The following is a 115,343-nucleotide window of genomic DNA, read 5'->3' as shown; positions in this document are numbered from 1 at the left end:
TGTTAAAGCAGCCGCTGGCAAATATTATTTTAGGTAAAAAAATATTATTTGAAGATGGAGCTAAGGATTATTTTATAGAATCAAGTTTTGAGGTAGTAGAAACGCTACTATCTATGTTTTCTAATACCCTGTCATTTATAAGGGTAGGTGCCTTTGCCTTAAATCACGTTGGTTTATTTGTTGCATTTTCTGCTATGGCTTCTATGACTAAAAGCGGATTTGCTTCTGTGCTAATACTGATACTTGGGAATATAGTAATTATATGCCTTGAAGGGCTCATAGTATTTATACAAGGATTAAGACTTGAGTACTATGAATTATTCAGTAAGTATTATGAAGGTGCCGGGGTTAGTTTTGAACCTGTGAAAATTAAACTTAAGTAACGCATATAAAAAGTATGTGTTCATTATTTAAAGTTAACAAGTGTGCAAGTTAATACACTTGATATTAGAGGGAGGAATAATGATTATGACTATATTATTAATGTTAACATTTTGTGTTGTTATAGCTACTATTACTTATGGAGTTGTTGAGCAAAGTAAGATAAATGTTTTAGGTAGACAAAAAATTAAAAAAGCTCTTAAAATAAACTTAGGTGTATTTATACCAGTTATGATGGGGGCCTTAATAGTAAATATTCCAAGCGTAGCTCACGGTGCGGTGGCGGTAGCTGCAAACCCTGCTGCAGGACTTGGATATTTAGCAGCTGGACTTTCTACAGGACTTGCAACTATTGGTGCTGGCTATGCTGTAGGTGCCGTTGGATCTTCAGCCTTAGGTGCGGTATCAGAGGATCCTAAGATACTTGGAAAAACTCTTATCTTTGTTGGTCTTGGAGAAGGTATTGCTATATATGGACTTATTATATCTATAATGATACTTTCAAAATTATAATTTTTAGGAGAGAGGCTTATGAGAAGCTATTTAATAAGTGATAATATAGATACATTTGTAGGCATGCAAATGGCGGGTCTGGAAGGCGTTGTTCTTCACGAAAAAGAAGAAATAGTTAAAAAAATTGAAGAATTAAAAAAAGACAAGTCAATAGGAATAATAATAATAACAGAGAAAATTGCAGCGAAAATACCAGATGAGATAAGTCGCATAAAGCTGTCCAAGGAAAGGCTTCTTTTGGTAGAAATTCCAGATAGGCATGGATGGAGCAAAGGTAGTGACGCTATTTTAAGATACGTTAAAGAAGCTATAGGGATTAAATTATAAAAAGCATAACAATTGGCAGGAGGTTTGGTTATGACCACCATTGAAGATAAGATAAGTTTGTTTTCTAAGATAATATATGACAAGGTAAATGAAGAAAAAGAAGGAAGGCTAAAAGACTTTAGAGCCGAGGCGCAAAAAAGAATAAATGTGGAAAAAGAAAAGATAGAAGAGCTTAGGCGTTGCCTTCAAAGAGATGTGGCAAAAAAATCTGACATTAAAGCAAATGGGATAGTGGCAAAAGAAAGGCTTAAAAAGCAAAGAGAAATGTTATTTCTTAAGGAAAAACTGATTAAAGAGGCTTTAGAAAATGTAGGGCAAAAGCTTGTAGAATTTGCCTTATTACCGGAATATAAACCTTATTTTTTAAGTATATTAGAGAAGACTTTAAAGGAAATAGATAGTGGAGATTACTATATTATAATACTCAAAAGGGATTATGAGAAATTTAAAAGGGAAATTGGGGTCGTACTGAGTAATTACAGTGATAGAAATGTGGAAATAAAGATTTCAGAGGAAGACTTTATAGGAGGCATAATACTAAAAGATATTGAAGGAAAATTTAAAATAGATAATAGTTTATATTCAAAACTAGAAGAAAGTAAAGAAATAATTGGTGTTAGAGTTATGGAAATGCTAGCCTGAGAATAAGCTGAGAGTTGAGAGATGATTTAATTATTTTGCTACACTGCAGCTCTCAACTGTCAACTGATTTATGAATGGGAGGAAAGACATGGAAGGAAATATAATGGGAGTAAATGGTCCAGTTATAAAAGCTGAGCACATGAAGGGCTTTAAAATGAGAGAAATGGTTATGGTAGGATTTAAAAAGCTCATCGGTGAAATCATAATATTGGAAGAAGATTATGCAACTATTCAGGTTTATGAAGAAACTAGTGGTCTTAAAATAGGTGAACCTGTAATTTCTACTGGAAGTCCTCTTTCTCTTAAACTGGGACCGGGAATACTAGGGAATATATTTGATGGAATTGAAAGGCCACTAGAAAAAATAAATGAAATGTCTTATGGCTTTTTACCTGAGGGTATAGGCCTAATTTCTCTTGATGAAGAAAAACTTTGGCCCGTAGATATTAACGCAAAGCTTGGAGATGAATTAAAAGAAGGATATATATATGCAAGCGTTCAAGAAACGGAATCTATTATGCATAAGATAATGGTTCCACCAGGGGTATTTGGAACTGTAATCGAGGTAATTAAAAATGGAAACTACAATATAGAAACCACAGTGGTTAAATTAAAACAAGATGAAAAAATTCATGAACTTAAACTTTATCAATATTGGCCTGTAAGAAATCCAAGACCAGTAAAAGATAAAAAAACTATTTTTAAACCTCTTATTACGGGACAAAGAATAATAGACATGTTCTTTCCCATAGCAAAAGGTGGTACTTGCGCCATTCCTGGAGGATTTGGTACTGGAAAGACTATAACCCAGCACCAACTTGCCAAGTGGTCTGATGCGGATATTATAGTGTACATTGGTTGCGGAGAAAGAGGAAACGAAATGACAGAAGTTCTAGAAGATTTCCCGAAACTTATAGATCCTAGAACAAACTTGCCACTTATGAATAGGACTGTACTTATAGCTAATACATCAAATATGCCGGTAGCTGCAAGAGAAGCAAGCGTTTATACTGGTATTACAATAGCCGAATATTTTAGGGATATGGGATATCACGTTGCTATAATGGCAGACTCAACTTCAAGGTGGGCAGAGGCGTTGCGGGAAATTTCAGGAAGACTTGAAGAGATGCCTGCTGAAGAAGGTTATCCAGCCTATCTTCCATCAAGAATTGCAGAGTTTTATGAGAGAGCAGGTTACGTAGAAAACTTAAACGGTAGCGAAGGTTCTGTTACTGTAATTGGTGCAGTTTCACCTGCTGGTGGAGACTTCTCAGAACCTGTTACTCAAAATACTAAAAGATTCGTTTCTGCCTTTTTAGGCCTTGATAAAAAATTAGCTTATGCAAGACATTATCCTGCAATAAACTGGCTATCTAGTTATAGTGGCTACACTTCACTTTTAAAGGATTGGTATGAGGAAAACGTGGCGGAAGACGTAATGGATTTAAGAGCAAAGATGCTTAAGCTTTTATATGAAGAAAATAAGCTTCTAGAGATAGTTAAACTGGTAGGTGAAGATGTGCTTCCGGACGAGCAAAGGCTCATCATAGAGGTAGCTAAATGCCTTAAAATTGCGTTCCTTCAGCAAAATGCCTATAATGCTGTAGATACTTTTGTACCCTTAGGAAAACAATATAAGATGCTTAAAGCTATAGAGTCATTTTATGATAATGGATGTAGGGCAGTAAAAGCGGGGATACCAATTTCTGTTATAATGAATAAAGAATTAATGGAAAAGCTTTATAAAATGAAATACAATGTACCCAACGATAACCCAGAACTAATAGATGATTTAGAAAGTGAACTCGGCAAATATTTTGAGGAACTTATAGAAAAATATAGATAGGTAGATAATAATATATACCTACAGAGACTAGTAAGGAGGTATAAGCACTATGAAGAAAGAATATTTAATGTTAAACAAAGTCCAAGGACCTTTAATTATACTTTCTAATGTGGAAGATGTAGCTTACGATGAAATCGTTGATATATTGGTGGATGGAAAATATAAAAAAAAGGGAAAGGTTGTTCAAATTTACAAAGATAAGGCTATAGTACAAGTTTTTGAAACAACAACTGGGATGTCTGTTAGCAATACTTCAGTGCATTTTAAAGGAGAGTCCTTTAAGATAGCTATTACAAAGGATATACTAGGACGAGAATTTAATGGAATAGGCGACGCTCGAGATAATGGTGGAGAGGTTTATTCTTCAAAAAAATATGACGTAAATGGAAGACCTATGAATCCTGTTGCTAGAAGATACCCTAGAGACTATATACAAACAGGAATATCATCAATAGACTGCCTAGCAACCTTAATAAGAGGACAAAAACTTCCTATATTTTCTGGAAATGGTATGGCTCATAATGAATTAGCTGCGCAAATTGTAAGGCAAGCGAAAGTTTCTAGTGAGGAAGATGAGAAATTTTGTATAGTATTTGGAGCTATGGGGATAAAGTATGATGATGCTAATTATTTCAAGAAAAGCTTTGAAGAAGCGGGAGTGCTCGAAAAGGTAGTTATGTTTACAAATTTAGCAGATGATCCTATAGTTGAGAGGATAATAGCTCCTAGATGTGCACTTACTGCTGCAGAATATTTAGCTTTTGAAGAAGATATGCACGTACTTGTAATACTTACAGATATGACTAATTATTGTGAAGCACTTAGAGAACTATCTTCTTTAAAAGAAGAAGTTCCAAGTAGAAAGGGTTATCCAGGATATTTATATTCTGATTTAGCCTCGCTATATGAAAGAGCTGGCATGATGAAAGGAAAAAAAGGTAGTATAACTCAAATACCAATACTCACCATGCCTAACGATGATATAACGCATCCAGTACCAGATCTTACAGGCTTCATAACGGAAGGTCAAATTGTTTTAAGTAGAGGGATTCAGCAAAGAGACATATACCCACCAGTAAATATTTTATCCTCCCTTTCTAGACTTATGAAAGATGGAATTGGTGAAGGTTTTACTCGCGAAGATCACGGAGATGCATCAAATCAAATATTTGCAGCTTATTCTAGAGTACAAGACGTAATAGCCCTAGCACAAGTTATAGGAGAAGATGAACTTTCGGAAATAGATAAGGTATATATGGACTTTGGTAGAGCTTTTGAAGAAAGGTTTTTAAAACAGGACTATGATGAAAATAGGGATATGGCAGAAACTTTAGATTTAGCTTGGGAAATTCTTGGTATATTGCCGAAAAATGAATTAGATAGGGTTTCACCTAAAATTTTAGAAAAATATTATAAAGCAGTGGTGAAGTAATATGGAAACCTTTGCGCCAACTAAGTCTACCTTAATGGCTGCTAAAAGTTCTTTGGAATTTTCTGAAAAGGGATTTGAACTATTAGATAAAAAAAGAAATGTATTAATAAGAGAAATGATGTCTTATGTAGATAAAGCACGTGTTCTTCAAAGTCAGGTAAATATGACTTTTTCAAAGGCATATAAAGCTTTAGAATCCGCAAATATAAATTCAGGAATAATAAAGATGGAAGATATAGCTATATCCGTCGAAGAAGCTAAAGATTATGAGATTTTATTTAAAAGTGTTATGGGTGTAGAAGTGCCAAAAATTATTTTTGATAGAAAAGAAATGGAACCAAAATATGGATTTTACAGAAGTAGCGCATCTATTGATGATGCAATGAAAGAATTTAATAATGTAAAATACTTAACCTATGAGCTAGCAGAAGTAGAAAATGCTGTATACAGATTAGCCATGGAAGTAAAGAAAACCCAAAAGAGAGCAAATGCACTTCAAAATATACAAATTCCTAAATTTGAGGAAATAGTAAAGTTTGTAACAGAAGTTTTAGAAGAAAAAGAAAGAGAAGATTTTTTTAGGCTAAAAGTAGTAAAAAAGAAGCATAGAAAAGAGGATTAAAAATTTAATAAAAGAATATTCAAATTATTCAAAATGTGGTATAATGATTTTAGAAAGGGAGGGTAAAATAGGAAAATAATAATAAGGTTTACGGAGAGTAAATGAAGTGCCAGAGTGCAAAAAAAATTTTAGGTTAAATTATTAGTTAGTTTTAAATAATATATGAGAAGTATATAATTAAGAACAACATTTTAAATAAATAATAAGAGGTGGAATATGGAAGAATACAGAGGCTATGGAATAGAAGTTATGGAAAATGATGAGAAAGAATATCCATTCAAAGCAATAGCAAAAAAAGAAAAAGAAGAAATAAAACATAAGGGACATAGCAAACTACAAGCCATTGACCTTGTTAAAGAAACCATTAATTTAGCAATAGCTCGAAATAGTAAACAATAAATATTTAGTGTTTTTATAAGTATTTTAAAGAAAACCATTGCAAATTAATAATATATGTGTTATTCTAAGTGAGTTGAGATTGCAAAATCATTAACATCAAGATTTAATATGATTTAAACATTACCTTTTTAGGCATATAAAGTAAATCAGCTCTTAAATCTTAATATAATTAAAAAGGAGAAATGTTTAAATGGCAGATAAAACTATAATATGCAAAGATTGTTCACAAGAATTCGTATTCACTGAGGGTGAACAAGAATTTTACAAGGAAAAAGGATTCGAAAATGAACCACAAAGATGTCCTGATTGTAGAAGAGCTAAAAAACAACAAAACAATAGAGGATTTCAAAGATAATATTATCTAATAAAAATTACCTGTAGGGATTAATTCCTACAGGTTTTTATTTTGCAAAAAAATATTGTATAGTTTTAGGCAAAGCATGATATAGTATATTGTAGATGAGGTAAATAAAATAATAAGTTAAGTATGCAAAGAGAAAGGAGCTGGGATAATATGAAAAATATAAAATTAAGTAAAGCTAATATGGGTAAAATTACCATGAATAATGTTAAGTTAGATAAGGAAACAATTGCCCAAAAGGAACATATCCACGGGGGAACCTATGAGGGAGAAAGATTAGATGGTGTAAAGAATGGCCAAGGGACTTTTATTTATACGGATGGAAGTAAATATGTAGGTCTTTGGAAAAATAATAAAATGCACGGCGTAGGAACTCTTACTTGGGCCTGCGGAGAAAAATATGTAGGTGAGTGGAGTGAGGATGAAAAACATGGCAGTGGAATATATACATGGGATGATGGTGAAAGATATATAGGAGATTGGGAAAAAGGTGAAAAAACTGGTCAAGGCATTTGTAATTGGCCAGATGGAGATATCTATGTAGGCGGTTGGAAAGATGGACTTAGGCATGGCGAAGGCATCCATACTTGGGCTACTGGAGATAAATATATAGGGCAGTGGATAGATGATCAAAGAGAAGGCCTTGGAATGTACATATACGCTGATGGAGAAATAGAAATGGGACAATCTAAAAATAACCAATTGATAAGATAACCCTATTGGTATATTGTGCTTTAAAATTGTGAGACTTTAGCTATTTATGCTAAAGTCTCCAATTTATTCAACGAATATTATATAGTGTATAAAAAATGCTAAAGGATAGGTTGACTAATATGAAACAATGGTATGGAAACACAATGACAAAGGTAGTGAGAATTTTAGATTCAGACAGTAGGTTAGGGCTAGATGAAAACAAAATTAAACATATGAGGGAAAAACATGGCGAAAATCTTATATTAAAGCCAAAAACTCAAAGCCTTTTAACTTTAATTTTTGGAGAAATAAGACAATTGTGGATGATTATATCCTTCGCTTTTATAGCTATGTTATTCTACAACGGGTTAACTGCTATAGCATGTCTTGCAACTTTAATAATGATAATAAGTGTTGCAATGTTAATTAATGGAGACTACAGTGAAGAAAAAAGTTTAATGGCAATTGATAATTTAAACACAGCTTTTTCTTATGTACTGCGAGATGGAAAGAGATGTAAAATAGCTTGTGAAGAAATAGTGGTTGGCGATATGTTTTATTTAGAAAAAGGTAGTTATGTGGCAGCGGATATTAGAATAATAGAATGCGAAGATCTTAAGGTGAGTGAAGTTGCTGTAACAGGTGAAAAACATGAAGTGGAAAAGTACTCTATGAAAATAGAGGGAGGGGTAATAAATCTTTCTCAAATAAAGAATATGGTTTTTAAATCATCTATTGTTACTGAAGGATTTGGACTAGGTATAGTTATTGCTACGGGTATGAATACGCAAATTGGTAAAATAGCAAGTGCGTTACTGGAATATAAAAATGATAATAGGGTTTTTACTAAAAAACTAAATAAAATTGCAAATAGTGTATCACAAGTTACTATAATAGTAGCTGCCATAACTTTACTTTTTACCCTATACAATAAATTTTCAATTCATGAAATTATAAACACTCTTATATATGTTTTTATGACATCTTATTCGCCAATTTATATTATAATATTATTTTTATTTTTTAATATTATATTCCGTGGATTTAAGAAGAAAAATATGTACATAAAGAGTATTTCTGCTATATATTTTATCAAGGACATTACTACAATATTTACAAAGAAGATTGGTTGTATTTCTGAGAATGTACTTGTTTTTAGACAAGTGTATTGTGACGATATGCTTGTTGATGTGGAAAAACAAGGTGTTATTATGGAAGACACTATGGAAAGAATAATCAGTATAGCATTACTTTGCAATGATGCTAAACTAGAAAGTGGTGGAGCACCTTATAGTGGAAATGATAATTCTATTGAGAACTTAGCAGAATATGCAATTCTTAAATTTTGTAATGAAGAATTGGCAGAAAAAAGTAGATTAGAAATGAAACAAGAAAGAGTTTTTAAAATACCTTATGATTCTGATAGGTTGATAAAAACTGTTGTGAATAAGATTGAGGATAGGTATAGAGCTAATGTATCAGGGGGTCTTGATAGTTTATTAAATAAGTGTACGCATATTTTAATTAATGGTGTAGAAAAGGAAATTAAAGAAATTGATATTAAAGCAATTATAAATGTTCATATAGGTATGTCTAATAGTGCTTATAATGTTATAGGATTTGGATATAGAAATTTCAATTATGAACCTAGCATTGATGAAAACATTGAAAGCAATTTAGTTTTTGTAGGTCTAATGGGCTTTGAAAATCCTATAAAAGATAGTTCATATGCAGCAGTGAAAAACTGTGCGGACTTAAATGTTAAGCTTATTATAGATGAAGAGGATAATAAACTAGCTTGCTTAGCTTTTGGAAAACTAATAGGTCTTACACAGAAAAAAGAGGAAGTTTTATCCGGGGTAGAAATAGATTATATGGACAAAGAAGAATTTGAAAAAAATATTGAGGGCGTTAGCATTTTCTCCAAAATTTTATCTAAACATAAAAGTGAGATTGTGAACTGTCTAAATTCTAAAGGCCATTCTATAGCTTCGGTAGGGGATAGGTTAACGGATTTGGAATACCTTAATAAGTCCCGTATATCCATTTCAACAGGAAATGAATGTAGCACGGTAGTAAGAAAATTATCAAGCTTATTTTTACAAGAAAATGATTTAAGCGAAATAATTAATTTAGTTCAATATAGTAAAAAGATTATTAACTATATAAACGAATTGGGTTTATTTGTAAGTGTAGCAGGGTTTAGTGAAATCCTTATGATATTAGTTTGTTTAATTACTAGAAGCGAAATGCCATTTACACTTATTGAAATTTTATATTTAAATTTTATAATTATACCTTGCTCAGGAATGTCAATTCTATTTCAAAACAGGAATACAAATCAAGACATGAAAAATATTAACTATAAATATATAAAAAGAGTTGCTGTAATAAATTCATTTATTACTAGTGGTACATATTTTTTAATTTTGGGCTTAATGGGGGAATTTACAACTATTAGCACAGTGCACATAGGCTTTATTATTTTTGTTTTATACCAAAACATATTTTCCATAAGCTTAATATATGAAAAACATTTTTTGAAAAATAAAGTTTCTTATGTTTTGTCACTTATTAATATATTATTACAGGTTATATTTATTTTTATGTACATTTTTAATATTCTTACTTAAACACAGCTGGAAAAATGAAAAATAAACAAAAATACCCTGATTAATTTTAATATTTGTTGGATAAAATAAAATTGTGGAGGTGTGAAAATGCTTGAAAATATATTTGAAACAAAGATAATAGGAAGTAATACAATTTTTTTAGATATACCAGAAGAAGAGTATTTTATAAGTTATAATAATTTATCGGAAAAAGCGGCGGAGGAAATTACTTATAATTATTTTAAAATAAGAAATAAAACGGGCATACCTCATGTAAAACAGATTCATGCCATTCCTAATATCCACAATGTTGAGATTATAATAGAAATAGAAAAGGATGGAACAAATTAATATGTTCTTTTTAACAAATAAATTTTCAAGTAAGACAGTATATTATGGCTAGACCTTTAGTGTATTATGCAGTATCAATTTTTATGGGATGCTTTACGTTTTTAATTTTAATTAATAGTCCTATTTTAGGTGCAGTTATAGCTGCATCTTTTTTAGCTGTTATGTATTTAACTATAGATAAAAAATTTTATTATTTAATACTTTGTTTTTTTATTACTTCTGCAATAAATTATTATTCTTATTTTAATATCAACCTGCCAAATGCGCAAAAGGTGAAAGTTCGGATTTCAGACAAAAGTAACTATTTTTGCTATGCAAAATCTAATAACAAGAAAATTATTTTAGAGGGTAATATCTTTGAATTAACGGAGGGAAGAAATGTTTGGATAACTGGTAATTTTAAGAAAATGCCAGTTTATGAAAGAGGTATAGTTGGAACATATATAGTAAATGATTATAAAATATGTGATGAGGATTTAATATCAAAGGTTGAAAGTTTCAGAAAAGACTTATATCAAAAATTTTCTAAAGTACTTGGAAAAGAAAAAACGGCACTAGTCATGGCTGTATGTTTTGGAGACAGTGGTTTTATTGAAAAGACGCAAAAGGAAGATTTTAAAAAATTAGGCATCAGTCATGTTATAAGCGTTTCAGGACTACATATGTCAATAGTGTATAAAGCATTGGAAATTATTATTGGTTATAAAATTGCCCTTTTATTTTCTTTTTTATATATGATATTTACAGGAGGGCAATCATCTACTATAAGGGCTTTTATAATGATTTTTATATTAAAAATATCAAGTAAAGTTTATAAAAAATATGATAGCTTGTCATCTGTTAGCTTAGCTGCAATTATACTATTGTTGTTTAGACCTTTCTATATTCTTGATATTGGGTTTATGCTTTCTTTTCTTTGTGTTCTTGGAATTATATTGTTTAATAAGAAAATAAAAAAGGTGCTATATAAGCTTCCCAAAGCTTTAAATGAATCTTTTAGTTTAAGTATAAGTTCTCAAATATTTTCGCTGCCCTATGCAATTTTCACATTAAAAACTTTTAGTTTCGGATTTCTCTTTAGCAATTTATTGTTATTACCTTTTTATACCGTAGTTGTGGTTTTAGGAAATATAGGGCTTATCCTTAGCGGTGTTCAAGAATTGTTCAATTTAATAAATTATGGTCTGTATACCATTTTAACAATTATAGAATTTATTCAAAAAATTTTAGGTGTAATATTACCAGAAATAATTTACTTTTCTTATATAGAGAGTTTAGTTGTATTTGGGTTATATCTGTGTTATCTTGGAATTAAAAGTGGATATGAGCAATTTAAGTACCTTCCCCTTTGTGTTATTTTTGTTTTTGCATATCAAAATTATAAAGTTTTCCCAGAGATTAGCTATATAAGTGTAAATAATAATGATATAGTTTTAATACAATATAGAAGTGATACAATTGCAGTGACCACAGGTAACATCAATGTGAAGGATCTAAAAGTGCCTGTAAAAGTAGATAGTGTTTTTCGGGGGTACAAAGGAGATTCAACTATGAACCTTTCTAGTAAAGCTATTATTAGGTTAATCAGTCATGGTAATAAATTAGAAGCACAAGTATGCTTTTTAGAAAAATCAAATATAAAATCTAATCTAGAAGCTTTTAATAATAGGGGTAGTGAATTTACAGCATATAAAAGCATTATAAAATTAAAAAAGGATGAAACTTATACACCTAAAGGTACAATAATAAATAAACATATAATTCTAGGAAACAAAGTTTTAAAATTTTAACAGGGGTTGGTGGAAATATTTTGATTAATTTTACGGATTTAGAGAGAAAGTTAAAGAAACATGAATTAGATAATTGTTATGTATTTTGCGGATCGGACGAAAAATTAATAAAGCAGCATGTTAAATTTGTAACTGATAATGTGCTGAAAAGTGATTTTATGGATTTGAATTATTCGAAATTTGATGGTAACAAAGCTGATTTTGAGGCAATTATTGAATCTTGTGAAACCATGCCTTTTATGAGTGATAAAAAAGTAGTGGTGGTATATAGAGCGTCATTTTTAAGTGATAGTGGCGGGAGTAAAACTTCCGGGGATTTGAAAAGTGAGAATTTCCAATTGCTAAATGAATATTTAAGCAATCCCGCACCTCATTGCATTTTAATTATATATTATGTGTTTTCAAATGATAGAGAGAAACCAAGTGCTAAAATTAAAAAATTAGATAAAAAAGCCTGCGTTATAAAAGTTGATAAATTAAGGGGTGAAGTTCTCCAAAAAAAATGTATGGATTTGTTCCAAGCTGCAGGTAGTAAAATAGGGAAAGCTGAGCTTACACTATTTTGTAGTCAGGTAGATAATAATATGGATATCGTAGTTAATGAAATAGAAAAATTAGTTTCTTATGCAGAGGGAAGAGACATTACAAAAGAGGATATTTTGGCTATGATGCCTCAAAAAAGTGAAAATGATATTTTTAATTTAGTTGATTATCTGTCTCAGAAAAATATTAAAAGAGCCTTAGACATTTTAAATGAACTTATATATAAGGGAGAGAAGATTCCGCTTATACTATTTATGATAGCCAGGCAATTCAATCTTTTATTTAATATTAAATTAGGCATTGAAAGCGGGAAAACAAAAGAAATTTTGGCGGGGGAGTTAAGGCTTCATCCTTATATATGTGAAAAAATGATATCACAGAGTATGAAATTTACTTTAAAAGGGCTAAAGAGAAATATTGAGCTATGCCTTGATACGGAAAAAACATTGAAAAGCACTTCTACTGATAATAAGATAAATATGGAAGTCTTTATGATAAAGACTGTTATGTAGCAAAAAAAATAAAAACCGGTGGACATCACCGGTTGTTTATTATGCAGTTAAACTTAAGTTGTTTAACTTCGCTGCGAGTCTTGATTTTCTTCTTGCTGCTTTATTAATGTGAAGAATTCCTTTTGTTACAGCCATATCTAAAGCTTTAACCACGTTTGCATATGTAGTTTTAGCTTCTTCAACGTTGCCAGTAACGACAGCTGTTTCGAATTTCTTTACCTTAGTTTTTAAAGCTGATTTAATCATTGTATTTCTCAATGTCTTAACCTCAGTAACTTTAATTCTCTTTTTTGCAGATTTAATATTTGCCATTCATTTTCACCCCCCTTTGTATTTAATCCGTATCAGCAGTTTTGGGGAAAACTGCATACGAGTCTATTTAATAGACAATAGACAATTGATATTATAGCATTAAAATTAAAGCACTTCAAGTTAAACTTATCCTACATATAGAAATTTTAACGACATTTCAGAAGGAAGCCTCCTATTTTTATAAGTGGGGGTAATGTACTATAACAAAAAGAAAACTTCAGTGGTAGTCTAAATCTCCTTCTGAAGTCGTTAATTGCAGCATCGCAGATGATGATTTAATATAATTTTAAATTTTATAGAAATGTAAAATTTAAATAAATACTTTTTAAGAATAGGAAAAGGCTATTAGGAAAAGCTAATATTAAAATTTAGTTGAGGTGAAATTATGATAAGTATAAGAACAGACTTAGCGGTGGAAGCTAAAGAGATATACAGTGCGCAGAGTAATGGTAAGACTAGCGGTGTTGATGTAGAAGAGTATAGCGAGGGTGATATTAAAATTACTAATGTAAAAATAGTCAGCGATGTTGGAGAAAAAATGATGGGAAAACCAAAAGGTACATATATAACTATTGATATCCCAGAATTTGTTCACTATGATGGTGAGGCTATGGATAGGGTAAGCGTTGTAATAGGAAAGGTATTAAAGCCCTTAATAAAACTCGAAGATAGTATGACGGCGCTTGTGGTTGGGCTTGGTAATTGGAATGTTACTCCTGATGCTATAGGTCCAAAAGTTGTTTCAAAAATAATGGTCACTAGGCATTTAAAACAATTAGTGCCAGATTCCATAGATGAAGGCATAAGGCCGGTGTGCGCTATATCGCCGGGGGTGCTAGGGATAACTGGTATGGAAACAGGCGAAATTATCAGAGGTGTGGTTGAGAAAATTAAACCTAATTTAGTAATTTGCATTGATGCATTGGCTTCGAGGAAGATGGATAGGGTAAATAGAACAATACAAATAGGGACTTCTGGAATTTCTCCTGGAGCTGGAATAGGAAATCGGAGGATGCAAATAAATGAGCAAACACTTGGAGTACCAGTTATAGCTATTGGGGTTCCAACAGTAGTGGATGCAGCAACGCTAGCTAATGATACCATTGACTTAGTACTTGATGAGATGATTAGAACCGCAAATTCAGGGGGAGAATTTTATAATATGCTTAAATCCATTGATAAGGAAGAAAAGCAAAAGATGATAACTGAGATATTAAATCCATATGTTGGTAATCTTGTAGTTACACCAAAGGAAATTGATATGGTTATAAATTCTCTTTCTAAAATCATTGCAAGCGGACTTAATATAGCCTTGCAGCCAGCACTAAACCTGGAGGATATAAATAAGTTCTTAAACTAGTAATAAATTTCTATATTCCCTCATATATATTGTAAAAACAGGGGGGATGAAAATGAACTTTTCAAAACACACTATTCAAAACAATAGTAATGTGAGAATTGTTTTTAGTATTTTCACATTACTGATTATTTTTTTATTTGGAATCATTTTACCTAAAAATGCTCTGGCCTACAGTGAAGGAAATTATTTGAATTACTTTTATGTTAAGGTTATTGATAATACATTATCTGTAATTAAGTCCCTAGGCAATCAGGAGCAGTCTCCTAAAAGTGAAAGTAGTTTAAAATTACAAACACTATCATTTCTAGGGATAGACATTTCGGATCCTATATCAATAATAACAAGAGAAATTTCATATTTAAACGAAAATGAAACTAGTGGGGATGCAAAAAAAAATAGCAATAAAGTAAATAATTTAAAAACATTTATTCTTAATCCCTTTAATTTAGGAGAAAAACAAATAAGTAAGGCTGAAGCTACAAATCAAAAATCTAATGTCATTGCAAACCTTTATAATCCTAAATTGAAAAAAACTCTAAATAATGCAAAGCCAGAAGTGCTTATATATCATTCTCATACCTCGGAAGCTTATTTAGCCTCAGAGAAGGATACAAACAAAGTTAGTGATAGTTTAGATGGAACAAAAAATGTAACGGCTGTAGGAGATGTAATAGAAGAGGAACTAGAAAAGAATTATGGAATTGCGGTTATACATGATAAAACTGTGAATGATAAAGGTGATTATTATGGGGCCTATAAAAAATCAGGAGTTACTTTAGATAAGTATTTAAAGGAATATGGAGATTTTAAATTAATTATAGATTTACATAGAGATAGTAAAAAGGCAGTAACTACTAAATTAAATGGGGAAGAAGTTGCTAAATTTATGTTTGTGGTGACACAGAAAAACCCTAGATATGCAAAGCAAAAGAAATTAATAGATTCCATGATAGGAACATCAAATAAACTATTTCCAGGTCTTTTAGAGCCCAAAGAAATCTGTACTTATGATTACGGCATGAGTTTCTATAACCAGAATAGAAGTGATAATGCTCTGCTAATTGAAGTAGGCTCAGATAGTAATACTATTGGAGAGGTAAAAAATACTGGTAAGTATTTAGCAAGAATAATTGCAGAGCAAATAAATGGGAAAAGTGAATAATATGTTTTAAAAAGTGCATCCTTATTAAGGTGAAGATAATAATTAGTAATTGTTATCTATCTGTTAGAACCCTAGGAGGCACTTTTTATGCGTAAAAAAGGCAGAATTAAATATATTCTTGTGATTTTTATTTGTTTTTCTATATTTACATATGGATTTATTAAAGTTAATATAACTAAGACAAAAGGTGAAAGACAAAAATCAAAGTTCACAATAGATTTAAAATATAAACCTTTTGATTTGAGAATAGAGACAAAGGACTATGCTTTTTATGTAAATAATAAAGTTTTGGATGATATGAAAGCAAAGTGTAGGGATGTATATGATGAAGTTATATCAAAATAATACAAATATTAACACGAGCAGTGAAATAAGTCCCCTATAAAAGTTCTTTGTGTTGACAAAGCTCTAGACATTTATGATATAATTTAAGTTGTTTTGTAAAAACTAATATACTTTGTGGCAGATCAGCATAATAAAAGGTGGAATATAAAGTATAGTTAGGTTATGCTAAAGAGAATAATTAAATTCATATACAATAACGGGGGTAAAAATTAATGCAGAGTGATAGACAAAAATACATAAGAAATTTTTCCATAGTTGCACATATAGATCACGGCAAGTCTACTCTTGCGGATAGGCTACTCGAAAAGACGGGTACTTTAACTAAAAGAGAAATGGAAGAACAAGTACTTGATACTATGGACCTAGAAAGAGAAAGAGGTATTACTATAAAATCTCAACCAGCTAGGCTTGTTTATAAAAGGGATAATGGCGAAGAATATATATTAAATCTTATAGACACTCCAGGACATGTAGATTTTAATTATGAGGTTTCAAGAAGTTTAGCCGCTTGTGAAGGAGCAGTGCTTGTAGTGGATGCATCTCAAGGAATTCAAGCTCAGACCTTGGCAAACTGTTATCTTGCCTTAGATAATAATCTTGATATTGCACCAGTTATTAATAAAATAGACCTTCCTAGTGCAAGACCAGAAGAGGTTATTAAGGAAATTGAGGATGTTATCGGAATTGAAGCTCAGGATGCTCCGCTAATTTCAGCTAAGACTGGACTTAATATAGAGGATGTTTTAGAAACCGTAGTAAATAAGATTTCACCACCTAGTGGTGACGCCCAGGCTCCACTTAAGGCATTAATTTTTGATTCTTCTTATGATAGCTATAAGGGTGTTGTATGCTATGTAAGAGTTAGAGATGGTAAAATTAGACAAGGGACAAAGATTAAGCTAATGAATACTAGCAAGGTCTATGATGTAGTAGAAGTTGGAGTTTTCGTTCCAAATTATCTGCCTGTAACTGAGCTAAGCGCTGGGGATGTTGGATATATAACTGCATCTATAAAAAATGTTAGGGATGCTAGGGTTGGGGACACGGTAACAGAAGCTGCAAGACCAGCTCTAGAACCACTTAAGGGATATAGGCCAGCGGTGCCCATGGTATTTAGTGGTATCTATCCTGTAGATGGTTCTAGATATGGAGAATTAAAAGAAGCATTAGAAAAACTTCAGTTAAATGATGCAGCCTTAGGTTTTGAACCAGAGACCTCTATTGCTTTAGGTTTTGGATTTAGATGTGGATTCTTAGGTCTTTTGCATATGGAAATAGTGCAAGAAAGAGTTGAAAGAGAATTTAATTTAGATATTATTACTACAGCTCCTTCAGTTATATATAAAGTAATGAAAACTAATGGGGATCTAATTGAAATAACAAATCCTACAAATCTTCCAGAGCCTACAGAAATTAATTATATGGAAGAACCAATAGTTAAAGCTTCCATCATAACACCATCGGAGCATTTAGGAACAGTTATGGAGCTATGCCAACAAAAAAGAGGCGTATACATTGATATGAACTATATAGAAACCACTAGAGTAGTTGTAAATTATGAATTGCCTCTTAATGAAATAGTATATGACTTTTTCGATGCCTTAAAATCAAGAACAAAAGGCTATGCATCTTTTGACTATGAATTAAAAGGATACACCAAGGCAACCCTTGTAAAATTGGATATTTTGCTTAAAGGAGAAAAGGTTGATGCTCTTTCTATGATTGTTCCTGAAGAAACAGCTTCTCATAGAGGGCGAGTTATGTGTGAAAAATTAAAAGAACATATACCAAGACAAATGTTCGAAATTCCAATACAAGCAGCTATAAACGCAAAGGTAATTGCAAGAGAAACTGTAAAAGCAATGAGAAAAGATGTTTTAGCTAAATGCTATGGTGGAGATATTTCAAGAAAGAGAAAATTATTAGAAAAACAAAAAGAAGGTAAAAAGAGAATGAGACAAGTTGGAAGTGTAGAAGTTCCACAAGAAGCATTTATGGCTATACTTAAGGTAGATTAATTAAAATAATGGAGAGTTGAGAGGTAGAGAAAACTCTCAACTCTCAATTTTAAAAGTGGAAAGAGGGCTTAAACTATGAAAAATGTGGCGTTATATATACATATTCCATTTTGCAAGCAAAAGTGTTTATATTGTGATTTTCCGTCTTTTGCAGGTAAAGAGGAAAATATGCTCCATTACTGCGCAGCTCTCGCAAAAGAAATAAGTAGTATAAAAAATAAAAAAATAAAAACTATATTTATAGGTGGGGGTACTCCCACCTATTTATCTTTAGAGGGCTGGGAAATCATAAAAGAAAGCATTGATAGATTGGATACTTCGGGTGGGTTGGAATTTACGGTGGAAGGAAATCCAGGAACATTTACAATGGAAAAATTAGAATTTTTTAAAAAAATGGGGGTAAATAGGCTCAGTATTGGGCTTCAAGCATTTCAAGACTCACTTTTAAAAAGCCTTGGGAGAATTCATACTGTAGAAGATTTTAAACAAAGTTTTGAAATGGCTAGGAAACTAGGGTTTAATAACATTAATGTAGATTTAATGTTTGGTTTGCCGAGCCAAACCTTTTCGCAGTGGCAAGAGACTTTGAAAAATATTACGAAGCTTAAGCCAGAACATCTATCTTGTTATAGTTTAATAGTAGAAGAGGGAACTGCTTTTTATAAAAAATTTAATCAGGGTACATTAAATCTCCCTGATGAGGAAATAGATCGAGCTATGTACCATGAAACAATAGAATATTTAAGTGAAAAAGGGTATGTTCAATATGAAATTTCAAATTTTGCAAAAGACAAAATGGCCTGTAGGCATAATTTAGTATATTGGGAAATGGAGGAGTATATTGGTTGTGGGTCTGCTTCTCATTCATATATTGATGGTTTTAGGTATAGAAATGAAGAAAATGTAGAAGCTTATATTGAGAAAATAAATGCTTTCGGCAGTGCAATAGTAGAAAAAAAGAAAAATTCAACTAAAGACGACATGGAAGAGTTTATGTTTATGGGGCTTAGAAAGATTATGGGCATAAGCAAAAGTCAATTCCAAAAAAGATTTAATATTGATATACACAGTGTTTATGAGGTGGTAATAAATAAATATATAAGCAATGGGTTTATGGTGGAAAATGATGATAATATTTTTTTAACATATGAAGGTATTGAAGTGTCTAATGTAATTATGTCAGAATTTCTTCTATCATAGCCTTGCATATATTTAATATTAATTATATTAACAGAGCTATAATAAAAAAATAAGTTCAAATCAAATAGGAAACTTTATGAAGTTGCTTAGAAATCAAAGAAAAATGGAGCATATTAAATATAAACCCTTGCAATGAGTATAAAATGGCTATATTTAAAATTGAACGTTATTGACAAATACAGTGGTAAATGATATTTTTAATACATACTCGTTAGCACTCAATGGTAGTGAGTGCTAATAAAAGAGGTGATATTATGGAAATGGATGAAAGAAAAATTAAAATACTTCAGGCTATAATTACAGATTATATAAGTAATGGTGAGCCTGTAGGGTCCAGAACCATAGCTAAAAAGTATGATTTAGGTATTAGTTCAGCTACTATAAGAAATGAAATGTCAGATTTGGAAGAAATGGGATATATAGAGCAGCTCCATACCTCCTCTGGTAGGAAACCATCGGATAAGGGGTATAGGTTATATGTTGATAGGCTTATGCAAATTACAGAATTATCAACTGAGGAGCAATATATGATTAAGCATCACCTTATTAATGTTGCACTATATGAGGTTGATAAAATTGTTAAACAAGCAACACTAATGCTTTCGCATCTTACAAATCTTACATCTATAGTTAAGGCACCTTCTGTTCAAAAGAGTTGTATAAAGTATATTCAGTTAATGAATCTAGATGCGGGAAGTGTCTTGTTTGTAATTATTACTGACAGCGGTATAATCAAAAATAATGTTATTAAGGTTAGTAAACCTATTAATGGTGCTACTATAGAAAAACTCACCCAAATACTTAATTTTAGATTAGGTAAGCTTACAATTGAACAAATAAATTTAGAAGTCATTAACAATTTAAAAAGCAATTTAGCTTCCTATGAAGAAATTTTTGATGGTATTATTCCAGCTTTATATGATAGTTTGTCTGGAGTCGAAACTTCAGAAATATATATTCAGGGTGCTGCAAATATATTTAATTACTCAGAATACAACGATATTGTTAAAGCACGTGAATTTTTAATTTTAGTAGACAATAAAGAGAGTATAAATAGTTTACTAAATGCTAAGGACATTACTGGTAATATTACAATTAAAATTGGTGGTGAAAATTTCGTTGAGTGTGCTAGGGAATGCAGTATTATAACCGCAGTTTATAGCGCCTCGGGAACACCGCTTGGATCTATTGGTGTTATAGGACCAACAAGAATACCCTATGGAAAAGTTATATCCGTTTTAACTGAAATAGTTAAAGAATTAAATGACAATATAGCTCAAATTTATGACGATCATAGATAAAAATTTGAATTAAAAGATTTACTTTGAGCCTGGAATGGAGGAGTAGTTGAGTGCATACAAATAATAGTAAAAACGAAAAGATTTTAAAAGAAGAAAAAATGCCTTTTGAGGATTCAAGTTTAGCTGATGAAATTGAACTTGAAGAAACTCAAAGCAATACAGAAGAATTAGAGGAAGCTGAAATAGTAGAAGAAGTAGAACCTATAGAACTTCTAGAAAGTGAAAAAGAAAAAGATATGAATAAAAAGATGAAAAAACTACAAGAAGAAAACACAAAACTCGAGAATGAGATTATTGATTTTAAAGATAAGTTTTTGAGAACAATGGCTGAATATGAGAATTTTAGAAAAAGAACAGTTAAAGAGAAAGAAGGCATATACACTGATGCCTGCACAGATGTTTTAAAAGAAGTTCTACCAGTACTTGATAACTTAGAAAGAGCACTTTCTGTTGAAGGATGTGGCGAGGATCTGAGAACAGGTGTAGAAATGACAGTAAGACAATTCAATGATGCTTTTAGTAAATTAGGAGTTGAAGAATTACCCCCAGAAGGAGAGTTTGACCCGAATTTTCACAATGCAGTGATGCATATTGAAGATGAACAGTATGGGACTAACCAAATAGTTGAAGTATTTCAAAAGGGGTATAAAAGAGCAAACAAGGTATTAAGGCATAGTATGGTTAAAGTTGCAAATTAAAGCTTTATATTATAAAAGATATAAAAAATTAGCAGTTATAATGCTATAAACTAAAAGGAATACAAGGAGGAAATAATAATGGGAAAAATTATAGGAATAGATTTAGGTACAACAAATTCATGTGTAGCAGTAATGGAGGGTGGAGAACCAGTTGTAATTTCTAATTCAGAAGGTGCAAGAACTACACCATCTGTAGTTTCATTTCAAGCTAATGGAGAAAGACTAGTAGGTCAAGTAGCTAAAAGACAAGCAATTACAAATCCAGATAGAACAATAATGTCAATTAAAAGAGAAATGGGTACTGATCATAAAATAGATGTTGATGGAAAATCACATACACCACAAGAGATTTCAGCTTATGTTCTTCAAAAAATCAAAGCTGATGCGGAAGCTTATTTAGGAGAAGCAGTTACTGAAGCTGTAATAACTGTACCAGCATATTTCAATGATAGTCAAAGACAAGCAACAAAAGACGCAGGAAAAATAGCTGGACTTGAAGTTAAGAGAATAATAAATGAGCCAACTGCAGCAGCTCTTGCTTATGGTTTAGATAAAATGGATGTTAATCAGAAAATATTAGTATATGATTTAGGTGGCGGTACATTTGATGTATCTATATTAGAACTTGGTGATGGTTTATTTGAAGTTAAATCAACTAATGGTAATACTAAACTTGGTGGAGATGATTTTGACCAAAAGGTAGTAAATTATATAGCTGAAACTTTTAAAGCTGATAATGCAATAGATTTAAGAAATGATAAAATGGCACTTCAAAGATTAAAAGAAGCTGCTGAAAAAGCAAAAATCGAATTGTCATCATCAACACAAACAACAATTAACTTACCCTTTATTACTGCAGATGCAACAGGTCCAAAGCATATAGAGATGAATTTAACAAGAGCTAAATTTAATGAATTAACTCAAGATTTAGTTGATGGTACAATAGAGCCAATGAAAAAAGCTCTTGCAGATGCAGGTTTATCACTTAGCGAAATAGATAAAGTTGTGCTTGTAGGTGGTTCAACAAGAACACCAGCAGTTGTAGATGCAGTTAAAAACTTTACAGGAAAAGAACCTTCAAAGGGAGTAAATCCTGATGAATGTGTTGCCCTAGGTGCAGCAATCCAAGCGGGAGTATTAAGTGGAGAAGTTAAAGATGTGTTACTTCTTGACGTAACTCCATTAACACTAGGAATTGAAACATTAGGTGGAATAGCTACTCCTTTAATTGAAAGAAATACTACAATTCCTGCTAAAAAGAGTCAAGTATTCTCAACAGCAGCAGATGGTCAAACATCAGTTGAAATTAACATTGTTCAAGGTGAAAGACAAATGGCTGCAGGAAATAAATCTTTAGGAAGAGTTACTCTTTCTGGAATAGCAGCAGCACCAAGAGGAATTCCACAAATAGAAGTTACTTTTGATATAGATGCTAATGGTATAGTTAATGTATCAGCTAAAGATAAAGGAACAGGAAAAGAAGCTAAAATAACAATTACAGCATCAACTAATTTAAGTGATTCTGAAATTGATGCAGCAGTAAAAGAAGCAGAAAAATTTGCTGAAGAAGATAAATCAAGAAAAGAAGCAATTGAGATTAAAAATAATGCAGAGCAGTTAGTATATCAAACTGAAAAAAGTTTAACTGATCTAGGAGAAAAAGTTTCAGAAGAAGATAAAAAAGTTATTGGAGAGAAATTAGAAGCACTTAAAAAAGTTAAAGATGGAGAAGACACAGAAGCTATAAAGAAATCTACTGAAGAGCTAACTGAGGCTTTCTATGCAGTAACTACAAAAATATATCAAGCAGAAGCAGAGCAAGCTCAGGGTCAAGGAGCACAAGATCAAGAACCAGGCAACATGGGCGGAAATGCTGCTCATGATGACAATGTAGTGGATGCTGATTTTAAAGTAGAAGAAGATAAATAAACAGCAAAACCATTAAATTAAGGGTGGGGTAATTACCCTTCCCTTAATTTATTTTAAGTAAATTATATCAATAAGTGTAGAAAAACTATATAATAGAAATGTTGGCATAAAAAGATGTGCCATTGAATTATTTTAATTAATAGTTTATATAAAAAAAGCATATATATTTTAGGTGGTGTAAAAACAGCATGGCAAAAAAAGATTATTATGAGACCCTTGGCATTGAAAGAGGTGCTAGTGAAGAAGAAGTTAAGAAAGCCTTTAAAAAGGCTGCATTAAAATATCATCCAGATAGAAATCCAGACAATAAAGCAGCAGAAGATAAATTTAAAGAAGCGAATGAGGCATACCAAGTCTTATCTGATTCAGATAAAAGATCAAGATATGATCAATATGGTTCAGCTGATGCTGGAGCAGGCTTTGACGGTGGCTCTGATTTCTCAGGTTTTGGCGGTTTTGGAGATATATTTGGAGACATATTTGGAGGAGGATTCTCTTCAAGAAATCAAAATGGTCCTAAGAAAGGTGCAGATTTAGAATACAATTTAAATCTAAGCTTTGAGGAGGCTGTTTTTGGCGTTGAAAAAGAGGTATCCATTACAAAAAACGAAAAGTGTAATGATTGTGGTGGTAGTGGTGCTAAAGCTGGTACAACGCCTAAAACCTGTGATAAGTGTGGTGGAAATGGGCAGATAAAAGTTCAAAGAAACACTGCTTTTGGAAGCTTTGCTAGCATGAGTACTTGTGATAAGTGCGGAGGTCGTGGTCAAATAATTTCTGAACCATGTAAAACTTGTCATGGCGCTGGAAAAGAGAGAAAAAATAGAAAAATTAAGATTAATATTCCAGGTGGAGTTGATACCGGAAATGTTATGCCTTTAAGAGGGCAAGGAGAACCAGGTGAAAAAGGTGGTCCATCAGGAGACTTGTATATAAATATCAGAGTAGCTCCTCATAAAACTTTTAAAAGGAACGGAATTGATATTCATATAGAATCTCATATAAGCTTTGGATATGCAGCTATTGGAACTGAAATTAAAGTTCCAACTGTGGATGGGGACGTTAAATATAAAGTTCCAGCAGGCACACAATCTGGTACCGTGTTTAGACTTAAGGGTAAGGGTATACCTAGAGTTAATGGACATGGAAGAGGCGATGAATACGTAAAAGTCATTGTTGATATTCCTAAAACCTTAAATGATAAGCAAAAGGCAACCTTAAAACTCTTTATGGAAGCAAGTGGTGAGATTGTAGAGGGTTCTGAAGAAAATAAAAAGTCTTTTGTGGATAAAATGTTTGGCAAATAATAATAAGAAAAAAACTTCGTTTTATAAAACGGAGTTTTTTTATTATGATATTGTGTTAAAATATCAAAAATGATAAACTTGTGTAGATGAAAAATTGATAGCTACATACAGAGTAGCGAGGAGGATACAATGAATAAAGATTGGATTGAAGTAACTATAATAACAAGTAGTGAGGCAGTTGAGGCGGTATCTGCCATGTTATATAATACAGGTGTAAAAGGAGTTTCTATTTTGGATCCATTAGATATGATTTACAGGCGAGATCATACTACTGATTGGGACTATTTTGATGAAACTATTATAGATACAAATAGCGGAGTTGTAGTTAAGGGATACTATAAAAGAGATGAAAAATTTGAGGGTTACTTAGAAGAGATTAAAGCAGGAGTAAATAAATTGCCAGAGTTTGGACTAGACAAGGGTTTAGGAACTATTACTGCCACTGATGTAAAGGAACAAGATTGGGAAAATAATTGGAAACAGTATTATAAACCAATAAAGGTAGGAGAAAAAATAGTTATAAAGCCTATATGGGAGAAGTACAATAAGAAACCTGGTGAAATAATTGTAGAGCTAGATCCAGGTATGGCTTTCGGAACTGGAACCCATGAGACTACTAGAATGTGTATAAAAGCGCTTGAGCGTCACGTAGGAGAAGAATCAGTTGTTTTTGATATAGGAACAGGGTCGGGTATATTATCTATTGCTGCAGCTAAGCTTGGGGCGAAAAAAACTATAGGGGTTGATTTGGACCCAGTAGCAGTAGATTCTGCAAAGCTGAATGTTAGTTACAACGATTTAAATAACATTGAGATAATATACGGAGACTTAATGGAAGTTATTAAAGGAAAGGCCAGCATTGTTATAGCTAATATAATGGCTGATATAATTATGTTCTTAACTGAGCAAGTTAAATCCTTTATAGTAGATGGTGGATATTTTATTTCCTCAGGAATAATCTTAAGTAAAAAAGATGAGGTAATAAATAAGTTAACCCAGTGTGGTTTTAAAATTGAAGAGATAAATATTGAGGGCGAATGGGTTTGTATAGTTGCAAGTTATAGTGAAATAACTATATAAGCATCTTAAAAATATATAAAGTTAAAGATGCCTGGCTGAGGAGAGAATAAATAATGCATAAATTTTTTGTGCCAAAGCAAAACATAGATGGTGATAATGCCATTATTGATGGCGAAGATGTAAAACATATATATAAAGTATTAAGACTTAAAATTGGTGATGTGGTAAGCGTAAATAATTGTGAAGGTAGTGAATATGTAGGGGAAATAACTTTAATAGATAAGAAATCAGTAACTATAAATCTATTAGAAAAAAGCTCTATAAATAATGAAAGCCCTATTGAAGTATATTTATTTCAGGGAATGCCTAAGTCAACAAAAATGGACTTAATAGTTCAAAAAAATACGGAACTAGGGGTTAAGGCAATAACACCTATGATTTCGCAGCGAGTAGTAGTTAAAACTGAGCTTTGCGAATTCAAAAAGGTAGATAGATGGAATAGGATAGCACTTGAAGCTTGTAAGCAGTGTAAAAGAAGTCTGGTGCCTGAAATTAATGTGCCTATAGAATTTGATCACTTATTAGAAGAATTAAAGCATATGGATTTAGTGGTGGTTCCCTATGAAAATGAAGAAGGCTATGGCATAAAGAAATTAATGAAGGACATAGAAAAAAATACTATTGTTAAAGTTGGTATTGTCATAGGACCTGAGGGTGGATTTGAAGAAAGTGAAATTCAGAAACTTACAGAAATAGGAGCGAAAATCGTCACTTTGGGACCCAGAATACTTAGAACTGAGACTGCGGGCTTTACATGTTTAAGTTTGATAATGTATGAACTGGGAGATTTGGGAGGTGTTATAGAATGAAAGTTGCTTTCGCTACTTTAGGGTGCAGGGTAAATCAGTATGAGTCAGAAGCTATGGTAGAAAAATTTATTCGCGAAGGATATGAAGTGGCTGAGTTTCATGATTTTTCTGACGTATATGTTATTAATACTTGTACGGTTACTAATATGGGTGATAAAAAATCAAGACAGATGATAGGACGCGCTAGAAGATTAAATGAAAAAGCTATTATTGCAGTGGTGGGTTGTTATGCACAGATAGCCCCAGGCGAAGTAGCAAGCATTGAAGGCGTTGATGTAGTTTTAGGTAGCCGAAACAAAGGTGATATTGTTTATTGGGTAAATAGATCTCGCGAAGAGGCAAAGCAGGTAGTAGAGGTTAGTGATGTTCTAAAAAACAAGGTATTTGAGGACTTAAATATTAGTGAATATCAAGATAGAACTAGAGCTTTTGTGAAAATTCAAGATGGTTGTAATAGATTTTGTTCTTATTGCTTAATACCTTATGCAAGGGGAGCAGTATGTAGTAAAGCACCTGAGAAAATTATAGCAGAAGTTCATGAATTAGCCCAAAATGGCTTTAAAGAGATACTTTTATCAGGTATACATATAGCATCTTTTGGATTAGATTTAGAAGACGGATGGAATTTAGTGAGGATTTTAGAGGAAGTGGATAAGGTGCAAGGAATAGAGCGGATAAGAATAGGCTCAATAGACCCAACCTTCTTTACAGAGGGCGTTATTGAAAAAATAATGTCATTTAAGAAGCTATGTCCCCACTTTCATCTTTCACTTCAAAGCGGATGTGATCAGACTCTTAAAAGAATGAATAGACGTTATACAGCCCAGGAGTACAAAGCCGTAGTAGAAAGTTTGAGGCTAAATATAAAGGGTGCATCTATAACTACGGACGTAATTGTAGGTTTTCCTGGAGAGACCCAGGAAGAATTTAATGAAACCTATGCCTTTTTAAAAGACTTAGAATTATCAAAAATGCATATTTTTAAATATAGTCCTAGAAAGGGAACAAAAGCGGCGCAAATAAAAGAGCAGATTGATGGGAATATAAAAGAAGAGAGAAGCCACAAGCTTATTACACTTAACAATATGCTAGAAGAAAAGCATATAAATACCTTCCGTGGAAAATGCATGAATGTACTATATGAGCAAAAATTCAAAAATAATGAAGATGAATATGAAGGTTACACTGACAACTATATAAAGGTTGTAGGGAAATGCTCTGAAAACATAGTAGGTGAATTTCATATGACTAAACTTATAGAACCTATGGGTGATTATATAATTGGGCAGGTGCAAGACTTAGAATAATTACACAATGATAAATATATTTAGCAGGAGAATAAAACTTTATGTTGAATAGTATATTAATAGGATGATGGGAGGTGATTATGTGGAAGACTGTATATTTTGTAAAATCATAAAAAAGCAGATTCCTTGTGAAATGCTTTATGAAGATGATAAAGTTATAGCATTTAATGACATAAGTCCTCAGGCGCCCGTACACGTGATAATTATTCCAAAGCAACATATTGATGATTTAAATTGCTTAAAACAAGAGTCATCAGAATTAATAGGTCATATATTTATGGTTGCCAGAGAAATTGCTGGGACCTTAGGTATTGCTGAAGGTGGGTATAGGATTGTTAGTAATTGTGGGGAGCAAGGGGGTCAAACTGTTCACCATGTGCATTTTCATTTATTGGGGGGCAGAATGCTACAGTGGCCACCAGGCTAATAGGTAAATTCAAATAAATAACAAGGCAGATGCCAGTTTATTTATTTGAATGTCCAATATAACTAATTTTCTAAATGTTGAATTTTAATTAATATTATATATATAAATACATTTTATATAACAAAATAGTAATGAAAATGTTGACATTATGTAAAATTGTGTTGTATAATAAAAACTGTGCTATTTAGGCCCCGCATTAGCTGTTTTTAAATTGAATTGAGCTAGCGGAGGGAGGGATAATGATGTCAGAAATTAAGGTTGGAGCAGACGAGTCCATTGAGAACGCTTTAAGAAGGTTTAAGAAAAAATGTGCAAGAAGTGGAGTGCTCGGAGAAGTAAGAAAAAGAGAGCACTATGAAAAGCCAAGTGTTAAAAAGAAATTAAAATCAGAAGCTGCAAGAAAGAGAAAATTCAAATAGAATTTTTTGAAACGGAAACAAGATAAAATTTTGTTAGAATACCTTCCTCAGCAGTTAAAGAAATTAGAAATTTTAGAGACATTCAGAGAAACAGTAGTAAAATTGGGAGCTAATAGCATGGAAAACTTGAGAAAAATTATGTTTGCCGAGTTGCCTTAAATTATGGGCAAATCAAAAGGTAAACTTGCTTGTGAAATAGTAAAACAATATTTAAATAAATAAAAGACTTAGCTTTTGCTAAGTCTTTTTTTTGTTGTAAAAAATTATATAATTTAAAAATTGTAATTTCTTTTGTTTTTTTTTCATAAATTTAATATGAAGTACTTTATGAGGTGGGTATATGGAAAATAAATTTTTTAGAACAAAGGAAACTATAGCTAATAAATTAGATTTGCCAAGAGATATCTTATTAGATTTGCCCAAAATAACTATTTTGGCTGATAATGAAATAAATATTGAAAACCATAAAGGCATAGTCATTTTTGAAGAAGAAGAAATAAAAATAAATTCCAACGTAGGGCCGATTTCTATATATGGAAATAGTTTTAAAATATTATTTATAGGAGGAAACACAATAACTTTAAGTGGCAACTTTAAATCTGTTGTGTATGAAGGTCATGAATAATCTGAAAAAATATAAAAAAGGAACTATCACAATGGAAATTGAATCATTTATGCCAGAAAAGTTTATAAATTTATTATGGAAAAATGGTATTGTGGCTAAAAATATAAAAAAGGTTAATATAACAACTTTAGTGCTTGAGGTCAAATTATGCGATTATGTTGAAATTAGCAAAGTGGCAAAAAAAACGGATACTAAAATTGTTATTATCGGAAGGAATGGATTATCATTTTTTTTAATGAAAATAAAAAGTAGGTCTGTGCTATTACTTGGAGTAATTTTGTTTGTATGCATAATATATTATTTATCTACATTTGTATGGAATATAGAAATTAGTACGGAAAATTATATAAGTCCATATGAATTACGCAATCAAATTAAAGGGTTTGGCGTTTCTAAGGGACTTAGAAAGAAGAATATAGATGTTTACGATATTGAAAATAAACTTCTAAGAAGTAACGATGAAATAATGTGGGTAAAAGCTAGAATTGAAGGGGTTAAGCTAAAGGTTGATGTGATAGAAAGACAATCACCACCTATTATAATTGTGGACAAAACTCCTTGTAATTTAATAGCGAGTAAAGATGGTATGATAGTTAGAGTATTTACCACGGAAGGTACAGCAGTTGTTAAAGAGGGAGATATGATACAAAAGGGTGATCTATTAGTTAAGGGTGAGCAGGGTAAAGAAGAAAGTGTATACGCTGTACATGCTCAGGGAGAAGTTATAGCAAAAACTTTTTATGAGGAGATAAAAGAAGTTCCATTATCCAGCACAGCAAGGATCAAAACAGGGAAAAGTATAAGTAATTCATACATTAAATTTGCTAATAAAAAAGTTTATCTCAAAAATAGCTTAATTCCCTATGGTAATTATGATAAAATAGAAAATAACAATAAGTTTATATATAAAGAAACCTATTATGAAGTCCAGGAAAAAAATGTACTTGCAGATCCTACTAAGGTATCAAAAGAAATTTATTCTAATATTTTAAGAAATTTAGATAAAAATGTAAAGATTATAGATAAAATTGAAGATGTAAAAAAAGAGAAAGATAAGTATTCCATAAAAGTATTAGTTATTGCAGAAGAAAATATTGCTTCAGAAGGAAAATAATAATTCAAAGGAAAATGAAAAATAATATTTTTTAGAGCACTTGCGAAGAAAAGGTGGGGTTGACATATTAAAAATATTAGAGAACTTATGACGATTAATAAAGCAAAGCCATATTTAGTTTTTATAATTACGGCAGTTATTATGTATTCAATTTTAGTAACAGCATTAGTTCCTAAAAAGTATACACTAAATGTTGGAGATATTGCAAAAATGGATATAAAAGCTCCTAGAGAAGTTGAAAATGAAGTATCTACAGAAATCAGTAAAACTAAGGCTATAGAAGGGGTAGAGAAAAAAACAATTAAAGTTCCAATGAATGGGAAAGCTATAGAAAAATTTAGAAAGTTATTTTTAGCAGTAAGCAAGCTAAATGTGACTAATTCAACTAAGAATACCAATGGGACTGCACCTGAAAAAGTATTAACAGAAAAAGAAAAAATAGCTTCACTTAAGGAAAGTAATCCAATTACTGATTTTACCTATGAAAATTATCAGGTACTAATAAATTTAGACCCCAAAAAAGCTGTTGAATTAGAAAAATTTCTTAAAGAAACAATGATAACCCTTGATGCTTCATTTATAATAAATGAAGATAAGCCAGAAGAAATTGTAATGGCAAAGGGACTTATTGCTACAGCATTTAACGACTCGAATTTTACAAAGGATATAAGAGAAATAGGAATGGCTATTGCAAATGTAGAAGTTCGTGCGAATACAACTTATGATAAAGAAAAAACAGAGATTTTAATAGAAGCAGCAAGGAAAAGCGTTAAACCTGTCATGATTAAGAAGGATCAAATCATTGTAAGTGAAGGAGCTCCAATAACAGTTGAACAAAAGGCACTGCTTGATTCACTAGGACTACTGGATAATACAACTAATTTTGAATGGTCCTTATATTTAAGTTTAGCGGGGCTAGTATGTTTAGTAATCCTACTTCAATGGTTTTATTTATATAAGTATCAACCAGAAATATTTAAGGATGTAAAAAAATTAATTATGCTTAATATTCTTAGTATAATAGCTATACTACTTGCTAAAATACTAGGTATAATTTCACTGTATGTAATTCCACTAGCATGTATACCTATGATCATGGCTATTTTAATTAATGATGAAGTATCCATAGGATTAAGTATTCTTAATTGTATTTTAATTAGCGTTGCAGTTAATTTTAATTTTGAAATTACAGTATTAGCTGTTCTAAACTCTATTACTGGGGTTATGTTACTCAAGAAAATGCAAGAAAGGAATGATATATTATATTCGGCTATATATATTGCAATGATAAACTTGGCTCTTTATCTTTCTATGGGTTTTTTACTAAGCAATAGTATAGTTGATGTTTTAAAAAAAGCTGGAATGGTTTCTTTTGCAAGTTTTATATCTGGAGTACTTACTATTGGGTTTTTGCCGTTTTTTGAAAGCTTTTTTGATATAGTGACTACAGTGAAACTTTTGGAACTCTCAAACCCCAATCACCCCCTTTTAAAAAGATTGCTTTTAGAAGCCCCAGGAACTTATCATCATTCTGTACTAGTAGCTAACCTTTCAGAGGTTGCAGCAGAGGCAGTTGGTGCTAATCCTGTACTTGCGAGAGTTTCCGCCTATTATCATGATATTGGCAAGATAAAGAGACCCTATTTTTTCAAAGAAAATCAATTGGGAAATGATAATCCTCATGATAAGATAACACCTAATCTAAGTACGCTTATAATAATTTCACATGTGAAGGATGGAATAGATCTTGCAAAAGAGCATAAAATACCTATGGCAATTCAAGATATTATACAGCAACATCATGGTACTACTTTAGTTAAATATTTTTATGTAACTATGAAAAATTCTAGTGATAATCCAGATGAAATTAAGGAAGAGGACTTTAGATATCAGGGGCCAAATCCTGAAAGTCGTGAAGCTGCAATTATAATGCTATCTGATGCAGTGGAAGCCGCTGTAAGATCAATTCCAAATCATACAAAAAATAAAATTGAGGAAATGGTTAATAACATAATAAAAGGCAGACTTAATGATGGACAATTAGATAATTGTGATTTAACGCTAAAAGATTTAGAAAAAATACGAAAAGCGTTTTTAAAAGTGTTTTCAGGAATATACCATGAGCGAATAGAATATCCCTTGGATAAATGGGAAAAAGACAATAAAGGAGTAAAACAAGTATGATTTTTATAGATAATAGGCAGAATAACATAGCGGTTACTCAGGAACTGGAAATTGTTATAAAAGATGTCATTGAATATACCCTTAAAGAGGAAAAACTTTTTATAGATAATGAGGTAAGCGTTATATTAATTGACAACGAAGAGATTAAAAAAATAAATTCAAAAAATCGTGGCATAGATAAAATAACGGATGTGCTATCCTTTCCAATGCTGGATTACCCGCAAAACAAAGTGTTTAAAGATGTGTATATAGATTATAAATTTGACCAAAGTGATTTAAATGATGAAAGGTTAGTAATTGGGGATGTGGCCTTATCATTAGAAAAAGCTAAAGAGCAAAGTGAAGAATTTGGGCATTCCTTTATTCGTGAATGCGCATATCTTACAGTGCATTCAATTTTACATTTGTTAGGATATGATCACATGGAAGAAGATGAAAAAAATATTATGAGAAAAAGAGAAGAAGAAATATTGAGTAATTTCAAAATATCTAGATAGAGGATATTAATAACTATTTAAAATGACATGGTGCTCTACAATATTCTCAAAGGCGGTTAAGTATGAAAGTTAAAAAAATGGTTGATAGTTTTAATTATGCTATTGAAGGAATTATATATTCAATTAGAACGCAAAGAAATATGAAGATACATATGATAGCTGCAATAATAGTGCTATCTGCCACTTTTTTTTATGATTTATCAAGGATAGAACTTTTGATTATAACCATCACTATAAGCTTGGTTATAGTGGCTGAAATGATAAATACTGCAGTGGAATGTGCAATAGACGCTACCACCAATTTTTATCATCCACTAGCCAAAATTGCTAAGAATGTTGCCGCAGGTGCAGTGCTAGTAACTGCTATAAATTCAGTTCTAGTAGGCTATGTTATATTTTGGGATAGATTAACTCCCTTTAATAGAACAATGATGGCAAAACTTAAAAAATCTGACCCTGACATGATTTTTTTTATATTAGTTATAGTTTGTATTGCAGCAGTAGTAGTTAAGTCAATTTATGGTGAGGGAACGCCATTTAGGGGCGGAATGCCAAGTGGTCACAGTACAATAGCTTTTTCGGTAGCAACAGCTATAACACTATTAACTAATGAACCACTAATTATGGTATTGTCTTATTTGCTAGCTGTAATTGTTGCGCAAAGTAGGGTTGATTCACAAATTCATTCTATCTTAGAAGTGATTTTTGGAGGTGTTTTCGGCACTTTATTAACCTTATTATTATTTAAAGTTTTAGGATAATATATATTAGATTTCAGCCATGCAAAATATAATGTATAATATTATTGAATTACTAATATTTAATGATATAATTGGTATACGTGATTTTTAATTGTTATTTAATATCATATGTCTCAAATTAATTGTGTAGGGGTGTAATAATGGATTATAAAAAGTTAGCTAAAATTGCAATAGATGCTAGAGAAAACGCTTATGCGCCATATTCAAAATTTAAAGTTGGTGCAGCAGTTGTTACAGAAGATGATTCAATATATACAGGATGCAACATAGAAAATGCCTCTTATGGTGCTAGTAATTGTGCCGAAAGAACTGCGATTTTTAAAGCTGTATCTGAAGGTCACAAAAAAATTAAAGCTATAGCAGTAGTTGGGGATATGTCAACACATACCTATCCATGTGGTATTTGCAGGCAAGTTATAGCAGAATTTGCCACAAAAGATATTAATATTATAATGGTAAAAAGTGAAGATGATTACATAATAAAAACTATGGAAGAAATATTACCAGGCGCGTTTACTAAAGAAGATTTATTAAAGTAAGATAGAAAATTATACTATTTACTTAAGATAACAAGAAGGAGGATATATGTTTAAATCGGGATTCGTAACTATTATCGGAAGGCCTAATGTAGGTAAATCTACATTAATAAATTATATTATGGGGGAAAAATTATCAATTGTGTCTAATAGACCTCAGACTACAAGAAATAATATACAAACCATTTTAACAACTAAAGATTCTCAAATAATATTTGTAGATACTCCAGGAATGCATAAACCTAGGCATAAACTAGGAGAATATATGGTTAAAGTAGCACAACAATCCACAAGTGAAGTAGATGTGATATTATTTATAACTACACCAGGGGATGAAATTGACAAAGGTGATATGCATATTCTCGAACAACTAAAAGACGGTAAAATTCCAGTATTTTTATTAGTCAATAAAATTGATGAGAACACCCAAGAGCGAGTAGCTAAAACTATTCAGAGTTATTCGGAGTATTTTAATTTCAAAGAAATAATACCTATTGCAGCTATAAAAGGTAAAAATGTTGATATAATTACTAAACTTGTAGCTGAAAATATCCCAGAGGGACCATTATATTACCCAGAGGATATGATTACAGACCAACAAGAAAGGTTTATTATCACTGAAATAATAAGAGAAAAGGCTTTGAAGCTACTATCCCAAGAAGTACCTCATGGAATAGCAATAGAGATCATTTCCATGAAGCGAGATGCAAGGAATATGTATCATATTGAAGCTAACTTGCTGTGTGAAAAAGATTCGCACAAGGGTATAATAATTGGAAAAGGTGGAAAAACACTTAAGCAAATTTCTACTTATGCAAGACAAGATGTAATGAAATTTTTAGGTGAAAAAGTAAACTTAAGATTATGGGTAAAGGTAAAGAAAGAGTGGAGAGATACTTCAAGTATTTTGAAAGAATTAGGGTATAAGTAGGGGATGATTTTCTGCCGATTTTAAAAACTAGAGCTGTTGTCATAAAAACTCAAGAATTTAAGGAATCTGACAAGCTAGTTTGGCTTTTTACTGAAGAACTTGGTAAAATAACAGCCATAGCAAAGGGAGCCAGAAAAAATAAAAGTAAATATGTATCATCCACACTACCTTGCTCTTATGGGGAATTCATACTTTTTAAAGGTAAAAATTTATATACAATAAATGAAGTTACAATTATAGACTCTTTTCAGCAATTATTAAGGGATCTTACAACAATTACTTATGCCTCATATTTTAATGAATTAATTGATATTGCCATGGAAAATGAAGAGGTTAATAGTGAACTTTTTAAAGATTTTGTTAGTGCTTTCTATTTTATAAAAAATGACGTTATGGATATAGAAGTTCTAGCAAGAGCTTTTGAAACAAAACTTTTAAAGGCAACGGGTTATGGATTGAATTTTCAGCAATGTGTTAGATGTAGAAAAAAAATAACAATATCTAATAATATTGATTTACAATCCTATGGTCCTATTTGTAAAGATTGTGAAAAGGTAAATAGTATATATATTTCAAACCCTACATATAATACATTGAAATTCTTAAATAATTTTGGTATGGATAAAATTAATAGAATAGTTGTATCTAAAGCATCCAAGCTTGAGCTATATAAAATTCTATCTTTTATAATTTCCCAGAATTATACACGAAAACCAAAGAGCCTAGAAATGTTTGATCATTTGAGGGAATATAACAATTAGTAAAGTATTTTCACCTAGGAAAAATTATAAGGAGGATGATTTTAATGTCAGAAATTACACTTGAAAAGATTGACATCATCAAAGAGCGAACAGGAGTTTCATATACTGAAGCTAAGGAAGCTTTAGAAGAATGTGATAGTGACGTAGTTAATGCGCTCATTTATATTGAAGCAAAACAAAAAAGAAATTCTAAATTTAACATGGAAGAAATGTATTCCACTAAGGATGAGTTTGTAGTAGCTATAAAAGATATTGTACGAAAAGGAAATGTATCCAGGATAAAAGTAAAAAAAGATGAAAATGTAGTTATGGACATACCTGTTAATGCCGGCATTGCAGCAGGCTTAGTTGGATTATTTAATCCTTTTATAATTGGTCTTGGATTACTAACAGCAGTACTCACAAAGGTTACTATTGAGATAACTAAAGTAGATGGTACTGTAGAAGTAGTTAATACTATTATTAAAAATACAGTTGAAGACGTAAAAAGTAGAATGAGCGATATGAGTTTCGATGTAAAAGAAAAACTCAATGACACAAAAGATACTTTTACTAAAATCAGTAAAGACGGTAGTGATGAAAATGTATACCAATACACTGTAAAGTTTGATAAGGAAAAAGAAGACGAGGAAGAAAAGGAATAAAAACAATGGTTTTATTTTAAATTTTCATATTTTATGACTCTACCAATAGGATTTCCCCTTCCATAAAGCCACCAATTGTAAATTGCTGGCTTTATGGAAGGGGAAATTAACTATTTGTATAACTTTATCTAAACACTATTAATAGGAAATTAATAATATAGGAATATTTTATGGTTTTAAACAAAAAATCATTAAAAAACCCTACATTATATATTAAAATGTGGTACAATGTTAAAAATGGTATGTAAAATTCTAGCATAATAGTGCTTTATGCAATCGTTTGTATTTCTAATATTGGAAATATAAACGATTGCATAGAGATTATATATCATGTTTAGTAAATTAAAATGGAAAGAGGGTGGGAAAAATTAAACTAACACCAAGACAAGAAGAGATTATAATATTAGTTAAAGAAAATCCACCTATTACCAGTGAACGTTTAGCAAATAAGCTAGGAGTAACTAGGGCTGCGCTAAGGCCAGATTTGGCAATACTGACAATGACAGGCATTTTAGATGCAAGGCCTAAGGTAGGGTATATTTATTCAAAAAAACCCTCTTATAGTTTAGTTTATGATTATATAAGAAATATTAAAGTTAAAGATATAATGTCAAAACCTATAATGACAACAGAAGAAACAATGGTTTATGATGCAATACTGCATTTGTTTTTGAATGATGTCGGTACTTTATTTATACATAATAATGGCAATTTAGTAGGAGCAGTATCAAGAAAAGACTTTCTTAAAATGGCTATGGGTGGTACAGATATTCATAAAGTACCTGTAGGAATTATAATGACTAGAATGCCAAATATAGTGCTTGTTGAAAAAGAAGATAGTATTTATTTAGCCGCACAAAAGATTATAGAACACGAAGTAGACAGTCTACCTGTGGTAGAAAGAAAATTTGAAAGTGGGAAAGAAATATTTCAAATTATTGGTAAAATATCCAAAACCAATATTACAAGATTATTTGTAAAAATGGGCGAAAATGGCTAAATGATTAAAGTGAGTGCTAACTAAAGTGAGCGCTAACTAAAGTGAGTGAAATTGGGTACTGTTTGTTCTACGTTGGACACCTTATACCCATTATCATATATAATTTATAATCGAAGGGGTTGTTTGGAATGGAAAATAAAAAATATGTTTATCTTTTTAGTGAAGGTAATGCTTCAATGAAAAATCTTTTAGGGGGAAAAGGTGCAAACCTTGCAGAGATGACTACTCTTGGGATTCCAGTACCACAGGGATTCACAGTAACTACTGAAGCTTGTAATAAATATTATGAAGATGGCCAATTAATCGCATCTGAAATTGTTAGTGAAATACATTCTAAAATGGCTGATCTTGAAAAAATTACAGGAAAGAAGTTTGGAAGTTTGGAAAATCCATTACTTGTATCAGTTAGATCTGGAGCAAGAGCATCAATGCCTGGTATGATGGATACAATTTTAAACCTTGGATTAAATGATGAAACAGTAGAAGTTATGGCAAAGTTAACTAATAACCCAAGATTTGCTTATGATTCATATAGAAGATTTATCCAAATGTTTGCTGACGTTGTTATGGGGGTTGAAAAAAGAAACTTTGAAAACATTATGGATAATATGAAAGAAGCAAAAGGCGTAAAATTCGATACTGAACTTGATGCTAATGATTTAAAAAAATTAGTTGTGCAATTTAAAGAATTTTATAAAGAAGATAAAGGCGCGGAATTCCCAAGTGACCCAACAAGTCAATTAATAGAGTCTATTACTGCAGTATTTAGATCATGGGATAATCCTCGTGCTAATGTATATAGAAGATTAAATGACATTCCTGGAAGTTGGGGAACAGCAGTAAGCGTTCAAGAAATGGTATTTGGTAACAAGGGAGATACATCAGGAACGGGTGTTGCATTCTCAAGAAACCCATCTACTGGAGAAAAGGGAATATATGCTGAGTACTTAATGAATGCACAAGGTGAAGACGTTGTTGCAGGAATAAGAACACCACAAGATATATCACAACTTCATAAAGATATGCCAAAAGTATATAGCGAATTTATGGCAATTGTGAACACTCTTGAAACTCACTACAAAGATATGCAAGATATGGAGTTTACAATTGAAGATGGAAAATTATACTTCCTTCAAACAAGAAACGGCAAAAGAACAGCGCAAGCAGCACTCAAAATTGCTGTGGAACTAGTTGAAGATGGAATGTTAACAAAAGAGCAAGCTATGATGAAGGTTGACCCAAAACAACTAGATACATTACTTCATCCTAACTTTGATATAGAAGAATTAAAGAACTCTAAAGTAATAGCTAAAGGTCTTCCAGCATCTCCTGGAGCTGCATGTGGAAAAGTTTGCTTTACTGCAGAAGATGCAAAAGCAAGGCATGAAGCTGGAGAAAAAGTTGTACTTGTTAGGCTTGAAACTTCACCAGAAGATATTGAAGGCATGATTGCCTCTGAAGGTATATTAACAGTAAGAGGTGGAATGACTTCTCATGCTGCGGTTGTTGCAAGAGGAATGGGAACTTGTTGTGTTGCTGGGTGCGGAGATATAAAAGTTAACGAAAAAGAGAAAAACTTTAAAATTGGTGAAATAACATATAATGAAGGCGACTTTATTTCAATGGATGGAAGTACAGGAAATGTGTATGCTGGATTAATTAAAACAGTTGAGCCTGAAATAAGCGGTTACTTTGAAACATTTATGGGCTGGGCTGATGAGATAAGAAGCTTAAAAGTTAGAACTAATGCAGATACTCCAAAAGATACAGCGCAAGCAGTTAAATATGGAGCTGAAGGTATTGGATTATGCAGAACAGAGCATATGTTCTTTGATGCTGATAGAATAATGGGCATAAGAGAAATGATTGTTGCTAAAGACGAAGCAAAAAGAAGAGTGGCACTTGAAAAATTATTACCAATGCAAAGAGAGGACTTTATAGGAATCTATGAAGAACTTGCGCAAAGACCAGCTACAATTAGATTCTTAGATCCACCACTACATGAATTCTTACCACATGATGATCAAGATATAAAGGAACTCGCAATAGATATGGGAATAACTTTTGAGGAGCTAAAAGCTACTGTTGAATCATTACATGAGTTCAATCCAATGATGGGACATAGAGGATGCAGACTTGCAGTATCATATCCAGAAATAGCTGAAATGCAAACTAGAGCGGTTATTGAAGCTGCTATAGATGTTAAGACTAGAAAAGGATACAATATTGTTCCAGAAATAATGATTCCTCTAATTGGAGAAGTTAAAGAATTAAAATATGTTAAAGATATAGTAGTAAGAATAGCTGATCAAATCATAGCTGAAAAAGGTAGCGATTTAAAGTATATGGTTGGTACAATGATTGAAATACCAAGAGCTGCTCTTACCGCTGATGAAGTAGCAAAAGAAGCTGAATTCTTCTCATTTGGAACAAATGATTTAACACAAATGACTTTTGGATTCTCAAGAGATGATGCAGCAACTTTCTTAAAAGACTATTATGAAAAGAAAGTTTATGAATTTGATCCATTCCAAAAATTAGATCAAGTAGGTGTGGGCAAACTTATTAAAATGGCTGTTGAACTTGGACGAAAAACTAGACCTAATATAAAACTTGGAATATGCGGAGAACACGGTGGAGATCCATCTTCTGTTGAATTCTGTCACAATGTAGGACTTGATTATGTATCATGTTCACCATTCAGAGTTCCAGTTGCAAGACTTGCAGCTGCTCAAGCAGAAGTAAATAATCCAAGAAAAAAATAGTATTTTTACAAAGATGTACCTAATAGATTAATCCTAAAAAAGCCGCTGCTTTGCAGTGGCTTTTTACTTATGACTACATTATAAAATTGTTTTGAATTTATTTTCAATATAAGATTTAAAGCCGAAAACAAAATCTAATTGATATTCATTTTTGTTAGTTGAATTATTTAGTAGATTTGAGAAGGCTTTTTTATTACATTTATTAATATTTCCATAATAATCTCTTGATATTTTCCAATACCTTTGGGGGAAGGCCAGATAAACAAGAATATATTTATAATCATCCAAGCTTAAAGGTAGAATTTTATCATATAATTCTAAAAAGCTTATTGCTAGTTCTAAATCCCATTTTGTGCTATCTCTTTTTAAAAGTCGCCTTAAACAATAGGAAATATCATGGGCACAATAGTCATTTCTACATTTATCAAAATCAATTACCCATATTTCATTATTACAATCAAAAATAATATTTTTATTAACATAATCAAGATGACATAATGATTTTGTAAGATTATCCTGGTTCATATCATAAGCAATGTTTGTAGAACACTCAGCTAGCTTGATACTTGAGTCAAAATGCTGGAGGTATAGTCTAGAAAAAGTATCATCATATTTATAAGCTAAATTGGAGAAATTAAGAAGGCTTTCATAGTGCTTATATATGGAAGTGCCCAAGGTACTATAGCCCTCCTTTATGTTACTGCCGCATATAGGTGTAAAGTTTACACTGGCTTTATGCATATTTGCTAGATTGGTACTACAGGCGAGGACATGATCTATATTATCGTAGTCACATTTAATGCCATCAACCCAAGGTGTAAGTATGAATAGCATACCATTATAGTTTATAAATCTGCTATTGCTCTTTGTTTTAAGTATTCGAGGCACATTGATATTATTTCTATATAACCATTCTATAGCGGAATACACAAATAATAGATCTTTTACAGAGTAATAAACTTTTTTTAAACAATAGCATTCTTCTAAGTATTGTACTTTATATACAGCTCTTTGTTTATCAGTATCTTTAAATTTAATTTGTGATATATCAGCATTAGTTAAGTTGTATTGAGGTAGGATGTGTTTTTTTACATTTTCTTCAGATAATAAATCTATGTTATTTATGTTTTTAGCCGTGGAAGGCATCTTAACACTCCTAAAAAATTATTACATTATTAGAATATTAATAAAATTTTAATAATATACGTTTAATATTAAAAAAGGGTAATTAATTTAATTTGTAGAATACTAAGTAAGGTATCTAAAAAAATAACATAAATAATTGTAGCATCCCAGGTGATAATTTAATTTTAGGGGGGAAGTTATGAACATTCGCAAAAAAATAGAAACTAATGAAGGTAATACCATTATTTCCTGCGGGGCATTATCCATAAACTCAAAGGGACGAAAAATATTAGAAGATCTAGATGATGTAAGAACTTGTTATATGGTAGATCGAGATAGGATAATACATAGTAAAGCATTTAGAAGGTTGCAGCACAAAACTCAAGTATATATAAAGGCTAGCAGTGATCATTATAGGACAAGACTTACACATACCCTAGAAGTTGCGCAAATAGCTAAAACTATAGGTAAAGGTATAGGTTTAAATGAAGATTTAATAGAAGCTATAGCACTAGGTCATGATATAGGGCATGTACCCTTTGCTCATAATGGTGAAGAGGTACTTAATGATATTTTGCCAGGAGGATTTAGGCATAGTGAAAATAGCATTAGAGTGCTAACAAAAATTGAAAAATTAGGTGCTGGACTTAATTTGAGTACAGAAGTATTAGATGGAATTTTAAATCATAGTGGACTATCTTCCAAAATTAGAAAGGCAGAAACACTAGAAGGTCAGGTAGTTAGGTATAGCGACAAAATTGCATATGTTAATCATGACATAGATGATTCCATAAGAGCAGGATTACTAAAAGAATCAATGTTACCAAGGTATGCAATGGAAGTTTTAGGCACAAATCATGGCAAGCGAATAGATACCTTAGTTAAAGATTGTATTTATAATACATTAAATAACATAAATGTGGATAAGATAGAGGTGTCACTTAGTGAAGTTGTTTCAGGTGCATTGGGTGGGTTAAGAAATTTTATGTTTCAAAATATATACAAAGGGGAAATACTAAAGGAAGAAAGGCAAAAAGCTCAATTTGTTGTAAAACAGGTTTTTGCATATTACTATAACAACCCAGGGGCAATGCCAAATTTTTATAAGTGCATAGTTCAAGAAGAAGGATTGGATATAGGAGTAGCAGATTATATTTCTGGTATGAGTGATGATTATTGTTTAATGCTTTTTAACGATATTTATCTTCCTAAAGTTGTCATTTATTAAAATATAAAAATAACTAATAACTCTTTTCAGAGAAATGAACTAACTTTGAATTTAAAAAGAAAAAAATAAAAATATAAAAATAATGAAGGAAATTTGTAATTTATAAAGAATATATAATATACAAGAATAATTATTATTAAAAAAAGTGGATTTAAAGAAGGATAATACACTTTTTTGTCGAATAAAAATACGTTGTGAATTTATATAAGTAAGGTGGTAATAATCTATTGATTGCTGAAGATGTCATCCGAAAAATAAAGGAACAAAATGATATTGTGGATGTAATATCTGAAAGTGTTAAACTTAAAAGAACTGGAAGAAATTACATTGGCCTTTGTCCTTTTCATAATGAAAAGAGTCCTTCTTTCACTGTGTCTCAAGACAAGCAAATTTATAAATGTTTTGGATGTGGCGAAGCTGGGAATGTAATTAGTTATATTATGAAGGACAGGAATGTAACTTTTCCTGAAGCTGCAAAGGTTCTGGCTGAAAGGGCAAATATTAGTATAGAACTAGAAAGTGACGAAAATAATGTACAAAAAAACATGTATAACAAAATGTACAATATTAATGTAGAAGCGGCTAGGTATTTTTATGACAATTTAAGAAAGGATAAAAAAGCACAAGCATATTTCGTAAACCGAGGAATCACTGAAACTACTATGAAAAAATTTGGTTTAGGTTTTTCCTTTGATAGATGGGATGGCTTGTTATTATACCTAAAAAAGAAAGGTTATTCTGAGCTGGATTTACTTAATATAGGATTAATTATTAAAAGTCCTAAAGGTTCATATTATGATAGATTTAGAAATAGGATTATGTTTCCTGTGTTTGATTATAAAGGGAAGGTCATTGGATTTGGTGGAAGGGTTTTAGACGATTCAAAACCTAAGTATTTAAATTCACCTGAGACCACATTATTTCATAAAGGTTATCATCTTTATGGATTGAATTTTGTAATCAAAAATAATAAATCTCGAACAATAATAATTGTAGAGGGGTATATGGATTGTATTTCACTTCATCAATATGGGTTTTCAAATGTTGTTGCATCCCTTGGTACCGCACTTACTATCAATCAAGCAAAATTATTGAAAAAATATGTAGACAAAGTCATTATTTCATATGATGCTGATTTTGCAGGTCAAGCAGCAACTTTGAAAGGACTAGAAATACTAAGAAATGAAGGCTTTGATTTGAGAGTGCTAATAGTACCAAAGGGTAAGGATCCAGATGAATATATAAAAAATAATGGACAGCAGGCTTTTCAGAAATTAGTAGATGATGCTCTTCCTATAATAGATTATAGGATTAAAAGAGCTAGTGAGGGAATAAATTTTTCGAATAGTGAAATGCTAATACAGTATGTAAAAAAGGTTACTGAAATTATTGTAGATTTAGACCCTGTTGAAAAAGATGTTCATATAAAAAAGGTTTCTGAAGGAACAGGCATCAAGGAACAAGCAATATATGACTTATTAAGAGACGAAATCAACAAAAATTCAAAAAAAACGCAGAAAATGAATATACAACAGGATTTTGGACAAAAATTATATTTAGAACCAGCTTATATTAAGGCTGAAAGAAATTTATTGAAATTTATGTTTATAAAAGTTGAAAATTGTGATTATATTACAGAAATCATGTCCATAGATCAATTAGTACTTGAAAGTCATAAAACCATATATAAATTAATTGTTGAATATAAAAATTTAACAATAGATGAAAAAATTAAAAACATCGAATTTAGATGTAATGATATAGAATGTACAAAAGAATGGATAAATACTATGGAAATTGAGTTTGATGACGATGAAGAGCATCATAAAAGACTTATAAATGATTGCATAAAACAATTGAAAAAATTCAAGTTAGAGGAGTCGAAAAAAGAAATTATGGATAAAATCAAAAAATATGAATCAAAAGGCCTACTAGAAGAATCTATAAAACTTGCCCAAAAACTTATAGACGTTCAAAAAGATATAAAACAATTATAATATTTAGGAAGGAGGTAATATGATGAAGGATAAAAGCTCAAAAATGACTTTAGTCAACAAACTTATTGAAAAAGGTAGAAAAAAAGGATCTTTAACTTATAAAGAAGTAATGGATGAACTTTATGAAGTAGATTTAAGCCCAGAGCAAATAGAAAAGGTTTATGAAGTTTTAGAATCAATGGAAATAGATGTTGTTGGGGATATGAATGAAGCTGCTGCACCTGCTACTGGCGCTCAAGCCGAGGTTGAACCGGAAGTTGAAGAGCTTGATGTTAGTATACCAGAAGGTATATCTATAGATGACCCTGTTAGGATGTATTTAAAAGAAATTGGAAAAGTTTCATTATTATCATCAGCTGAAGAAATTGAACTTGCTAAGAGAAATGAAGAAGGAGACCTGGTTGCTAAAAAAAGACTAGCAGAAGCTAATTTAAGATTAGTTGTTAGTATAGCTAAAAGGTATGTTGGACGTGGAATGTTATTCCTAGATCTTATTCAAGAAGGTAATTTAGGACTAATAAAAGCTGTAGAAAAATATGACTACAGAAAAGGCTTTAAATTTAGTACTTATGCTACTTGGTGGATTAGGCAGGCAATAACTCGTGCAATAGCAGATCAAGCAAGAACAATAAGGATACCTGTGCATATGGTTGAAACTATAAATAAGCTTATTAGAGTTTCAAGGCAACTACTTCAAGAACTTGGACGTGAACCTCAACCGGATGAAGTTGCTGAAAAAATGGAAATGCCCGTGGCAAAAGTTAGAGAAATAATGAAAATTGCACAAGAACCAGTATCTCTTGAGACGCCTATAGGTGAAGAAGAAGATAGTCATTTAGGTGATTTTATTCCTGATGATGATGCACTAGCACCAGCAGAAGCTGCTGCATTTACAATGCTTAAAGAACAATTAATCAACGTTTTAGATACATTGACTCCTAGAGAAGAAAAAGTTTTAAGATTAAGATTTGGACTAGATGATGGACGCGCAAGGACTCTTGAGGAAGTTGGTAAAGAATTCAATGTAACTCGCGAGAGAATAAGGCAAATTGAAGCTAAAGCACTACGTAAATTAAGACACCCAAGTAGAAGCAAAAAACTAAAAGATTATTTAGATTAAACACCTTATTTAGGGTGTTTTTTTCTCGGTGTAAAATTATGGAAAAACATTTACAAGGTGGATTTGAATATGCTATAATATAGTTTAAGAAGGTGATTTAATGGATAGTTATATATCTAAAGGAGGACGCGGGCTCTGGCTTATGTTGCTTATCACTGCATTATATAATATATTAATCTTAATATTATTAAAATTTACAGATTCATATATTGTAGCTAGTCTGTTAAAGCTTATATTAGTGTCATGTAATATATATCAAGTATACTACATGCTACTTTACTCATCACTTAAATGCACTATTGATGACCAAAATATTGGCATATATGCTATTGGGTCATTAAAAAAAATAATTTTACCATTAAATCAAATTGAAGGATATACTGTGTCAAGTGGTATAATTAAAGGGATTAAGCTTAATGGTATAGCCATAAGTAACTTTGCTATGGGTAGATTTGTAATTGATCAAATTGGTATATCTAGAATGTTTGTTACAAATAATAAAAAAATTTTTTATTTGAAAACGGAGCATATGAATTATGCAATATCTCCTGTAGATTATGAAAAATTTGAAAAAGCACTAGCAGATCACAATGTAAGTAGAGTAGAATGGAAATATAAGGTGAATAATAGTTATAATCTTCATAAAGACAAGCATTTCATTTTACCTTTAATGGTAGTAAGTGTACTAACCTTAATTTTAACCCTAAATCCATTTATATTATATTTAAAGCATATGATACCTAATACTATGCCTTTAAACTTTGATGCAAACTTCAACCCAATAAAAATGGGAACAGGTAAACAATTTGCATTTACCCAGATGATTTACGGGGTATTAAATATGGCATTACTATTTTGTATGTATTATGCAAGCTATTTTAGTGCGAAATATGATAGAAAATCAGCATATAAATTTATTTATATGTCACTGATTGTATCAATGATATTTTTAATTATACAGTTTAAAATATTAATTAACTTTAGATAAGGATGAAAAATATGGATCTTAGCATAAGATTAAAAGCAATTGTAAATATGATAGAAAAATGTGATAGTGTTATTGATGTAGGAACGGACCATGGGTATGTGCCTATCTATTTAGTAAAGAATGGTGTAATAAAAAGTGCCATTGCCTCTGATATAAATAAAGGTCCTGTTGAGAAAGCCAGAAATAATGTTACTCTTAATAATGCATCCGCGCAAATTAGTTGTAGACTAGGAAGTGGATTATCTACAGTTAATAATGGCGAGGCCCAGATAGCTATTATTGCAGGAATGGGTGGTAATTTAATAAGAGATATATTAGAAGCTGACTTAGATCTGGTTAAACAATTTAAATATATGATACTTCAGCCGGTTCAGAATGCTGAGGTTTTGAGAGAGTATTTGTATATAACAGGATATAATATCCTTGATGAAGAAATTTGCAATGATGATGGTAAGTTTTATGAAATTATTAAGGTGAAATATGATACTAAACCTATAATTTTGGATAGTATTTATTATGAGATAAGTAAAATATTATTAGATAAAAAAGATCCAGTAATGCAGAGTTTTATAGAGTATAAGATGCAAAAATATTCAAAAGTATATGATAGTTTAAATGATGACACAATTTTATCTAAAAATAGGAAGACAGAGCTTTACCACGTTATAAAAAGACTTAAGGGGTTTTTAAAATGCTTTTAAAAGTAAGAACTATTGAAGAGATTATGGAAAAGTATGCCCCAGCTACACTAAAAGAGGATTATGATAATGTAGGACTCATGGTTGGGGATAGTGATGCAACGGTTACGAAAATTTTAATTGCATTAGATTGTACAATAGATGTAATTTCAGAAGCTGTGGATAGTGGATGCAATTTTATATTGACCCATCATCCTCTTCTTTTTGTTAAACCTAAAACTATTACCAGGGATACTTTGGTAGGTAGAAAAATTATTGAGCTAATCAGTAATGGGATAAATGTGTATGCTAGTCATACAAATTTAGATTCTGCATGCTGTGGGTTAAATGATATTGCCACTGAGATTTTAGGGTTTAATAAATACAAGATTATTCAGCCATCAAAAAATTATAATTGCTCTGAAGGTCATTCTGGAATTGGTAGATTAGTTTGCTTAGATCAGCCTATTATGCTGGGAAAATTATGTGAGAATGTAAAGAAAACATTTAAAGCAGAAGCTATAAGATATGTAGGCAATCATAATGATTTAATTAAAACTATTGCTATTATAAATGGCAGTGGAGAAGACTTTTTTTATGATAGTATAAAATTAGGTGCAGATTGCATTATTACAGGGGATACCAAGTATCACGGTGCTTGCGATTTAAAAGAAGAACATATAGCTTTAATTGATGCTGGGCATTTTGCAACAGAGTGGATACCTCTACAAATATTTGGAGAAAAACTTAAAAAACAATTAATACAAGATGGGTATGATAATGAGGTTATAGTTTCTCAAATATCCCAGGATCCATATAAAACTATGTAGTATAAAATACCATTTGCATTTAAGCCAGTATTATGGTATCATTATTTTGCGAGTAAGCCAGACAATCGCTGCGCAGTATTGCGGAGAGGAAAGTCCGAGCTCCATAGGGCAAGGGTGCTGGGTAACTCCCAGTGAAGGCGACTTTAAGGAAAGTGCAACAGAGATATACCGCTAAAGGTATTCTAGTAGTTTAGCTTGCTAAATATCTGAATATACTAGCAAGGATGGAAAGGCGAGGTAAGAGCTCACCAGCGCAATGGTGACTTTGCGGCTATGTAAACCCCACCTGGAGCAAGATCGAATAGGAGAACATCATGAGACTGCCCGTCTCGTTCTCGGGTGTATCGCTTGAGCTTATTGGTAACAATAGGCCTAGATAGATGATTGTCTAATACAGAACTCGGCTTATAGGCTTAATCGTACCAATAGAAAACATTCACTTTATAGTGGGTGTTTTTTTTATTGTATAGAAAAGTGTAATTTTAAAATATATTAAGTTTAAATATGTAGAACAATGTATATACAGTTGTATATATATTGTTATAAATTAAAAAAAAGAGAAATTTAAATTATTTTGTAAAATAAATGAAATAAAGATGAGAATATGGTATAGTAGTGTAAATGATTACAAATTAATAATTTTGGATGAAGATATTAGGAGAGAGATGTATAAGAAATTAAGTTTAAAAGAAATTCAACAATTAAAGCTTAATCCATAACATCCACCGAAGAAGTTAAGCTTTCAGGTATCCATTTGGAAAAGTACTAATATTGGACAAACCTCTGGAGAGACTTTTATAGCACCGAAGGAGAAAGCTAAACCGTATTTAATTGCATATTCTATGTGATTGAGTGCTGGAATAGTGAAGCTCTCAGGTAAAAGGACAGGGTTATTTTTAAAAGATCATTTTATTTTGATCTCTATTTTAGTGTGCTTTAAAAGTATAATAGTCTCACAGTATATTAATTGGTATAATTTTTTTTATGCAAAAATTAAACAATTAGAAGGGACGTGTAATTATGGACTTGTTATCAATTATTAAAGACATTAATGGTGTTTTGTGGGGGTATGTATTAATATTTTTATTATGTGGTACTGGAATTTATTTTACAGTAACTCTAAAATTTGTCCAAGTTAGAAGATTTAAAGATGCATTTAAACAGACTTTTGGTGGAATTAAATTTGGTCATAAAGCAGGAGAGGACGGAATGTCATCCTTTCAAGCCATGACAACTTCAATAGCGGCTCAAGTAGGAACAGGAAATTTAGCAGGAGCTGCAACGGCTATAGTATCAGGAGGACCAGGGGCAATATTTTGGATGTGGCTAAGTGCTTTCTTTGGAATGGCAACTATTTTTGCAGAAGCGGTGCTTGCTCAAAAATATAAAGAAAAAGTTGACGGCGAGATGACAGGAGGACCTGCTTATTATATTAGTAAAGGTCTTGGAAGCAAAAAGTTAGCGGCATTTTTTTCAGTAACTATAATAATTGCCTTGGGATTTATAGGCAATATGGTACAATCTAATTCAATAAGTGCAGCAATAAGCTCAAATACTAATATTCGAATTATTATTGGTATTATAGTTGCAGCCTTAGCTGGTATGATTTTTATTGGGGGAGTAGGTCGTATTGCAGCCTTTACTGAAAAAGTAGTTCCATTTATGGCTTTGTTTTATATATTGGGAAGCGTAATAATAATTATAATGAATATTGCTAATTTAGGACCAGCATTTAAAATGATTTTTGTAGGAGCTTTTAACCCTCAAGCTGCTACTGGTGGTTTAATTGGAGTTGGGGTAAAAGAAGCTATGAGATACGGTATTGCAAGAGGATTATTCTCTAATGAAGCGGGAATGGGATCAACACCACATGCACATGCACTTGCAAAGGTTGCTCATCCAGCTCAACAGGGCCTTGTTGCAATAGTATGTGTATTTATTGATACCTTTATAATTTTAACATTAACTGCAATGGTTATATTAACTACTGGGGCAATGGATGGAACAACTACTGGTATAGCTTTAACTCAAAAAGCTTTTGTTAATGGAATGGGAAATTTTGGTGGTCCATTTGTAGCTATAGCATTATTCTTCTTTGCTTTTTCTACAATAGTAGCTTGGTATTTCTTTGGAGAAGCCAATGTTAAATACTTATTTGGAAAAAAAGCATTAACATTATATAGATGTTTAGTTCTTGTATTTATAGTATTAGGTGCAGCATTAAAAGTTGACCTAGTTTGGGAACTAGCAGATACTTTCAATGGATTAATGGTTATCCCAAATCTAATTGCATTGTTAGGACTTTCCGCGTTAGTTAAAAAGACATTGAAAAATTACGAAGATGATTTTGAAAAGAAAAACTAAATTTAGTAATATATTTTTTAGAATAAAACAGGATGGCGTATTTGTGCCATCCTGTTTTTGAATTATATTATATATTATAAAAGGCATTAAAATCAGAAAAGTATGGAATTATAGTAAAATAAGCTTTTATAATTAGAGAAAATATACTATACTATAACTATAACGAATTATAAAAGATATTTAATGTTTAATATTCGTATAAATTTACATTTTGGAGGTATTAATCATGGAAAATAAGATATATAGGTTATATGTAGAGAAAAAAACGAACTATAATGTTGAAGGTGAAAGATTATCAAGGGATATAGTAATAAATCTAGGTATAGCAAACCTTACAGGACTTAGATTAATTAATAGATATGATATTATGGGAATATCAGAAAATCAGTATCAAAAGTCAAGAAATACAATATTTTCAGAACCTACAGTAGATGAGGTTTATGATGAAGAGCTAAACATTGAAGGCGGAGAAAGCGTATTTGCTATTGAATATTTGCCAGGACAATATGATCAAAGAGCAGATTCGGCTGCGGAGTGTATACAAATTTTAACTCAAAAGGATAAACCTATAGTTAAAACAGCAAAAGTTATAATATTAAAGGGTAATATTACTAAAAGTGAAATAGATGAGATTAAAGAATATTGTATAAATGCTGTAGACTCTAGAGAAACAGGTTTAGAAAAGCAAAATGATTTACAGCAAATTTTTGATGAACCAGAGGAAGTAGCTACAGTAGAATCCTTTATTGATATGAATGAGGTGGATTTAAGAGAATTTTTAAATGATAAGGGTCTTGCTATGAGCTTTGAAGATTTAAAATACTGCAGAGAATACTTTAGGGAAACTGAAAAGAGAGACCCAACCATAACGGAGATAAAAGTTATAGATACCTATTGGTCAGATCACTGTAGGCATACTACCTTTAATACTGTGATTGAGGATGTTTATATAGAAGAGGGTAAATATTCAGAGCCAATTAAAAAGGCTTACGAGGAATATTTAGATGCTAGAGAGTTTGTTTATGGGGACAAAGGTAGAGATGTTACATTGATGGATATGGCAGTTATTGGCATGAAAGAGTTAAGGAAAAAAGGAAAGTTACAGGACTTAGATGTTTCAGACGAAATCAATGCCTGCAGCATAATTGTAGAAGCGGACATTGAGGGAGTTAAGGAAAAGTGGCTTGTAATGTTTAAAAATGAAACCCATAACCACCCTACTGAAATAGAACCTTTTGGAGGGGCAGCTACTTGTCTTGGTGGAGCCATAAGAGATCCATTATCAGGTAGGAGTTATGTATATCAGGCAATGCGTGTTACAGGCTGCGGTGACCCAAGAAGCCTGATTTCAGATACCATAAAAGGAAAACTTCCACAAAGAAAAATAACCCTTGAAGCTGCTCATGGATATAGTTCTTATGGAAATCAAATAGGACTTGCCACAGGACTAGTTTCTGAGGTCTACGATGAAGATTTTGTGGCTAAGAGAATGGAAGTAGGGGCAGTTATTGGAGCGGTGCCGTGTGCCAACGTGGTTCGTGAGACGCCGATAGCTGGGGACAGCGTTATACTTCTTGGTGGAAAAACAGGCCGAGATGGATGTGGAGGAGCTACAGGCTCATCTAAGCAGCATAGTGATAATTCATTACGAGCTTCGGGAGCAGAAGTTCAAAAGGGAAATGCACCTACAGAGAGAAAAATTCAAAGACTATTTAGAAACCCTAAAGTTACAAAACTTATAAAAAGGTGTAATGATTTCGGTGCAGGTGGAGTGTCTGTAGCTATAGGGGAACTGGCGGATGCACTTATAATTGATTTAGATGCTGTGCCAAAGAAATACCATGGTCTAGATGGTACAGAACTTGCCATATCAGAATCACAAGAACGTATGGCTGTTGTTGTTAGACGCCAGGATGCTGCGCTATTTATAAAACTTTCGCAAGAGGAAAATTTGGAAGCTGTGGAAGTAGCGCAAATAACTGATGACAACAGGCTTAAAATGGTATGGAAGGGAAAAACTATAGTTGATGTAAGTAGAAGCTTTTTAGATACAAATGGAGTTAAGCAGTGTTCAGACGTAAAAGTATCAGCACCAAGTGAAAGTGAATATTATTTTTCGAAAGATATAAAAAGAAATTCCGGAAAATCAATAAAAAAATTATGGAATGATACATTACAAGACCTTAACGTTTGTAGCCAAAAGGGTTTAGTTGAGAGATTTGATAGCACTATAGGAGCAGGAACAATTTTAATGCCTTTTGGTGGCAAGTTTCAGAAAACACCAATTCAGGCTATGGTAGCAAAATTGCCTGTACTTATTGGAAATACAAATACTGGTACAATAATGTCCTATGGATATAATCCTAAATTATCTAAATGGAGTCCTTTTCACGGAGCTGCCTATGCGGTAATAGATTCTGTAACAAAGGTAGTGGCAAATGGCGCAGATTATGCAAATGTTAAACTTACCTTCCAAGAGTATTTTGAAAAATTGTCAAAGGATCCACAAAAATGGGGTAAACCATTTTCAGCACTGCTTGGAGCGTATCATGTGCAAAAACAATTTGGTATAGCGGCTATTGGTGGAAAAGATAGCATGTCAGGTACTTTTAATGATATGAATGTACCACCAACCTTGGTATCTTTTGCAGTGGACCTTGTAAATACAGACAAGGTTATATCTCCAGAGTTTAAAAAGCAGGATAGCCAGGTAGTTTTAATTTATGCAAATATTTGCGGGGATGGATTACCTGATTTTGAAAAGCTTGGGCAAAACTATAAATTAGTAAAGACATTAATAGATAATGGTAAGGTTTTATCAACTTATGCAGTAGGAACTGGAGGCCTAGCAGAGGCAATATCAAAAATGTGTTTTGGTAATAGAATAGGATTTAAATTTGAACGTGGTATTCAGGTAGAGCAGATATTCAAAGAGGATTATGGCAGTATAGTAATGGAAATTGATAACTCCGTACTTCAGGAGTTAATCAAAGACAATGCAAATATTGTAGTACTTGGAAATACTCAAAAGGAGCCAGTTATTACAGTGCTTTCAGAAACTATTAGTTTAGAGGAAGCATTGTGCAGTTGGGAAGGTACGCTAGAGTCTGTATTTACTACAAAAGTAAATAATGCAAAAATAAATAGTTTTAGTGACAAAATCGGAGTAAATTCAAAACCTAAATCGCAAGCTATAATTAAAATCGCAAAGCCTAGAGTTATAATTCCCGTGTTTCCTGGCACTAATTGTGAATATGATTCTATGAAGGCTTTTGAGAGAGCTGGTGCGCAGGTAGAAATAATGGTAGTAAACAATTTATCATCTAGGAATATTGAAGAATCTATAAAAGTTATGGCAGAAAAGATAAGAAATTCCCAAATTGTTATGCTTCCAGGAGGATTTAGTGCTGGGGATGAACCAGATGGAGCTGGTAAATTTATGGCTACATTTTTTAGAAATCCTATAATAAGTGAAAGCATACATGAGTTATTAGAAAATAGAGATGGATTAATTCTTGGAATATGCAACGGATTTCAAGCCTTAATAAAACTTGGACTATTACCTTATGGGAAAATAAGGTCGATAACTGAAAATAGCCCAACCTTAACCTACAATGAAATTGGTAGACATATGTCTCGTATGGTGAAAACTAAAGTAGTTTCAAACATGTCTCCTTGGCTAAGTCATTTGAAAATTGGAGATATTCATACCATTCCAGTATCTCATGGAGAAGGTAGGTTTGTAGGGAGCGGCCAGGTTATTAAGAAACTATTTGAGAGCGGCCAAGTAGCAACTCAATACGTAGATTTTGAAGGCAACCCAAGTTATGATATAGACTTTAATCCAAATGGGTCAATGCAAGCTATTGAAGGAATTACTAGTTTGGATGGAAGAATTTTTGGTAAAATGGGTCACTCTGAAAGAGTAGGCTCAAATATCGCAAAAAATATTATTGGTGAAAAGGAACAAAAAATATTTGAGGCAGGAGTAAATTATTTTAAATAGAACCTAAAATTTATAAGAAAAAGCAGTAAGTATAGCAAATTTATACTTACTGCTTTTGAATTTTTTGTAATTTAGAATATAAAAAACAAGAAAAAACGTTAAAAACACGAACAATAAATATTATGTAAGTGTTTAATTGCACATATGTAGATATAAATACGAACAATATTATTAAAATGAACATTAATATATTGACTAAGCCGAAAATAGATGTTAATATAAAAATATAAATTAGTTTTTTTATGGTATAGTCCTTTTTTTATTGGAAATTATAAGAAGGGATTACTTTAGTACAATCGGAGGTAAAAAGATGAGTGTAGGAATTGTTTTTGGAAGCAAATCAGATAAAGAGGTAATGAAAAATGCAGTAATAGTACTTAAAGAATTTAAGGTTGAGTACGAAGTACATATTTTATCAGCTCACAGAGTACCAGAAAGATTAGTAGAAGTAATAAAAGAAATGGAAAATAGAGGAGTAGAATGCATTATAGCAGGAGCAGGTCTTGCTGCACATCTTCCAGGAGTAATTGCTTCACATACTGTATTGCCGGTGATTGGAGTGCCAATTAAGGCTGCTATAGAGGGGATAGACTCACTACTTTCAATTGTGCAAATGCCAAAAGCTATTCCTGTTGCTACAGTGGGTATTAACAATAGTTATAACGCTGGAATGCTGGCAGTTCAAATTTTATCACTTAAAGACATAGAACTTAAAAATAAATTAATAATATATAGAAAAGAAATGAAAGAAAAATTTATAGCAGAAAATGAAGAAAACATTGAATTTTAAAATAAAAATATTAAGGAGTGGTTATTAATGGGAGATTCAGTATTGTTATATGAGGGAAAAGCTAAAATAATTTATAGTACAGATAATAAAGATGAGATTAGAGTATATTATAAAGATGATGCAACTGCTTTTAATGGAATTAAAAAGGCTCAAATTGAGAACAAGGGAATTTTAAACAATAGCATAACTACTGCCCTATTCCAATTGTTAGAGAAAAAAGGTATAAGAACTCATTTTATCAAAAAAATAAGTGATAGAGAGCAACTTTGTAAAAAGGTTGAAATAATACCTCTTGAAGTAATTGTAAGAAATGTAGCAGCTGGTAGCATGGCTAAAAGATATGGAATAGAAGAAGGCACAAAACTAAAAACAACAGTATTTGAATTAAGTTATAAAAATGATGAATTAGGTGATCCACTTATAAATGATTACCATGCAGTAGCTATGGGGCTTGCAACTTTTGAAGAATTATTAGAGATATACCATTTAGCTTCAGAGATAAATGATATCCTAAAGGCTATTTTCCTTGAAAAAGATATAAATTTAATAGATTTTAAATTAGAATTTGGAAGATTTAATGGAGAAATACTTTTGGCAGATGAGATATCACCAGATACTTGCAGATTTTGGGATGTTAAAACAGGAGAAAAATTAGATAAAGATAGATTTAGAAGAGATTTAGGTAATGTTACCGAGGCCTATGTGGAAATATTAAATAGAATTAGTGGTAAATAAAATATATGTCTGAAACATAAAAAAAGCTGACTATATCCAAAGGCTAGAAAAACAATAACAAGGAGGGATTTCTTTGAATGGAATTATAGAATTAGATAATGTAACGATTAATGATGAAGATAAGTTTAAAGAAGAGTGCGGTGTGTTTGGTATTTTTTCACCGGATAAAGACTTAGATGTAGCATCTCTAACTTACTATGGTCTTTATGCATTGCAGCATAGGGGAGAAGAAAGTGCTGGAATAGTATATTCTGATGGAGTTAACCTTGTTTGTGAAAAGGCTATGGGTCTTGTATGTGATGTTTTTAATGAAAAGCAAATTAAAGCTATGAAGGGTCATGCTGCTATTGGACACGTTAGATATTCCACAACTGGAGGCAGTGAATTAAAAAATGCACAGCCACTACTGAGTAAGTTTAAACTAGGGGACATAGCTATAGCTCATAATGGAAATTTAGTAAATGCAGATGTTATTAGAGAACTACTAGAGGATGCTGGTCACCTGTTTCAAACATCTATAGATTCAGAAGTTATATTAAACTTAATTGCTAGAGGTGCCAAAAAAGGTGTTGAAAAAGCCGTAGTGGATGCCATACAGGCTATTAAGGGTTCCTATGCAATAGTAATGCTTACAAAGGAAAAGTTAATAGGGGTTAGAGATCAAAATGGTATACGACCTCTTTGTATAGGGACAATAGGCAATAGTTATGTTATTGCATCGGAAAGTTGCGCTCTAGATGCAGTAGGTGCAGACTTTTTAAGAGATGTAAAGCCTGGTGAGATAGTTATAATAGATGAAAATGGACTTACATCAATAAATTTTGCAGAAAAAACTAAAAATGCAACTTGCTCATTTGAATATATATATTTTGCAAGACCAGACAGTACCATTGATGGAATTAATGTGTACACTTCCAGAGTTATGGCTGGAGAACAGTTATTTAAAGAATCACCAGTGGACGCCGATATGGTTATAGGGGTTCCAGATTCAGGTATGGCGGCCGCCATAGGCTATTCTAAGATTTCTGGAATACCTTTTGGAATGGGTCTTATAAAAAACAGATATGTGGGTAGAACCTTTATAAGTCCAACTCAAGAAATTCGTGAAAGAGCGGTGTCCGTAAAACTAAATGCATTAAAAATAAATGTAGAAGGTAAAAGGGTTATTCTCATAGATGATTCAATAGTTCGTGGAACAACTAGCAAAAGATTAGTTGAAATATTAAAAAAAGCTGGAGCAAAAGAAGTTCATTTTAGGGTTTGTTCACCAGTAGTAAAATATCCTTGTTATTTTGGAATAGATACACCCTATAGAAAAGATTTAATTGGAGCTAATGTCTCTGTTGAGGAAATAAGGCAAGATATAGGTGCCGATAGTTTAGGATATTTAAGCATAGAGGGACTACTAAAATCCTTAGGTCACACTGAATTTTGTTTAGGTTGTTTTAAGGGTAGATATCCAGTTTCTGCTCCCTTTGAAAACGACAAAGAAAGATTAGAAAGGTAGGGGATATTCATGATAACTTATAAAGATGCAGGTGTTAATATTGAAGAAGGATACAAGTCAGTAAAATTAATAAAAGAATTTGCGGCAAGTACTTTTACAAAAGGTGTTTTAAATCATTTAGGAAGTTTTGCTGGTATGTTTGAAATAGGTGAGGGCTATAAAAATCCTATTTTAGTGTCTGGAACTGATGGAGTAGGTACTAAACTTGATATTGCATTTAGAATGAAAAACTATGGCACTGTAGGAATTGATTGCGTTGCTATGTGTGTAAATGATGTCCTTTGCCATGGTGCAAAGCCACTTTTCTTTTTAGACTATATAGCTTGTGGAAAACTCCAGGCTGAAACAGCAGCAGAGCTTGTACGGGGTGTATCCCTTGGATGTATTCAAGCTGGATGCGCACTTATAGGCGGTGAAACTGCTGAAATGCCAGGGTTCTATAGAGATGGCGAATATGATATGGCAGGATTTACTGTAGGTATAGTGGATAAGCATAAGATTATTGACGGTTCTGCTATTAAAGATGGTTATTCACTTATAGGAATTGAGTCTTCGGGACTTCATAGCAATGGATACTCCTTGGTTAGAAAATTAATACCGGATTTAAATATTGATTTTAAGGGAGATAAGATTGGTAATACTCTTTTGACTCCAACAAAAATTTATGTGAAAACTGTATTAAATCTTATAGAAAAATTTGATATAAAGGGTATGGCACATATAACTGGTGGTGGTTTTTATGAAAATATACCAAGAATGTTTAGCGATAAGTTCACAGCAGTGGTAGATAAAAATAGTTTTAACACTCCAGATATCTTCAAACATCTTATTTCCCTTGGGGTAACGGAGCAGCATATGTTTAATACATATAATATGGGAATAGGTTATGTATTATGTGTTGAAAATAGTGATGCACTTAAGGTTATAAAGACCATTGAGGATTTAGGAGATAGAGCATATAAAATTGGCCACGTTGAAGCTGGAGGTGGCGGAGTTTGCTTAAAATAGCCCTATTATTATCAGGCAGCGGAAGCAATCTTCAAGCTATAATTGATAATATAGAAAGTGGATATTTAAATTGCTCCATAGAAGCGGTGATTAGTGATAAGAAAGATGTATATGGCATAGAAAGAGCAAAAGCTAAAAATATAAAAACCTATGTAGTAGATAAAAAAGAATATGGTACAAAGCTTTCGGATGAAATATTAAAAATTTTAGATGATAAGGTAGATTTAATAGTGCTGGCTGGATTTTTATCTATACTTCAAGGGGACGTTCTTGAAAAATTTAAAAATAAAATAATTAATATTCATCCGGCCCTAATCCCATGTTTTTGTGGACCTGGAATGTATGGAATAAAAGTTCATGAAAAAGCAATAGAATATGGTGTTAAAGTTTCAGGATGCAGCGTTCATTTCGTAGATGCAGGTACAGACTCAGGACCAATTATAATTCAAAAAGTCGTACAAGTTTATGATAAAGATACAGCTATTGATTTGCAGAAAAGGGTTTTAGAGCAAGAACATATTGCGCTTTCAGAAGCTATTAAATATATAAGTGAGAAAACTATAAAAATTGTTGGAAGAAAAGTAATAGGTATTTAAATGTGAAGAAGGCATAGAAAAATAAATGTGCCTTACTCGAGAGGTGGAATAAGGATGATTAAAACAGCACTTATAAGTGTATTTGATAAAGAAAATATTTTAAACCTTGCAACAACCCTCATAAATAATGGGGTAGAAATTATATCCACAGGTGGAACTTTTAAATATTTAAAGGACAATGGTATAAAAGTAGTAGAAATTTCTGATATAACAGGCTTTGAGGAGATTTTAGATGGAAGGGTTAAGACACTTCATCCAACTATTCATAGTGGGATTTTAGCCATAAGAGATAATAAAGAGCATATGGCAACTATAAAATCCAAGGGAATAAAACCTATTGATATGGTAGTAGTTAATCTTTATCCTTTCTTTGATAAAGTAACAGAAAACATAAGTTTTGAGGAGAAAGTTGAATTTATCGATATTGGTGGACCAACAATGCTAAGAGCTGCTGCTAAAAACTTCAAGGATGTTATTGTACTTAGTGATACTAGTGATTATGAAAATATTATAAATAAAATGCAGGCTAAAGAAGAAGTAGATTTTGAAACTAGAAAATACCTAGCAGGCAAAGTATTTAATTTAATATCAGCTTACGATGCGGCTATAAGTAATTTCTTACTTGGAGAGGAAACATACTCCCAGTATCTTTCTGTTTCTTATAAAAAACAAATGGATTTAAGATATGGTGAAAATCCACATCAAAGTGCAGCTTATTATGTTAGCACAACAGAAAATGGAGCTATGAAGGATTTTAAGCAGTTAAATGGCAAAGAATTATCTTATAATAATATAAAAGACATGGACATTGCATGGAAGGTAGTATGTGAATTTGAGGAAACTGCTTGTTGCGGCTTAAAGCACAACACACCTTGTGGAGTTGCCATAGGAAGTAGCGTACTCCAAACATATAAAAATGCTTACGCTTGTGACCCTATGTCTATATTTGGTGGTATTGTTGCTTTTAATAAAAAGGTAGACAGTGAAACAGCACAGGAACTTGTAAAAATATTTTTAGAGGTGGTTATTGCACCTGAGTTTGACGAGGAAGCCTTAAATATATTAAAAGCTAAGAAGAATTTAAGAATTATAATATGTTCAAATAAAGCAATTGATAAAATGCAGATGGTTAAGGTTGATGGTGGAATACTTGTACAAAGTTCAGACCAAAAATTAATCCAGGATATTAAAGTAGTTACAGAGAATAAGCCATCAGAAGAAGAAATGAAAGATTTAATATTTGCAATGAAAGTAGTTAAATATGTTAAATCAAATGCTATTGTAGTAGTCAAAGATGGTGTGACTAAAGGAATTGGAGCAGGCCAGGTAAATAGAATATGGGCAGCTGAGCAAGCCTTAGAAAGATCAGTTGATGGTAATATAATGGCGTCAGATGCATATTTCCCCTTTGGAGACGTGGTAGAGCTAGCTGCAAAATATAAAATAACATCCATTATTCAACCGGGTGGCTCTATTAAAGATGCGCAGTCCATAGATATGTGCGATAAAAATGGAATTTCAATGGTGTTTACGGGTACTCGCCATTTTAAACATTAAGCATCTACATAAGTAGATGAATAAGCTCTAAAGTATTAATCTCATGATAGGATAACCAAGTTATTCCATCATGAGATTTATTAAGATAATAGGAGATGAAATTATGAAGGTGTTAATAATTGGTTCTGGGGGAAGAGAACATGCACTAGTATCAAAAGTTGCAGAAAATACCTCTGTTAAAAAGGTGTATTGTGCTCCTGGTAATGGTGGCTCGCAGAGAGAAAATAAGTGTGAGAATATTAATATTACAAAGATAGATGAACTTTTATCTTTTGCTTTGGAAAACAGAATAGATATTACCATAGTTGGATCAGAGGAACTCTTGGTACAAGGTATAGTGGATAAGTTCAATGAAAATGGACTTAAAATATTGGGACCTAGTCAAAAGGCGGCCAGACTTGAGGGAAGCAAATCTTATTCAAAAGAATTTATGAAGAAATATGCTATAAAAACAGCTGCCTATGAAGTCTTTGAAAATGAAAATAAAGCTTTAGAGTATTTAAAAAAATGCGAATATCCAATAGTAATTAAAGCAGATGGTCTGGCAGCAGGAAAAGGCGTAGTTATTTGTAATGATCTTATTGCAGCTAAAAATATCATAAATGATTTTATGATACTGGATATATTTAAAGGTAGCGGTAAGAAAATTATAATTGAAGAGTTTTTAGAAGGGGTAGAGGCATCTATTCTTTCTATAACAGATGGGAAAGTAATACTTCCATTTATATCCTCAAAGGATCACAAGCAAATATTTGACGGAGACATGGGACCTAATACAGGTGGTATGGGAGTTATAGCACCCAATCCCTATTGTAGCAAAGAAGTATTAGATGAGTTTGAAAAACATATATTGAGACCTACCCTTGTGGGAATTCAACAAGAAGCTATGGATTATAAGGGGATAATATTTTTTGGTATAATGATAACTAGTAAAGGGGTATATTTGCTTGAGTATAATGTTAGATTTGGAGACCCTGAGACTCAGGCGGTTTTACCACTTATGAAAAGTGATTTTGTTGAGCTTGTGACTTGCGCTATAGAGGGAGACCTCCAGAACTTTGAGCTACAATGGAATAAAGGATATTCTTGCTGCGTGATTGCGGCATCAAAAGGATACCCAGGTAGCTATGATACAGGAATTGAAATAAATGAGAATAATAAATTAGAAGGTAAGTTATTTGTAGCTGGGGCTAAAGAGGAAGATGGGGTTCTTAAGACTTCTGGTGGAAGAGTTTTAGGAATAACAGGTATTGGTGAAACATTAGATAAGGCAAGGGATATAGCTTATGCTGATATGAAAAAAGTTCAGTTTGATGGAATGTACTACAGAAGTGACATTGGAAAATAGTTTTAGGCATCCAATTGAAGGCTCGGCATGTAGAATGTTCTGATAGTAGATCGTTCGTTAACAGACTCTAAGCTTATTCCATGAAAAATTTCCTAGCGCACTTATTCGACGTCCTGTCTCAAAAGTGCTAGCAGCCCGTCCTGGGCTGCTTACGTAAATTTTTCATTACATAAACTAAGAAAAAACTTTTAATCTAATTTCCAGTTTAGAGTTCTTTTGCAAGTAACTCCAGAGAAATTTCATATCCTTTAATGTTTCTAAAAAGTGTGATTAGGGACGGTTCTCAAAATGATATTGAGAATCGTCCTTAAAAATATTGAAAAAAAGGTTGAATATTGCGATAATATATTATATTATTAATAGTAATAATATAATAATGGTTTCATTTATGCGTAGGAGATGATAAGGTTGAAAGTTATCAAACGGGATGGTAAACTTCAAGAATTCGATTTAATTAAAATAAAGACCAGCATACATAGGGCTTCTTGTGATGCTATGCAACCGCTTAATGAATCAGATATTGAGAATGTGGCAAAGAGCATTGAAAAAGGTTTAAAAAATTATCAAAAGGAAAATATTCATTCAGATATTATTCAGAAATTTGTATTGCGGGAATTAGAAAAACAAGGATTTAAAGTTGTGGCTGAATATTATAACCAAGGAAAAGTTAATAATAAAAAAGAAAGTAGATGAATTAAATCATCTGCTTTTTTGTTAGGAGTGGATTTTTATGGAATTATGGGATATTTATGATGAGAATAGAGAAAAAACCGGACGGACACACGAGAGAGGTATTCCTGTGAAGAAAGGTGATTATCATTTGGTGGTTCATGTTTGGATTGTTAATGATAGAGGAGAATTTTTAATTCAAAAGAGGCAACCCTGGAAAGAGGGTTGGCCTAATATGTGGGATGGTTCTGCTGCTGGTTCTGCAATAGTTGGAGATAGTAGTAAAGATGCAGCTATAAGGGAAACAAAGGAAGAGCTAGGCGTTGATTTGGATATGAGAAGAGGTGAAATTTTGTTCACCATTAAATTTTCTAGTGGCTTTGAGGATATTTGGCTTGTTAGGCAAAATGTTAATATGAAAGATATAAAACTTCAATACGATGAAGTTGCAGACGCAAAATGGGCTAGTGAGAAGCAAATTAAACAAATGATAGGGAATGGTGAATTTATAGCATACAATTACATTGATAAAATTTTTGCAATGGTGAGTTCTAATATAAAGAAACCTATATTTCCTAGTGAAGTTAAGGCGAAAAATTAAAAAACTATTAAAAAGTAGTTGGTTTCTTTTAACCATCTACTTTTTTTTAAAAATTATTATGTAATTATTGAAGTATCTTTATAAGCATTTTCAAGGCAACTGCAAGGGACATGGTTACAAATATAGGTTTTATAAGTTTTGAACCCTTATTTAAGGCAACTCTTGTACCCATTTTAGCTCCTAAAATCATAAATACTGCTACTGGTAATCCCAGCATATAATTTATCTGGCCACTAATTGCAAATAAAATTAGAGCTGTAACATTGCTGACAAAGTTTAAAATTCGAGCGTTAGCAGAAGATGATACAAAGTTGAACCCGAAGATATTTATAAATCCAAAAACTAAAAAAGAACCAGTGCCAGGACCGAAAAATCCATCATAAAAACCTAGAGAAAGGGCAAGGATAACGCCACCTAGTACATTTTTTTTAGTAAGTCCCTTAAATTTATCTTGGAGTCCTAAAGATTTGGAAAAAAGAGTATAAATTCCAATAAACATGATAAGAATTAATACTAGTGTATTTAAAAACTTTTGGTCTATATTTAGTACTGCTTTAACACCTAGCATTGAACCTATGAAAGTAAAGGGAATAAGGTATTTTAAGAGTTTGAAATTTGCCTTGCCTGATTTTATAAATCCAAGAGAACTAGTAAAAGAACCAGCAGTGGCACTAAATTTGTTTGTACCAAGAACCATATGAGGAGGGAGTCCTGCAAGCATAAAGGCGGGTACACTTATGAGGCCTCCACCTCCAGCGATGGAATCTACAAAAGAGGCTAAAAACCCAGCCATACATAGAAGAATAATTTTAGTAATCATACAACACCTACCTAATTTTCATTAAGACAAAAGCAAATATACGGTTTCCCTATCATTATAAATGATTATTAATATAAATTAAAGACATATATCCATTCACTGTAAGTTAGGCTATCACACAAAAACATCCTGAGAATTTTCAAAGGATACATAATAGCCTCTTGATTTATACTTCATAAATACGTATTATATATAGATGGGAGTAAAAATTATATGTTTTTCTCTCGTCTCGGATTAATAAAATAAGGTTTTGAAAAATAATAGTATAATAAGAAGGAGGATTTACAATGTTAGAACAAAAGGACGTAAACAAAAGTGTTATTGAGGAATCAGATGATATAAATAATAAATCTTTAGGAAAAAACGAAGAATTAATGGGTACGGATGTTAGTAACCAAAATTCTAACGAGTACAAATCTATAAAACCTAATTTTATAGATACGCTTAAAGCTAGCCTAATAGATTTGGTAGTTATAGGAGGAATATCGGCAGTAGGAGTATTTGTGGCAGATGCGATTTTGAAATTAGCAGGATATTCTATAACTCAAAAGTTCCAAATGGGATTTATAATTTTCATGGTGGTTATGGTTCTATATATGAGTATTATGGAAAGTGGTAAAAAATCTAGTACCATTGGTAAGAAAATATCCGGACTAATTATTACAAAAGGATAGGGGATAGAGAAAACTATGCAAAAAAGAAAAGAATACGAATTTTATATAGAAGATATGGAATTTCCAGCACAGGGAATAGCATTTCATGAAGGAGAAAAAGTTTCTATTAAAAATACACTGCCAGGTCAAAAGGTAATTGGCAGAGTGTTAAAGAAGAAACCAGATGGATTTCAAGCTAAACTTGTAAGTGTCATTGAGGATGTAGACTATAAAATTCAGCCGCAATGTACTATTACGGATTTATGCGGGGGCTGTAGCCATCAATTTCTTTCTTATGAAAAACAATTAGAATTTAAAAAGCAACAGGTATTAAGGTTGTTTGAGGCTGCAGAAATTAAAGATTTTGAGTTTTTAGGAATAGAGGAGAGTCCAGATCAATTCGAATATAGAAATAAAATGGAATTTACTTTTGGAGACTTTCAAAAAGATGGTGAGTTAACTCTAGGCATGCATCTTAAAGGAAGAAGTTTTAGCATAGTTACTGTGGATGATTGTAGAATTGTAGATGTTGATTTTAGAGAAATTTTGAAATTAGTATTAAACTATTTTAAAGAATTAAAATTACCACACTATAAAGTAATGGAGCATGCAGGATATTTAAGAAACTTAGTTATTCGAAAAGCCACAAGTACTGGTGAAGTATTAGTTAATATTGTAACTACAACTCAGATAGATTTTGATTTTAGTGAAATAACTAATATGCTTAAGGGGTTAAAATGTGTTGGAAACATCACAGGAATAATACATACATTTAATGATGGCCTGGCAGATACAGTTCACCCTGATAAAATAGAAGTATTATACGGAAGAGATTATATTATGGAAGAAATATTAGATCTTAAATTCAAAATAAATGCTTTTTCTTTTTTTCAAACTAATACAAAAGGTGCAGAAAAACTTTATGGTTTAGTTAGGGATTTCTTAGGTTGCGCTGAATCAAAAGTAGTATTTGATTTATATTGTGGAACGGGAACTATTGGACAAATTGTTGCAGCTAAAGCGAAAAAAGTTTTGGGAATTGAATTAATAGAAGAAGCGGTTGATGCTGCAAATGAAAATGCTAAAATTAACAAATTAGATAATTGTGAATTTATAGCAGGTGATGTAGCAAAGGTTATTAAAGAAGTAAAATATAAACCAGATTGCATTATTTTAGATCCTCCAAGAGCTGGAGTGCATCCTGTAGCCCTAGATTATGTTATAAAATTCGATGCGCCACATATAGTTTATGTATCTTGTAATCCTAAAAGTCTAGTAGTTGATTTGAAGGAAATGATGGATAATGGATACAAAGTTCAAAAAGTAATACTTATGGATATGTTTCCACATACGCCACACATAGAAACTATCGTAGATATAGTAAAAATTTAATGATATAGCATAATTATTTTTATATTTAGTTGAAAAATGTACCCTTTCGCATTTGAATGGCATATAAAGTAGTATAAATTCAAATAAAGGAGGGATGACTGGATGGTAGAGATAGTTATTCAATATGTTTTAATACTGCTTTTAGTATTAGGCCTTGGCTATTTAGTTTACTTGTTAAAGGATAAGGATATAAATCTTAGGGAAGACTATTTTGGTCTTGCTTATGTAATATTTGGTGGATTATCTGCTAGTGAGTCTACACCTGAAAATGCAAAAAGAATTATTAGAATTATTTCAAGCATAGTTCAGCACGTAGAATCAAACTATAAAAACAGTGAAAATACCTTTAAAGAAGAAAAAGCTATTAATATGGCAAAGGATGCTATTAGTTTATTGAATCTTGAAAGCAACATAGATAGAGAAAGCCTAAAATATATTATAAGATTAGCTGCAGCATTACTTCCAGCAACTAATAAAATAACAAAATAAGATTACAGCAATTACGATATTAACCGGCAGGAGAGTTTTGTTCTGCCGGTTGTTATTTTCTTAACTGAAACAAGCCAAGGAGGAAAGTTAATGTTAGAAACCATAGAATATGGAGAACTTGAGGGGAACTATGTATTAGTTGACGTAAGAAGTCCAGGTGAATTTGAGGAAGGGACTATAAAAGGGGCAATTAATATACCCTTATTTGATGATGAAGAAAGAAAAATTATTGGTACCATATATACAAGGGAAAGTGTTGACAAAGCAAAAAGAATTGGACTAGAAGTGGCATCTAAAAAATTACTCCATATTTATGATGAAATAAAAGAACTTAGTAAACAATACAATAAAATTGTGTTATTTTGCGCTAGAGGAGGAATGAGAAGTGGTGTGCTTGGTATGCTGCTTAGTTCTCTTGGCATAAATACAGAGAGAATACACGAGGGCTATAAGGGATATAGAAAATTTGTAATTGAAAAGTTACCTGAACTTAATGATGGTGTTCAATATGTGGTTTTGCATGGTAATACTGGTGTTGGTAAAACTGAAATACTTAAACAGTTAGAATGTGATGGATTTGATGTTTTAGACCTTGAAGGGTTTGCTAATCATAGAGGATCACTTTTAGGTACAGTAGGACTTGGAAAAACCACTAGTCAAAAGGCCTTTGAATCTAAAATATATCATATGTTGCGAGATTCTAAAAGCTCATATGTATTTATTGAAGCAGAAAGCAAACGTATAGGAAACACTACAATCCCTGATTTTATATTTCAAAAGATGAAAAGTGGTATACATATATTTGTAGATGCGGATATTGATTTTAGAACAAATCTTATTATTAATGAATATACAAAGTTTGAAAACTGTAATAGCGAAATAATTGATTGTTTAAAAAGATTGGAAAAATATATTGGAGAAAAAAACATTGACAGGTACTGCAAGGCTGTTTTAGAATCAGAATATGAGGTCGTGGTAAGCGAACTTATGATTAAACATTATGACCCTATGTATATGCATTCAGCGGGTAAATATGATTATGCATTAGAAATTAAAGTAATGGACATAAAAACTGCCACGCAGCAAATAGAAAATTGGTTCAGAGTTACATAAGAGAATAAAAATACCAAAAAACAGAAACTAATGTTCTGTTTTTTTATTTAAAGGCCTTTACCTTTTGAGAGTAAAGATATAAAATAACAAATGTATAATAAAATTTTACTGGAGGATTTATATGAGTTTTGATAAGGAAGAAATTCAAACCTATGATGTAACCGACTTAACTTCTCTAGAAAAACTAGAGCCTGTAAGAATAAGACCAGGTATGTACATAGGTTCTACAGGGAGCAAAGGGTTACATCATTGTATATGGGAAATTTTAGATAATGCTATAGATGAGATAGCTAATGGTTATGGTGATAGAGCTGAAATAATATTAAATAAAGATAAAAGTGTTACTATTGTTGATAATGGTAGGGGGATTCCTACAGGAATACATCCTATAAAAAATAAATCTGGTGTGGAAATGGTATTTACTGAGCTTCACACTGGTGGAAAGTTTAATAATAAGAACTATAAAACTTCTGGTGGACTTCATGGTGTTGGAGCTGCCGTAGTAAATGCATTATCGGAGTGGCTCTTAGTTGAAATAAGTCAAAAGGGTAAGATCTTCACTCAAAGATTTGAATATTCTTATGATAAGGAGTTAAAAAGACTTATGCCAGGTACACCAGTGACAAAGCTTATTGAAGTAGGTTTAACCAAAAAGACGGGTAGTAAAATTACTTTTATGCCGGATAAAGATGTATTCACTACCTTGGAATTTAAAACAGACGTTATTGATGAGCGGCTTCAAGAATTAGCCTTTCAAAATAAAGGAATTACCTTAGTATTTATAGATAATAGAAAAGAAGGGAACCCTACAAAAGAATACCACTCAGAGCGGGGACTCCTAGATTTTATAGATTATCTAAACGAGAGCAAAACTGTTTTGCATAAGGAACCTATATTTTTCCAAGGTGAAAAAGAGATAAATGGGATACAATTATATGGCGAAGTGTGTATACAATTTACTGATTCTACAACAGAATATATTGCTAGCTATGTTAATAATATACCAACTACAGAATCAGGAACTCATGAAACTGGATTTAAAACAGGTATGACAAGAGCTTTTAAAGAAGGCGCTAAAAAGCTTAATCTTTTAAAAGAGAAGGATAAGGAATTTGAAGGTGACGATTTAAGAGAAGGTATGACGGCTATCGCTAGAATTAAAATAAGCAACCCAATCTTTGAAGGTCAGACTAAAAGCAAATTAGGAAATAATGAGGCCTATAGCATGATGAATGAATTATGCTTTTCTAAAATTTTAGAGTGGATAGAAGACAATAAAGAAATGGCTACTAATATAATAAATAATGCTATTTCTGCTGCATCAAGACGGGATAAAATAAAAAAGATTAATGACGCTGAGAGAAAAAAGGTAGGTAAGGGTGCAGCTCCTCTTGCAGGGAAGATTGCAGTATGTACATTAAAAGATTCGCAGTTTACAGAATTTATAGTGGTGGAGGGAGATTCAGCTGGTGGAAGTGCAAAACAAGCCAGAGATAGAAGATTCCAAGCTATAATGCCTTCAAAGGGTAAAATTATGAATACCGAAAAGCAAAAGTTGGAAAATGTACTAGCTAGTGAAGAACTTAAAATATTCAACACTGCCATTGGAACAGGAGTTTTAGAAAATTATAAGGAAAAAGATTTAAAATATGGTAAAATAATTATTTTAAGCGATGCAGATGTTGATGGATATCACATTAGGACCTTATGGATGACTTTTATTTATAGATATATGAGGCCGCTCATCGCCAATGGTCACCTTTATATGGGGATGCCACCACTTTATAAGGTTTATAAGAATGGTAAAAATGGCGAAGTGGCTAAGTATGCTTATAGTGATGAAGAACTAACTAAGACTAAAAAAGAAATTGGAAAAGGTGCTCTTATCCAAAGATATAAGGGTCTTGGAGAAATGAATCCAGATCAACTTTGGGACACGACACTAAATCCAAGTACTAGAACTTTGCAGCAGGTTACCATAGAAGATGCAGCAAAGGCAGAGAAGATGGTTTCACTTCTAATGGGTGATGTTGTTGCGCCTAGAAAAAATTATATGTACAAATATGCTGAGTTTTAAAGGGGGATTTATTTAATGGCAAAAAAAATTGAAATACCTAGAGATAATAATATAATAATGACTCCTATAGAGGAAGCGATGCCAGATAACTACCTTCCATATGCTGTGGAGGTTGCCCGGGATAGAGCCTTGCCAGATGTACGAGATGGTTTAAAACCAGTACATAGAAGGATTCTTTATGGAGCATATATGCTAAAGGCCTTTCCAGATAAGCCTTACTATAAGTCAGCAAGAATAGTTGGAGATATTCTTGGGAAATACCATCCTCATGGGGATAGCTCTGTTTATGGAGCTATGGTAATACTAGCTCAAGATTTCGCCACAAGAAAACCATTAATAGATGGTCATGGAAACTGGGGAAGTCAAGATGGGGATAATGCAGCGGCTATGCGTTATACAGAAGCAAGACTTTCACCTATTGCTCTTGAAATGATAAGAGATATAGATAAAGGCGTTGTGGAAATGGTAGATAATTATTCTGATACAGAGAAGGAACCATCCGTACTGCCCTCAAGATATCCTAATTTGCTTGTAAATGGAACCTTTGGTATAGCGGTCGGAATAGCAACAAACATACCGCCTCATAATCTAGGAGAGGTAATTGATGGATTACTAGCTTATGCTGATAATGTGGAAATTACAACAAAACAGCTTATGCAGTATATTAAAGGCCCAGATCTACCAACTGGAGGCATATTAATTGGTAAGAAGGCTATGGAATCTGCCTACGAAACTGGTGAAGGCAAAGTAACGCTACGTTCTAAAATGAAAATTGAAACATTAGAAAATGGGAAACTTGGCATAGTTATTACGGAGTTTCCATATAGGAAAAACAAGGCAAAATTACTGCAATCTATTTCTGATATGACAGCAGACAAAAAACATGCAAAAGCACTTGAGTCTATTGTGGATATTAGAGATGAATCAGATAGAAGTGGGCTAAGATCTGTGATTGAATTTAAAAAGTCCACAGATGCGGAGACTGCTACTAAGGTACTTAAATACTTATTGAAAAAAACAGAACTTCAATGTAATTTACCTTTTAATATGGTAGCACTAGCGGGTGGAAAACCTCAAACTATGGGGCTTAAAACCATATTAATGCACTATTTAAATCATCAAAAGGATGTTGTCACTAAAAGAACTCAAAGTGAACTGGCAGTTGCTGAAAATAGATTTCATATTGTAGAAGGATTTATTAAGGCAGTAGAAGTAATGGATGAAATTATTGTAATAATTAGAGGCTCAAAATCTAAAAAGGATGCCGGCGAAAACCTTATTAGTAGGTTTGGTTTTTCCACAATTCAAAGTGATGCAATACTTGAACTTATGCTATATAGGCTAACGGGACTTGAAATAAAAATATTCTTAAAGGAATATAAAAAGCTGGAAGCACTAATTATGGGATATAAAAAAATTCTTGAAAATGACAAGGAACTTTTGAAAATAATAAAAGCAGAAATCTTAGAAATCAAAGAAAAATATAATGATCCTAGGCGTTCGGAAATTATCGAAGATGATAACGAAGCTAAAATAGACGTAGAAGAGTTAATCGTGATAGAGGATATTATGATAACACTATCTAATGATGGTTATATAAAAAGAGTGCCTATGAAATCCTATAATAGGTCTAATACTAATATAGAAGATATAGAGTATAGAGAGGGAGATTTTAATACATATTTAATTGGAACAAATACTAAAGATACCTTAATGATCTTTACGGACCTTGGAAATATGTATCAGCTAAGAGGCGATTTAGTGCCGGAATATAAGTGGAAGGAAAAAGGCGAAAGACTTGATACCCTACTTCGAGGTATAGATTTAGCAAAAGAGAAAATCGTGGGTATACTTTCCGCCGAAAACTTATCTGCTCAAAAGGAACTTATGTTCTTTACTAATAAAGGGAATATAAAGAAAACAGATTTGGAAAAATTTATTACCAGTTATACTAAATTATCAGCTTTAAGGCTAAGAGAAAATGAAAAACTTCTTCATGTTAGGTTAATAGATAAAGAAAGGCAAGAAAATTTCTTTAAGGTATTAACAAAGGAAGGATTAGAATTCTGTGTGGAAGAACCGGTTCTCCAGGATGTTGATAGAAATACAATAGGCACTCAGTTATTTAATCTCACAAGCAAGGATGAAGTGGTGAAAATAGAATTTACCCCGGAATATGATTATAAAGAATTCTATCTTAGTATAAATATAAAAGGTGCAATAAAAGTATCTAGTAGAAAAACAAATACGCATTTAAGTACCTATACTAAATCATCTTCTACATTGCTTATATTTACGGAAAAGGGCGCAGTTCATAAATTACCTAGTTATATGATTCAAAATGTTGATAAGTCGAGTATATTTATTAACACTCTACTGGACAATTTCAATACTTACGATAAAATAGTAGACATTGCGTCCATTGATAATTTCAATGAAGAAATAAGTATATATTTCTTTACTAAAAAGGGATTTACAAAACGAACTAAGCTTTGTGAATTAGAAGGAGATTTCTTCTCCTCCATGGTTTATAAATTAAAAACAGAAGAAGATAAATTGACCTCTGTAAAAATCAACAAGGATACTGAAGATAAAGATATACTAATGGTAACAAAAAAGGCAATGTGCATAAGATTTAATGTGAGTAATATTAATTTTATGGGGAAAGTTGCATCAGGGGTAACAGGAATTAGCTTAAGAGATGACGAAGTTATCTTTGTAGATTTGGTACCTTCAGTAACAAAAAAAGACAAAGGTGGAAGTGAAATAGCCCTCACTTTGGAGGAAGATTTATGTTTAACCGTCAGCTGCTTTAAAGGTGAAAAGAAAACTATAAGACTTCAGGATATAAACGTTCAGAATAGGGCAGGTAGAGGTAAAAATTTAACCAATGCACTTATAGACGATTATGTAGAGGATGTTACTTTAACGACATTTTAGAAGGAGGGTCTCCTACTTATGTAAGTGGGAGTTAGAAGCTATAGCAAATAGAAAACTTCAGTGGGAGTCTAAATCTCCTTCTGAAGTCGTTAATTGTAGCTCCGCAGGAGATGATTTAGCTTCTGAAGAAAAATAAAAAGTAAAAGATGATAATAAACAAAAATAAAAAAACACGCAATAAAAAGTTAAATAAAACTTGTTTTAGCGTGTTTTCTTTTTATTGAAAACAAATAATTTATTAATCGAAAAACCAAGTAAGCCTATAGTCGTAGAATCTATTAAAACGCATATGTTAAACCAAAGGTGGTTTAATTTCGCCATAGATGCTCCTCTATGCATATGATGAATTAAAGGGTTGTGACTTGTTAACAAAACTAACATAAGACTATTTAAAATCATACTGAAAAATAATACAGAGGCATATGGAAAATAAGCTTTTTTAGGTGCAGTTTCTTTAAAAGTGAATTTTTTATTTAAATTATAACTACAGATTGAATAAACGAAAAAGGCTATGAGATTAAAAACAAATAGCATTTTACCACTAGTAATGCCTGTGGCATAGGAAAGAATATTCAATATGATAAGATCTATTATAACATTAGTAGCACCAACTAGGGAATACTTAATAAATTGAGTTAAGGATCGTGTTTTATGTTTATTATTCATGTTTTTGTGACTGGATACTCGTGATTTAAATCATGAGAGGAATGCCATAGGCACTCAAAACCAACCTACCTCCTTTTAAATTAATTTTAAAATAGTAGTTTTTACACAAGGTAACTATTTACATAAAATGAATATTGTCATCATATTAGTTTACAACAAAAAAAACAAAAATAAAACAAAAATAAAAATAAAACAAAAATAAAAAAATGAAGGTGATTAAATGGAAAAAATAACGTTTGAAAATGGAGTAAAATTAATATATAAAAAAGCAGAAAATAATTTAACTTCTTTTACCATAGGTTTTAATGCCGGGGCAAATCGTGAGGAAAATAATGATTTAGGCATGGCTCATGTGGTAGAGCACATGCTTTTTAAGGGCACAGCTTCCCGCACGGAATACCAGATTAATAAATTATGCGATGAAACCTTTGGATTTTGTAATGCAATGACTAATTATCCCTATGCAGTATATTATGGCACCACCTTAGATGAAGATTTTGAAAAGGGTTTTGAAATTTACTCAGATATAATCTTGAATCCAACTTTTCCAGTAGAAGGGTTCAAAGAGGAAATAGATGTAATCAGCGCCGAATTAAAAGAGTGGAAAGATGATTCTAGCCAGTTTTGTGAAGATTCCATGCTGTATAATGGATTTAATAAGCGAAGAATAAAGAATTTAATCATAGGCACAGAAGAGTCAATTCGTTCCATCACCATTGATAGAATAAAAAACTTTTATCATAAAAACTATACCTCAGGTAATTGTGTTGTGAGTATAATATCTTCCATGAGTTTTAAAAGTGTTTCAGACATAGTGGAAAAGTATCTTTGTAACTTTAATAATAAGTTATTTAATCTTAAGCATCACATAGAAGGTGCGCAAGAGTATATATATGAAAATAATAATCCAGGTACCTACTTTGAGTATAGAGATGACTTGCAAGGTGCTAAAATTCAATATTGTTTCCCTATCCATGATTTAAATGATAGAGAAATTAGTGCGTTAAAGCTATTTAGCATAGTTTTTGGAGAAGGTACAAGCAGTATACTATATGATGAAATTAGGACTAAAAGAGGCCTTGTCTATGATATAAGCAGTAAAATTAAAAATGAGACAGGAATAAAACTCTTTACAATTACCCTTGGAACTTCCTATGAAAATGTAAATAAGACCATAGAGATTATTAATAATCAAATTGAGGAAGTAAAAAAAATAAAGGGTTATTTTGATGGGTCTTGCCTTTTAAAACTGTGTAAAAGTTACAAATTAAGAAGGATGCTAGCCCTAGAGAAATCTATTCAAACTAGTATGAGTTTATGTGTATATGAAATTATGTATGGAGATGGCTTCGGAATTTTTTCTGAATTTAAAGCCATGGAAAACATAAAAGAGGCAGAAATAATGAAAGTAGTAAATAGTGTTTTAGTTAATCCTACTATTCAAATTTTGATGCCGAAAAATTCAGCAGTAAATATAAAATAATAATTAATTAGGAGATAAATATGGAGAAAAAGTGGTTAATAAGAAGTACCTCTAAAGATATTAAAACACTAGCAAAAAAATCTGGTGTAAGTGAGGTTTTAGCTAAAATTTTAATTAATAGGGGATTTAATAATGAAATAGATATAAAAAAATTTATGAGGGCTAGTTTAGAGGATTTATATGATCCGTTTTTAATGAAAGATATGGAAAAAGCCATAGAACTAATAAAACTCGCTATAGAAAACAAGAAAAAAATAGTAGTATATGGAGATTATGACGCGGATGGTGTTACTAGTACTGTTATAATGTACAAATCATTAAAACAATGTGGTGCAAATGTAGAATACTATGTTCCTGATAGAGAACTTGAAGGTTATGGCATAAATAGTGATAGGATTAGAAAACTCAGCCTAGAAGGGTTTGAGGTGATTTTAACTTGCGATAATGGAATTGCTGCAATGCAGCAGGTAAAACTAGCAAAAGAACTAGGAATGACTGTTATAATAACTGATCATCATGAGTTATCTTTTGAGGAAGATAGCACAGGCCATAGAACCTTTAATATCCCCCCAGCGGATGCAGTTATTAATCCAAAACAAAAGGAATGTAATTATCCATTTAAACAACTCTGTGGCGCAGGTATTGCGCTTAAATTTGTACAAGCGCTATATTTAAAACTTGGAATTAATAGTGAAGCTGTAAAAGAATTTATAGAAATAGCAGGAATAGGAACTATTTGTGATGTGGTAGATTTGATAGACGAAAATAGAATAATTGCTAAAAATGCATTAGGAATGTTAACAAATACAAAAAATCTTGGTTTAAAATGTTTAAAAGAGATTTTGAACATTTCTGGTAAAGAGATAAAATCTTATCATGTTGGGTTTCAAATAGGACCCTGCATAAATGCTACAGGGAGACTAGAATCAGCGGCCATTTCAGTTGAACTTCTTATATGTGAAGAACAAACTAGAGCAGTGGAACTAGCTAAAACACTATATGAACTTAATAAAAAAAGACAAGATATGACAACGGAAAATGTGGAGCAGGTGATAGAACTTGTGCAACATTCCCCTTTCAAAAATGACAAAGTATTAGTAATTTATAAAGATACCATTCATGAGAGTATCGCAGGAATTGTAGCAGGGCGTGTTAGGGAAACTTTCAATGTGCCAACGATAATATTAACTAGTGGAAAGGAAAGCCCTAAAGGTTCAGCAAGATCTATTGAAGAATATAATTTATTTGAGGAATTAATAAAATGCGAAGAACTACTTTTAAAATTCGGAGGACACCCAATGGCGGCAGGTCTTTCTATAAAAGAGGAAAATATAGAAAAATTAAGGCTAAAGTTAAATTCTATTTGCAAGCTAACAGATGAAGATATTATACCTAAAGTAAGAATAGATGAGAGAATGCCACTTAATAAAATAAATTATGGGATAATTGAAGAATTAGAGCTTTTAGAACCTTATGGAAAAGGTAATTCTTCACCACTACTAGCTGAAAAAAACATACCGGTTTTAAAAATAGATATATTAGGTAAAAGTGCAAATACGATAAAAATAAAATTTTTAATTCCAGGAACGAATAAAACAATTGATGGAATATTTTTCAATAGGGTAGAGGAATTTATGGAAATGTTAAAGGACTCCTATGGAGAAGAATATAGGACCTATCTTGATACTCCAAGAGGAATGAAACTAGATTTAATTTTTTCACCTCAAATTAATGAGTATAATGGGTACAAGTCTATTCAATTAAAAGTCATAGAATTTAAACTTAGTTAAATCATCTTCTTCGAAGCTGTAATATTAACGACTTCAGAAGGATATTTAGACTCCCGCTAAAGTTTTATTTTTCTTGTAACATGTAATTCCAACTTATAGAAGTAGGCGACACTCCTTCTGAAATGTCGTTAAATCATTAAAGACACATAGAATAAATCTATGTGTCTATATTATATTTTGGATAAATTATAAATTTTCTTCGTACTGTTGTACCATTTTTTTTACCATTTCTCCGCCAACAGAACCACATTCCCTTGAAGTTAAATCACCATTGTAATCTGTAAAGTTAACACCTAGTTCTTTTGCAGTTTCCATTTTAAATTTATTTAATCCGGCTTTAGCTTGAGGTACTAATTTTCTGTTTGACATTTGTTAATCACTCCTTTTATATTTTATTTTGTTATGATAGTATCTTGTGCAGAAACTTAAAATATATAATAGAATATTTGTGGAAAATAAGGCAAGTAAAAATTAAATTGTAACTTCTATTATATGGAGTATTTAAATAGATGAAAAGAAATTAAAAATATTTATAAGACTTAGGTAAAACAATTAAAATTAAAGGGCATATGACTAGCATATACCCTTTAATAACTAATTTAAATTATAGATTTTTTTCGTATTGCTCTACCATTTTTTTAACCATTTGTCCGCCTACAGAACCATTTTGTCTAGAAGTAAGATCTCCATTGTAGCCATTAGTTAAATTAACTCCAACTTCTTGAGCAGCTTCCATTTTAAATTTGTTTAAACCCTCTCTTGCTTGTGGTACTAATGTTCTGTTTGCCATTATTAATTACCTCCCTTTATATTTTGTTTGTGTTATGATAGTATCTTGTGCAGAAATTTAAAATATATAATAGAATGTTGAAGGAAAATAAGGCAAGTACAGCATTTTAAATTAATACTTGTTATTATATGAAAAACTTTAATTATATGAGAAAAAATTACATATTTCTCTTAACAAATTTAAAATAATCACATATATTTATATGATTAAGGTAAAAATACCATAATTAAAAGGTATATGGCTAGCATATACCTTTTAACCTATTCTAAATTTTAAACTTTAAATTATAAATTTTTCTCGTATTGTTCTACCATTTTTTTAACCATTTGTCCGCCTACAGAACCATTTTGTCTAGAAGTAAGATCACCGTTATATCCATTGGTTAAATTAACTCCAACCTCTTGAGCAGCTTCCATTTTAAATTTGTTTAGTCCCTCTCTAGCTTGTGGTACTAATGTTCTATTACTTCCGTTTGACATATTCATTACCTCCCTTTAAATTTAAGTTTATTTGGTATGATAGTAGTTTAACCTCATTTGTAATTTTTATATTAGTGTGTTAAAGGTTAGTTTTGAAAATTATATTATGTTTAGTAAAATTTGGACAACATTTTTTAAAAAGTTAGAACTTTTTATTGCATTTGGTATATAATAATGTAGAATAAACTGAGTAAACCATGTTTTTAAAAGGAGTGTTAAAGTGAAAAACCACAAAATAATAATGACTGGTGGAGGTTCAGCAGGACATGTAACACCAAATCTTGCACTTGTACCAAAACTTAAAATGTTAGGTTATGAAATTGAATATATTGGAACAAAAGATGGTATTGAAAGAAAAATAATAGAGGGTGAAAATATAAAATATTATCCTATTTCAAGTGGGAAACTTCGAAGATACTTCGATATGAAAAATTTTACTGATCCACTAAAGGTAATTAAAGGACTTTTTGAGGCGAAAAAAATAATGAAAATTGAAAAGCCAGATATTGTTTTTTCTAAGGGTGGGTTTGTTTCTGTACCGGTGGTACTTGCTGCATATCTTTGCAAGATTCCAGTAATTGCTCATGAATGTGATATTACGCCAGGACTTGCCAATAAACTGGCGGCACCTTATTGTACGAAGGTATGTGTAACTTTTCCAGAAGCCTTAAATGAAATAAAAAATGGAAAAGGAGTAGTAACTGGTAACCCTATAAGGCGGGAATTGTTTTTAGGAAGTAAAATAAAGGCTAAGGAAATATGCGGCTTTAAAAATGAAAAACCAATATTGCTCATTATTGGTGGTAGCCTAGGATCTAAAGTTATAAATGAAGCTATAAGGTCAAAACTTGAAAAATTGATTTTGAAGTATAATATTATTCACATTTGTGGTGAGAATAATTTAGATAAAACACTTCAAAATAAAAATGGCTATGTGCAATTTGAATATGTGAAAGATGAATTACCTCATTTATTGGCTGCTGCAGATCTTGTTGTATCAAGAGCAGGAGCAAATGCAATTTTTGAACTTTTAGCACTAAGAAAACCTAATTTATTAATTCCACTATCTGCTAAGGCTAGCCGCGGCGATCAAATACTTAATGCCAGATCTTTTGAAAAGAGAGGATATAGTATGGTTCTTCAAGATGAGGAGCTAACTCCAGAATGTTTGCAAATGAAGATTGATGAATTGTATAATGATTCAGAAAAATACATTGCAATCATGAATGATAGTAACGCTGAAAATAGTATTGATTTAATAGTTAACTTAATAGAAAAATATAGAAAAAGATGAAGAAAGTAAAATTTCTTCATCTTTTTTTATTTCAAATAATATTTATCCTATAAAAAATCTAAAAAAGCGTAAACTATAATTATGAGTTATTATATATGAAAAATAATAATACAAATCAAAGGAGAAATAAGATGGAGCTTAATTTTTTTGGTGCTTGCCAGTGTGTTACAGGTTCATGCCATATGCTAAAAATAGGAAATAAAACTATCTTATTGGATTGTGGATTATACCAAGGAAGAGATGGAGATGAAGGTAAAAATCAGAATTTTGAATTTAACCCAGCAGAAATAGATTTAATGATATTATCCCATGCTCATATAGATCATAGTGGAAGAATTCCACTACTATATAAGAATGGATTTAAAGGTGAAATTTTATGCACAAAAGCTACAAATGAACTATGCCTTGTGATGCTTCCGGATAGTGGGCACATTCAGGAGATGGAAGCTACATGGGAGAATAAGAAGCTTAAAAGAAAAGGACTGGAGCCTACTCAGCCCTTGTATTCTTCGAAAGATGCGCAGGAGTGTTTAAAGCTTTTTAAAGGTTATCCTTACAATGAGGAGATAAAACCTTTTGATGGATTAACAATTGTATTTAGGGATGCAGGCCATTTATTGGGGTCAGCTATTATAGAACTCCAAGTGGAAGAAAAAGGAGCTTCACCTGTAAAACTTGTTTATACTGGAGACTTAGGTAATGTTAACATTCCACTTATAAATGATCCTACATTTATAGAGGATGCAGATTATGTAATTATGGAAACTACTTATGGAGATAAAGTACATAAGAATTTCAAAGATGTATTAAAACAGCTGGCTAATATAGTAAAAGAAACTTTTGATAGAGGAGGAAATGTTATAATTCCATCCTTTGCAGTAGGTAGGACACAAGAAGTTATATATGCCTTGAATAACTATTTTGATAAAGAGATGCTTAAAAATCTTTCTGTTTATGTGGATAGTCCCCTGGCAGAAAAAGCAACAAGAATTTTTGAAAATAACAGAGAATATTTTGATCTTGAGGCAAAAGAGATGGAAAAATATGATGATAATATACTAGGATTTGAGGGGCTTTCATATACTCATTCAGCAGAAGAGTCTATGAAATTAAATGAGGTTGAAAAGGGAATGGTAATAATATCAACGTCTGGAATGTGTGATGCAGGTAGAATAAAACATCACTTGAAACATGGTTTATGGATTCGTAAAAATTCTATAGTATTTGTAGGATATCAAGCTGAGGGCACCTTAGGTAGAAAAATTTTAGACGGGAATAAAATGGTTAAAATTTTTGGAGAAGATATTTCCGTAGCAGCCACCATATATAATTTGCAAGGACTTTCTGGTCATGCAGATAGAAACGGATTAATTAATTGGGTAGAACATATGAAGATAAAGCCTAAAGGTATTTTTCTTGTACACGGAGATAGTGATGCTCAAAAAAGTTTTAAGGAATTATTAGATTCCAAAGAGTATAAATCTGTGATTGTTAAAAGTGGAGAAAAGTTTAAATTAGAAGAAATTTAGAGAAAGTTAGTTATTTTATACTTTATTAAGGATTATTAAGGTATAATGCAATATTTATACAATATTCATAACAAAGAACTTGAATGTTTTTCATTTTGATGTATAATTAAGGTGTAAGAAAAACTATCTATTAATATGAAAGTATGGGGTGATAGTAATGAAAAAATTAACTATAATTTATTGGAGTAACAATGGAAATGTTGAAGTTCTAGCTAATCACATAGCTAAAGGTGCAAAAGAAGCAGGAGCTACAGTACTAGTTAAACTAGTTAGTGAAGCTACTGTTGAAGATGTAACTGGCGCAGATGCAGTTGCTTTCGGAAGTCCGTCAATGGATAACAATAGAATAGAACAAAAGGAAATGCAACCTTTCATTGATAAGTTCAAATTGATTCCAATAAGTAACAAAGTTACTGGATTATTTGGATCTTATGGATGGGATGATGGCGAATTTATGAACAAATGGGTAAGTCAAATGAAGGATTATGAGTTTAATGTTATACAAAATTTAACCGTTAATGAAGCACCTTCTAAGCAACAATTAGTTGAAGCAGAAGAGATGGGAAAGAATTTAGTTAAATAACATTTACCAATAGAAATCTGTAAAATATGCAATCTGTAGATTATCTATAAATTGCATATTTTGTAATTTGAATAAAGGCATTTCAAGTGGTAAAACTAAACAAGAAACAAAGCTTTATTAAGCTTTGTAACACTTTTTTATAATATTATTAATGAAAGAAGGTTTATTAATGAGAAAAATGAAAACAATGGATGGTAATACAGCAGCAGCACACGTTGCTTATGCATATACTGACGTGGCGGCGATTTATCCTATAACACCATCTTCAACGATGGCAGAATATTGTGACGAATTGGCAGCTAAAGAAACAAAAAATGTATTTGGACAAAAAGTTAAAATTATGGAGATGCAATCAGAAGCTGGAGCTGCAGGAGCGGTTCATGGATCACTTCAAACAGGAGCTTTAACTACAACTTTTACATCTTCTCAAGGATTATTATTAATGATTCCAAACATGTACAAAATAGCAGGAGAACTACTTCCAGGAGTATTTCATGTAGCTGCTAGAGCATTAACTACTCATGCACTTAATATTTTTGGAGATCATCAAGATGTAATGGCTGCAAGACAAACTGGATTTGCACTACTTGCATCAGGCAGTGTACAAGAAGTAATGGACCTTTCACCAGTTGCTCATTTAACAGCTATTGAAGGAAAAATTCCTTTCGTAAACTTCTTTGACGGATTTAGAACTTCTCACGAAATACAAAAGATTGAAACTTGGGATTATGAAACTCTAGCTTCTCTTATAAACACAGAATCACTAGAAGCATTTAGAAATCATGCACTTAATCCAGAGCATCCTGTAACTCGTGGAACAGCACAAAATCCAGACATCTATTTCCAAGGAAGAGAAGCTTCAAACTCATACTATGATGCTCTTCCAGCAAAAGTTGAAACATATATGGGGAAAATAAATTCATTAATCGGAACTGACTACCATTTGTTTAATTATTATGGTGCACCTGATGCAGATAGAATAATAATAGCAATGGGATCAGTTTGTGATACTATTGAAGAAACTATAGATTATTTAAATGCAAAAGGAGAAAAGGTTGGAGTACTTAAAGTACATCTTTTCAGACCGTTCTCATTGGATCATTTCTTTAAATACATACCTTCTACAGTTAAAAAAATATCTGTATTAGATAGAACAAAAGAACCAGGATCAGTTGGAGAACCATTATTCCAAGATGTAAGAAATGCTTACTATGAAAAAGAAAACAGACCAGTTATAGTTGGTGGAAGATACGGACTTGGTTCAAAAGATACTACTCCAGCTCAAATGGTTGCAGTATTTGAAAACTTAAAAGCAGAATCTCCTAAAAATGGATTTACTATTGGAATAGTAGATGATGTTACTAATACATCACTTGTAACAGGACCTGAGATAACAACAACTCCTGAAGGAACTAAAGAGTGTAAATTCTGGGGACTTGGATCAGATGGTACTGTTGGAGCTAACAAGAGTGCTATAAAAATCATAGGAAACCATACAAACATGTATGCTCAAGCATACTTTGCATATGATTCTAAAAAATCAGGTGGAATTACAGTTTCTCACTTAAGATTTGGTAAGAAAGCTATAAAATCAACATATTTAATAAATGCTGCAAATTATGTTGCCTGTGGTAATCAATCATATGTATATAAGTATGATGTTTTAAAAGGAATAAAAGATAATGGAACATTCCTATTAAACTGTATATGGACTCCAGAAGAATTAGAAGTACATTTACCAGCATCAATGAAGAAATATATTGCGACTCACAATATTAACTTTAACATTATTGATGCAGTTGGAATAGCTCAATCAATAGGTCTTGGTGGAAGAACAAACATGATAATGCAATCTGCTTTCTTTAAACTTGCAGACATTATTCCTGTAGAAGATGCAGTTAAGTATCTTAAAGAAGCGGTTATTTCATCTTACGGTAAAAAAGGTGAAAAGGTTATTAGCATGAATAATGCTGCAATAGATAAAGGAATCGAATCAGTTGTTAAAATTAATGTACCAGAAAGCTGGAAACAAGCTGTGGACAATAATGAAACTGCAAAAGAAGCTAGACCAGATTTCATTAAAAATATTGCTGATGTAATGAACAGACAAGAAGGAGATTCACTACCTGTTTCAGCATTTATTGGAATAGAAGATGGAACATTACAACCAGGAACAGCTGCTTTTGAAAAGAGAGGTATTGCTGTTAATGTACCAGAATGGCAAGTAGATAAATGTATACAATGTAATCAATGTGCGTATGTATGTCCTCATGCTGTAATAAGACCATTCTTAGCTACTGACGCAGAGCTTAAGAACGCTCCAGAAAGTTATGTAAGTAAAAAAGCTGCTGGTGGAAAGAATTTTGAAGGTTTAAACTTTACTATTGGTATAAGTTTAGAAGATTGTACTGGCTGTGGTAACTGTGCAGAAGTATGTCCAGCAAAAGAAAAAGCATTAATAATGAAACCATACGAAACACAAGAACCATTAATAAAAAATTGGAAATTCGAACAATCATTATCTAAAAAAATAAACCCAATGACTACTGCAACTGTTAAGGGAAGTCAATTTGAAAAACCATTAATGGAATTCAGTGGAGCCTGTGCTGGATGTGGAGAAACTCCATATGCTAGACTTATTACTCAATTATTTGGAGATAGAATGCTCATAGCTAATGCTACAGGATGTTCTTCAATTTGGGGAGGAAGTTCACCAGCATCACCATATACAGTTAATGAATGTGGTCAGGGACCAGCTTGGGCTAACTCATTATTTGAAGATAATGCTGAATTTGGACTTGGAATGTTCCTTGGAACTACTCAATTAAGAGATAGAGTTGAATTGTCAGCAGTGAAAGCTTTAACTTTAAACACAAGTGATGCATTAAAAGTAGCTATTAATGAATGGATTGAAAACAAACAAGATGCAGAAGGTTCAAAAGCTGCAACAGCTAAAATGTTACCATTGTTAAGAGCTGAAAAAGACAATAATGAAGCATTAAAAGAAATATTTAGTAAAAAAGATCATTTAGTTAAAAAGTCTCAATGGATATTTGGTGGAGACGGTTGGGCTTATGATATAGGATTTGGTGGAGTTGATCATGTACTTGCATCTGGAGAAGATGTAAATATTCTTGTAATGGATACAGAAGTATATTCAAATACTGGAGGACAATCTTCAAAATCTACACCAACTGCAGCTATTGCAAAATTTGCAGCAACTGGTAAGAAAACTAAGAAAAAAGATTTAGGTATGATGGCAATGAGTTACGGATATGTTTATGTTGCTCAAATAGCAATGGGTGCTGATAAAAATCAAACACTAAAAGCTATTAAAGAAGCAGAAGCTTATAAAGGACCATCACTTATAATTGCTTATGCTCCATGTATCAATCATGGTATCAGAGCAGGTATGGGATGTACTCAATTTGAAACTAAGAGAGCTGTTGAATCTGGATACTGGGCTATGTATAGATTTAATCCAGAACTTAAAGAAGCAGGAAAGAATCCATTTATATTAGACTCTAAAGAACCAACTACTTCATTTAGAGAATATTTAATGGGCGAAGTAAGATATTCTTCACTTGCAAAAATATACCCAGAAACAGCAGAAGCATTATTTGTTAAAACAGAAAAAGATGCTATGGAAAGATTGGACAGTTACAAAAGACTTGCTGACCAAAAATAGTATTTAAAGTTTTAGTTAAAATTACAAATTCAAAAGAAGATGAATTAAATTTCATCTTCTTTTGTGATTAAATCATCATCTGCGATGCTGAAATATTAACGACTTCAGAAGGAGATTCAGACTCCCCACGAAGTTTTTTATTTGTTATAGTAGGGTACACCCACTTATATAAGTGGGTGACTTTCCTTCTGAAATGTCGTTAAATCACATAATAAAGACATTTAACAATAACTTAACAATAAAATTTAAAAAAAACCTTTTATTATTTCGTAATTAAGGGTAAAATAGAAAATATACTGAATGTAGGAGGTAACACATTATGAATGAAGATAAAAAGACTTGTTGCGGCGGCGAGGAAAATGATGGCTGCGGATGTGGTTCAAACAACCAAGAAAATGAAGGTTGTGGATGTGGTGGTCATGATCACGATGAACACGATGGTTGCGGTTGCGGCTGTGGAGAAGGAGAAGCACTAACTGTAGATTTAGAAGATGAAAATGGTAATGTAGTTCCATGTGAAATAGTAGATGGATTTACTTATAAAGATAATGAATATGCATTAGTTCAAAATCCTGAAGATGATTCAATATATCTTTTCAAAGTAATTGGAGATGAAGAAACAGGCGAATTAATTATCCCAGAAGATGAAGAATTCGCAGAAATAACTGCATATTATGAAGAAATGATTAAAGAAGAGAAATAGTTAAGTAAAAAGAGTCGTTGCAAATGCATCGGCTCTTTTTAACGACATTTCAGAAGAAAGGGCACCTACTTTTATAAGTGGGTGCCCTATACTATAATAAATAAAAAACTTCAGTGGGGTGATTTAACAACCCAGTGGAGGATTGAAAAAAGGAATGAATAGAGATTCAATGTTAATAATATTATTATTATTAACATTATAAGCGTACAATAAGAGTAGCCTAAAGATAAAAATTATAATAAAAGGGGGTATCGTTTATGAAAGAAAAATTAGCTATTTTTGATGTGGATTACACATTAACAAAACGTGAGACATTAGTGGAATTCTATTTTTTTATGATGAGAAAGAATCCTAGATTATTAAAATATCTACCCAAAAGTATATATTCATCTATTTTTTATATGTTGAAGATTCATGATGCTTCAAAAGTAAAGAAAACCTTTATACGATTCATTGATGGTATAGAAGAAAATGAAATGAAAAGAATCGTCAAGGAATTTTATGAAAAACGGTTAAGCAAAATATTATATAGTGATGCTATTGTGATGATAAAAAAAATGAAAGCAGAGGGCTATAAAATTTATTTAATTTCTGCTTCAGCTGAATTCTATTTAAATGAACTTTATAACATAGAAGAAGTAGATAAAGTAATAGGAACAAGGTTTACTCTGGAAAATGGCTTGCATAGAAATAAAATCTTGGGAGAAAATTGTAAAGGAGAAGAAAAAGTAAAGAGACTTAAAGAATTTTTGAAAAAAGAAAACATGGTGGTTGACTTTGAAAACTCCTATATGTTTTCTGATTCTCTATCAGATTTGCCACTTTTAAATTTGGTGGGGCATCCTTATTTAATAAATTTCAGAAAAACACATGATAAAATCGAAATTTTAAAATGGAAATAGGATAAAGCACATATAAGTAAAAATCAGCATTTAAATTAAATCTGTATAAATAAATTTGAAATTTTTGTTTATACAGAAAATTAAAAGGAGGATATATATGGACAAGTGCATAAATGAATACTTTTTATTTGGGGACGAATTTAAGACAAGGGGAGAATTTGAAAATTATAACATGAATATAGGGAAATCACTATATGAAGTTATAAGAATAAGTGATGGAATGCCTGTTTTTCTTATGTCGCACTTAAGTCGTTTAGAAAACTCTGCTAAAATCATGGAATATAAGTTGTGTATTACAAAGGAAAAAATAATAAATGGAATTTTTGAACTAATAGGTAAAAACAATATTTGCGACGGGAATCTAAAATTAGTTATTAATTATCAGCCTAATGTGGATTGTAGTGAAAATGTCAAAAACTTAAATGAAAAATTTTTAGCATATTTTATACCTCATGCATACCCTTCAAAAGAGCAATACGAGGAAGGCGTAAAAACTATTACTTATCATGGGGAACGTAGGACACCTAATGCTAAGGTTATCGATAGTGACTTCAGAGAAAAGGTAAATGCGAAAATTGTAAGTAACACCGCATATGAAGCGATTTTAGTGGATGATGCTGGTTTTATTACTGAGGGCAGTAGATCAAATATTTTTATGGTTATAGGATCTACTGTTTTAACCTCCAAGATAGAGAATGTGCTACCTGGTATAACAAGACAATTTATTATAAAAGCTTGTGAAAAGCTAAATATAGTAGTTGAAGAAAGAAATGTCCATGAAATGGACATTGAATCCTTAACGGGACTTTTTATTTCTGGCACTTCACCAAATGTACTACCAATCAAAAGCGTGGATGAATTTTTCTTCAATTCTTCAAAAAATCCATTAATAAATTCAATAATGCTAGGATTTCAAGATGAATTAAATGAAGATAAACAGAAAATTGTAAAGTTTCTTTGTAATAGGTCGATAAATAAATAAAACAATTGAAATGTTAAGTAAAAGAATAGAAGAATTATGGTATAATTTCTCTATAGAAAGAGGTGGTATAATTGGCAACTAAAACATGCGGAGAAAAGTTCCGAGGGGCGAATGTTCAGGAATGTTTAAGTCTTGCAAGTTCTAGTTTGGGGGTTCCAGTAGAAAAGTTAAAATATTCAATACTAGAGGAAAAAAATGGTTTTTTCAAGAAGTATGCTATAATTTCTATTGATTCAATAGAATCTTTAAATGATGAAAACATTAAAGACGAAGATTTCTTTGGAAAAGAAGATGCCCAGCAACTAGAAATAAACGGAACCATAGAGATTCAAGATGGTAGAATTATTGTAAAAGACCCTTGCCAGGGCGGGAAACCAGCAGTAATTTGTTTTGGAAATAATATTACAGTAATTATAAATGGAGAAAAGATTAATAAGTCTTCTATTGTAACTTCGGAAAGCAAGATAGAATTTATCTTTAAAGAAGATGAGGCCAAAAGGAAGATGGACTTAAGAATAAGTGAAGATCAGATGGAAGCGTATATTAGTATTATATACAAACCCACTACCATTTATAAACTAAAAGATGCTGCAATTTCAAACACAGTAACAATAGCAATGGAAATAAAGGAAAAAATTATGCCACCCAAATTCACAGAATCAGAAATTAAAAATGAGTTATCAAATAATAACATAAAATATGGGGTTTTGAAGATGAACCTTATAAAATGTACAAAGGATGATGAAATTTCCGAACTACTTATAGCATCTGGAAAGAAACCCATAGAGAAGATAGATGATATGGTGGAGATTAAATACGATGATTCAGATGTAAAAGATAATCAGCAAAATGACAATCTTGGGTCTATAGATTATAAGGCTATAGGTACTGTAAGTGGAGTAGAAATAGGACAAGTTCTAGCAATTCATCATCCAGGAAAAAATGGAGAAGATGGAATAGATATTGCAGGTAAAATTATAAAAGTTAAAAGTTCAAAAAAAATAATTCTAGGGGTAGGAGATGGTTGCGCACTTAAAGATGAATTTACTGTTGTAGCTACAACTAAAGGTAGACCATCAGCCAAGGGGAATACTTTTTTCGTTTATAAAACTCATGAAATAAATGGAGATGTGGAATTAAAAACTGGAAATATTAAATTTGTAGGGGATATAATTGTAAATGGCAGTGTACGGGAAGGTATGAAAGTAGAAGCTGGTAATTATGTTTTAATTAAAAACAATGTATCAGAAGCTGAAATTATTGCGAATGGGGATGTTGTGATAAATGGAAATGTAATTCACTCAAGCGTTTCAGCTGGAAAAGAAGATGTATTAATTTTAGAATATTTAAGTGATTTAAATAGCATGGAAAACGATATTACAAAGTTAATAGCTTCAATAAAGCAATTGAAAGAAATGAACCTTTTAGAAAGAAAGACTAGTGATGGTGAATTAGTTAAAATTTTAATGGAAACTAAATTCAAACAACTTTCTAAAATTTCTATTAAAGTAGCTAAAAGAATTTTGAAGCTGGGAAATATTGAAGATAAATTACTATTTATCATTAAAAATAAGATGATTGATTTGGGTCCCCTTAATATAAAAAATTATACAGAACTAAATGATATAGTGACAATTATTAATAATAAAACTTCTCTACTCTCAATGGATTTAACTCTTCCTGTGGATGTAGTGCTAGATTATTGCCAAGACTCAATAGTTAAGAGTTCGGGTAATATTACCTTTAGTGGCAAAGGACAATATGTATCACAAATAGAAGCAAGTGATAGTGTAATATTTCAAAATGATAAAAGTGTAGCTCGCGGTGGAGTCATAAAAGCTGGAAAAGAAATTAAATGCAAAATAGTTGGGGGACCTGGAGGAGTAGCTACAAAGCTTATTGTAGAAAACAATGGCCATATATGGGCAGAAGTTGCTTATCCAAATACTAGGTTTATTATAGGTGCTAGAGAATATATTTTAGATGCTCCTAGTAAAGAAATTCATGCATTTATAGATGAAAACAGAGAACTAGCTGTTGATAAATTACTGTTGTAGGAGGGATTTAATATGAAGGAGCAGGAAATTAAGATCCTGATTTTTAGCATAAATGGTGAGTGTTATGCAACGAATATTATGGAAGTAGAAAGAATACTGGAATACGAAAAGATAACTAAAATTCCTGATTTACCGCAATTTGTGGAGGGGGTTATAAATTATGAGGGTAATATTTTACCCATTATATCATTATCAAAAAGATTTAATTTGTCTTTAACTGAAATGAAAGAAGGATGTAAGATAATAGTTGGTAAGCAAGAACATAGTAAAATAGGTATAATAGTTGATTTTGTTTCTGAAGTTAAGGATGTATTAACAGATAGTATAGAAGATTCACCAGAAATCATTTATGGAATATCCAGAAGATATATCAAAGGACTAATTAAGATTGATGGCAGAATAATTATTTATCTAAATCTTTCAACTATATTGACAGAAGAAGAAAAAAATGAAATATTATAAAATAGGGTGTAATTATGGAATATAATGAAATAAAAGTAGGAATTGCAGATTTAAATGTGGCTTTTTCGCCAAATAAATTAATAACTGTGGGTCTTGGGTCCTGCATTGGCATTGCAATATATGATAAAGCTATAGGTATTGGAGGATTGGCACACATAATGCTTCCAGATAGCAGTCAATTTAATAAAATAACTAACGAAATCAAATTTGCAGATTTAGCTATACCAATCCTGGTAGAGAAGATGATAAAAAAAGGCGCAAAACTTAGAAATATGAGGGCTAAAATAGCAGGTGGAGCTTCAATGTTTAATTTCCCAGATAAAAGTATAATTATGGACATAGGAAATAGAAATGGTATAGCAGTTAAAAGTGCTCTAAAAAATTTATCTATTCCAATACTTTCAGAAGACATTGGAGGGAATAAAGGCAGAACCTTAATATTTGATACCACAAGTGGAGCATTGTCTATTAGAACAGTAGGTATGGGGACCGTAGACATTTAGAATATTATCTATAGTTGATGGGGTGATGTATTGTTAAAAAAAATTAAAGTTACTGTAGTAGATGATTCAGCATTAATGAGAAAAATCATTTCTGATATGATTAATGAACAACCAGAAATGGAAGTTATAGATACAGCAAAAGATGGAGAAGACCTGATAAAAAAAATAACTGGTAAAATACCTGATGTAATAACTTTGGATATTGAAATGCCTAAAATGGATGGTATAAAAACCTTAAAGGAATTGAGAAAAATGAATCTTAATATACCTGTTATTATGCTTAGTAGTGTTTCTAAAACTGGCCCAGCATTAACTATGGAATCTCTTGCGCAAGGTGCTTTTGATTTTATAGCAAAACCATCTGGAGCAATATCATTAGACATCAATAAAGTTAGAGATGAATTAGTGGAAAAAATAAAATTTGCATTTATGCAGAGTGAGGGTAAAAATACCATAATGTCTGAAAAAAACATTAAATCAAATAGGACAAGCATAAATAGGAGCACAGCTACAGTATTAAATGAAGTAGCTACAACCACAGGAGTTGTCTCCCGCAGTAGAACCACTGCAATGTCTAATGTAGAGGCTGTAGTTATTGGAGCTTCCACAGGTGGTCCTAAAGCTCTATATAAGGTGATAACAGCGTTGCCAGTTGATATAGGAGTTCCGGTCCTTGTGGTGCAGCATATGCCAGTTGGATTTACAAAGGCTTTTGCAGATAGACTTAATTTAAACAGCAAATTAAAGGTTATAGAAGCGGCGGAGGGTGACACAGTTTCAAAAAATGTAGTTTATATAGCTCCTGGTGGATATCATATGGAAATAGGACGGGATAAGAAAATACATTTAAATACGCAGCCTAGTATTTGGGGAGTTAGACCAGCAGTAGATAAACTTTTTATGTCCGCCATAGCGGTTTATGGATCGAAGCTACTAAGTGTTATACTTACTGGCATGGGGCGAGATGGGGCGCAAGGCACAGCAGCTATTAAAGACAATGGAGGCATTACTATGGCAGAGCACCAATCTACTTGCACCATATATGGCATGCCAAAAGCGGCTTTTGAAACAGGGAAAGTAGATGAAGTTGTTCCCCTAGATAATGTTGCTCAGGAGATTAATAAAATTGTAATGGGGAGATGATCATAGATAATGGATCTAATATATTTTCAGCAATGGGTTTTAAAAGAATATAAAATAGATTTAGCCGCTTATAAATCTAATCAATTGCATAGGCGAATTTTAAGTTTAATGTCGAGAGTTGGGGCGAAGTCTGTAGAAGAGTATATTACATTATTAAAGAGTGATCCGAGTCAAAAACAGAAATTTTTAGACTTTATTACGATAAACGTAACAGAATTTTTTAGAAACCCAGAAATATTCCAGGAGCTTTCGCAAAAAGTTAAATCGGAACTGAACTATAACGGAGGGCTTAAGATTTGGAGTGCAGCTTGTTCTGTTGGAGCTGAGCCATATTCACTAGCTATGATTATGGATGATTTATGCAAAGGAGCCAGTCATAAAATTGTAGCTACGGACATAGACAGTACAATACTTCAAAAAGCGAAAAATGCTGAATATGTCTATGCTGAAGTTAAAAATGTTCCAAAACAATTTCTGGAAAAATATTTCCTAGTTAAGGGGGACAAATACTGTATTAATTCTGTTATAAAAAAGATGGTGGACTTTAAGAAACATGATCTTATTTTAGATAATTATGAAAATAATTTTGATTTAATAGTCTGCCGAAATGTAGTTATTTATTTCAATGCAGAGATTAAGGATAAAATATATAAAAAATTCAGTGACTCATTAAAAAAAGGCGGATTACTTTTCGTTGGGGCCACTGAGAGTATATATAATTATAAAGAGTATGGATTTGAGAAAACATCAACATTTATTTATAAAAAAATATAGGCAATGTACAATCAATAAGGAGGAAAAAAATGGATACATCACAATATATGACAATGTTCTTAGAAGAATCTATGGAAAATTTGCAGACGTTGAATGAAGCACTTCTTACGCTAGAACAACAACCAGAAGATATGGACAAGCTGAATGAAATATTTAGAGTAGCTCATACAATAAAAGGTATGGCTGCAACTATGGGATTCAGTCAAATGGCTGAATTAACACACAAAATGGAAGATGTTCTTTCTAAATTTCGCGAGGGTGAGCTTAAGGTAACAGAAAAGGTGGTAACTGTTTTATTTAGATGTCTAGACACTCTAGAAAAGATGGTAAATAATATATCAGAGGGAATTTCTGATAAACTTGAAATTCAGGATATAATAGATGATCTACATTCCATAGCAGAAAAAGGTGGATCAGTTGAAAATCAGAAAAAAGAAATTGCTGTCACAGGAGATAGTAATGATAATGGGGCTGGGAGAATTACACTTAATGAATATGACGTTAATGTTATTAAACAAGCTATGGAGAGAATGTACAATGCTTATGAAATAAAGATTCTACTAAGTGAAAATACGCTACTTAAGTCAGCAAGAGCATTTCTTATATTTAAGAGCTTAGAAGAATATGGTGAAATAATAAAATCCATACCTGGAGCTGAAGAATTAGAAAATGAAAACTTTGAATTCGAAATAAATTTAATCTATATTACAACTAAAGAAAAAGATGAAGTTATTGATAACTTAACGAATATTTCCGAAGTGGAAAAGGTTGAGGTTGAAGATGTTGACGTTGAAAATGGTAAGGGTAATTTGGAGGAAAAACCAGGAGAATTTAAAGGAATAGAACAATCTTCAAAAGCTGAAAAGGGCGAAACAAAAGTTAGTGCCACCGTGGAGACTAAAGGTAAAGAAGAGGATAAAAGTAAGGATAAAAAGGAAGCAGTAGTTCACAAAAAAGCTCATCAATCTGTAAGAGTTGAACTGGATAGATTAGATAAATTTATGAATATGGTCTCAGAGCTTGTAATTCACAGAACAAGACTAGAACAGATAAGTAGTGTTCATAAATTAAATGATTTAAACGAAACACTAGAACAAGTAGCTAGGGCCACCTCGGAACTTCAGGATTTAGTAATGAAAATAAGAATGCTTCCACTAGAAGTAGTATTCAATAGATTTCCAAGGATGATAAGAGATTTATCAAAAGATTTAGGAAAAGAAATGGATCTTCAAATACAAGGACAAGAGACAGAGCTTGATAGGACAGTTATTGATGAAATAGGTGAACCACTACTCCATTTGCTTCGAAATGCTGCAGATCATGGTATAGAATCTAGTGAGGATCGAATTGCTAAGGGGAAAAATCCTATTGGTGTGATTAAACTTATAGCTTATGCAGAAGGCACTAAAGCCATAATAAAGGTGGAAGACGATGGTAAAGGGCTAGCTGTTGATAAAATCAGGGCAAAAGCTAATAAAGTTGGTATAAATACTGAAGGAATGTCAGACGCAGATATAAAGAATTTAATTTTTGCACAAGGCTTTAGCACTAATGAGGAAGTAACAGATATTTCTGGACGTGGAGTAGGCATGGACGTTGTTAAAACTAAAATTGCTGCCCTTGGTGGAACAGTAGATGCAATAAGTGAGATTGACAAAGGTACTTCATTTATTATAAGATTACCATTGACGTTGCAAATCATCCAAGCATTATTAATAAAAATTGGCGATGAAACTATGGCTATTTCTCTTGGTTATATTGATAGAGTAATAGACTATAACGAGGAGCTAATTAAGAAAACTAATAATAAAGAAGTTATTGTTTACAATGATTCTGTAATTCCACTAGTAAGGGTAAGTAAAAAATTGCAAATAGAAACTAGTAATAAGAATAAGAAATACATTGTTATTGTAAGAGTGGGAGAGAAAATAGTAGGGCTTTTAGTAGATTCATTGCTAGGACAACAAGAAATTGTAATAAAGCCTCTAGGGAAAACACTGCAGGGATTAACAGAATATATAGGAGCAACTATTTTAGGGGATGGACTAGTTACATTGATACTAGATGCTGCTGCCTTAGTATAGGAGGATATAATATGGATTATTCTGAGCTTAGTGCTATGCAATTAGATGTGTTACAAGAAGTAGGCAATATTGGCGCAGGAAATGCAGCTACATCTTTATCAGAGTTATTGAATGAAAAAGTAGATATGGCGGTACCATCAGTAAATATCGTTCCGTTTGATGATATTTTTTCTGGAACCGGAGTCGAAGAAGTTGTAATTGGTGTAATTGTACGAGTCCTGGGAGATATACCAGGTAATATACTGTTTACTTTCGATAAGGAAACTGCACTGAGAATTATATCAAGTCTAGTAGGCGCGCAGCAGGAAGAGATAACTGAAATTGGAAGTTCAGCATTATGCGAAATAGGGAACATTATTGCAAGCTCCTTTATGAATGCAATAGCAAAACTTACTAGTCTTACTATTATGCCTTCTGTGCCAGCTGTTGCAGTAGACATGATGGGGGCAATACTTTCTACTACTTTTATTGAATCAGGTCAATATGATGAGCATGTACTTGATTTAGAAACACAGTTTTTACAAGAAAATCACAAGGTAAGCGGGCATTTTTATTATATACCGATGCCTGGATCATTAGAAAAAATACTAAATTCATTAGGTGTAAATTAATTGGAGGTAATATAAAATGGCTAGAGTACTAATTGTTGATGACGCGGCATTTATGAGAATGATGGTAAAGGATATATTAGAAAAAAATGGATTTGAAGTTGTGGGTGAAGCAAGCAATGGAATAAAAGCTGTGGAGCTATATAAAGCAGAAAAACCAGATGTGGTTACTATGGATATTACAATGCCAGACATGGATGGAATTGAAGCTGTTAAAGCAATTAAAATATTTGACCCTGCTGCAAAAATAATTATGTGTAGTGCTATGGGTCAACAAAGCATGGTTATGGATGCAATAAGAGCTGGTGCAAAAGATTTTATTGTAAAACCGTTTCAAGCAGATAGAGTAATTGAAGCAATAAAAAAAGTTTTAGGCTAGGAGGGGAATGTTATGCAAGTAGTTGTATTTAAAGTTAATGAGGAGCAGTTCGCAGTAGAGGCCTCTATTGTTCAAAGTATTAACGATATGATGGAAATAACAAAGGTACCTAAGTCAGCAGATTATATAAAGGGTTTAATTAATCTAAGAGGGAATATAATTTCTCTCTTAGATATAAATCTCCTTTTAGATATTGAAAAGGGAGAGGGCGACCAAGAAAATATTATTATATTAAACTTGCAAGAAGAGTCTGTTGGAGTAACTGTAGATCAAGTTGATGAAGTATTAGAAATTGAAGAAAATTTGATTGAAAAAGTTGAAGCTGACAGAAAAAAAGCCTATATTAAAGGGGTTATAAACTTTAAAGATAGAATAGTTACATTAATTGATATTGGCAAGCTTATCGAAAGATAAGAGCTTACCGAAAGATAAAAAGTAATTTTTGAAAAATAGAAGTTTAACGGAATATAGTAAGAACACTTTATACAGAGAAATGAGGTAGAAATATGGCAGAAGTATTATCACAGAGTGAAATAGATTCACTTTTATCTGCCCTTTCTTCTGGGGAAATAGAACCAGATCAGCTCCCGGGTGAAGAGGAAAAGCATAAAATTAAATTATATGATTTTAGAAGTCCTCAAAAATTCTCAAAGGATCATTTGAGAACGCTTGAGTTAATTCACGATAATTATGGAAGAATAATATCAAGTCATTTGTCCGCACAGCTAAGAAATAATGTAAAGGTTAAAATTGAGACTATTGAGCAAATAACCTATGAGGAATTTATTCATTCAATTCCTAACCCTACCATTTTGACTATATTTAAAATGCCACCACTAAATGGTTCTATATTATTTGAGACTAACCCCCAGTTCTCTTTTCAAGTAATTGATATACTTTTAGGAGGAGTTGGCAATAGAAAGGTTAAAGTCAAAGAGTTTTCTGATATAGATAAAAATATATTAAAAAATGTTAATGCGGGACTTATAGCTAACTTAAAACTAGCGTGGGAGGATGTTTTAGAGGTAGAGCCAGAAATTGAGGCATTAGAAACTAATCCTGTACTTAATCAAACACTAGCACCAAATGAACCAGTTGCTCTAATTACTTTTTCTGTAGAAATGAATAATAATAATAGTACATTTATAAATATTTGTATACCTTATTTAAGCATTGAAAAAGTACTTGATAAACTTGTTGTTCAATATTGGTTTAGAGAAAATGATGAAGAACTTGTTAATGACTCTAGAAATAAATTAAAGAATCGACTAAATATAGTAAGTGTTCCAGTAACAGGAGTGCTAGGGAGTACAAATATTACTGTAAATGAATTTCTACAATTAACAGAAGGTGACGTAATTACATTATGCAAGTGATAGCAAAGTTAAAGTATTTGTAGAGGAACATTTATGTTACATGGGCAAACCTGGTACTGTAGGTAAAAATAGAGGAATTCAGATATTAGATATAATAGATAAGGATGTGGAAAATTATGAGTAACGGCTTTCTTTCACAAGAAGAAATTGACGCTCTCTTAAATGGAGAGGACAGCGTCTCTGAACCTATAGAAAAATTTGAGCTTTCTGATATTGAGAAAGATTTGCTAGGGGAAGTTGGAAATATTTCTATGGGCTCAGCATCAACAGCTCTTTCCACTATAGTAGGTCAACAAGTCAATATAGCAACGCCAGTAGTTTCAGTAAGTACACTTAAAGACTTAAGAGCTAACTTTGAGGTTCCTAATATTGCTTTAGACGTAAAGTTTGTAAGTGGTATTGCAGGTGGGAATCTTTTAGTGATGAAGACTCCAGATGCTGCAGTTATAGCTAGTTTAATGATGGGTGGGGATGGTAAAGTAGAAGGTACACCAGAGCTTTCAGAAATTGAAATTAGTGCTGTTTCAGAAGCTATGAATCAGATGATTGGATCTGCTGCAACATCAATGGCAACAATGTTTGGTAGGGAAGTAAACATTTCGCCTCCGGAATCTAAGATATGGGATGATAGTACTTCAGCCTTAAGTGATAGTATAGATGAAGATCAGCAAATTGTTCAGGTAGCTTTTAAAATGACAATTGGTGATTTAATTGATAGTGTTATCATGCAAGTACTTCCTATTGAAACTGCTAAAAAAATAGTAGCTATTATGATGGGCACAGAAAAGCCGGAGGAAGCCCCTAAAGTAGCTAGCTCTCAAAGCGAAATTAAACAGCAGGCACCTGTAAGGGAAACGGCGCAGCAAGAAGCAGCTTATACAAGTGTTCCGGCTGAGCCTGAGTATTACGCAAAACCCATTGAGCGGCCGCAACCGCAAGTAGAAGTTAGACAAGCATCTTTTGTGCCTCTAACAAATACTACGGTTCATAATTCTCCTAGAAATATCGACTTAATATTAGATGTTCCACTAGAAATTTCCGTAGTGCTTGGAAAAACTAAAAAGAACATTAGAGATATTTTAAACCTAGGAACTGGATCACTAATTGAACTGGATAAGCTAGCAGAAGAGCCGGTAGATATCTTAGTAAATGGTAAAAAGGTAGCCTACGGTGAAGTAGTAGTTGTAGATGAAAATTTTGGAGTTAGAATTACTAGTATAATTAGCGGAGAAGAAAGAGTTAAAGCTATATCTGAATAGTGAATAAAAATGTATAGGTATAAAAAAAGGAATAAATTTTCTTTATCCCTTTTTGTTTGGGGAATAAAGAGAATTTATTCCTTTTTATTTTTTTGTATTATAAAGCCAAGATGGTTTTAGAAAAAGAACATGAAAATAAATATATATAGTAAACAAATTATTAACATCTACTAATAATTAAATCCAGTATAAACTTTAAGAGTTTGTATACGATAATATAAATAGATAGAACAAACTAGAAGGGAATCTAGTATAAAGATATAAAAAGCTAGGAGTGGTTAGGAATGAAAATAGATGGAGTAAAAAATAATGTGGTTAGTTTTTATAAAAATAATACGCCTAAAACAGAATTAAAGGCAGCAGCGTTAAAAAAAGATACCATAGAATTATCGCCTGCAGGAAAAAGCTTAAGCGCATTATCCTTAGATAGTAAAACAGTTAATTCACCAGAGAAGATAGAAACTATTAGAAGTGAAGTAATGCAAGGGACCTATAAGATGGATTCAAAATTAACAGCTACTAGAATGATGGATATTATGAAGGGGAGAGATATTTAGTTATGAAAGACAAACTAAATGTTGTCATGATACAGGAAATAGAAGCTGTAGCGGTGCTTTTAGTAGAACTTGAAGAACAGCACAAATATATAATCGATAAGGATATTTTTGGGATGGAAGCTTGTATAAACAAAATCAAAGAAGCTAATAAAAATATAGCACATATGGAAGTGCAGCGAAGAGAGCTTACGGAAAGTAGAGATATGATGGAATTAATTGAAAAATTTAAAGATGCAGAACTTGAAAACAATTATTATAAAATTAAGAATTTATTACAACAAGTTGTACTGCAAAAGGATACAAATCAGTTACTTATAAGACAAGGACTTAATTTTACGAATAGAATATTAAATGTATTAAGCCCGGTACGTGAGACAATAACTTATAATGGATACGGTAAAGTAAAAAAATAGTATGAGGTGAAAGAGATGTCAGGATTATTTGGAACTTTTAATATAGCTAAAAGAGGAATGGAAGCTCAACAAACAGCTATTAATGTAACAGCACACAATATATCAAATGCTAAGACAGACGGATATTCAAGGCAAAGGGCTACTATGGAAACTACAAGACCAGCTGGTATGCCTTCTATGAATAATGCTATGGGACCAGGACAATTAGGTACAGGTGTACAGATTTCCTCTATAACAAGAATTAGAGACACGTTTTTAGATTACCAGGTAAGAGTGGAGAATGGTACTAAGGGCTGGTATGAAGGAAGAGAAAGTTTCCTAAGGGAAATTGAGGGTATTATGAATGAGCCTAGCGATACGGGTGTGTCAACCTTACTAGGAAAGACTTTTGACTCTTGGAGTGAGCTTTCAAAACATGCAGAAAGTTCAAATGCAAGAACAGTAGTGGCACAGCAATCTAAAGCTTTGACCGATGAATTAAATAATACTTATAATCAGTTGATAAAGCTAAAAGGTGGCAGTCAAGATGTTGTTGGTCAGACTGTTGTAGATATAAATAGCATGCTTAATCAACTAAATGACTTAAATCAACAGGTTATAAGTGTAAAAGTTGGTGGGAATGAACCTAATGATTTAATGGATAAAAGGGACTTACTAGTAGATAAGCTAAGCTTAAAATTTGGTATTAATATTGATAAAAAATCCTTAGCAGGAGAAGATCTTAAACCACTTGACAATGTAGGAGGAGCCGATGCAACTAAAGACCTTTACCTTGTGAAATCCAATCCTAGTGATCAGGTTAGCAGGTTTTCTTATGTGAAAAGTATTGTACCAAAAGGTATTGTACCACCTACTGAACCGCCTGCTGTACAAAAACCAGGTGAAGCTGGAATTTATGAAGTAAGTTATTACAAAAATGGCGATACCTCAACGGAAAAGAATAAAGTGATTATGACCATGACTTTAAGTAGTTCTGACTATAAAAGCTTAGATCAAGGTAGAGTGCTTTGGGCAGATAAGGAAGGCTATGCTATAGATGTAAGTGGAAATAGAATTGAGGGGAAGGATTCTAATAATGTTAAGGTTCCATTGGGGAAAACAGGAAAAACTACGGTAGCTACTGAGACAACACCAACAGATACTAAGATAAATATTAAACTTTTTCAACCTAAAAGTGGAGAGCTTAAGGGCTATATGTCTGTACAAGAAGAAATTGATAAATATGTGGGCGAGTTAAATGGTTTAGCTAAGAGTATTGCATTTTCAATAAATGCAGTGCATAGCGGTGAAAGTGACGCAACTAAAGATGCACTTAAATTTTTTATTAATAAGGATTCAGGCAAAGAGGAAGAAATAACAGCTGGAAATATTTCTGTTAGCAAAGACATCCTTGATGATGTTATGAAAATCAGGGTAGGAAAAGGTGATACTCCAGGAGCAACAGACGGAGATAGAGCATTAGCAATTTCAAGCCTTAAAGATGTTAGATTAGAGATTCAAAATATAGATAGCAAAACAACAAGGGATATGTTTTTAAAAGATAAATTTACTCTAGATACTACTTTAGGGGTGGAGACGGTTAATTCTAACTTAAATGGAATGACTATTGGTAGTTATTTTAAGGATACAGTAAATAGAGTAGCTATTGAAAACCAAGGGGCAAAAACAATTGTAAAGAACCAAGGAACACTAATAGCAAGCCTCGAGAAATCAAGAACCTCTATATCGGGGGTATCATTGGATGAAGAAATGGTTAATATGATTCAATATCAACATGCTTATCAAGCTAATGCAAAGATTATTTCAACCGTTGATCAACTTTTAGATGTGGTTATTAATGGCTTAAAGAGATAAATAATAGGAATTATATCTATTAATTAAGGGGTGAAGATATGAGAGTAACAAATAAAACACTATCAGATGATTTTTTAACAGACATGAGAACAAATTTAAATAATATGAATACATTGCAGAGTCAAATGACTTCTGGTAAACAAATAAGAAAAGCTTCGGATGACCCTTTTAAAGCCACCAGGATAATGCAAATGTATTCAGATATAGATGCAAATAAACAATATAATAATAATATTAAAGATTCAATAAATTTCCTTGACACAACGGATACAGCATTAGGACAAGTAGGGAATGTAGTGGGAAGAATTGAAGAACTTTTAGTATCTTCTGGAAATGGTTCCTACAGTATTAATGAGAGAAAAGCTATTAAGGACGAAATAAATCAAAGAATAGGAGAAATTTCACAAATACTAAATACCAGCTTTGATGGTAAGTATATTTTTGGAGGAGCAGACGGAACAAGTAAACCGGCAGGAACAAAGACCCTAGGTGAGAATACAGAGTTAGTTTCCAATATAAAGCCAAAGGTAGCTACTAAACTTACACCAGGAACAATGACTTCTGCCAATGGATTAAAGGGTGATATGTCTGGTGTAACTTTTGGAACGGATAAATTTAATATAGATGGAGCGGAGATTACAGTTGATTGGAATGCAGCATTAACTGCTGATCAAAAGACACAAATTAATGCTAATTTATCATCAGCATCGAATTCTACTTTAGATTCAATTAAAGATATTTTTGTAAGTAAGATTAATTCAGCAATAGATGCTTCAGGTAAGGGAGTTTCACATATTAATGGTTATTTAGATAAAGATAACAAGATGGTTTTACAAAGTGGTAGCACTGGAATGAAATCGGAAGTTACACTTAATGCTGGTGGATTAAATACGTCAATAGGCGCAAAAATATTATCCAATACAGGTGGGACGGCAAATAAGGGTGCTTACATATATAATGGTAAAACAGTAGTTGCAGGGGGAACATTCAATATATCCTTAAATGGAGTCCCAATGCCAGTAACAATAGATCCTGGGATTACAAGTGGAACAACCACTATGGAAGTGGTAGCTACTACGCTTCAAACAAATATTAATACCGCTATAACAGCTTCTAATAATGCGACGGCACCTCCTGGGGTTATTCAACCGGTTACAGTTAAAGAAACTGCTGATGGGACATTTGAAATTGGAAGTACATCAGGCGCCATAACATTCTCTGATATTGGTAATGGAACTACAACTAAAGATCTAGGACTAAGTCAGGGACCAAACATGCTATTGGTAGAAGTATCCCAAGGCGTAACTATGGATTATAACATTACAGCATCACAAGTTATAAATTATGGAACGGGTACTGATAATCTCATGGACCTTTTAAAAAATATTACAGACCATCTTGATTCTGCTGACCCGGATAAAGTTAAAGAATTGACAAAGACAGACTTGACAGGAATAAAAGCAGCTATGACAAATGTTTTAAAGCTCCGCTCTGAGGTTGGTGCTAAGCAAAATAGAATGGAAAGCGCTGAAGATAGAAATGTAGAAGCAAATTTTAATATGACGGAAATTTTGTCAAGAACACAGGATATAGACATTACAGAAAAAACAATGGAATTTGCTACTTTGCAAACTGTATATATGGCATCGCTTCAAACTAGTGCTAAGGTACTTCAGCCTTCGTTAATGGATTACTTGAGGTAGGATTTAAAGTTGAGAATTGAGAGTTGAAAATGATTTTTAGTAAAGGAGTGGATTTGTAATATGGAGCTAGTTACTAGGTACCATGGAGTTCAACAGTATAGTGATGAAGATGTCATAGTTTTTAAAAAGGGGTTACCGGGGTTTAAGGAATTGAGGGATTTCATAATGTTTCCATTGGAAAGCAATGAAACTTTCAGTATGTTACATTCAATCGAGGACATAGAAGTTGGTTTAGTTTTAGTATCACCCTTTACCATCGCAGTGGATTATGAATTTAAAATACCTGACACCTATATAAAGGAACTTCAAATATCTGGGCCAGATGAAGTGTTGGTATTAACTACAGTAAATTTAAATTCAAATATTGAAGATATGACTACTAATTTAAAAGCGCCTATAATTATTAATATAAAACAAAGATTAGGGGAACAACTAATATTAGATAATGATAAATATAAAATAAAACAACCTTTATTTAGATTAGACAATAAATAATAATTGTTATGTACTCCAGAAAGTGCAAGGAGGAGGTCTAAATGTTAGTAATAAGCAGGAAAAAAGGTGAATCCCTATTAATAGGTGATGATGTGGAAATAACTATCGTTAAGATTGAAAGTGGCTCTGTGAAAATTGCTATAAGTGCACCAAAAGAAATTGGTATTTTAAGAAGTGAACTTTATAAAGAAGTTACAGATGAAAATAAAAGAGCTATGATTTTTGATGTTTCAGCTTTAGATAAATTAAAAAAATAAATTGGGAGGCAAACATGGATATTGGGGATATTAGTCAAAATAAGCCATTAGAATTCGAAAAAATTTATAAGGCACCAAAAAACATTAAGATTCCAAAGGGTGCTGAAATTAATAATTCACTAAGTGAAAAAGAAGTTAAAAACGCAGTAAGCAAAATAAATAAACTTTTAGAAGGCGAAGGTACGCATCTGCAATATGAAAAGCATGATGTAATTAACCAAATGATTATAAGGGTAATTGATGACAAAACTAATGAAGTGATAAAAGAAATTCCATCGAAAAAAATACTAGATATGGTAGCTAAAATGTGCGAAATGGCTGGTGTTTTAATATATAAAAAGGCGTAATCACTTAGAATAAGAGGAGTGATTTTTAGAATAAAAAAAGTAACCCTTTAAGGAAAATTTAGGAGGGGTATTATGGAATTTAAATTAAATAAGATTGATGTTGAAATAAGACAGAGAGTTAAGGATACAACCAAGTCTGGTATAATTCATAGAAAAGAATCAATATCTGTAAATAAGGATAGAAATCCTAAAGATAGTTCAAAGTCTCAGGATGAGTTTAAGGACAAGCTTTTAAAATATAAGAAAGATCACAAGATAACCGTAAATGCATTTAAAAACACGCAATATGACGTAGAGGTTTTTAAAGAGAATTTAGAAAAAGGTCAAAGGTGTATTGGGAATTTTATAGATACTAAAAAGTAGAGGTGAAGGAATATGGCAATGAACTCGTATGGAAATGCTTTTAATACTTATAAGAATAATAGTGTAAACTTCGCATCAAAGGATCAATTGCTTCTAATGCTTGTAGATGGGGCTGCAAAGTTTTCGAAAATAGGTAGACAAGCCATTTTAGATAAAGAGGCTAAAAAAGCCCACGAAAACATTGTAAAAACTCAAAATATATTTTATGAATTAATGACAACCTTAGATGTGGATAAGGGTGGAGAATGGGCACAGAATTTAATGAGGGTTTATGATTTTATAGTAAAAAGACTTATAGATGCTAACATTAAGAAAAGTGAAGAAATCATGAATGAAGTAATACCACTGATTGAAGATATTCGCGATACTTGGAACAAGGCGTATAAGGTATCTAAGGGCGGAAAATAGGAAAGAGGCAGTTGAGAGTTGAGAGTGGAGAGTTGGAGAAGAGAGTGGATATTTTTATGCGTAGCATAAAAACTAGCTATAACTCTCAACTTTCAATTTTCAACTCTCAACTACAAAAAGGAGTGTATTATTAAATGAGAATTACGGGTATGGCTACAGGAATGGATACGGATGCTACTATAAAGCAAATGATGAAACCTTATAACATGAGAGTGGATAAGCTGAAACAGGATAGGCAAGTAGTAGCTTGGAGGCAGGAACTTTATAGGGATATATTATCAGATACAGCCGCTATTAAAAATACATATTTAGATGTGATAAAACCTGATACTAATATGTTGCGTAAAAGTAACTATGATGGGTTTGATGTAACGGCGGTTGGTGCTGGGGCTAGTGCTACAGCATCTGTGGGAGCGGTGGCTGGAAACTATATTGTGAATGTAACTAAATTAGCTACAGCAGACAAGATAAATGGAACTGCGATAACAACACCATCTGATATACTTAATAAATATACTACAAAATTAAGTGATTTTAAAATTTTAAATAATGAAACTTTAAACTTTAGTTATAACGATGCTAATGGTAAAACACAAAATAAAGAACTAAAATTAGTAGCTCCTACAATACCAGTAACGCCTGGTACAATATCAGAAGATGCTACGATATCACAATTAATAGATGCGGTTAACAAATGTACCGATGGCAATGTTAAGCTCAATTTTAGTGAATTAACAAGAACATTTAGTATGGAGAGTGCACAAATAGGAAAGTCAGCATCATTAGTTGTAACAGAAACCTCAGGGAGCATTTTAACAAAATTAAATTTAAAAACAGCTGTTGTACCTGGAACAGAGGCTGAAGTCACAATAACACCTCCAGGATCGACTATAGCGACTCCTGTTATTGGAAAAACTAGTAATAATTTTTCTATAGATGGAGTTAACTATGCATTAAACCAAGCCGGCACAACAACCCTTACCGTTACTGGAAATTCCCAAAAAACTTGTGATAAAATTAAAGAGTTCATAGGTAAATACAATGCACTAGTAGAAAAAGTTAGCGGAAAGGCTGATGAAAAGAAGCAATATAAGTATCTTCCACTTAGTGATGAACAGAAGGCAGGCATGAAGGAAGATGAAATTAAACAATGGGAAGCTAAGGCTAAAGTAGGATTGCTCAAGGGTGATGCAAATTTAGGCAATATGCTTACCTCAATGAGAAGGGCTTTTTATGATTCAGTAACAGATGCAGGCATATCGCTTTCTGAAATTGGATTATCAACCTCAAAGGATATAAGTAAGAGAGGGCAGATTGTAATAGATGAAACAAAACTAAAAGCTGCTATCGAAACTAGGGGTGAACAGGTTACTAATTTGTTTGCAAAGGAATCTACAAAACATCCTTCGTATAGTCCAGATGCTACAATTAGTGAAAGAAAAGAAAGAAATGATGAACAAGGTATATTTCAAAGAATAAAGGATATTTTAGAAGATTATACAGGAACAAAAACAAATAAAAGTGGTAAAAAGGGTATTTTCCTTGAAAAAGCAGGTATAAAAGGGGATGGAACTGAATATAGCTCTTTATTATCTGCGGATATTATAAAGAAAGATGCAAAGATAAGTGAAATGATAAAAAGTCTAGCAGCTAGAGAGAATAGTTTTTATTTGAAGTTCTCAAAACTAGAAACAGCTATGAATAAGCTGAACTCCCAATCAAGTTGGCTTTCGCAACAATTGGGTGGGGGACAATAAAATCCTTCTAAAATAAATGGAAGGGAGCGATTTTTATGAAAGAATTGATGCAACAATTAGTACAATTCAAGCAGGCAACTATGGAACTTATAAGGGCGCTGCAGCAGGATGAAATTCATAAATTAGATGCTTTATTAGATAATAGACAAGTGATTATTGAAAATATGGAAAAATTGCAATATACTACTGAAGAATTTACGGATATATGTGATGAACTGGATATATTAAAGGTGCAACATGAATTATTAAAACTAATGCAAACAAAAAAAGAAGATACAAAGCAAGAATTAAATAAAATACAAGTAACTAAAAATGCTAATAATAATTATAATAAGAGTTTTTATAATAATGCAAGTATGTTTAATAAACAAATATGATAAAAAACAGTGGGCAATTGTTCACTGTTTTTTGCTAGGAAACAGCTTTTATAGTTGAGAGTTAAAAGTGGAGAGTTGAGAGTTAAGGATGATTTTTCTGTTGTCGCAGAAAAATCTTAAAATTAAAAAGAAAGTAAAAACTGCGTTTATTGCATTTTCTATGCCTTTAGGCATAATTCAATTTTAATTTTTTCGTTAGAAAAAAAATCATTCACTCTCAACTTTCAATTCTCAATTATCAACTAGTCAAGTTGACTTGTTATTTATGTTATCCCTCCCCTAAGTGGGAAAAATTATATGATTCATAAAGTGGGGTAATTAGTGTATAATAGTACTACAATTAAGTTGTAGGGAGTGTATTGTTATGGAAGATAAGGCTTTTGAATTATTAGAGAAAATGTATGGTGAGTTAATAAGTTTTAAAACCGATGTAAATAAAAGATTTAATGGAGTAGAAAAAGAAATTAAAGAACTAAAAGAAACTCAAAGATTAACTCAAAGTGATGTTAAAGAACTAAAAGAAACTCAAAGATTAACTCAAAGTGATGTTAAAGAATTAAAAGAAACTCAAAGATTAACCCAAAGTGATGTTAAAGAACTAAAGGAAAATCAAAAACTTATTCAAACTCAATTTAAAGAACATGGTGCAATTCTTGGTTCACTAAAAATTGCGGCAGAATTTAATAAAGCTGATATGGATAATGTAACTCATGAAGTGGTAAAATTGTCTGGCGAAATGAAAGCTGAGTTTAAAGAAACTAATGGTAAAATTGATGCTTTGTCAAATGATCTAACTGTTGTTGAAGCTATTACCGGTAAAAATATGACTGATATAGCTCATTTAAAATTAATAAAATAATAAAATAATAAAATAATTTTAAAAAACTATAAAGTATGTAATTAAACCCACGATATAAATATTAGAACTTAAAAATATGAGTTCATGAATCAAAAGAGAATTTAGAGTAACTTTTCATTCTCAATTCTCAACTAAAAAAGCTAGTAAGCTTAAAAGCTTAACTATAAATAAAAATGGACAGGATGTCCAATTTAAAATTCAAGGAGGAATTTATTATGATAATCAATCACAACTTAGGTGCAATGAATGCTAACAGAAACATGGGTATCAATTCAAGTAATGCTAACAAATCAATGGAAAAACTCTCTTCAGGTCTTAGAATAAACAAGGCTGGAGACGATGCAGCAGGTCTTGCTATATCAGAAAAGATGAGAGGACAAATCAGAGGACTTGATCAAGCTTCAAGCAATTCACAAGATGCTATATCATTATTACAAACTGGTGAAGGGGCATTAAACGAAACTACTTCAATACTTCAAAGAATGAGAGAACTTGCAGTTCAAGGATCAAATGATACTTTGAATACAAATGACAGAGGACAAATTCAAAAGGAAATGGATCAGTTAGTAGCTGAAACAGATAGAATTGGTAATAACACAGAGTTTAACACTAAGAAGCTTCTTAATGGTGGAGCTAATGTAAGTGGAACTTCTACTGTGGATCAAAAAGCGCTAATCACTGGAGGAACTGGAGATACAGTAGTAGGAACTGTTGTAACTCTTACAGGTTCAACTCTTGCAACAAAGGCAACAGACTCTAGAGCAGCTGCTTTTGCAGCAAATGTTGTTGATACAGCGACTTCTGCTAATATGACTATAAATGGTACTAACTTTACATTTGCAGCAGGTACTACTTCAGCTGATGTAATAAAAACTATTAATGATGCAGGCGTTGGAGTTAAAGCTTCAACTACAGGAACTGATTTAACATTAACATCTACTGCAGAAGGAAGTGCTTCAAAATTCTCATCTGATGCAACAGCAATTGGTCTTCAAGTATCTAAAGCTGGTGCTGATGCTACTGTAGCTGGTGCAGGAAGTTATACAGCACAAGGAAATGTGGTTACTGTTTCAAGTGGTGCGGCTAAGGGATTACAATTTGAAGTCAATGCAGCAACGGCTGCTACAGTTTTAACTGTAACAGGAAATGGAACATTAAATTTCCAAATCGGAGCAAACGAAAATCAAATGTTAAATGTTGGCATAGCTGATATGAGATCTGCTGCTTTAGGTACTGCAGGAATTCAAGTTAATGATTCTGCTACAGCAACTACGGCTATAACTACAATACAAAAGGCAATTGATACAGTTTCATCAGAGAGATCAAAACTGGGTGCTTTCACAAATAGATTAGAGCACACAATAGCTAACTTAGGAACTGCTTCAGAAAACATGTCATCAGCTGAGTCAAGAATTAGAGACGTAGACATGGCAAAAGAAATGTCAACATTCTCAAAGAACAACATTCTTTCTCAAGCTGCTCAAGCTATGCTTGCACAAGCTAATCAACAACCACAACAAGTTCTTCAATTATTAAGATAGTTATTAGTACAGTTGAGAGTTTAAAATTGAAAGTTTAGAGTTTAACGTAACACCATAACTCTCCACTCTCAATTCTCAACTTACCAAAAGAAGTCAGGGTGAAAACTCTGGCTTCTTTTTTATAATAAGAAATAACTTAAGATGAGGTGTGAAGAAAAGTATGAAAAGTATCAGATTGAACTTAAGAATAGTATTCATCATATTGTTTATTGTTTTTATGATTTTTGCCCTTATCATGATGTATTCAGGGGGTTCAGAGCTGGCCTATAATGGCAAGGTTGATTTGTCTAGCGCTTACTTCAAGCAAAATGAATTAGTGCCACTAGATGGTAATTGGGAATTTTATTGGGATAGATTACTTACAACGGAAAACTTTGCTTCAGAGCCTGCGCCACAGATGGATTCATTTATGGAAGTACCAGGGGATTGGAGTAATAGAGAATCTGGAAGTAAAGTTTATCCGCATTATGGGATTGCCACCTATCGTTTGCGTCTAAACTATCCATCTACCATTAAGGACCCTGCTCTTAGAATTAAAAGAATTGCCTCTGCATTTAAGATCTATGCCAATGGGCGACTTATTGAACAAGTTGGGAATTTACGGGATAAACCTTCTAACCTCCAACAGAGCTGTAAGCTACTTATTGTGGATTTGCCAAAGGATAAGCAACAGGTGGAGATTGTTTTCCAAGTAGCCAATCTGGATTATGCTAGAGGGGGACTTCGTGAGAGCCCAGTATTTGGTTCAAAAAAGGTCTTAGAAGAACAGAAAATGATTCTCTTTGCATTGCAGCTACTCTTTATTGGAAGTGTTTCTATATTTGGTATTTATTATCTATTAATTTTTATTTTGGAAAGAAAGAGTAAAACAGCCCTGCTTTTTATCATTCTTTGTTTTGTCACAGCTTTGCGTTCCTTAGTATGGGGCGAATTACCATTGATAAACTTCTTCCCCAAGGTGCCAATTAAGGTTGGCGTATATATTAATTATATTACAGGGTATAATTTAATGCCAATTATTATATTGGTTATTATCAGCATTTACCCTTTAGAATATAAAAAAACTATCGTGGGATTAATATTGATGCCTAACATTTTCTTTGAGGTACTGTTGCTGACACCAGCTAAATTTATGGCAAGCTTCAATAAGTATTTTTACGTACTGATGGTGCTACAAATAATTTACATTTTAGGCGTTTTAATAAAAGCAGTGATTTGCAGACGGGACAATGCAATATTAGTGTTTATATCCATGGGCATATTTGTTTTATCCATCATTGAAGAGATGTTTCATTATAAAGGGATAGGCAGTAGTAATATATCTTATGTGTATTTATGTGGGAATTTTGCCCTTATTATGGCTATGGCTTTTGTTCAGGCTGGGAAACAGGCGAGCATCTATAAAAAGCTTATTTTGTATAATAAAAATTTAATTGAGGCAGACAGACTAAGGGACAAAATAATGGCAACAGAAATGTCGTTTTTACAAGCGCAGATTAAGCCACATTTTTTATATAATGCCATGAGTGCCATTGCCAATGTATGCGAAAAGGATGGGAAAAAGGCTGGGAATCTAATTGTAGACTTAGCAATCTATTTAAGAGGAAGTCTGGAATTTAATCGTCTGGATAAAATGGTGACCATAGAAAAGGAACTTGAATTTATAAGCAGGTATTTCAATATTGAACAAGCACGTTTTGGTCAAAAGATACAGCTACTTAAAGAGATTGAAGTCTCTTTAGACTATAAAATCCCTGTTCTCATCCTCCAGCCCTTAGTGGAAAATGCAGTCAGGCATGGTATATCAAAAAAACAGGTGGGAGGAAGGGTTATGGTAAGGATGATGAAGCGCACTGAAGGCATAATAATTGAGATTGAAGATGATGGTATTGGAATTGAAGGTGAAAAACTTGATTTTCTCTTGAGTGAAAAAAGAAAAAATCAAGGTGTTGGTCTTTTTAATATTCACCATCGGCTACTTAGATTGTATGGCAGAGGTCTTGACATCAGTAGTGAAATGGGACGTGGCACCTGCGTGAGATTTATGATGCTGGAAGGAAGAGAGGAGTTATGATACGTATTGCAGCAGTAGACGATGAGATGCATGTGCTTGAAAGATTTGAAAGAATGGTTCTGGAAGTTGTGGAACTTGAGCTATGTGGTCTTTTTGAAACAGGAGAACAGTTATTATCCTATTTAAAAGAACATCCACTGGATGCAGTTTTCTTAGATATTGAAATGCCGGATGTTAATGGACTTCAGCTATCCCAGCAGATATTAAACATAAATGAAAATATAGATATTATTTTTGTTACCGCCTTTAACCAATATGCAGTAGAGGCTTTTGAATTAGAGGCCATGGATTATATTATGAAGCCCTTGACAGAGGAGCGACTTGCTAAAACAGTAAGTCGATTATTGAAACCCAAAAGTACAGTGAGATCGTCTGGGAAACCGTTTATTCAATGCTTTGGAGATTTTGAAGTGTTTCAAAGTGGAGAAGTGTTACCCTTTAAAAACTCTAAGGCAAAGGAAGTATTGGCTTTTTTGATACACAAAAATGGCGTGCCTGTAAATTGGGAAAAGGTAGCGGATGCAGTTTGGCCTGACTATAATTCTGAAAAAGCCCAAACAAACTTTCATGCAAACACCTATTTGTTACGTAAAAGATTGGCGGAGATAGGCATATCTCAAATACTGGAAAGCGGCCGTGGGAATTATAGAATAGTGACAGAGGGAGTTAGTTGTGATCTATATCAGCTGGAAGAAATGATAAAGGGAAATAAAATAAAAAGAAATGAACATTGTCCTTTGCTCCAGCAGTTTACGCAAAAAGGATATATGGAAGAGAGTGGGTACAGCTGGGCATATCCAAAAGCTGTGGAACTTGATGAAATGTGCAGAAGGGTAATGGAAGGTGGGGGGGAGAAAATTGAGAATGGACAACTGCCAACTGTCATAAACAATTGACTTATTTATTTTTAAAATTGTAAGTGCCCTATAGGAGAAATTAATCCTATAGGGCACTTCTCATTTAGGGTTCATTTAGGGTCAGTGTTTTATAATAGGATTAACGAATAAAATATATAATTCAAGGAGGAAAACGTATGTTAGTATTAGGCAGGAAGCCAGGAGAATATGTTATGATTGGTGATAATATAAAGGTGAAGGTAGTAAAAAGTTTATCAGGTGATTTAAGACTTGCTATAGATGCCCCGAGGGAAATAGTTATAACAAGAGGGGAAGTATGGGAGGGATAGTTGAGAATTGAAAGTGGAGAGTTGAGAGTTGAAGGGTGATTTTTCTGTTGTCACAGAAAAATCTTCCTCACACTAACTATTTAAAATGAGTAAGAAATTAAAATCTATAAAATAATTTCAAAAAAACTATAAAGTATATAATTAAACCTACGATATAAATAGTAGAAGTTGAAAATATACATTAAAATTTAATAATAAATAATCATGGACGATTAATAAACTTATTTAACCCTACAGGATGTGGGGAATAGATAAGTTCATTAATCGTCCATTTTCATTTTCTATAAATAAAATTTAGTAAATGATAAAAATAGAATTTCAAGGAGGGAATCTATAATGCTAGTACTCGGCAGGAAGCCAGGAGAATATATTATGATTGGTGACAACATAAAGGTTAAGGTAGTTAAATCTGAAAATGGAGATTTAAGGCTTGCTATAGATGCACCTAGGGAAGTTACTATAACTAGAGGCGAAGTTTGGGAAGAGCAACAAAAGGTTGCTATAAGCTAGATAAGCTGTTTCAAATTAAATTTAATATGTAAAACTCAGGATGAGTTAATTTGTTCATTAAGAACTTGCAGGACGCAAGGAGAGAATGGATGGGTTGACTCATTCTTTTTTAGCAAAGTTTTATTAGACCTTAAAGGGCTTTTAAATATATAAAAAATAGTGTGCAAGGAAGTGCACTTAAAACTCAAGGAGGAATTTATTATGATAATCAATCACAATATGAACGCAATGAATGCTCACAGACAAATGACAGGTAACACAGCTAATGCTGGAAAATCAATGGAAAAACTTTCTTCAGGATTAAGAATTAACAGAGCTGGAGACGACGCTGCAGGTCTTGCTATATCTGAAAAAATGAGAGGCCAAATAAGAGGACTTGATCAAGGATCTAGAAATGCACAAGATGCTATTTCTCTAATCCAAACTGCTGAAGGTGCTTTAAACGAAACTCACTCAATTCTTCAAAGAATGAGAGAAATATCAGTTCAATCAGCAACTGCAACAAACACAACTGCAGATAGAAAAGCACTTGCTACAGAATTCGGTCAAATGAAAGAAGAAATCACAAGAATAGGAACTCAAACAGAGTTCAATACTAAGAAACTTATATCAGGAGGATTTAAAGCAGCTGATTTGAAATTCCAAGTTGGTGCAAATTCAGGTCAAACAATTAATTTAAAGATTGCTGATATGACATCAAAAGGATTAGCAATTAGTACTGCAACAATATCAAGTGAAGCAGGTGCTCAAACTTCAATTACAACAATAAATAGTGCTATAGCATTAGTATCAAATGAAAGAGCAAACCTAGGTTCAGTACAAAATAGATTAGAGCACACAATAAACAACTTAAATACATCATCAGAAAACTTACAATCATCAGAATCAAGAATTAGAGACGTTGATATGGCAAAAGAAATGATGAGCTTTTCAAAGAACAATATTCTTGCACAAGCAGCTCAAGCAATGCTTGCTCAAGCTAATCAACAACCACAAGGTGTTCTTCAATTATTAAGATAATTAAATAGATTGAAATAATAGTTAGAATTCAATATTTTAACGAAATAGTAAGTTCAAAGAGCTTAACTATAAAATAGTGTGCAAGGAAGTACACTTAAAACTCAAGGAGGAATTTATTATGATAATCAATCACAATATGAACGCAATGAATGCTCACAGACAAATGACAGGTAACACAGCTAATGCTGGAAAATCAATGGAAAAACTTTCTTCAGGATTAAGAATTAACAGAGCTGGAGACGACGCTGCAGGTCTTGCTATATCTGAAAAAATGAGAGGCCAAATAAGAGGACTTGATCAAGGATCTAGAAATGCACAAGATGCAATTTCTCTAATCCAAACTGCTGAAGGTGCTTTAAACGAAACTCACTCAATTCTTCAAAGAATGAGAGAAATATCAGTTCAATCAGCAACTGCAACAAACACAACTGCAGATAGAAAAGCACTTGCTACAGAATTCGGTCAAATGAAAGAAGAAATCACAAGAATAGGAACTCAAACAGAGTTCAATACTAAGAAACTTATATCAGGAGGATTTAAAGCAGCTGATTTGAAATTCCAAGTTGGTGCAAATTCAGGTCAAACAATTGATTTAAAGATTGCTGATATGACATCAAAAGGATTAGCAATTAGTGCTGCAACAATATCAAGTGAGGCAGGTGCTCAAACTTCAATTACAACTATAAATAGTGCTATAGCATTAGTATCAAATGAAAGAGCAAACCTAGGTTCAGTACAAAATAGATTAGAGCACACAATAAACAACTTAAATACATCATCAGAAAACTTACAATCATCAGAATCAAGAATTAGAGACGTTGATATGGCAAAAGAAATGATGAGCTTCTCAAAGAACAATATTCTTGCACAAGCAGCTCAAGCAATGCTTGCTCAAGCTAATCAACAACCACAAGGTGTTCTTCAATTATTAAGATAATTAAA

Annotated in this window: 108 protein-coding genes, 1 other RNA gene, 1 pseudogene and 1 riboswitch (1 of these 111 only partly in view); of the genes and pseudogenes, 103 read left to right on the top strand and 7 right to left on the bottom strand. The window is 32.1% G+C overall.

What is annotated here, in order from left to right:
- The 14 genes from Ctaglu_RS03785 to holA form a co-directional block, all read left to right on the top strand.
- A protein-coding gene (locus Ctaglu_RS03785; protein WP_124998219.1) for a V-type ATP synthase subunit I crosses the window boundary here: on the top strand, window positions 1–383 show its end. The gene continues 1,585 nt to the left of window position 1, outside the view; only the last 383 of its 1,968 coding nucleotides appear in the window; its start codon lies off the left edge, out of view; its stop codon occupies window positions 381–383.
- A gap of 85 nt (window positions 384–468) precedes the next feature.
- Window positions 469–894 (top strand): ATP synthase subunit C, encoded by a 426-nt coding sequence (locus tag Ctaglu_RS03780; protein WP_124998217.1) that lies wholly within the window; start codon window positions 469–471, stop codon window positions 892–894.
- Between the two features lie 18 nt (window positions 895–912).
- Window positions 913–1,221, top strand: a complete 309-nt coding sequence (locus Ctaglu_RS03775) for a V-type ATP synthase subunit F (RefSeq protein WP_124998215.1) — start codon at window positions 913–915, stop codon at window positions 1,219–1,221.
- 30 nt (window positions 1,222–1,251) lie between these two features.
- Window positions 1,252–1,863, top strand: a complete 612-nt coding sequence (locus tag Ctaglu_RS03770) for a V-type ATP synthase subunit E (RefSeq protein ID WP_124998213.1) — start codon at window positions 1,252–1,254, stop codon at window positions 1,861–1,863.
- A gap of 88 nt (window positions 1,864–1,951) precedes the next feature.
- Complete coding sequence (locus Ctaglu_RS03765) at window positions 1,952–3,709, top strand: V-type ATP synthase subunit A (RefSeq protein WP_124998211.1); 1,758 nt, start codon at window positions 1,952–1,954, stop codon at window positions 3,707–3,709.
- Between the two features lie 49 nt (window positions 3,710–3,758).
- Complete coding sequence (locus Ctaglu_RS03760) at window positions 3,759–5,141, top strand: V-type ATP synthase subunit B (RefSeq protein WP_124998209.1); 1,383 nt, start codon at window positions 3,759–3,761, stop codon at window positions 5,139–5,141.
- 1 nt (window position 5,142) lies between these two features.
- Entirely contained in the window at window positions 5,143–5,763 is a 621-nt protein-coding gene (locus tag Ctaglu_RS03755) for a V-type ATP synthase subunit D (RefSeq protein ID WP_124998207.1), read from the top strand.
- 216 nt (window positions 5,764–5,979) lie between these two features.
- Window positions 5,980–6,162 carry a hypothetical protein gene (locus tag Ctaglu_RS03750; protein WP_124998205.1) on the top strand — a complete coding sequence of 61 codons (183 nt, stop codon included), beginning with the start codon at window positions 5,980–5,982 and terminating at the stop codon, window positions 6,160–6,162.
- 190 nt (window positions 6,163–6,352) lie between these two features.
- Window positions 6,353–6,517 (top strand): zinc-ribbon domain-containing protein, encoded by a 165-nt coding sequence (locus Ctaglu_RS03745; RefSeq protein ID WP_124998203.1) that lies wholly within the window; start codon window positions 6,353–6,355, stop codon window positions 6,515–6,517.
- A gap of 159 nt (window positions 6,518–6,676) precedes the next feature.
- The gene (locus tag Ctaglu_RS03740) at window positions 6,677–7,237 is read left to right on the top strand and encodes an MORN repeat-containing protein (RefSeq protein WP_124998201.1); all 561 of its coding nucleotides are present in this window, start codon (window positions 6,677–6,679) and stop codon (window positions 7,235–7,237) included.
- Between the two features lie 119 nt (window positions 7,238–7,356).
- Window positions 7,357–9,849 (top strand): P-type ATPase actuator domain-containing protein, encoded by a 2,493-nt coding sequence (locus Ctaglu_RS03735; RefSeq protein WP_185732584.1) that lies wholly within the window; start codon window positions 7,357–7,359, stop codon window positions 9,847–9,849.
- Window positions 9,850–9,936: 87 nt separating this feature from the next.
- Entirely contained in the window at window positions 9,937–10,179 is a 243-nt protein-coding gene (locus Ctaglu_RS03730) for a hypothetical protein (protein WP_124998197.1), read from the top strand.
- Between the two features lie 44 nt (window positions 10,180–10,223).
- Window positions 10,224–11,969: a ComEC/Rec2 family competence protein gene (locus Ctaglu_RS03725; protein WP_124998195.1), complete on the top strand. Its 1,746-nt coding sequence runs from the start codon at window positions 10,224–10,226 to the stop codon at window positions 11,967–11,969.
- A 20-nt stretch (window positions 11,970–11,989) separates the two neighbouring features.
- The gene (holA, locus tag Ctaglu_RS03720; RefSeq protein WP_124998193.1) at window positions 11,990–13,024 is read left to right on the top strand and encodes a DNA polymerase III subunit delta; all 1,035 of its coding nucleotides are present in this window, start codon (window positions 11,990–11,992) and stop codon (window positions 13,022–13,024) included.
- 39 nt (window positions 13,025–13,063) lie between these two features.
- Here the strand turns inward: holA and rpsT are convergent, their stop codons facing one another.
- A complete protein-coding gene (gene rpsT / locus Ctaglu_RS03715) occupies window positions 13,064–13,336 on the bottom strand; it encodes a 30S ribosomal protein S20 (RefSeq protein ID WP_124998191.1) in 273 nt (90 codons plus the stop codon).
- Between the two features lie 385 nt (window positions 13,337–13,721).
- On the opposite strand from rpsT, the gene gpr reads away from it, so the two are divergent.
- The 26 genes from gpr (at window position 13,722) to ppdK (ending at window position 40,516) form a co-directional block, all read left to right on the top strand.
- A complete protein-coding gene (gene gpr / locus Ctaglu_RS03710) occupies window positions 13,722–14,696 on the top strand; it encodes a GPR endopeptidase (RefSeq protein ID WP_185732583.1) in 975 nt (324 codons plus the stop codon).
- Between the two features lie 52 nt (window positions 14,697–14,748).
- Window positions 14,749–15,858 carry a stage II sporulation protein P gene (locus tag Ctaglu_RS03705; RefSeq protein ID WP_185732582.1) on the top strand — a complete coding sequence of 370 codons (1,110 nt, stop codon included), beginning with the start codon at window positions 14,749–14,751 and terminating at the stop codon, window positions 15,856–15,858.
- An 87-nt stretch (window positions 15,859–15,945) separates the two neighbouring features.
- Window positions 15,946–16,203 (top strand): hypothetical protein, encoded by a 258-nt coding sequence (locus tag Ctaglu_RS03700; RefSeq protein WP_124998187.1) that lies wholly within the window; start codon window positions 15,946–15,948, stop codon window positions 16,201–16,203.
- 212 nt (window positions 16,204–16,415) lie between these two features.
- Complete coding sequence (lepA, locus tag Ctaglu_RS03695) at window positions 16,416–18,221, top strand: translation elongation factor 4 (RefSeq protein WP_124998185.1); 1,806 nt, start codon at window positions 16,416–16,418, stop codon at window positions 18,219–18,221.
- Window positions 18,222–18,296: 75 nt separating this feature from the next.
- Window positions 18,297–19,421, top strand: coding sequence for a radical SAM family heme chaperone HemW (hemW, locus tag Ctaglu_RS03690; protein WP_124998184.1), 1,125 nt, complete (start codon window positions 18,297–18,299; stop codon window positions 19,419–19,421).
- A gap of 254 nt (window positions 19,422–19,675) precedes the next feature.
- On the top strand, window positions 19,676–20,722 hold the full coding sequence (gene hrcA, locus Ctaglu_RS03685; RefSeq protein ID WP_124998183.1) for a heat-inducible transcriptional repressor HrcA: 1,047 nt from the start codon (window positions 19,676–19,678) through the stop codon (window positions 20,720–20,722).
- Window positions 20,723–20,802: 80 nt separating this feature from the next.
- On the top strand, window positions 20,803–21,420 hold the full coding sequence (grpE, locus tag Ctaglu_RS03680; RefSeq protein WP_373861657.1) for a nucleotide exchange factor GrpE: 618 nt from the start codon (window positions 20,803–20,805) through the stop codon (window positions 21,418–21,420).
- A gap of 78 nt (window positions 21,421–21,498) precedes the next feature.
- Window positions 21,499–23,349, top strand: coding sequence for a molecular chaperone DnaK (dnaK, locus tag Ctaglu_RS03675; protein ID WP_124998182.1), 1,851 nt, complete (start codon window positions 21,499–21,501; stop codon window positions 23,347–23,349).
- Window positions 23,350–23,537: 188 nt separating this feature from the next.
- Window positions 23,538–24,656: a molecular chaperone DnaJ gene (dnaJ, locus tag Ctaglu_RS03670; protein WP_124998181.1), complete on the top strand. Its 1,119-nt coding sequence runs from the start codon at window positions 23,538–23,540 to the stop codon at window positions 24,654–24,656.
- Between the two features lie 129 nt (window positions 24,657–24,785).
- Window positions 24,786–25,736: a 50S ribosomal protein L11 methyltransferase gene (gene prmA, locus Ctaglu_RS03665; protein WP_124998180.1), complete on the top strand. Its 951-nt coding sequence runs from the start codon at window positions 24,786–24,788 to the stop codon at window positions 25,734–25,736.
- A 53-nt stretch (window positions 25,737–25,789) separates the two neighbouring features.
- Window positions 25,790–26,545 (top strand): 16S rRNA (uracil(1498)-N(3))-methyltransferase, encoded by a 756-nt coding sequence (locus Ctaglu_RS03660; RefSeq protein WP_124998179.1) that lies wholly within the window; start codon window positions 25,790–25,792, stop codon window positions 26,543–26,545.
- Window positions 26,542–27,852, top strand: a complete 1,311-nt coding sequence (gene mtaB, locus Ctaglu_RS03655; protein WP_124998178.1) for a tRNA (N(6)-L-threonylcarbamoyladenosine(37)-C(2))-methylthiotransferase MtaB — start codon at window positions 26,542–26,544, stop codon at window positions 27,850–27,852. The genes Ctaglu_RS03660 and mtaB overlap by 4 nt, the downstream gene beginning before the upstream one ends.
- Before the next feature lie 82 nt (window positions 27,853–27,934).
- On the top strand, window positions 27,935–28,279 hold the full coding sequence (locus Ctaglu_RS03650; protein ID WP_124998177.1) for a histidine triad nucleotide-binding protein: 345 nt from the start codon (window positions 27,935–27,937) through the stop codon (window positions 28,277–28,279).
- A 242-nt stretch (window positions 28,280–28,521) separates the two neighbouring features.
- A complete protein-coding gene (gene rpsU / locus Ctaglu_RS03645; protein ID WP_124998347.1) occupies window positions 28,522–28,698 on the top strand; it encodes a 30S ribosomal protein S21 in 177 nt (58 codons plus the stop codon).
- A 6-nt stretch (window positions 28,699–28,704) separates the two neighbouring features.
- Window positions 28,705–28,857: a GatB/YqeY domain-containing protein gene (locus Ctaglu_RS26450; protein ID WP_124998176.1), complete on the top strand. Its 153-nt coding sequence runs from the start codon at window positions 28,705–28,707 to the stop codon at window positions 28,855–28,857.
- Window positions 28,858–29,038: 181 nt separating this feature from the next.
- Window positions 29,039–29,323 carry a sporulation protein YqfC gene (yqfC, locus tag Ctaglu_RS03635; RefSeq protein ID WP_124998175.1) on the top strand — a complete coding sequence of 95 codons (285 nt, stop codon included), beginning with the start codon at window positions 29,039–29,041 and terminating at the stop codon, window positions 29,321–29,323.
- Window positions 29,307–30,437, top strand: coding sequence for a sporulation protein YqfD (yqfD, locus tag Ctaglu_RS03630; RefSeq protein WP_124998174.1), 1,131 nt, complete (start codon window positions 29,307–29,309; stop codon window positions 30,435–30,437). Before yqfC ends, yqfD begins: the two co-directional genes overlap by 17 nt.
- Before the next feature lie 87 nt (window positions 30,438–30,524).
- Window positions 30,525–32,621, top strand: a complete 2,097-nt coding sequence (locus Ctaglu_RS03625) for an HD family phosphohydrolase (protein ID WP_124998172.1) — start codon at window positions 30,525–30,527, stop codon at window positions 32,619–32,621.
- A complete protein-coding gene (ybeY, locus tag Ctaglu_RS03620; RefSeq protein ID WP_124998170.1) occupies window positions 32,618–33,118 on the top strand; it encodes an rRNA maturation RNase YbeY in 501 nt (166 codons plus the stop codon). The genes Ctaglu_RS03625 and ybeY overlap by 4 nt, the downstream gene beginning before the upstream one ends.
- 62 nt (window positions 33,119–33,180) lie before the next feature.
- Entirely contained in the window at window positions 33,181–33,879 is a 699-nt protein-coding gene (locus Ctaglu_RS03615; RefSeq protein ID WP_124998169.1) for a diacylglycerol kinase, read from the top strand.
- A 140-nt stretch (window positions 33,880–34,019) separates the two neighbouring features.
- The gene (locus Ctaglu_RS03610; RefSeq protein ID WP_124998167.1) at window positions 34,020–34,418 is read left to right on the top strand and encodes a cytidine deaminase; all 399 of its coding nucleotides are present in this window, start codon (window positions 34,020–34,022) and stop codon (window positions 34,416–34,418) included.
- Between the two features lie 46 nt (window positions 34,419–34,464).
- Window positions 34,465–35,346: a GTPase Era gene (era, locus tag Ctaglu_RS03605; protein ID WP_124998165.1), complete on the top strand. Its 882-nt coding sequence runs from the start codon at window positions 34,465–34,467 to the stop codon at window positions 35,344–35,346.
- An 11-nt stretch (window positions 35,347–35,357) separates the two neighbouring features.
- A complete protein-coding gene (gene recO, locus Ctaglu_RS03600) occupies window positions 35,358–36,107 on the top strand; it encodes a DNA repair protein RecO (RefSeq protein WP_124998163.1) in 750 nt (249 codons plus the stop codon).
- A gap of 44 nt (window positions 36,108–36,151) precedes the next feature.
- Window positions 36,152–36,751, top strand: coding sequence for a DUF4342 domain-containing protein (locus tag Ctaglu_RS03595; RefSeq protein ID WP_124998161.1), 600 nt, complete (start codon window positions 36,152–36,154; stop codon window positions 36,749–36,751).
- Window positions 36,752–37,118: 367 nt separating this feature from the next.
- Window positions 37,119–37,751: a transcriptional regulator CcpN gene (gene ccpN, locus Ctaglu_RS03590; protein WP_373861656.1), complete on the top strand. Its 633-nt coding sequence runs from the start codon at window positions 37,119–37,121 to the stop codon at window positions 37,749–37,751.
- A gap of 128 nt (window positions 37,752–37,879) precedes the next feature.
- Window positions 37,880–40,516 carry a pyruvate, phosphate dikinase gene (gene ppdK, locus Ctaglu_RS03585; protein ID WP_124998157.1) on the top strand — a complete coding sequence of 879 codons (2,637 nt, stop codon included), beginning with the start codon at window positions 37,880–37,882 and terminating at the stop codon, window positions 40,514–40,516.
- Window positions 40,517–40,594: 78 nt separating this feature from the next.
- On the opposite strand, the gene Ctaglu_RS03580 is transcribed toward ppdK, so the two are convergent.
- Complete coding sequence (locus Ctaglu_RS03580) at window positions 40,595–41,662, bottom strand: CotS family spore coat protein (RefSeq protein ID WP_124998155.1); 1,068 nt, start codon at window positions 41,660–41,662, stop codon at window positions 40,595–40,597.
- 178 nt (window positions 41,663–41,840) lie between these two features.
- On the opposite strand from Ctaglu_RS03580, the gene Ctaglu_RS03575 reads away from it, so the two are divergent.
- The 18 genes from Ctaglu_RS03575 (at window position 41,841) to Ctaglu_RS03490 (ending at window position 63,662) form a co-directional block, all read left to right on the top strand.
- Complete coding sequence (locus Ctaglu_RS03575; protein WP_124998153.1) at window positions 41,841–42,869, top strand: deoxyguanosinetriphosphate triphosphohydrolase; 1,029 nt, start codon at window positions 41,841–41,843, stop codon at window positions 42,867–42,869.
- A gap of 227 nt (window positions 42,870–43,096) precedes the next feature.
- Window positions 43,097–44,866: a DNA primase gene (gene dnaG, locus Ctaglu_RS03570; protein WP_124998151.1), complete on the top strand. Its 1,770-nt coding sequence runs from the start codon at window positions 43,097–43,099 to the stop codon at window positions 44,864–44,866.
- 22 nt (window positions 44,867–44,888) lie between these two features.
- Window positions 44,889–45,986: an RNA polymerase sigma factor RpoD gene (gene rpoD / locus Ctaglu_RS03565; RefSeq protein WP_185732586.1), complete on the top strand. Its 1,098-nt coding sequence runs from the start codon at window positions 44,889–44,891 to the stop codon at window positions 45,984–45,986.
- Window positions 45,987–46,086: 100 nt separating this feature from the next.
- Entirely contained in the window at window positions 46,087–46,974 is an 888-nt protein-coding gene (locus Ctaglu_RS03560) for a PH domain-containing protein (protein WP_124998147.1), read from the top strand.
- An 11-nt stretch (window positions 46,975–46,985) separates the two neighbouring features.
- Entirely contained in the window at window positions 46,986–47,675 is a 690-nt protein-coding gene (locus Ctaglu_RS03555; RefSeq protein ID WP_124998145.1) for a tRNA (adenine(22)-N(1))-methyltransferase, read from the top strand.
- Complete coding sequence (locus Ctaglu_RS03550; RefSeq protein WP_124998143.1) at window positions 47,666–48,481, top strand: Nif3-like dinuclear metal center hexameric protein; 816 nt, start codon at window positions 47,666–47,668, stop codon at window positions 48,479–48,481. Before Ctaglu_RS03555 ends, Ctaglu_RS03550 begins: the two co-directional genes overlap by 10 nt.
- A 49-nt stretch (window positions 48,482–48,530) precedes the next feature.
- An RNA gene (rnpB, locus tag Ctaglu_RS03545) (RNase P RNA component class A) lies at window positions 48,531–48,905 on the top strand.
- A gap of 349 nt (window positions 48,906–49,254) precedes the next feature.
- A riboswitch (glycine riboswitch) is annotated at window positions 49,255–49,379 on the top strand.
- Window positions 49,380–49,501: 122 nt separating this feature from the next.
- On the top strand, window positions 49,502–50,845 hold the full coding sequence (locus tag Ctaglu_RS03540; RefSeq protein WP_124998141.1) for an alanine/glycine:cation symporter family protein: 1,344 nt from the start codon (window positions 49,502–49,504) through the stop codon (window positions 50,843–50,845).
- Between the two features lie 226 nt (window positions 50,846–51,071).
- A complete protein-coding gene (locus Ctaglu_RS03535) occupies window positions 51,072–54,851 on the top strand; it encodes a phosphoribosylformylglycinamidine synthase (RefSeq protein ID WP_124998139.1) in 3,780 nt (1,259 codons plus the stop codon).
- A gap of 310 nt (window positions 54,852–55,161) precedes the next feature.
- On the top strand, window positions 55,162–55,641 hold the full coding sequence (gene purE, locus Ctaglu_RS03530; protein WP_124998137.1) for a 5-(carboxyamino)imidazole ribonucleotide mutase: 480 nt from the start codon (window positions 55,162–55,164) through the stop codon (window positions 55,639–55,641).
- A gap of 27 nt (window positions 55,642–55,668) precedes the next feature.
- Entirely contained in the window at window positions 55,669–56,376 is a 708-nt protein-coding gene (gene purC / locus Ctaglu_RS03525; protein ID WP_124998135.1) for a phosphoribosylaminoimidazolesuccinocarboxamide synthase, read from the top strand.
- A gap of 73 nt (window positions 56,377–56,449) precedes the next feature.
- Window positions 56,450–57,883, top strand: coding sequence for an amidophosphoribosyltransferase (purF, locus tag Ctaglu_RS03520; RefSeq protein ID WP_226171679.1), 1,434 nt, complete (start codon window positions 56,450–56,452; stop codon window positions 57,881–57,883).
- 9 nt (window positions 57,884–57,892) lie between these two features.
- Window positions 57,893–58,891 carry a phosphoribosylformylglycinamidine cyclo-ligase gene (gene purM / locus Ctaglu_RS03515; RefSeq protein WP_124998133.1) on the top strand — a complete coding sequence of 333 codons (999 nt, stop codon included), beginning with the start codon at window positions 57,893–57,895 and terminating at the stop codon, window positions 58,889–58,891.
- Window positions 58,879–59,487: a phosphoribosylglycinamide formyltransferase gene (purN, locus tag Ctaglu_RS03510; protein ID WP_124998131.1), complete on the top strand. Its 609-nt coding sequence runs from the start codon at window positions 58,879–58,881 to the stop codon at window positions 59,485–59,487. Before purM ends, purN begins: the two co-directional genes overlap by 13 nt.
- A gap of 54 nt (window positions 59,488–59,541) precedes the next feature.
- Window positions 59,542–61,044, top strand: coding sequence for a bifunctional phosphoribosylaminoimidazolecarboxamide formyltransferase/IMP cyclohydrolase (purH, locus tag Ctaglu_RS03505; RefSeq protein WP_124998128.1), 1,503 nt, complete (start codon window positions 59,542–59,544; stop codon window positions 61,042–61,044).
- 103 nt (window positions 61,045–61,147) lie between these two features.
- A complete protein-coding gene (gene purD / locus Ctaglu_RS03500; protein ID WP_124998126.1) occupies window positions 61,148–62,392 on the top strand; it encodes a phosphoribosylamine--glycine ligase in 1,245 nt (414 codons plus the stop codon).
- Between the two features lie 408 nt (window positions 62,393–62,800).
- Window positions 62,801–63,085: an ATP cone domain-containing protein gene (locus Ctaglu_RS03495; RefSeq protein WP_124998124.1), complete on the top strand. Its 285-nt coding sequence runs from the start codon at window positions 62,801–62,803 to the stop codon at window positions 63,083–63,085.
- Window positions 63,086–63,122: 37 nt separating this feature from the next.
- Entirely contained in the window at window positions 63,123–63,662 is a 540-nt protein-coding gene (locus Ctaglu_RS03490) for an NUDIX hydrolase (RefSeq protein ID WP_124998122.1), read from the top strand.
- A 64-nt stretch (window positions 63,663–63,726) separates the two neighbouring features.
- Here Ctaglu_RS03490 and Ctaglu_RS03485 read toward each other — a convergent pair whose 3' ends face one another.
- On the bottom strand, window positions 63,727–64,482 hold the full coding sequence (locus tag Ctaglu_RS03485; protein WP_124998120.1) for a TSUP family transporter: 756 nt from the start codon (window positions 64,480–64,482) through the stop codon (window positions 63,727–63,729).
- A 287-nt stretch (window positions 64,483–64,769) separates the two neighbouring features.
- Here Ctaglu_RS03485 and Ctaglu_RS03480 point away from each other — a divergent pair, with 287 nt between their 5' ends.
- The 6 genes from Ctaglu_RS03480 to Ctaglu_RS03455 all read left to right on the top strand — a co-directional run bounded on the left by Ctaglu_RS03480 (window position 64,770) and on the right by Ctaglu_RS03455 (window position 73,146).
- Window positions 64,770–65,156 carry an RDD family protein gene (locus Ctaglu_RS03480; RefSeq protein ID WP_124998118.1) on the top strand — a complete coding sequence of 129 codons (387 nt, stop codon included), beginning with the start codon at window positions 64,770–64,772 and terminating at the stop codon, window positions 65,154–65,156.
- A 15-nt stretch (window positions 65,157–65,171) separates the two neighbouring features.
- A complete protein-coding gene (gene rlmD / locus Ctaglu_RS03475) occupies window positions 65,172–66,527 on the top strand; it encodes a 23S rRNA (uracil(1939)-C(5))-methyltransferase RlmD (protein WP_124998116.1) in 1,356 nt (451 codons plus the stop codon).
- A 102-nt stretch (window positions 66,528–66,629) separates the two neighbouring features.
- Window positions 66,630–67,016: a hypothetical protein gene (locus Ctaglu_RS03470; RefSeq protein WP_124998114.1), complete on the top strand. Its 387-nt coding sequence runs from the start codon at window positions 66,630–66,632 to the stop codon at window positions 67,014–67,016.
- A 90-nt stretch (window positions 67,017–67,106) separates the two neighbouring features.
- The gene (gene mnmH / locus Ctaglu_RS03465) at window positions 67,107–68,129 is read left to right on the top strand and encodes a tRNA 2-selenouridine(34) synthase MnmH (RefSeq protein ID WP_124998112.1); all 1,023 of its coding nucleotides are present in this window, start codon (window positions 67,107–67,109) and stop codon (window positions 68,127–68,129) included.
- A 121-nt stretch (window positions 68,130–68,250) separates the two neighbouring features.
- Complete coding sequence (locus tag Ctaglu_RS03460; protein ID WP_124998110.1) at window positions 68,251–70,206, top strand: DNA gyrase/topoisomerase IV subunit B; 1,956 nt, start codon at window positions 68,251–68,253, stop codon at window positions 70,204–70,206.
- Between the two features lie 15 nt (window positions 70,207–70,221).
- Complete coding sequence (locus Ctaglu_RS03455; RefSeq protein WP_124998108.1) at window positions 70,222–73,146, top strand: DNA topoisomerase IV subunit A; 2,925 nt, start codon at window positions 70,222–70,224, stop codon at window positions 73,144–73,146.
- Window positions 73,147–73,347: 201 nt separating this feature from the next.
- On the opposite strand, the gene Ctaglu_RS26445 is transcribed toward Ctaglu_RS03455, so the two are convergent.
- On the bottom strand, window positions 73,348–73,812 hold the full coding sequence (locus Ctaglu_RS26445) for a GtrA family protein (protein WP_124998106.1): 465 nt from the start codon (window positions 73,810–73,812) through the stop codon (window positions 73,348–73,350).
- 220 nt (window positions 73,813–74,032) lie between these two features.
- On the opposite strand from Ctaglu_RS26445, the gene Ctaglu_RS03445 reads away from it, so the two are divergent.
- Both Ctaglu_RS03445 and recJ read left to right on the top strand, forming a co-directional pair.
- Complete coding sequence (locus tag Ctaglu_RS03445) at window positions 74,033–75,295, top strand: M16 family metallopeptidase (protein WP_124998104.1); 1,263 nt, start codon at window positions 74,033–74,035, stop codon at window positions 75,293–75,295.
- A gap of 20 nt (window positions 75,296–75,315) precedes the next feature.
- The gene (recJ, locus tag Ctaglu_RS03440; RefSeq protein WP_124998102.1) at window positions 75,316–77,085 is read left to right on the top strand and encodes a single-stranded-DNA-specific exonuclease RecJ; all 1,770 of its coding nucleotides are present in this window, start codon (window positions 75,316–75,318) and stop codon (window positions 77,083–77,085) included.
- 186 nt (window positions 77,086–77,271) lie between these two features.
- On the opposite strand, the gene Ctaglu_RS03435 is transcribed toward recJ, so the two are convergent.
- From Ctaglu_RS03435 to Ctaglu_RS03425, 3 genes are all read right to left on the bottom strand, one after another.
- Window positions 77,272–77,454, bottom strand: a complete 183-nt coding sequence (locus Ctaglu_RS03435) for an alpha/beta-type small acid-soluble spore protein (protein ID WP_124998100.1) — start codon at window positions 77,452–77,454, stop codon at window positions 77,272–77,274.
- A gap of 235 nt (window positions 77,455–77,689) precedes the next feature.
- Window positions 77,690–77,875, bottom strand: a complete 186-nt coding sequence (locus Ctaglu_RS03430; protein ID WP_124998098.1) for an alpha/beta-type small acid-soluble spore protein — start codon at window positions 77,873–77,875, stop codon at window positions 77,690–77,692.
- A 284-nt stretch (window positions 77,876–78,159) separates the two neighbouring features.
- The gene (locus Ctaglu_RS03425; protein ID WP_124998096.1) at window positions 78,160–78,354 is read right to left on the bottom strand and encodes an alpha/beta-type small acid-soluble spore protein; all 195 of its coding nucleotides are present in this window, start codon (window positions 78,352–78,354) and stop codon (window positions 78,160–78,162) included.
- Between the two features lie 220 nt (window positions 78,355–78,574).
- Here Ctaglu_RS03425 and murG point away from each other — a divergent pair, with 220 nt between their 5' ends.
- The 37 genes and pseudogenes from murG (at window position 78,575) to Ctaglu_RS03240 (ending at window position 115,338) form a co-directional block, all read left to right on the top strand.
- Complete coding sequence (gene murG, locus Ctaglu_RS03420) at window positions 78,575–79,648, top strand: undecaprenyldiphospho-muramoylpentapeptide beta-N-acetylglucosaminyltransferase (protein WP_124998094.1); 1,074 nt, start codon at window positions 78,575–78,577, stop codon at window positions 79,646–79,648.
- 131 nt (window positions 79,649–79,779) lie between these two features.
- Window positions 79,780–81,177, top strand: a complete 1,398-nt coding sequence (locus tag Ctaglu_RS03415) for an MBL fold metallo-hydrolase RNA specificity domain-containing protein (RefSeq protein WP_124998093.1) — start codon at window positions 79,780–79,782, stop codon at window positions 81,175–81,177.
- Between the two features lie 157 nt (window positions 81,178–81,334).
- Window positions 81,335–81,760 (top strand): flavodoxin, encoded by a 426-nt coding sequence (locus Ctaglu_RS03410; RefSeq protein WP_124998091.1) that lies wholly within the window; start codon window positions 81,335–81,337, stop codon window positions 81,758–81,760.
- Between the two features lie 169 nt (window positions 81,761–81,929).
- Window positions 81,930–85,448, top strand: coding sequence for a pyruvate:ferredoxin (flavodoxin) oxidoreductase (gene nifJ, locus Ctaglu_RS03405; protein WP_124998089.1), 3,519 nt, complete (start codon window positions 81,930–81,932; stop codon window positions 85,446–85,448).
- 319 nt (window positions 85,449–85,767) lie between these two features.
- A complete protein-coding gene (locus tag Ctaglu_RS03400; RefSeq protein WP_124998087.1) occupies window positions 85,768–86,151 on the top strand; it encodes a DUF1292 domain-containing protein in 384 nt (127 codons plus the stop codon).
- Window positions 86,152–86,408: 257 nt separating this feature from the next.
- On the top strand, window positions 86,409–87,053 hold the full coding sequence (locus Ctaglu_RS03395; RefSeq protein WP_124998085.1) for an HAD-IB family hydrolase: 645 nt from the start codon (window positions 86,409–86,411) through the stop codon (window positions 87,051–87,053).
- A gap of 97 nt (window positions 87,054–87,150) precedes the next feature.
- Complete coding sequence (locus Ctaglu_RS03390) at window positions 87,151–88,035, top strand: aminotransferase class IV (protein WP_124998083.1); 885 nt, start codon at window positions 87,151–87,153, stop codon at window positions 88,033–88,035.
- 71 nt (window positions 88,036–88,106) lie between these two features.
- Window positions 88,107–90,092: a flagellar assembly protein A gene (locus tag Ctaglu_RS03385; RefSeq protein WP_124998081.1), complete on the top strand. Its 1,986-nt coding sequence runs from the start codon at window positions 88,107–88,109 to the stop codon at window positions 90,090–90,092.
- A gap of 12 nt (window positions 90,093–90,104) precedes the next feature.
- Window positions 90,105–90,554: a chemotaxis protein CheW gene (locus Ctaglu_RS03380; RefSeq protein WP_124998079.1), complete on the top strand. Its 450-nt coding sequence runs from the start codon at window positions 90,105–90,107 to the stop codon at window positions 90,552–90,554.
- A 14-nt stretch (window positions 90,555–90,568) separates the two neighbouring features.
- Window positions 90,569–91,057 carry a chemotaxis protein CheD gene (locus Ctaglu_RS03375; RefSeq protein ID WP_124998077.1) on the top strand — a complete coding sequence of 163 codons (489 nt, stop codon included), beginning with the start codon at window positions 90,569–90,571 and terminating at the stop codon, window positions 91,055–91,057.
- A gap of 75 nt (window positions 91,058–91,132) precedes the next feature.
- Complete coding sequence (locus tag Ctaglu_RS03370; protein ID WP_124998343.1) at window positions 91,133–92,200, top strand: protein-glutamate methylesterase/protein-glutamine glutaminase; 1,068 nt, start codon at window positions 91,133–91,135, stop codon at window positions 92,198–92,200.
- Window positions 92,201–92,209: 9 nt separating this feature from the next.
- Window positions 92,210–92,974, top strand: a complete 765-nt coding sequence (locus Ctaglu_RS03365) for a CheR family methyltransferase (protein ID WP_124998075.1) — start codon at window positions 92,210–92,212, stop codon at window positions 92,972–92,974.
- Between the two features lie 29 nt (window positions 92,975–93,003).
- Entirely contained in the window at window positions 93,004–95,058 is a 2,055-nt protein-coding gene (locus Ctaglu_RS03360; protein ID WP_124998073.1) for a chemotaxis protein CheA, read from the top strand.
- A gap of 11 nt (window positions 95,059–95,069) precedes the next feature.
- Window positions 95,070–95,669 (top strand): chemotaxis protein CheC, encoded by a 600-nt coding sequence (locus tag Ctaglu_RS03355; RefSeq protein WP_124998071.1) that lies wholly within the window; start codon window positions 95,070–95,072, stop codon window positions 95,667–95,669.
- Between the two features lie 16 nt (window positions 95,670–95,685).
- A complete protein-coding gene (locus tag Ctaglu_RS03350; RefSeq protein ID WP_124998069.1) occupies window positions 95,686–96,045 on the top strand; it encodes a response regulator in 360 nt (119 codons plus the stop codon).
- A gap of 12 nt (window positions 96,046–96,057) precedes the next feature.
- Window positions 96,058–96,459: a chemotaxis protein CheW gene (locus Ctaglu_RS03345; protein WP_124998068.1), complete on the top strand. Its 402-nt coding sequence runs from the start codon at window positions 96,058–96,060 to the stop codon at window positions 96,457–96,459.
- A gap of 92 nt (window positions 96,460–96,551) precedes the next feature.
- Window positions 96,552–97,545, top strand: a pseudogene (gene fliM / locus Ctaglu_RS03340) (flagellar motor switch protein FliM).
- Entirely contained in the window at window positions 97,538–98,680 is a 1,143-nt protein-coding gene (gene fliY / locus Ctaglu_RS03335; RefSeq protein WP_124998066.1) for a flagellar motor switch phosphatase FliY, read from the top strand. The pseudogene fliM and the gene fliY overlap by 8 nt, the downstream one beginning before the upstream one ends.
- Before the next feature lie 284 nt (window positions 98,681–98,964).
- The gene (locus tag Ctaglu_RS03330) at window positions 98,965–99,237 is read left to right on the top strand and encodes a flagellar biosynthesis anti-sigma factor FlgM (protein ID WP_124998064.1); all 273 of its coding nucleotides are present in this window, start codon (window positions 98,965–98,967) and stop codon (window positions 99,235–99,237) included.
- 2 nt (window positions 99,238–99,239) lie between these two features.
- A complete protein-coding gene (locus Ctaglu_RS03325) occupies window positions 99,240–99,650 on the top strand; it encodes a flagellar protein FlgN (protein WP_124998062.1) in 411 nt (136 codons plus the stop codon).
- A 15-nt stretch (window positions 99,651–99,665) separates the two neighbouring features.
- On the top strand, window positions 99,666–101,504 hold the full coding sequence (flgK, locus tag Ctaglu_RS03320) for a flagellar hook-associated protein FlgK (protein WP_124998060.1): 1,839 nt from the start codon (window positions 99,666–99,668) through the stop codon (window positions 101,502–101,504).
- 38 nt (window positions 101,505–101,542) lie between these two features.
- Window positions 101,543–103,207 carry a flagellar hook-associated protein FlgL gene (gene flgL / locus Ctaglu_RS03315; protein WP_124998058.1) on the top strand — a complete coding sequence of 555 codons (1,665 nt, stop codon included), beginning with the start codon at window positions 101,543–101,545 and terminating at the stop codon, window positions 103,205–103,207.
- A gap of 60 nt (window positions 103,208–103,267) precedes the next feature.
- Entirely contained in the window at window positions 103,268–103,702 is a 435-nt protein-coding gene (gene fliW / locus Ctaglu_RS03310; protein ID WP_124998056.1) for a flagellar assembly protein FliW, read from the top strand.
- A gap of 41 nt (window positions 103,703–103,743) precedes the next feature.
- Window positions 103,744–103,959 carry a carbon storage regulator CsrA gene (gene csrA, locus Ctaglu_RS03305; RefSeq protein ID WP_124998054.1) on the top strand — a complete coding sequence of 72 codons (216 nt, stop codon included), beginning with the start codon at window positions 103,744–103,746 and terminating at the stop codon, window positions 103,957–103,959.
- 14 nt (window positions 103,960–103,973) lie between these two features.
- Window positions 103,974–104,306 carry a flagellar protein FlaG gene (locus Ctaglu_RS03300; protein WP_124998052.1) on the top strand — a complete coding sequence of 111 codons (333 nt, stop codon included), beginning with the start codon at window positions 103,974–103,976 and terminating at the stop codon, window positions 104,304–104,306.
- 72 nt (window positions 104,307–104,378) lie between these two features.
- A complete protein-coding gene (locus Ctaglu_RS03295; protein WP_124998050.1) occupies window positions 104,379–104,669 on the top strand; it encodes a hypothetical protein in 291 nt (96 codons plus the stop codon).
- A gap of 12 nt (window positions 104,670–104,681) precedes the next feature.
- Complete coding sequence (gene fliS / locus Ctaglu_RS03290) at window positions 104,682–105,077, top strand: flagellar export chaperone FliS (protein WP_233439673.1); 396 nt, start codon at window positions 104,682–104,684, stop codon at window positions 105,075–105,077.
- Window positions 105,078–105,211: 134 nt separating this feature from the next.
- Window positions 105,212–106,834, top strand: a complete 1,623-nt coding sequence (fliD, locus tag Ctaglu_RS03285) for a flagellar filament capping protein FliD (protein WP_124998048.1) — start codon at window positions 105,212–105,214, stop codon at window positions 106,832–106,834.
- Between the two features lie 35 nt (window positions 106,835–106,869).
- Window positions 106,870–107,211 (top strand): flagellar protein FliT, encoded by a 342-nt coding sequence (fliT, locus tag Ctaglu_RS03280; protein ID WP_124998046.1) that lies wholly within the window; start codon window positions 106,870–106,872, stop codon window positions 107,209–107,211.
- 364 nt (window positions 107,212–107,575) lie between these two features.
- Entirely contained in the window at window positions 107,576–108,070 is a 495-nt protein-coding gene (locus Ctaglu_RS03275) for a hypothetical protein (protein ID WP_124998044.1), read from the top strand.
- 215 nt (window positions 108,071–108,285) lie between these two features.
- Complete coding sequence (locus Ctaglu_RS03270) at window positions 108,286–109,611, top strand: flagellin N-terminal helical domain-containing protein (protein WP_124998042.1); 1,326 nt, start codon at window positions 108,286–108,288, stop codon at window positions 109,609–109,611.
- A 160-nt stretch (window positions 109,612–109,771) separates the two neighbouring features.
- The gene (locus tag Ctaglu_RS03265; protein ID WP_124998040.1) at window positions 109,772–111,685 is read left to right on the top strand and encodes a sensor histidine kinase; all 1,914 of its coding nucleotides are present in this window, start codon (window positions 109,772–109,774) and stop codon (window positions 111,683–111,685) included.
- Complete coding sequence (locus Ctaglu_RS03260) at window positions 111,682–112,581, top strand: response regulator (RefSeq protein WP_124998038.1); 900 nt, start codon at window positions 111,682–111,684, stop codon at window positions 112,579–112,581. Before Ctaglu_RS03265 ends, Ctaglu_RS03260 begins: the two co-directional genes overlap by 4 nt.
- Before the next feature lie 137 nt (window positions 112,582–112,718).
- A complete protein-coding gene (locus Ctaglu_RS03255) occupies window positions 112,719–112,871 on the top strand; it encodes a carbon storage regulator (RefSeq protein ID WP_124998036.1) in 153 nt (50 codons plus the stop codon).
- Window positions 112,872–113,207: 336 nt separating this feature from the next.
- Window positions 113,208–113,381 (top strand): carbon storage regulator, encoded by a 174-nt coding sequence (locus tag Ctaglu_RS03250; protein ID WP_124998034.1) that lies wholly within the window; start codon window positions 113,208–113,210, stop codon window positions 113,379–113,381.
- 201 nt (window positions 113,382–113,582) lie between these two features.
- A complete protein-coding gene (locus Ctaglu_RS03245) occupies window positions 113,583–114,401 on the top strand; it encodes a flagellin N-terminal helical domain-containing protein (RefSeq protein WP_124998032.1) in 819 nt (272 codons plus the stop codon).
- A 118-nt stretch (window positions 114,402–114,519) separates the two neighbouring features.
- Complete coding sequence (locus Ctaglu_RS03240) at window positions 114,520–115,338, top strand: flagellin N-terminal helical domain-containing protein (RefSeq protein WP_124998030.1); 819 nt, start codon at window positions 114,520–114,522, stop codon at window positions 115,336–115,338.
- The last annotated feature ends 5 nt before the right edge of the window (window positions 115,339–115,343 follow it).

This window comes from Clostridium tagluense (genome assembly GCF_003865095.1).
GTDB lineage: Bacteria > Bacillota > Clostridia > Clostridiales > Clostridiaceae > Clostridium_AD > Clostridium_AD tagluense.
The sequence above is the reverse complement of the archived record's forward strand: the minus strand, read 5'-3'. Positions and strand labels throughout refer to the sequence as shown.

Coding starts and splice junctions, on each gene's coding strand:
- Ctaglu_RS03780 (WP_124998217.1), top strand. CDS start 469: ATGACTATATTATTAATGTTAACATTTTGTGTTGTTATAGCTACTATT.
- Ctaglu_RS03775 (WP_124998215.1), top strand. CDS start 913: ATGAGAAGCTATTTAATAAGTGATAATATAGATACATTTGTAGGCATG.
- Ctaglu_RS03770 (WP_124998213.1), top strand. CDS start 1,252: ATGACCACCATTGAAGATAAGATAAGTTTGTTTTCTAAGATAATATAT.
- Ctaglu_RS03765 (WP_124998211.1), top strand. CDS start 1,952: ATGGAAGGAAATATAATGGGAGTAAATGGTCCAGTTATAAAAGCTGAG.
- Ctaglu_RS03760 (WP_124998209.1), top strand. CDS start 3,759: ATGAAGAAAGAATATTTAATGTTAAACAAAGTCCAAGGACCTTTAATT.
- Ctaglu_RS03755 (WP_124998207.1), top strand. CDS start 5,143: ATGGAAACCTTTGCGCCAACTAAGTCTACCTTAATGGCTGCTAAAAGT.
- Ctaglu_RS03750 (WP_124998205.1), top strand. CDS start 5,980: ATGGAAGAATACAGAGGCTATGGAATAGAAGTTATGGAAAATGATGAG.
- Ctaglu_RS03745 (WP_124998203.1), top strand. CDS start 6,353: ATGGCAGATAAAACTATAATATGCAAAGATTGTTCACAAGAATTCGTA.
- Ctaglu_RS03740 (WP_124998201.1), top strand. CDS start 6,677: ATGAAAAATATAAAATTAAGTAAAGCTAATATGGGTAAAATTACCATG.
- Ctaglu_RS03735 (WP_185732584.1), top strand. CDS start 7,357: ATGAAACAATGGTATGGAAACACAATGACAAAGGTAGTGAGAATTTTA.
- Ctaglu_RS03730 (WP_124998197.1), top strand. CDS start 9,937: ATGCTTGAAAATATATTTGAAACAAAGATAATAGGAAGTAATACAATT.
- Ctaglu_RS03725 (WP_124998195.1), top strand. CDS start 10,224: ATGGCTAGACCTTTAGTGTATTATGCAGTATCAATTTTTATGGGATGC.
- rpsT (WP_124998191.1), bottom strand. CDS start 13,336: ATGGCAAATATTAAATCTGCAAAAAAGAGAATTAAAGTTACTGAGGTT.
- gpr (WP_185732583.1), top strand. CDS start 13,722: ATGATAAGTATAAGAACAGACTTAGCGGTGGAAGCTAAAGAGATATAC.
- Ctaglu_RS03705 (WP_185732582.1), top strand. CDS start 14,749: ATGAACTTTTCAAAACACACTATTCAAAACAATAGTAATGTGAGAATT.
- Ctaglu_RS03700 (WP_124998187.1), top strand. CDS start 15,946: ATGCGTAAAAAAGGCAGAATTAAATATATTCTTGTGATTTTTATTTGT.
- lepA (WP_124998185.1), top strand. CDS start 16,416: ATGCAGAGTGATAGACAAAAATACATAAGAAATTTTTCCATAGTTGCA.
- hemW (WP_124998184.1), top strand. CDS start 18,297: ATGAAAAATGTGGCGTTATATATACATATTCCATTTTGCAAGCAAAAG.
- hrcA (WP_124998183.1), top strand. CDS start 19,676: ATGGAAATGGATGAAAGAAAAATTAAAATACTTCAGGCTATAATTACA.
- dnaK (WP_124998182.1), top strand. CDS start 21,499: ATGGGAAAAATTATAGGAATAGATTTAGGTACAACAAATTCATGTGTA.
- dnaJ (WP_124998181.1), top strand. CDS start 23,538: ATGGCAAAAAAAGATTATTATGAGACCCTTGGCATTGAAAGAGGTGCT.
- prmA (WP_124998180.1), top strand. CDS start 24,786: ATGAATAAAGATTGGATTGAAGTAACTATAATAACAAGTAGTGAGGCA.
- Ctaglu_RS03660 (WP_124998179.1), top strand. CDS start 25,790: ATGCATAAATTTTTTGTGCCAAAGCAAAACATAGATGGTGATAATGCC.
- mtaB (WP_124998178.1), top strand. CDS start 26,542: ATGAAAGTTGCTTTCGCTACTTTAGGGTGCAGGGTAAATCAGTATGAG.
- rpsU (WP_124998347.1), top strand. CDS start 28,522: ATGTCAGAAATTAAGGTTGGAGCAGACGAGTCCATTGAGAACGCTTTA.
- yqfC (WP_124998175.1), top strand. CDS start 29,039: ATGGAAAATAAATTTTTTAGAACAAAGGAAACTATAGCTAATAAATTA.
- yqfD (WP_124998174.1), top strand. CDS start 29,307: ATGAAGGTCATGAATAATCTGAAAAAATATAAAAAAGGAACTATCACA.
- Ctaglu_RS03625 (WP_124998172.1), top strand. CDS start 30,525: ATGACGATTAATAAAGCAAAGCCATATTTAGTTTTTATAATTACGGCA.
- ybeY (WP_124998170.1), top strand. CDS start 32,618: ATGATTTTTATAGATAATAGGCAGAATAACATAGCGGTTACTCAGGAA.
- Ctaglu_RS03615 (WP_124998169.1), top strand. CDS start 33,181: ATGAAAGTTAAAAAAATGGTTGATAGTTTTAATTATGCTATTGAAGGA.
- Ctaglu_RS03610 (WP_124998167.1), top strand. CDS start 34,020: ATGGATTATAAAAAGTTAGCTAAAATTGCAATAGATGCTAGAGAAAAC.
- era (WP_124998165.1), top strand. CDS start 34,465: ATGTTTAAATCGGGATTCGTAACTATTATCGGAAGGCCTAATGTAGGT.
- Ctaglu_RS03595 (WP_124998161.1), top strand. CDS start 36,152: ATGTCAGAAATTACACTTGAAAAGATTGACATCATCAAAGAGCGAACA.
- ppdK (WP_124998157.1), top strand. CDS start 37,880: ATGGAAAATAAAAAATATGTTTATCTTTTTAGTGAAGGTAATGCTTCA.
- Ctaglu_RS03580 (WP_124998155.1), bottom strand. CDS start 41,662: ATGCCTTCCACGGCTAAAAACATAAATAACATAGATTTATTATCTGAA.
- Ctaglu_RS03575 (WP_124998153.1), top strand. CDS start 41,841: ATGAACATTCGCAAAAAAATAGAAACTAATGAAGGTAATACCATTATT.
- rpoD (WP_185732586.1), top strand. CDS start 44,889: ATGAAGGATAAAAGCTCAAAAATGACTTTAGTCAACAAACTTATTGAA.
- Ctaglu_RS03560 (WP_124998147.1), top strand. CDS start 46,087: ATGGATAGTTATATATCTAAAGGAGGACGCGGGCTCTGGCTTATGTTG.
- Ctaglu_RS03555 (WP_124998145.1), top strand. CDS start 46,986: ATGGATCTTAGCATAAGATTAAAAGCAATTGTAAATATGATAGAAAAA.
- Ctaglu_RS03550 (WP_124998143.1), top strand. CDS start 47,666: ATGCTTTTAAAAGTAAGAACTATTGAAGAGATTATGGAAAAGTATGCC.
- Ctaglu_RS03540 (WP_124998141.1), top strand. CDS start 49,502: ATGGACTTGTTATCAATTATTAAAGACATTAATGGTGTTTTGTGGGGG.
- Ctaglu_RS03535 (WP_124998139.1), top strand. CDS start 51,072: ATGGAAAATAAGATATATAGGTTATATGTAGAGAAAAAAACGAACTAT.
- purE (WP_124998137.1), top strand. CDS start 55,162: ATGAGTGTAGGAATTGTTTTTGGAAGCAAATCAGATAAAGAGGTAATG.
- purC (WP_124998135.1), top strand. CDS start 55,669: ATGGGAGATTCAGTATTGTTATATGAGGGAAAAGCTAAAATAATTTAT.
- purM (WP_124998133.1), top strand. CDS start 57,893: ATGATAACTTATAAAGATGCAGGTGTTAATATTGAAGAAGGATACAAG.
- purH (WP_124998128.1), top strand. CDS start 59,542: ATGATTAAAACAGCACTTATAAGTGTATTTGATAAAGAAAATATTTTA.
- purD (WP_124998126.1), top strand. CDS start 61,148: ATGAAGGTGTTAATAATTGGTTCTGGGGGAAGAGAACATGCACTAGTA.
- Ctaglu_RS03490 (WP_124998122.1), top strand. CDS start 63,123: ATGGAATTATGGGATATTTATGATGAGAATAGAGAAAAAACCGGACGG.
- Ctaglu_RS03485 (WP_124998120.1), bottom strand. CDS start 64,482: ATGATTACTAAAATTATTCTTCTATGTATGGCTGGGTTTTTAGCCTCT.
- Ctaglu_RS03480 (WP_124998118.1), top strand. CDS start 64,770: ATGTTAGAACAAAAGGACGTAAACAAAAGTGTTATTGAGGAATCAGAT.
- rlmD (WP_124998116.1), top strand. CDS start 65,172: ATGCAAAAAAGAAAAGAATACGAATTTTATATAGAAGATATGGAATTT.
- Ctaglu_RS03470 (WP_124998114.1), top strand. CDS start 66,630: ATGGTAGAGATAGTTATTCAATATGTTTTAATACTGCTTTTAGTATTA.
- mnmH (WP_124998112.1), top strand. CDS start 67,107: ATGTTAGAAACCATAGAATATGGAGAACTTGAGGGGAACTATGTATTA.
- Ctaglu_RS03460 (WP_124998110.1), top strand. CDS start 68,251: ATGAGTTTTGATAAGGAAGAAATTCAAACCTATGATGTAACCGACTTA.
- Ctaglu_RS03455 (WP_124998108.1), top strand. CDS start 70,222: ATGGCAAAAAAAATTGAAATACCTAGAGATAATAATATAATAATGACT.
- Ctaglu_RS26445 (WP_124998106.1), bottom strand. CDS start 73,812: ATGAATAATAAACATAAAACACGATCCTTAACTCAATTTATTAAGTAT.
- Ctaglu_RS03445 (WP_124998104.1), top strand. CDS start 74,033: ATGGAAAAAATAACGTTTGAAAATGGAGTAAAATTAATATATAAAAAA.
- recJ (WP_124998102.1), top strand. CDS start 75,316: ATGGAGAAAAAGTGGTTAATAAGAAGTACCTCTAAAGATATTAAAACA.
- Ctaglu_RS03435 (WP_124998100.1), bottom strand. CDS start 77,454: ATGTCAAACAGAAAATTAGTACCTCAAGCTAAAGCCGGATTAAATAAA.
- Ctaglu_RS03430 (WP_124998098.1), bottom strand. CDS start 77,875: ATGGCAAACAGAACATTAGTACCACAAGCAAGAGAGGGTTTAAACAAA.
- Ctaglu_RS03425 (WP_124998096.1), bottom strand. CDS start 78,354: ATGTCAAACGGAAGTAATAGAACATTAGTACCACAAGCTAGAGAGGGA.
- Ctaglu_RS03415 (WP_124998093.1), top strand. CDS start 79,780: ATGGAGCTTAATTTTTTTGGTGCTTGCCAGTGTGTTACAGGTTCATGC.
- Ctaglu_RS03410 (WP_124998091.1), top strand. CDS start 81,335: ATGAAAAAATTAACTATAATTTATTGGAGTAACAATGGAAATGTTGAA.
- nifJ (WP_124998089.1), top strand. CDS start 81,930: ATGAGAAAAATGAAAACAATGGATGGTAATACAGCAGCAGCACACGTT.
- Ctaglu_RS03400 (WP_124998087.1), top strand. CDS start 85,768: ATGAATGAAGATAAAAAGACTTGTTGCGGCGGCGAGGAAAATGATGGC.
- Ctaglu_RS03395 (WP_124998085.1), top strand. CDS start 86,409: ATGAAAGAAAAATTAGCTATTTTTGATGTGGATTACACATTAACAAAA.
- Ctaglu_RS03390 (WP_124998083.1), top strand. CDS start 87,151: ATGGACAAGTGCATAAATGAATACTTTTTATTTGGGGACGAATTTAAG.
- Ctaglu_RS03380 (WP_124998079.1), top strand. CDS start 90,105: ATGAAGGAGCAGGAAATTAAGATCCTGATTTTTAGCATAAATGGTGAG.
- Ctaglu_RS03375 (WP_124998077.1), top strand. CDS start 90,569: ATGGAATATAATGAAATAAAAGTAGGAATTGCAGATTTAAATGTGGCT.
- Ctaglu_RS03370 (WP_124998343.1), top strand. CDS start 91,133: ATGAGAAAAATCATTTCTGATATGATTAATGAACAACCAGAAATGGAA.
- Ctaglu_RS03365 (WP_124998075.1), top strand. CDS start 92,210: ATGGATCTAATATATTTTCAGCAATGGGTTTTAAAAGAATATAAAATA.
- Ctaglu_RS03360 (WP_124998073.1), top strand. CDS start 93,004: ATGGATACATCACAATATATGACAATGTTCTTAGAAGAATCTATGGAA.
- Ctaglu_RS03355 (WP_124998071.1), top strand. CDS start 95,070: ATGGATTATTCTGAGCTTAGTGCTATGCAATTAGATGTGTTACAAGAA.
- Ctaglu_RS03350 (WP_124998069.1), top strand. CDS start 95,686: ATGGCTAGAGTACTAATTGTTGATGACGCGGCATTTATGAGAATGATG.
- Ctaglu_RS03345 (WP_124998068.1), top strand. CDS start 96,058: ATGCAAGTAGTTGTATTTAAAGTTAATGAGGAGCAGTTCGCAGTAGAG.
- fliY (WP_124998066.1), top strand. CDS start 97,538: ATGAGTAACGGCTTTCTTTCACAAGAAGAAATTGACGCTCTCTTAAAT.
- Ctaglu_RS03330 (WP_124998064.1), top strand. CDS start 98,965: ATGAAAATAGATGGAGTAAAAAATAATGTGGTTAGTTTTTATAAAAAT.
- Ctaglu_RS03325 (WP_124998062.1), top strand. CDS start 99,240: ATGAAAGACAAACTAAATGTTGTCATGATACAGGAAATAGAAGCTGTA.
- flgK (WP_124998060.1), top strand. CDS start 99,666: ATGTCAGGATTATTTGGAACTTTTAATATAGCTAAAAGAGGAATGGAA.
- flgL (WP_124998058.1), top strand. CDS start 101,543: ATGAGAGTAACAAATAAAACACTATCAGATGATTTTTTAACAGACATG.
- fliW (WP_124998056.1), top strand. CDS start 103,268: ATGGAGCTAGTTACTAGGTACCATGGAGTTCAACAGTATAGTGATGAA.
- csrA (WP_124998054.1), top strand. CDS start 103,744: ATGTTAGTAATAAGCAGGAAAAAAGGTGAATCCCTATTAATAGGTGAT.
- Ctaglu_RS03300 (WP_124998052.1), top strand. CDS start 103,974: ATGGATATTGGGGATATTAGTCAAAATAAGCCATTAGAATTCGAAAAA.
- Ctaglu_RS03295 (WP_124998050.1), top strand. CDS start 104,379: ATGGAATTTAAATTAAATAAGATTGATGTTGAAATAAGACAGAGAGTT.
- fliS (WP_233439673.1), top strand. CDS start 104,682: ATGGCAATGAACTCGTATGGAAATGCTTTTAATACTTATAAGAATAAT.
- fliD (WP_124998048.1), top strand. CDS start 105,212: ATGAGAATTACGGGTATGGCTACAGGAATGGATACGGATGCTACTATA.
- fliT (WP_124998046.1), top strand. CDS start 106,870: ATGAAAGAATTGATGCAACAATTAGTACAATTCAAGCAGGCAACTATG.
- Ctaglu_RS03275 (WP_124998044.1), top strand. CDS start 107,576: ATGGAAGATAAGGCTTTTGAATTATTAGAGAAAATGTATGGTGAGTTA.
- Ctaglu_RS03270 (WP_124998042.1), top strand. CDS start 108,286: ATGATAATCAATCACAACTTAGGTGCAATGAATGCTAACAGAAACATG.
- Ctaglu_RS03265 (WP_124998040.1), top strand. CDS start 109,772: ATGAAAAGTATCAGATTGAACTTAAGAATAGTATTCATCATATTGTTT.
- Ctaglu_RS03260 (WP_124998038.1), top strand. CDS start 111,682: ATGATACGTATTGCAGCAGTAGACGATGAGATGCATGTGCTTGAAAGA.
- Ctaglu_RS03255 (WP_124998036.1), top strand. CDS start 112,719: ATGTTAGTATTAGGCAGGAAGCCAGGAGAATATGTTATGATTGGTGAT.
- Ctaglu_RS03250 (WP_124998034.1), top strand. CDS start 113,208: ATGCTAGTACTCGGCAGGAAGCCAGGAGAATATATTATGATTGGTGAC.
- Ctaglu_RS03245 (WP_124998032.1), top strand. CDS start 113,583: ATGATAATCAATCACAATATGAACGCAATGAATGCTCACAGACAAATG.
- Ctaglu_RS03240 (WP_124998030.1), top strand. CDS start 114,520: ATGATAATCAATCACAATATGAACGCAATGAATGCTCACAGACAAATG.